The sequence below is a fragment of the Rhodococcus sp. NS-SX18 genome, assembly GCF_057367935.1.
Genome location: NZ_CM170633.1, coordinates 4,166,613 through 4,281,955 on the forward strand (window position 1 = coordinate 4,166,613; position 115,343 = coordinate 4,281,955).

A 115,343-nucleotide genomic window follows, 5' to 3' on the forward strand; every position below is an offset into this window, starting at 1 on the left:
GGTGGTGGGCGACCACGTGGTCTCGGTGTACCGGCACGACACGCTCGAGGAGGCGTTCGAGGCCACTCGCCTCAACGAGGGTGATCTGTACGAGGGTTAGGCGCAGGCCGTGACCCTCGGCACACCCTAACGATCGCTAAGGTAGCCTCCTCGGGGAATGGTCCCAACGCACCCGAGTGAGGTTCGACGAGTGTCCGCTGAAGCTGTTGAGAAGAAGGGTCCGCTCGCGGGTATCCGCGTCGTCGAGTTCGCGGGTCTCGGTCCCGGTCCGCACGCCGCGACGCTGCTCGCCGACCTCGGCGCCGACGTCGTCTGCGTGCAGCGTCCGGGTCTGATTCCGCCCGCCGGGCACCGCGACCAGATCCAGCGCGGCCGCCGCGTCGTCGAGGCCGACCTCAAGAATCCCGAACAGGTCGAGAAGGTGCTCGGCCTGATCGAACGCGCCGACGTGCTCATCGAGGGCTTCCGGCCGGGGGTCACCGAGCGCATGGGTCTCGGCCCGGACGTCGCGCTGGCCCGCAATCCGCGCCTGGTGTACGGCCGGATGACCGGATGGGGTCAGGAGGGCCCGCTCGCCCACGCCGCCGGGCACGACATCAACTACATCTCGCTGACCGGTGTGCTGCACGCCATCGGACGCAAGGGTGAGCGGCCGGTGCCGCCGCTGAACATGGTCGGTGACTTCGGCGGCGGCTCGATGTTCCTGATCTTCGGCATCCTCTCCGCCCTCGTCGAGCGCCAGAGTTCCGGCAAGGGACAGGTCGTCGACGCCGCGATGGTCGACGGTGCGCTCGCGCTCTCGCACATGATGTGGGCGTTCCGCGGCCGCGGCGTCTGGTCGGACGAGCGCGGCGTCAACCTTCTCGACACCGGCGCACCGTTCTACGACGTGTACGAGACCGCCGACGGCAAGTACATGGCGGTGGGTTCCATCGAACCCCAGTTCTACGCGCTGCTGCTGCAGGGTCTCGAACTCGACCCGGCCGAGCTGCCACAGCAGCTCGACACCTCGGCGTGGCCGCAGATGAAGAAGCTGTTCACGGAGAAGTTCCTGTCCAAGACTCGCGACGAGTGGGCCGCGATCTTCGACGGCACCGACGCGTGCGTCTCCCCCGTGCTCACGTTCGGCGAGGCCCCGGCCAACCCGCACATCGCGGCCCGCGGCGCGCTGATCGAGCTCGACGGCGTCACCCAGCACGCCCCGGCGCCCCGCTTCTCCCGCACCCCGGCCGGCGCCCCCACCCCGCCGCCCGGCGAGGCCACCGACATCGACTCCGTCTGGCGCTAGGCAGCAAAGCTGCCGGTGTGTCCTTTGGGATGCCAGGGCAGCCCAAAGGACACACCGGCGCCGCAGGCGCCTACAGGAGGTGGACGGCGCCCGTGTCGACGGCCTCGCGCAGGAACGCCGGGGACACGGCCGGGCGGCCGGCGCGGCCCTTGCCTGCGGTGAGCTCGTCCGCGAGGCGGCGTGCGACGTCGAGCACGAGCGGGCCGCCGTCGGGCAGGAACCGGCGCAGGCCCGCTCGCTCGCACCGCAAGGCGACGGAGGCCAGCAGGGTCACCGCCTCCTCGTGCCGTCCGGCGGCGGCCAGGCACGCCACCTCGAGCCGCTCCGCGCGCAGCAGCCGCCGCTCCCGGCGGCTGCCGCGCAGCAGCTGCACCCACTCACCGGCCCACCGGCACGCCAGTTCGGTGTTCTCCGGCGTGGGGTCGGTCAGCAGCAACCGGATAGCCGTGGCCTCCTGGAACTGCGCCGTCCAGGCCGCGGTGCCGTGGTCCGGTCGCGGACGCGTGCCGTAGGACACCGGTGGTTGCGACGGCACCCCCGGCAGCGGCCCGAGCCCGAGCCGGACCCGTTCGTTCTCCACGACCGCCGTGAGCCGCTCCAGGTTCATGGCCGCGGCCGCGCGGCCGCCGTCCGCCAGTCGCGACACCACCGCCTCGCGGTCGCCGCGCACGGCCTTGAGCCGCGCACCGACGACGTACCGCGAGATCTTGAAGTCCACGACCCCGCCCTCCGAGCCGGAGGCGTAGCCGTCGTCGAGCAGCCGCTCGGCCTCGTCGAGCTCGCCTCGCTCGTAGAGCAGTTCGCCGAGGATGGACCCGGCCAGCACCGCGGCCGACGAGTGCCGTCCGGCGCCCCGGCGCGCCGCCCGCAGACCGGCCCGGAAGTGCTCCTCGGCACCGGCGACGTCGAGCTGTTCGATCGCCGCGAGTCCCAGGAGGGCGCGGCCGTGCATGACGTTGTAAGGCCCCTCGTTGAGCTCGAGGTACGGCTGCGCCAGCTGTTGCAGCCGCACCACCTCGTCGTAGTCGGCACGGTAGACCGCGGCGTACGTGGCGACGTTGAGTCCGGACGCGATCACCAGCGGTGGCAGGGTGTCGGCCCGGGCCAGGCAGTGCTCGACGAGATCGTCGGCGCGTTCCATGCGGTCACAGCGCAGGTCGACGACGCCGCGCACGACCTCCACCTCGACGGCGATGTCCGCCGCCTCCTCGGCATCTACGCCGCCGGCCGCGACCGCGGCCTCGACCACCTCCAGCGCGTGCAGCGCCGGCGCGGAGCGGTGCAGGAGGATGTTGGCCCACGCGATGGACAGTTGCAGGTGGATCCGGCCCGACCCAGCCCGGCGCGGCAGCTTGGCGACGAGCCCGAGCAGGGTGGTCGCATGGCCGTGCTCGAGCAGCCGCCGCCCGTTCTCCTCGACGAGATCCGTCGCGTGGTCCTCGTCCCCCGCGGCGAGGGCATGGTCGACCGCCTCGCCGACCATCGCATGGCTCTCGAACCACTCGGATGCGGTCCGGTTCAGGGCCGGAATACGTTCGGGGTGTTCCCGTTCGAGGCGCTGCCGGAGAAATTCGGCGAACAGCGGCTGATACCGGAACCAGCGACCGTCCTCGTCGATCCGGTGCAGGAACAGATCCCGCTCCTCGATGCTCTCGAGTTGCGCCTGACCACGTTCGTGCCCGGTGAGGGCGGTCGCGAGGCTGCCGCAGATGCGTTCGGCGATCGAGGAGGCGAGCAGGAACTCGACGTCGGCCGGTGGCAGGGATTCGAGCACGTTCTCGGCGAGGAATTCGCCGATCGCCCGGTGCCGGCCGGACAGGTGCGAGATCAGCTCCGCGGGGTCGTCGCGGCCGCGCAGTGACATCGCCGCGAGCTGCAGCGCGGCCGCCCACCCGTCGGTGGCGGCGGTCAGGTCGGCGACCTCGTCGTCGTCGAGGTCGAGACCGGCGAGGTCGACGAGGAAGATCCGGGCCTCGTCCACGTCGAAACGCAGTTGCTCGTAGTCGATCTCGACGAGTTCGTCGCGCACCCGCATCCGGCTCGTGGGCAGGCCCGAACGGGTGCGCCCGACGACGACGAGTTGCAGGTGGTGGCAGGCGTTGTCGAGCAGGAACGCCATCGCCGCGACCGTCGCGGGATCCGTCACCCGATGCCAGTCGTCGATGATGACGACGAGTCGTTCTCCGGCCTCGTGGATTTCGTCGACGAGCGAGGTGAGTACGTAGCGCTCCGCCTCGTCCCCGTGTTCGTCGAGCACCTGGCCCAGTTCGCGCGCGAGCGACGGCCGGACCTGCCTGATGGACTCGACGAGGTGCGTCAGGAACCACACCACGTTGTTGTCGTCGTGGTCGACGTTGAGCCAGGCGACGGGAACGTTTTTCTCGGTGAGGACGTAGCGCCACTGCAGGGCCAGCATGGTCTTGCCGAATCCCGGCGGGGAGTGGATGGCGGTCAGCTTCCGGCGCTGCTCCGTGTCGAGAATCGACAGCAGGCGCCCGCGCGGCACCAGCCGACGCGGCGTCGACGGCGGCCGGAACCGGGTGGCCGGAACCGGTGGGGTGGTCGCCCGCACGCCGGACCGGTCGGTGCCCCGCCGCCGCTCGACCACGGACGGCGACGGGTGGTGACCGGACTCCGAACCCGGCTCGACTTCCCCGGCCACGGGAAGCTCGTCGACCGGCAGACCCTCCGCCGCCTGCACCTCGCGCAGCATCTCCCCGAACTCGGCGGCGGTTGCGGGGCGGGTCTGCGGGTCCACCGACATGGCGCGCTCGATCGCCGACGAGAGCGCATCCGGGATCCCCCGCTCCCGAAGGTCCGGAACGGGCTGGGTGGTCACCCGCACGAACTGGGCGACGACCCGCTCGCCGCTGCGCCGCTCGAACGCCGCGTGCCCGGTGAGCACGCAGAACAGCGTCGCGCCGAGGCTGTAGACGTCCGAGGCCGGGGTGGGCGTACGTCCGCTGAGCACCTCGGGGGCGGTGAAGGCCGGCGACCCGGTCACCTCACCCGTCGCCGTCTCGAAGCCGCCGCTCACCCGGGCGATGCCGAAGTCCGTGAGCTGTGGCTCGCCGAACTCGGTGAGCAGGATGTTGCCCGGCTTGATGTCGCGGTGCAGGATGCCGGCACGGTGGCCCGTTTCGAGGGCGCCGGCCAGCTTGATGCCGATGCGCAGCACCTCCGGCCACGGCACGGGACCGGTGCTGCGCAGTTGCGTGTCGAGGGAATCCCGCGGGTGGTACTGCATCACGAGGTAGGGGCGTCCCGTTCCGGTGGTGCCGACCTGCATGACGTTGACGATGTTCGGGTGCCCGGACAGCCGGCCCATCGCGCGCTGCTCCCGCAGGAAACGTTCGAGGTTGTCGGGATCCATGTGGGAGGTGAGGACCTTCACCGCGACCGGACGGTCGAGTGCAGTCTCGTAGCAGCGGTAGACGACCCCGAAACCACCGCGCCCGATCTCACGCGCGTCGTCGAATCCGGCGTCGGCCAGTTCGGCGGCGAGGTCGAACCCGACGTCGCGTTGCGTCGCGTACGGATCGTGTTCGGCCACAGTAACTCTCACATCCGTCCGAAATGGCGACTCCCGGGCGGTGCGGCTGCCCGTTCGTACCCCTCGAGCATAACGCCGCGGACCCGTTCCCGGACGGGGTCCGGCCACCCCGAGAATCAGACCACCAGGTGTGGTTCGCCGAGGTCCCGGCCGCGGGCGAGCGCGTCGTACGCCGAGGCCACGGACGCGACGGCCCGGCGCACCTCGCCGGTCTCCCGCGCGTACGGCAGCCGCAGGAAGTGTTCGAATGCGCCTTCCACCCCGAACCGGGGTCCCGCGGCGAGGACCACGCCGTGATTCGGGGCGGTCGCCGCGAGGGCGGTCGACACCGGCGTGGGCATCCGCACCCACAGCGACATCCCGCCCGGCCCGACCGTGTACGTCCAGTCGGGCAGGAACTCGTCGAGTGCGCCGAGCATCGCCGCCCGCCGGCGGCGCAGCTGCCCGCGCCGCCGCTCGAGCAGGTCCTCGACGTCGCCGAGCAGGTGCGCCGCAGCGAGCTGCTCCATGACCGGCGTGCCGAGGTCCACGGCGGAGCGCGCCCCCACCAGACGGGTGATCAGGGACCGGTGGGCGCGGATCCAGCCCACCCGGAGACCGCCCCACAGGGACTTGCCGGTCGATCCCACCGTCACGACGGAGCGGTCCGCGCCGTACGAGGCGACGGCGGGCGGTGGTGGGGTGTCCAGCCACAGGTCCACCATCGTCTCGTCCACGACGAGCGTCATGCGGGTCTCCTCCGCGATCCGGACGAGTTCGGCCCGGCCCGGCGCGCTCATGCACAGGCCGGTGGGACTGTGGAAGTCCGGGATCAGGAACGCCATTCGCGCCGCGGTCTGCCGGGCGGCGCTGCGCAGCCCCTCCAGGTCCCAGCCGTCGTCGGCGCCACCCTCGGGCCGTACCGGCACGACGACCGGTCGCGCCCCGTGCCGCCGGATCGCCTCGAGCGCATTGGGATAGGTGGGATGGTCGACGATCACCCGGTCGCCGGCGTCGGTGAGGACGCCGAGCAGCAGGCGCAGCGCGTGCTGCGCGCCGGAGGTGATCATGATCTGATCCGCCTCGGTCGGCAGACCGCGGTCCCGGTAGCGCCGCGCGACGACCTCCCGCAGCAACGCGAGGCCGATCGGTTCCATGCCGTGCGAGTCGAGGTAGGCGGGCACCGAACGCAGCGCGGCGGCGTAGGCCGACTCGATCTCGGCGGCGGGCGCCGGCATGGACGCGGAGCTGAGATCCACGGGCTCCGGCGCTTCCACGGCGGCCGGGGCGGCGGGCCGCGCCGGCGTGCTACGTCGCCGCGGCGGCAGCGCGACGGTGCTGCGCGCACCCTGCCGGCTGCGCAGGTAGCCGGCCTCGCGCAGCGCCGTGTACGCGGACGTGATGGTGGTGCGGCTCAGCGCCAGGGCCGCGGCGAGCTCACGCTCGCTCGGCAGCGCCACGCCCAGCGGAACACGACCGTCGTGCACGAGCAGGCGGATGCCGTCCGCGAGAGCCCGGTACGTCGGCCGCCGATCGGCGGTGTCCTGCCAGTTGCCGAGGTCGCGGGCCAGGGAGCCGGCTCCGATCGCGCGCGTGATCACCAGTCCAGTATCGCAGTCCAGTCGGCGAGGTGGTCACCTGTCCCCGGGCCAGTTCATACTGACGACGTGACCACCCTCGGCTACACCCTGTTCGACACCGCCGTCGGCACGTGCGGGCTCGTCTGGTCCGCGGCCGGCGTCGTCGGCGTGCAACTGCCCGACACCGCCCCGGAACCCACGCGTGACGAACTGCTCGGCCGGTTCCAGGCCGCGGTCGAACGGCCCGTCCCGGCGGCGGTGCAGCCCGTGATCGACGCCGTCGCCGCGCATCTCGCCGGCGCGCCCGACGACCTGCGCTGGGTTCCGATCGACTACCGGAACGTCTCCGAATTCGACACCGCCGTCTACGAGTTCGCCCGCACGGTCGAACCCGGCGAGGTCGCGACCTACGGCGAGGTGGCCCTCCGGGTCGGCCGGCCGGGCGGCGCCCAGGCCGTCGGACAGGCGTTGGGACGCAACCCCGTTCCGGTGATCGTGCCGTGCCACCGGATCCTCGCCGCGGGCGGCGGCATCGGCGGCTTCTCCGCGCCCGGGAGCACCGTCACGAAGCGGGAGCTGCTCGCCCTCGAGCACGCCCCCGGCTTCGACGAGCCGACCCTGTTCTGACGCGGGGCCGCAGCGGGTTTCAGCCCAGGATGTCGCGACGCACGATCGTCTGGTCGCGCCCCGGGCCGACGCCGATGCACGACATCCGCGCACCCGAGAGTTCCTCGAGCCGCAGCACGTAGTTACGGGCGTTCTCCGGCAGGTCCTCGAAGGTGCGGGCCTCGGAGATGTCCTCCCACCAGCCGGGCATCTCCTCGTAGATCGGCGTGGCGTGGTGGATGTCGGTCTGTGTCATCGGCATTTCGTCGACGCGAACCCCGTCCACCTCGTAACCCACGCAGATCGGCACGGTCTCGAGGCTCGACAGGACGTCGAGCTTGGTGAGGAAGTAGTCGGTGATGCCGTTGACGCGGGTCGCGTAGCGGGCGATCACGGCGTCGAACCAGCCGCAGCGCCGGGCCCGGCCGGTGGTGACGCCCACCTCGCCGCCGGTCTTGGCCAGGTAGGCGCCGTGCTCGTCGAACAGTTCCGTCGGGAAGGGACCCGACCCCACCCGGGTGGTGTAGGCCTTGAGAATGCCGAGCACCGTGCCGATCCGGTTGGGACCGATGCCCGATCCGACCGCCGCGCCGCCGGCGGTGGGGTTCGACGAGGTCACGTACGGGTAGGTGCCGTGGTCGACGTCGAGCAGCGTGCCCTGCGATCCCTCGAGCAGCACGGTCTCGCCGGCCTCGAGGGCCTTGTTCAGGCGCAGCCGGGTGTCGGCGATGCGGTGCTTGAACCCTTCCGCCTGGCCGAGCACCTCGTCGACGACCTGCTGCGGGTCGAGGGCCTTGCGGTTGTAGATCTTCGACAGCACCTGGTTCTTGAACTCCAGGGCGGCCTCCACCTTGTGGGTGAGGATCTTCTCGTCGAGGACGTCGGCGACGCGGACACCCACGCGGGCGATCTTGTCCTGGTAGCACGGGCCGATGCCCCGGCCGGTGGTGCCGATCTTCTTGGCGCCGAGGAAGCGTTCGGTGACCTTGTCGATGGCCACGTGGTACGGCATGATCAGGTGCGCGTCGGCGCTGAGCAGCAGGTTCGTGGTGTCGACGCCGCGGTTCTCGAGTCCGGCGAGCTCGTCGAGCAGCACGCCCGGGTCCACGACCACGCCGTTGCCGATCACGTTGGTGACGCCGGGAGTGAGGATGCCGGAAGGGATCAGGTGCAGCGCGAAGTTCTCCCCGTTGGGGAGGACGACGGTGTGGCCGGCGTTGTTGCCCCCCTGGTAGCGCACCACCCACTGCACCCGGCCACCGAGCAGATCGGTGGCCTTGCCCTTGCCCTCGTCGCCCCACTGGGCGCCGATCAGGACGATTGCCGGCATTTCGCTGTCTCCTAGGGTGTCGACGTGCGGGCGCGCTCCGCCTGCAGGGTTCTGCCGTCACAGAACAGAAGCCGGGGGGACAGTCTAGCGGACCACACCTGTGGCACTGCTCCCGGCGTCCCGACTGTGACCGGCACCGACGATCCACCCGACTCGCTGTGCCGCGTTCGAGCGCCCGGCGGTGAGGTGAGTCGTGACTAGAGTGAGTGGAGCATCGTCGCCCGCGAGAGGAGTGCTCTTGACCCCCGTTGTGCTCAAGTGCGGTGATGCCCCACTGCCGTTGACGCTGACGTCCCTGACCACGTTGACCGCCCCGGCACTCCCCGGCAAGGACGACTTCGAGGACGTGTTCGCGCATCTCGAGTCGGTCGAGGATCCCCGGCTCGTGGTGGTGGGTGGGGACGCCGCCTTCGCCGCGGCCCTGACCCGGATGATGCGCACGGAGCGGCTCGGCATCGAACTGGCCTACGTGCCGGAGCGGCGCACCCCGGCCGCCGAGGCGTACGGACTGCGGTTCGGATCGAAGGCCGCGACCGTCGCACTGCAGGGCGTGGCACGGCCGGTGCCGCTCATCCGCGACGATGCCGGCATCGCCCTCGTCGGGCGTGCCCTCGTCGAGGGCGAGGTCGGTGAACTCGTGGGCGAGGCGTACGTGGACGACACCCGGCTGTTCAGCGGGGTCGCCCCGGGCGTGCGGATCGAGCCGACCGTCGACATGCCGGGACTGCGGGCCGCGATCGATCGGCCGCGCTGGTTCGGCGGCTACCGGTGGGTGACCGGACGCGCCGTCCAGCTCGGCTCGCCCGGCGCCGTGCTCACCCGCGACGGGGTCGCCAATCCCCGGGCGGTCAAGCGCTCCACCTTCTACCGGCACGAGCACAAATGGAAGCTGGTGCGCTGAGCGTCTCGCTCTTGCACCACGAGAGTCGTTCCGGCCGAACACTTGTCGTCCCGGTCCACCCGACCGGTCGCCACGACACCGCGCCCACCGCACCGGGCCGGCGGCGCGCGCTCGTTCCACGACTCGCCGGCGTCACGAATTGCACCGGGCGAGCGCCTCGCCGGCGGCGCGCAGGGCGGCCCGCAACGACGACGGGGCCACGACCTCGACCCCGCCGCCGAGGCCGAGGAGCTGGTCCAGCGCCACCTCCTCGGCCTCGAGCAACAGGTCCACCCGCACCCACCCGTCCGCGTCCGGCGGTCCCGGCTCGACGTCGGCGGCGTCGGTGCCCACCACGCGGGGCAGGCGCCGCCACGCGGCCGGGTCGAGGCGGAGCGTGCAGGCGAATCTGCGCAGCGCGCGATCGAACTCCGTCGCGGACGCCGCCCAGTAGGCGGGCAGATCGAATCCGGCGGGCCGGTGCGCCGGGGCGTCGAGCACGGTGGCGGACGCGATGCGCCCGACCCGGTAGGTGCGGACGTGACCGGTGTGCGCGGCGACGAGGTACCAGACCCCGGCCTTGGCGACGAGCCCGAGCGGGTCGAGGGTGCGCGTCATGGTCCGGTTGCCGCGCCGGTAGCGGATGCGCAGGCGGCGCTCGTCGAACACGGCGGACGCGACGGCCGGCAGGTGCGTGTTGTCCCCCGGCGCGGCGAACCAGCCGGGGACGTCGACGTGGACCCGGTCGCGCCAGGCCTGGGCGGCGCTGCGCAGGGTGACCGGCATGGACCCGAGCAGCTTGCCGCGGGCCGCGTCGAGTTCCACACCGAGGTCGGCGGCGAGAGTGGGCACCCCCAGCAGCATCAGCGCGGCACTCTCGTCGCTGGTGAGTCCGCTCAGCCGGGACTGCCAGCCGTCGAGCAGGCGGATGCCGCCTCCCGGTCCGCTCTCCGTCCACACCGGGACCCCCGCGGCGGACAGGGCACCGACGTCCCGGTACACGGTGCGCACCGAGACGCCGAGATCGTCCGCGAGCCGCCGCGCGGTCAGGCCCGCGCTGCCCTGCAGTCGCAGCATCATCGCGAGCAGGCGTGCCGATCGCATGACCGCAGCCTACGCAGAATCACTGACACTCGATGTCAGTGATACCGGCGCATCCTGACGTCATGAGTACATGGAAAGAGTTCTCCGAGCAGGCACCGGAGCTGGCACTGGCGATCGCGGCACGACTCCAGGCCCACAAGCATCACGTCCTGGCGACGCTGCGGCGGGACGGCTCACCGCGCGTCAGCGGGACGGAGGTGGAGATCGTCGACGGCCGGCTGGTGCTCGGGTCGATGCCCGGAGCGATGAAAGCCCGCGACCTGCAGCGCGACCCGCGCTACGCCCTGCATTCCAATCCCGGGCACCACTCGATGACGGGCGGCGACGCGAAGGTCTGCGGCCGGGCCCGGGAACTGCACGACGACGTGAAGGCGGCCGTGCTCGCCGCCTACCCGGAGGAGGTGCCGCCGGGGCCGATGCACCTGTTCGAACTCGACCTGGCCGAGGCCGTGCTCACCTCGGTCGACGAGGAACACATGTATGTGGACCTGTGGCGTCCCGGGGCCACGGTCGAGCGTTTCGTCCGCTGACCCGGGCCGCCGCGCGGCTCGGCACAGAGAGGTTCGGCGCCCCGGGCTGTCGGGTTCAACCCGGGGCGCCTTGGCCGATCCGCATCCGGACTACGGAGCGGCCCCGATCGTTGTGCCCACTGCGACGCGCTCGAAACCTCCGGACCCGAAATCGTTCCCCGACCGCACCCCGGGGCGGGAGAGGTGTGGCATCCCCACCGAACGGGTAGCCGCCCGTCGGAGCCGGCCACCCATGTGCGTGGCCGGTCGTTTGTCACGGGGAGGGTGGGAACATGATTCGAGTGGCCTCGGTGCCCGCGTCGCACGTCTACGTCCGGCATCTGGCCGGACCGCACGGGGACGACGAGGTGGTGCGGCTGCCCGATCCGGTGCCCGCCGACGGACGCAAGGTACCGGGCGGATGGTGGCCGCCGCTCATGCTCGAGCCCGGATGGATCGCCGCCAACCACACCGAGTTCGACGTGTTCCACATCCACTTCGGCTTCGACGCGATCGAACCGGAGGCCCTGCAGGACGTGGTCGCCGAACTCGCCGACCACGACATCCCGCTCGTGTACACCGTGCACGACCTGCGCAACCCGCACCACCCCACGCCGGGCGTCCACAACAAGCAGCTCGACGTGCTGATCCCCGCCGCCACCGAGCTGATCACCCTCACCGAGGGCGCCGCCGGACGGATCGAGGCACTGTGGGGCCGCACCCCCACCGTCCTGCCCCACCCGCACGTCGTCGAACAGCCCTGGTTCGCGCGCGCGAACCGGTCCCCGGACGAGCCGTTCGTCGTCGGGGTGCACGCGAAGAGCCTGCGCGCCAACATGGACGTCTTCCCGGTCCTCGACACCCTCTCCCACACCGTCCGCGACCTGCCCGGCGCACAGCTGCGGATCGACGTCCACGACGAGATCTTCGACGCGGACAACCATTGGTACGCACCCGAGGCCGGAGCGAGGATCCTCGCCTTCGGAGACCGGCCGGGCGTCGACGTGCGCGTGCACAAGTACTTCTCCGACGACGAACTGTGGGAGTACCTGTCCTCGCTGTCGGTGTCCGTCCTGCCCTACCGGTTCGGCACCCATTCCGGCTGGCTCGAGGCCTGCCACGACCTCGGCACCGCGGTGATCGCCCCGAGCTGCGGGTTCTACCACCAGCAACGGCCCTGCCAGGTGTTCACCTACGACGAGCAGTCCTTCGACCCGGATTCCCTGGCCGATTCGGTGCGCGCGCTGTACCACAGCGGCCGGCGGCCGCACAGCGACTGGGCGCAGCGGATGTTCGAACGGCGCTTCCTGTCCCAGGCACACCACGCGATCTACGAACGGGCCCTGTCGTGACGGGTCGCCCACTGCGTATCGCCCTCATCGCGTCCCACCGCTTTCCCGTCGCGCAGCCCTTCGCCGGGGGACTCGAGGCCCACGTGTGGCACCTGACCCGCGCGCTCGGCGCCGAGGGACACCGGGTGACCCTGTTCGCCGCCGCGGGCTCCGACGTCACGCTGCCCGCCTCGTTCCTCGAGGTCCGCACCTTCACCCCCAGCCCCGCCGCCCGCAGCGACGTGTCGATGCCGTCGGAGGCGTTCCTCGACGCCCACCACGCCTACCTGTCCCTGCTGCTGGAACTGGCCGGCCCGCTCGCGGACTCGTTCGACGTGATCCACAACCACAGCCTCCACTACCTGCCGCCGGCGATGGCCGCGACACTGCGGACCCCGATGCTGACCACCCTGCACACCCCGCCGACCCCGTGGCTCGAGTCGGCGCTGGCCGTCCCGGGCGGCGGCTCGGCGCACTACGCGGCCGTCAGCAGATACACCGCAGCGACCTGGGCGCACGCGGTCGCCGCGCCGATCACCGTCGTCCCGAACGGGGTCGACCTCGGCACGTGGCCGCTCGGTCCGGGTGGGCCGTCGCTGATCTGGTTCGGACGGCTGGTCCCCGAGAAGGGTGCCCACCTGGCGATCGAGGCGGCGCGGCGGGCGGGAACGCCCCTGCGGCTGGCCGGTCCGGTCAGCGACGAGGACTACTTCACCCGGCACATCGCCCCGCAGCTGGGCGACGGCGTCACCTATCTCGGTCATCTGCCGCAGCGGGAACTCGCGGCCGCGGTCGGCCGGTCGGCCGCCACCCTGGTGACGCCGCAGTGGGACGAGCCGTACGGCCTCGTCGTAGCCGAGTCCCTGGCATGCGGAACACCTGTGGTCGCGTTCGCACGCGGCGGCATCCCCGAGGTGCTCGACCGGCGCAGCGGCTGTCTCGTCGCCCCCGGCGACGTGGAGGCGCTGGCGGCCGCCGTGCCCGGCGCGGTCCGGTTGTCCCGGCTCGACGCCCGACGCCGCGCCGAGACGTTCTGTTCGGAACGCACCATGGTGGACTCCTACCTCGCCCTGTACCGCCGCCTGTGTGCGGCCGGTTCCGTCGTCCGGCAGTGCCCGGCATGATCGGCTACTACATCCACCACCACGGACACGGGCATCGCACCCGGGCGGCCTCGATCTGCGCCCGCACGAGCGAACCCGTGACCGCCCTGTGCTCGGCGCCGCTGGGGCGCTTCGCCGACGTCTTCGCCGACGTCGTGGAACTGCCCCGTGACGACGAGTCCGTCGCCACCGCGGACGATCCCACCGCCGGCGGGTTGCTGCACTGGGTGCCGCGGCACGATCGCGGCCTGCGCGAGCGGATGGCGGCGTTGGCGTCCTGGGTCGCCACGGCCCGGCCGCGGCTGCTGGTGGTCGATGTGTCGGTCGAGGTCGCGGTGTTCGCCCGGCTGCTGGGCGTCCCCGTCGTGGTCGTGGCCATGCCGGGCGAGCGCACCGACACCCCGCACGGGCTGGGTTACCGCGCGGCCGAGCACATCGTCGCGCCGTGGCCGCGGGAGGTGTACGAGCCGGTGTACCTGAGTCCGTACGCGGGCAAGACCACATATGTCGGCGGCATCAGCCGGTTCGACGGCCGGCCCGTCGCGTGCCCCGGCCCCGGCGACCGACCGCGGGTCCTGGTGCTGAGCGGCAGCGGCGGCTCGTCCCTGTCGGCCGAGCGCCTGCACGAGCTGGCCGAGCGTCACCCCGGCTACGCATGGGACGGCCTCGGTGTGCCGGGCGGTCCGTGGGTGGACGATCCATGGCCCGCCCTGAGCAGGGCCGACGTCGTCGTCGGGCACGCCGGGCAGAACTCCGTCGCCGACATCGCCGCGGCACGGCGGCCGGCGATCGTCGTCGCCGAGCCCCGGCCGTACGACGAGCAGTGTGCTACCGCCGACGCGCTGGGCCGAGCCGGGCTGGCGGTGACCCTTCCGGCGTGGCCGCATCCGGACGACTGGCCGAAGCTGCTGCGCCGGGCCCTGCGGCTCGATCCCGCGCAGTGGTCCCGGTGGCGCACCGAGGGGGCAGCCGGGCGCGCCGCCGCGGTGCTCGACGAGGTCGCCGCGAAGGTGGCACCACGATGAAGACGACCGTGATCACTCTCGTCGCCGGTCGGCACGCGCACCTGCGGCTGCAGCTGCGCGGCCTGGCGCGCAGTGCGCGGACCCCGGACGATCACGTGGTGGTGTCGATGGGCGACCCGGCCGTCGCGCCGCTGATCGAAGCGGAGGGGTACCCCGCCCATACGGTGGCCCTGTCCGCGGGCGGACCGTTGTCACTGTCCGCGGGCGGACCGTTGTCACTGTCCGCGGGCGGACCGTTGTCACCGCCTGCGGGCGGACCGCTGCCACTGTCCACCGCGCGCAATCTGGGCGCCGAGTGTGCCTTGGCGCGCGGCGCCGAGCTGCTGGTCTTCCTCGATGTCGACTGCATCCCCTCGGTGGGTCTCCTCGGGTTGTACGAGCGGGCCGCGAGCGATCCGCAGCACGGCAGCGCCCTGCTGTGCGGTCCGGTGACCTATCTGCCGCCGCCGGGGCCGGAGGGATACGACCCGGCCCGTCTCGAGCGGAGCGTGAACCCGCACCCGGCACGGCCGAGTCCTCCGGCCGGCGCGATCCACACCGGTGACGAGTACGACCTGTTCTGGTCGCTGTCGTTCGCGACGACCCGCGAGACGTGGACGGCCGTCGGGGGCTTCTGCACGGACTACGTCGGGTACGGCGGCGAGGACACCGATTTCGCCCAGCGCGCCGCACGGGCGGGCGTGGGGTTGCGCTGGATCGGCGGCGCCCACGCCTTCCATCAGCACCATCCGGTCTCCGACCCGCCGGTCGAGCATCTGCACGAGATCCTCCACAACGCCGCCGTCTTCCACCGGCGCTGGGGGCGCTGGCCGATGACCGGGTGGCTCACCGGATTCGCCGAGGCGGGTCTGGCCCGGTACGACACGGTCGCGGACCGGTGGGTCGCCACCGGGACGCATGCGGGCAGCGGGGGATGTTTGGAAACGGACGGGCGGGGCAACTCGGTCGGGACGTGAACGTCCCCTGTCTCGACCGAACGGAGCATCGCAGTGTTCGAGAAGAATCCGCCGGTTCCCGGCTCACCTGCCGGTTTCGAGGTTCCGGTCGAGGAACCCACGACCCCGACGGACCCGCCTCCGGCCAAGCCCGACCAGCGTGAGCCCGTCCCGGTCACTGCCACCGGCACACCCGAAGACCTGCCCGACGGTGCACGCGGCCCCCAGGGCCGCTTCCTCACCACCGCGCAGGGCGCACGGCTGACCGACACCGACCATTCCCTCAAGGCGGGTCGCCGCGGTCCGACACTCTTGCAGGACCACCACTTCCGCGAGAAGATCACCCATTTCGATCACGAGCGCATTCCCGAGCGGGCGGTGCACGCCCGAGGTGCCGCGGCGCACGGCGTCTTCCGGGCCAACGGCGCCGCCTCGAAGATCACCCGCGCCGGATTCCTGCAGAAGGGCAGCGAGACGCGTGTCTTCGTCCGCTTCTCGACGGTGCTCGGTTCGCGTGGTTCCGCCGACACCGTCCGTGACACCCGCGGATTCGCGACAAAGTTCTACACCGACGAGGGAACGTTCGACCTGGTGGGGAACAACATTCCGGTGTTCTTCATCCAGGACGCGATCAAGTTCCCGGACATCGTCCATGCCGCCAAGCCCCACCCGGACCGCGAGATCCCGCAGGCCCAGAGCGCGCACGACACGTTCTGGGACTTCGTCTCGCTGCACACCGAGGCCACCGCGCACACCCTGTGGAACATGTCGGACCGGGGCATTCCGCGTTCCTACCGGATGATGGAGGGGTTCGGCGTCCACACCTTCCGTCTCGTCAACTCCGACGGCGAGACGTCGCTGGTGAAGTTCCACTGGAAGCCGCGCCTGGGCGTGCACTCGCTGGTGTGGGAGGAGGCGCAGCTGCTCGGCGGCATCGACCCGGACTTCCACCGCCGCGACCTCGCCGACGCCATCGAATCCGGTGCCTACCCCGAATGGGATCTGGGCGTGCAGGTCTTCCCCGACACCCCGGAGCAGACCTTCGAGGGCATCGACCTTCTCGACCCCACCAAGATCGTCCCCGAGGAGCTCGCCCCGGTGCAGGTGATCGGGACGATGCAGCTCAACGCCAACCCGACGAACTTCTTCGCCGAGACCGAGCAGGTCGCCTTCCATCCCGGCCACCTCGTCCCCGGCATCGACGTCACCGACGATCCGCTGCTCCAGGGCCGGCTGTTCTCCTACCTGGACACCCAGCTCAGCCGGCTCGGCGGACCGAACTTCGGCCAGTTGCCGATCAACCGGCCGCACGCCCCCGTCAACGACATGCTGCGCGACGGCATGCACCAGACCGGCGTCCATCCGGGTGCGGCCCCCTACCGGCCCAACACGCTCGGCGCGGGGTGCCCGTTCCTCGCGGGTGTCGAGGACGCCGCGTTCATCGACGTGCCGGCACCCATCGCCGCGGGCGTCAAGGAACGCGAGGCACCGAGCACGTTCGACGATCACTTCTCGCAGGCCCGGCTGTTCTACCGGAGCCTGTCGGAGATCGAGAAGAAGCACGTGGCGAACGCATACACGTTCGAGCTCGGGAAGTGCTTCGAACAGGCGATCAAGGAACGGCAGCTGCAGGTGCTCGCGAACATCGACGCCGGGCTGTGCGCCACCGTCGCGGCGGGTCTCGGCCTGCCGGCACCGGAGCCGACGGTGTCGACGGACGGTGAGCCGCTGCGCAGCGAGGCCTTGTCCCAGGTCGGTGCGACGTGGCCGGTCGAGGGACGGATGATCGGCATCGTCGCGGACGACAGCGCCGACGTCGCCGAGGTCGCCAAGGCCGTGGCGGCGGTGGCCGCGGCGAAGGCCGTGCCGCTGGTGATCGGCCCGCACGGCGGCAAGCTCGACGGCGGCCGCAAGGAGGTGCCGATCTCGCGCACCTTCGATACGGCGCGGTCCGTCGAGTACGACGCCTGCTGCTCGCCAGTGCCCCGGCCGATCCGCGGGTACGCATCCTGGTCGACGAGACGTTCCGGCACTGCAAGGCGATCGGCACGTGGGGCACGGGCACCGAAGCGCTCGAGCACGCAGCCGTCCACCCCGAGGCTCCCGGAGTGGTCACCGCCGACGACCCGGAAGCCGTGGTGACCGGCATCGTCGAACTGCTCGGCGCCCACCGCGTGTGGGAGCGGTCCCAGGCCTGACCCGACCCCCTGCTGCCGCAGTGACGGCAGCGGGGGGACGGTGGGGTGGGGGTGCGGGTGGTGGCCGAATGTCACATCGCGTCGATCGAATCGACCGAATGTGACATTCGGCCACCCGCACCCGCACCCGCGCCCCCACCACCTCCCCCACAGGTCCGTCAGGAGAAGGGCTTGCCGCCGGTGACGGCGATGACCTCGCCGGTGATGTAACTCGACTCCTGCGAGGCGAGGAAGACGTAGGCCGGGGCCAGTTCGGCGGGCTGCCCGGGCCGGCCGAGCGGGACGTCGTCACCGAAGGACTCGAACTTCTCCCGCGGCATGGTGGCCGGGATCAGCGGGGTCCAGATCGGTCCGGGGGCAACAGCATTGACGCGGATTCCCCGCTTCGCGACATCCGACGCCAGGCCCTTGGTGAAGTCGACGATGCCGGCCTTGGTCGTGGCGTAGTCGAGCAGTTCCGGTGACGGGCTCGTCCCCTGGATCGACGACGTGTTGATGATCGTCGAGCCCGGTTCCATCACTTCGATCGCGAACTTGCACAGCCAGAACAACGCGTACAGGTTCGTCTTCAGCACCCGGTCGAACTGCTCGGTGGTGATGTCGGCGATCCCGTTCATCTGCACCATCTGGTACGCCGCGTTGTTCACCAGGATGTCCAGGCCGCCGAGTTCACGCACGGCCGTGTCGATCAGATGCCTGCAGTGTTCCTCGGAGCGGATGTCGCCCGGCACCGCGACGGCGCGCCGACCCGCCTCCTCGACCCACCGCACGGTTTCGCGGGCGTCGTCCTCCTCGGACTCCAGATAGCTGAGTACGACGTCGGCCCCCTCGCGGGCGAACGCGATCGCCACGGCCCGTCCGATCCCGGAGTCGGCGCCGGTGATCAGCGCCCGTCGGCCCTCGAGCCTGCCGCTGCCGCGATAGGTCTGCTCGCCGTGGTCGGGTGCCGACACCATGTCGGACGTCAGGCCCGGGTACTCGAGTTCGGGTTGCTTCTCACGATCCGGGGCCGGGTACTGCTCGACCGGATTTCGGGGCCGGTGCTGGTCGGTCATGGGTCCTCCCTCAGAGGGTCGGGGGCGAGTGCCGGGCGGTCCCGGGACCGCCCGGTCCGCACGGTGCATACCCGGACCCAGGAGTGGGTACACGGACCCCACGGGCGGTGAACCTCAGCGTTCTCCCGACCCGACCTCTGGAAAGGATGGGGCTGTGACGGAACACGAGAGTGAGTTTCGGAGAAGTGACGCGACCCGCGCGGGTGCCGATCCGGTGCACAGCAGGCAGGTCCACGACCGGGACCTGACGAACGACAGCGACTTCCCGGCCGACGACGCCCGCACGATGCGCAGCCACGCCGGTGAGGCCCTGACCGACTCCCGGGGCTGGCCCGGCTACTTCTTCCTGGGCCTCGGGCTGCTGCTGCTCGGCCTGACTCTGGTGGCTGCCGGCTACGGCTTCGAGGGCTGGGCCTGGATCGCCGGTCCCGCCTGCATCGTGTCCTTCGGGATCGGTGCCGTGCTGGTCCTGCTCGAGCGCAAGCGGGTCCGCGACATCGAAGGAACGAGCCTGCGCGAACCGCGCGGTCACTGAGCGGTGCGCCCTTCTGGAGGTCAGGGCAGCCCGAAGGACACACCGCTGTAGGCTCCCTCGCGTGAATCCACGCCCGCCGACGCCCACGCAGCTGCGCGGCGCGTTCGTGGGCTCGACCTCCGCCGCGGTGTCCGTCGCGGCCCACGGCCTCGCCGGCGGTGAGATTCCGTCCCAGGCGTCGGTGGTGCTGATGGTCGCCGCCTGTGCCGCGTTCGGTGCCGCGCTGTCCGCACTCCGGTCACACCGGCCGCTGACCGCACTGGTGCTCGCCCTGACCGCGGGCCAGGCGATCGGTCACACCGTCCTGACCCTCACCGCCGAGCACGCCCACGGCCTCGGGCTCTCGCCCGCGATGCTCGGCGCCCACGCCGCCGCCCTCGTCGTCTCCGCAGCCCTGATCCGGGCGGCCGAGCAGGGGTGCGTCGCCGCACTCGGCGTCTTGCGGCACATCGTTGCCGCGATACTGACCCTGCCCCCGGCGCATGCGCCGCTGTGGGTGGCCACACCTTCGCACCGGGCACGTCTCGTGCTGCGGGTGCTCGTTTCCGCGCAGGCCGGCACCCGGGGTCCGCCCCGCACCGCCTGACCCGATCCTGTTCCGCCGCGCCCGTACCCCGCGGCGGCTTTCCCACGTGTGACGACGCTGTCGTCACCGACGATCGAAACGAGCATTCGCATGTCCACGACCGACCTCGGGACGGACCGTTCCGTCCCGCCCCCGACCGGCCCAGCCGGCACCTCCTCCCTGCGACCACTCGTGCTGCGGCTGCACTTCTACGCCGGCATCCTCGTCGCCCCGTTCATCCTGATCGCCGCGGTCAGCGGCGGCCTCTACGCACTCGCGCCGACGATCGAGCAAATCGTCTATCGCGATCAGCTGCACACCGATGCCACCGGTCCCGCCGTGCCGGTGGCCGAGCAGATCCGGGTGGCCACCGGCCAGCGGCCCGATCTCACAGTCACCGCGGTGCGGCCGGCCGCGGCGCCCGGCGAGACCACCCGGGTCCTGTTCGCCGATCCGAGCCTCGGCGAGTCGCAGCGGCTCGCGGTCTTCGTCGACCCGGTCACCGCGCAGCCGCTCGGTGAGCTGGCCGTCTACGGCAGCAGCAGTGCCCTGCCGGTGCGGGCCTGGATCTCGCAACTGCACCGTCACCTGCATCTCGGCGAGCCGGGCCGCCTCTACAGCGAGCTGGCCGCGTCCTGGATGTGGGTGATCGCGCTCGGCGGCGTGTATCTGTGGGTGCGCCGGTTCCGGACGTTGCGGGCCCGCGGCGCCGAGGCGCGTCTGCTCACCGTCGACCGTGCCGCCACCGGCCGGTCCCGCACCGTCGGCTGGCACGGTGTGGTGGGGGTGTGGATCGCGGTCGGCCTGGTGTTCCTGTCCGCGACCGGTCTGACCTGGTCCCGGTTCGCCGGCGACAACATCGCCGAGCTGCGGGCGGCCCTGGACTGGAAGACGCCCGCCGTCGACGCGACCCTGACGGGGAGCAGCGCCGCACCCGCGACGGGCCACGAGGGGCACGGTGGCCACGGCGGGCACGGCGCCGACCCGGCGCTGCTCGACACGAACATCGCCCGCATCGACTCGGTGCTGGACGCGGCGGCCACCGCGGGACTGACCGGGGTCGTCGAGGCCTCGATCCCGGCGCAGGCCGGTACCGCCTTCACCGTCGCCGAGACCCGCCAGCCGTGGGTGTACGGCATCGACTCGGTCGCCGTCGACGGCGCGACCGGCGGGGTCGTCGACGTGCTGCGGTTCGCGGACTGGCCGCTCGCCGCACAGCTGACGTGGTGGTCGATCACCCTGCACATGGGCATCATGTTCGGGCTGATCACGCAGGTCGCGCTGGCGCTGCTGGCGGTGGCGTTGGTCACGGTGGTGGTGCGCGGTTACCTGCTGTGGTGGCGGCGACGACCCACCCGTGGCTCGGCGTGGTCCGTCGGCCGGGCCCCGTCCCGGGGTGCGCTGCGTCGTATCGGCGCAGTTCCGGCGGTCGCGATCGGTATCGCCGCCGCGGTGGTGGGGTGGTTCGCCCCGGTGCTCGGGCTCAGCCTGCTGGCGTTCCTCCTCGTCGACACCGCCGTCGGGTGGCGTAGCCGGGGACGCGCATAATGAACCCTCGTGTGCCTATCGACGAGGAGTGCCGGTGAGCGACGATCTGTCCGCATACCGTAAGGAGTTCGCCCGCATCGAGCGGAAGATCGCCGGGGAGTTCGACGCCGGTCGGCGACACCGCGTCCTCGTCGCCTGCATCGTCGCGGTGGTACTGGGTCTGCTTCTGCCGCAATCGGATACCGAGTGGTCGTGGACGGTGCTCGGCACGTGGTTCGGGCACGAGGCCACGACGACCGTGCCGATGCGGGTCTTCGTGACCCTCGCTGTGGTGTTCGGCGTGGTGTCGTCCACCGCGGCGCTGTGCACGCACCGCTGGCGGCTCGCGTCGGCGTCGATGCTCGGTTCCGGCCTGGCGTCCCTGTTCGGGCTGCTCGGCTACTGGTCGCAGAACGGCATGCCGGTGGAGACTCCGCACGCCCCCGGCGCGGGAATGGTGCTCGCCTGGCTCGGCATGGTGGCGCTGACCTCGCAGTGGCTGCCCGTCGTGCTCAGCCGCTCCCCCACCGACCGGCGGCCGCAGCCGGTGACCACGCCGGTGCTCTGAGGCCGATGCTCTGGCGCCGGGGCATCCGCGCACCGCGCGGATGTCCCGGCGTTCCACTGCGCGGCAGGCCGGCCGCGGCGTACATTTCGCCGGTGAAGCGGCCCGACGCGGCTGCCCCACGAAGGGAGTTGCCGTGCCGACCGCCGTACTCGCCGTCGTCGCTCTCGTCGGCGCATTCCTGCAGTCCCGCCACCGCCGCGGCACCGCCCGCATCGACACCTACCTCGTGTGGTGGCTCGTGGCGGCAGTCGGCGTCGCCTCGGTGATCGGGGCCGCGTTCCACGTCTTCGACGGTCCCGCAACCGCCGAGATGATCGGATACACCCGCGGCGACGGAGGTTTCCAGTTCGAGAACGCCATGGGTGATCTCGCGATCGGCGTGGCGGGCATCCTGTGCTACCGCTTCCGCGGCGGGTTCTGGCTCGCGACGATCGTCGTCACGACAGTCCAGTACTTCGGCGACGCCGCCGGTCATCTGTACTTCTGGCTCGCGAAGGACAACACCGAGCCGGGCAACGTCGGCTTCCCGCTGTGGTTCGACATCATCCTGCCGATCGTGGCGTGGGCCCTGTACGCGGCGTCGTACCGGCGGGGCGGCGACGCCGTTCCCCTCACCCGGTCAGGAGCCGGCGCCGACACCGCCCGCGCGACGTAGCAGGTAGGTGTCCATCACCCAGCCGCGCGCCGCCTTCGCGCGGGCGCGGGCCCGCTCGATCTCCGGCAGCACCCGGTGCAGCGGACCCGCGACGAGTTCCTCGTCGGACGTGCCGAGGTCGGCGCCCCACCAGATGTGCCAGTCGCCCTCGAGCCGGGCGCATTCGAGCGCGCCGTCGAGCATCACCACGAGGTTGTCGCCCCCGGCGGCGACCTCGTGCGCGAGGCACCGGCCCGTCGTGATCGTGATCGGGCCGCCGATCCGGTTGAGCACCAACCGGTGCCGCGCCGCGAGCAGCGACACGGCACTCACCCCCGGGACCACGTCGTAGTCGACGTCGAGCACGCCCCGGTCACGTATACGTTCGACGACGCGAATGGTGCTGTCGTACAGGCTCGGATCGCCCCACACGAGGAATCCGGTGGTCTCGTGCGGCGCGACCTGCTCGCGCAGCACCGACTCGTAGGCGGCGGCGCGGGCCGCGTGCCAGTCCCGCACCTCGGTGCCGTAGGCGGACGGGGTCCGGTCGCGCGGCGGGTCCGGCACCGTGATCACCCGGTAGTCGCCGGTGACGTGCCGGCGACAGATCTCCTCCCGCACGGCGACGAGATCGTCGACGCCGCGCTGCTTGTCGGCGACGAGGAACACGTCCACCTCGTTCAGCGCCCGGACCGCGGCCACGGTGAGGTCGTCGGGACCACCCGGCCCGATCCCGATCAGCCGCAGCCGCCTCCTCATCCGCGATCCTCGAGGTCGCCCTCCACGTCGAGGTAGGCCTGCTGCAGTTCCGCGAGCGTCGCCGGATCCGGCTCGGCCCACAGCCCTCGGTCGGCGGCCTCGGAGAGCCGTTCGACGATGCCGCGCAGCGCCCACGGGTTGGCCTCGCGCAGGAACTGCTGGTTCTCCGGGTCGAGCGCGTAGGTGCGGGCGAGGGTTTCGTACATCCAGTCGGCGACGACGCCCGCGGTGGCGTCGTAACCGAACAGGTAGTCCACGGTCGCGGCGAGCTCGAACGCCCCCTTGTAACCGTGCCGGCGCATCGCGGCGAGCCAGCGCGGATTGACCACCCGGGCCCGGAACACGCGGGCGGTCTCCTCCGCCAGCGAGCGGGTGCGGACCTGGTCGGGGGTGGTGGAATCGCCGATGTACGCCTTCGGGTCCGCGCCGGTGAGCGCGCGTACGGTGGCGACCATGCCGCCGTGGTACTGGAAGTAGTCGTCCGAGTCGGCGATGTCGTGCTCGCGGGTGTCGGTGTTCTTCGCCGCCACCGCGATCCGCCGGTAGTTGGCACGCATGTCGTCCGCGGCCGGGACACCGTGCAGGTGCCGCCCGTACGCGAAGCCGCCCCACGCGGTGTACACCTCGGCGAGATCGGCGTCGCTGCGCCAGTTCCCGGAGTCGATGAGCGGCAGGATGCCGGCACCGTAGGAGCCGGGCCGGGAACCGAAGATGCGCCGGACCGCGCGCTCGGGGTCGCTGTGCTCGGCCTCGTCGCGGCGGGCGTGCGCGCGCACGAAGTTCAGATCGTCGGGTTCGTCGAGGGCGGCGACGGTGCGGATCGCGTCGTCGAGCATCGCGACGACGTGCGGGAAGGCGTCGCGGAAGAACCCGGAGATGCGGACGGTGACGTCGATGCGGGGCCGGCCGAGTTCGTCGAGGGGGATCACGGTCAGCTCGCGCACCCGCCGGGACTCGGCGTCCCATTCGGGGCGCACGCCGATCAGGGCGAGCACCTCGGCGATGTCGTCGCCGGAGGTGCGCATCGCGGAGGTTCCCCACACCGACAGACCCACCGACGGCGGGTAGTCGCCGGTGTCCGCGCGGTACCGGTCGAGCAGGTTGTTCGCCAGGGCCACGCCGGTGTCGTAGGCCAGCCGGCTCGGCACTGCCTTCGGGTCGACGGTGTAGAAGTTGCGACCGGTGGGCAGCACGTTGACCAGGCCGCGCAGCGGCGACCCGGACGGACCGGCGGGGACGTAACCGCCGTCGAGGGCGTGCAGCACCGCGTCGAGTTCGTCGGTGGTGCGGGCCAGGCGCGGCACGACCTGCTCGGCGGCGAAGGCGAGCACCCGCTCGACCTCCGGATCCTGCTGTCCCAGAATCTGTTCGACGACCGTGCCAGCGCACTCGACGCGCCAGCCGGCGTCCTCCATGCCCTGCACCAGGGCCCGGGCCTGGGACTCGACCGCGTCGGTCTCGGTGAGCGGCGCATCCGGCTTCAGACCGAGCGCGGTGCGCAGCCCGGGCACCGCGTGCGCCTTGCCGCCCCACACCTGCGCGGCCCGCAGCACCGACAGCACCAGGTTCACGCGGGCCTCCCCGACGGGCGCCGTGCCGAGCACGTGCAGGCCGTCGCGGATCTGCGCGTCCTTGACCTCGCACAGCCAGCCGTCGACGTGCAGCAGGAAGTCGTCGAATTCGGCGTCGTGCGGGCGGTCGTCGAGACCGAGGTCGTGGTCGAGCTTCGCGGCCTGGATCAGCGTCCAGATCTGGGCGCGGATCGCGGGCAGCTTGGCCGGGTCCATCGAGGCGATGTTGGAGTACTCGTCGAGCAGCTGCTCGAGCCGGGCGATGTCGCCGTACGACTCGGCCCGCGCCATCGGCGGGATCAGGTGGTCGACGATGGTGGCGTGGGCGCGTCGTTTCGCCTGGGCGCCCTCCCCCGGATCGTTGACCAGGAATGGGTAGATCAGCGGCAGGTTGCCGACGGCGGCGTCGGTCGCGCAGGCCGCCGACAGGCCGGCGTTCTTACCGGGCAGCCATTCCATCGAGCCGTGCTTGCCCAGGTGGACGACGGCGTCGGCCCCGAAGCCGTTCTCCACCCACCGGTACGCGGCGAGGTAGTGGTGCGACGGTGCCATGTCCGGATCGTGGTAGATCGCCACCGGGTTCTCGCCGAACCCGCGGGGCGGCTGGATCATCAGCACCACGTTGCCGGCCTGCAGGGTGGCGAGCACGATCTCGCCGTCCGGGTCGGCACTGCGGTCGACGAACAGTTCGCCCGGGGCCTCGCCCCACGCCTCGGTCATCGCGCCGGTCAGCTCGGCCGGCAGGTCCGCCGTCCACTCGCGGTAGCGCGCCGCGCTCACCCGCACCGGGTTGCCCGCCATCTGCTCGGCGCTGAGCCACTCCTCGTCCTGGCCACCCGCGGCGATCAGGGCGTGGATGAGCGCGTTGCCCGCCTCGGCGTCGTCCTCGGTGTCGAGGCCGGGAAATCCGTCGCCGAGGTCGTAGCCGCCCTTGCGCAGCGCGCGCAGCAGCCGGATCGCGGAGACGGGGGTGTCCAGGCCGACGGCGTTGCCGACGCGGGAGTGCTTCGTCGGATACGCCGAGAGCATGATCGCCAGCCGCCGCCGGGCCGGTGGGATTCGTCGCAGGCGGGCGTGCGCGACGGCGATCCCGGCGACGCGACGGCACCTTTCGGGGTCGGTGACGTAGCGCGGCAGGCCGTCGGCGCCGAATTCCTTGAACGAGAACGGCACCGTGATGATGCGGCCGTCGAATTCGGGGACGGCGATCTGCGTCGCGGAATCGAGTGGGGAGACACCCTCGTCGGATTCGGCCCACGCGTCGCGTCCCCAGGTCAGGCACAGCGCCTGCAGGATCGGAACATCGAGGGCGGCAAGCGCTCCGACGTCCCAGGCATCGTCGTCGCCGCCGGCGGAGACGGTGGCCGGGCGGGTACCGCCGGCGGCGAGGACGGTGACGATCAGGGCGTCGAGGGTGCCGAGTTCGGCGAGCAGATCTGCGGGGGCCCCGCGCAGGGTGGAGCAGAAGATCGGCACGGCCACGGCGCGGCCGGTGGCGTCGACCTCCTGCGCAAGATCACGGACGAAGCGGGTGTTTCCGCTGGTCTCGTGGGCGCGGTAGTACAGGATGCCCACCTTCGGCAGGGCGGGATCGGGCGCGGCGGGCGCGTGGCTGCCCCACTCGGGCAGCGCGGCCGGCGGATCGAAGCCCTCGCCGGTGAGCAGGACGGTGTCGGACAGGAAGGCGTGCAGCTGGGCCAGGTTGGCCGGTCCACCTTGCGCCAGGTAGGCGTGGGCTTCGGTGGCGATGCCGACGGGGACGGTGGAGTGGCTCATCAGCTCGGCGTCGGGCAGCTGCTCGCCGCCGAGCACGACGACGGGTGCGCCGTGCGCCAGGACCGCGTCGATGCCGTGCTGCCAGGACCGCACCGAGCCGAGGATGCGGACGATCACCAGGTCGGCACCGTCAAGCAGGCGCGGCAGCTCGGTGCCGACGTCGAGGCGCGACGGATTGCCCAGCGCGTACTCGGCGTCGGAGCTCAGCGCCGACAGCAGGTCGGTGTCGGACGTGGACAGCAGCGCGAGCCGCGTCACGGCCGGGTCCTGCGCAGTTCGATTCCGCGCAGCACGAATTCGGTCATGTTCAGTCTCCAAACCCTCGTGGACTTCCCGTGCCGTGGCCGGTCTCCTGGCTGACGGATCGTCGCTGCTGCGCCGACCTTCCCGGACGTGCGTCCAGTGGTCTCCGGACCGGCGGACCGGTCCGGACGAGGGCGAGCAACTACCCGCTCACAGTGGCGAGGGCCGCGCCGGTCTCACACCGGCTTCCCGAGCACCACGGCAGGTGGAGCGTAGCGCACGTGTGCAACCATGTGCCCCCATGGTCGACCTTCCCCCGGCGCCGGCCCAGGATCGGTGTCCCGGTCTGCTGCGCCCCCACCTCGCCGCCGACGGCGCGCTGGTGCGGCTGCGCGCGTCCGGCGGCCGGCTCCCGGACGGCGGCCTGCAGGCGCTGTCGGATGCGTCGGTCGCCTTCGCGGACGGCGACGTGCACCTCACCTCACGCGGAAACCTGCAGCTCAGGGGCGTCGCAGTGGACGAGTGCGGCGGGGTGCCCGCCGGCCTCGTCGAGGCGGTGACCGCGGCCGGGTTCCTGCCGGCGCCGTCGCACGAACGGGTCCGCAACATCGTCGCCTCGCCGCTGTCCGGGATCACCGGCGGCCGCGTCGACATCCGCCCGCTGATCGGCGCGCTCGACGCCGCCCTGTGCGCCGAGCCCACCCTCGCGCAGCTGCCGGGGCGGTTCCTGTTCGGGCTCGACGACGGCCGCGGCGACGTCACCACCCTGCGCTGCGACCTCGCCGCGGTGGCCGTCGAACCCGGACTGTTCCGCGTCACGATCGGCCGGCGCTCCGGCCCGGTGGTGCCGGCCGGGCGGGTCGTCGGGACCCTGGTCGACCTCGCCCAACGGTTCGCGGCGATCCGCGACACCAGCTGGCACGTGCACCGACTGCCGGAGGCCGGCGCCGAACTCGGCGGTGGTGCCCCGCTGCCGCCGCCCGCGCGGTACACCGTGCCGTACGGCCCCCTGCCCGGAGCGGTCTCGGCCCTGGTCCCGCTGGGCATCCTCGCCCCCGCGATGGTGGCGGCGCTGCCCACACGAGACGTGATCGTCACCCCGTGGCGCGGCCTGGTCCTGCCCGGCGAGCACGATCCGCAGCCGCTGCACGACGCGGGGTTCGTCCTCGACGGCACGTCGCCGTGGACCCGCACCACCGCATGCACCGGCGCGCCGCGGTGTAGCCTCGCCGAGGGCGACACCCGTGCCACGGCCCGTCGCACCGTCGCCCATACGCCGCCACCGGGCCACCTGCACGTCGTGGGGTGCGAACGATCCTGCGGCGCACCGAATTTTCCCCACACGCTTCTGCTCGCGAGGAACCCGGCATGACCCTGTCCCCCCCACCCCGGCGCTACGACTACGTCACCGACGGCGCCGACATCTACGTCCGGTCGTTCGCGACGATCCGCGCCGAAGCCGACCTGTCCGCGATCCCGGCGGACGCCGAGAAGGTCGCGGTGCGCATGGTGCACGCCTGCGGGCAGACCGACCTGACCCGCGACCTCGCGATCCACCCGGACCTGGTGTCCGCGGCGCGCAGGGCGCTGCGCTCCGGCGCGCCGATCCTCACCGACGCGCACATGGTCGCGTCCGGGGTGACCCGCACCCGGCTGCCGGCGGACAACGAGGTGCTGTGCTTCCTGCGCGACCCGCAGGTACCCGATCTCGCGTCGGCGTGGGGCACCACCCGCTCGGCCGCGGCGGTGTCGCTGTGGGAGGACCGCCTCGACGGCGCTGTCGTCGCGATCGGCAACGCACCCACCGCGCTGTTCCACCTGCTCGAGCTCATCGACGCCGGCGGCCCCCGGCCCGCCGCGATCGTCGGGGTGCCGGTCGGGTTCATCGGCGCCGCCGAATCCAAGGAGGCGCTCGCCGCGCATCCGCTGCAGATCCCGTACCTGGTCGTGCGGGGACGGCGCGGCGGCTCGGCGATGGCGTCGTCCGCGATCAATGCCCTGGCCCAGGAGGCGGAGTGAACGACACCGGACGGTTCTACGGCGTGGGCCTCGGCCCCGGCGATCCCGAGCTGATCACCCGCAAGGCGGCCCGGCTGATCGAGCAGGCCGACGTGATCGCCTACCACTCGGGCACTCACGGCCGGTCCATCGCGAGGGGCATCGCGGCCGAACTGATCCGGGAGGGGGTGCACGAGGAGGCGCTGATCTACCCGGTCACCACCGGCACCACCGACCACCCCGGCGGCTACGACGGGGCCATCGCCGACTTCTACGACGAGTGCGCGGCGCGCCTGGCCGTGCACCTCGACGCCGGCCGCACCGTCGTCGTGCTGTGCGAGGGCGACCCGCTGTTCTACGGCTCCTACATGTACCTGCACGACCGCCTCGCGAACCACTATGCGACCGAGGTGGTTCCGGGCGTGACGTCGGTGTCCGCGGCCGCGGCGGCCGCGGCGGAACCGCTGGTGCGGCGCACCGACGTGCTCACCGTGCTGCCCGGCACGCTGCCCGAGCCGGAACTGGCGCGCCGTCTCGCCGACACCGACGGCGCCGCGATCATGAAGCTGGGCCGCACCTTCCCCGCGGTCCGCTCCGCGCTCGCCCAGGCGGGCCGGCTCGACGACGCGGTCTATGTCGAGCGCGCGTCGATGGGCGGGCAGCGCATCGTCCCCGTCGCCGACGTCGACGCCGATGCGGTGCCGTACTTCTCGGTGATCCTCACTCCCGGCGACCGCGCACCGCGCAACCGGGACATCACCGACCGGTCCCGGCCCGTCGTCACCGAGGTTCCGGACGCGGTCGCTACCCGTGAGCTGTTCGTCGTCGGTCTCGGGCCCGCCGACGAGAAGTGGCTCACCCCCGAGGCCGCCGCCGCGCTGGCGTCCGCCGACCACATCGTCGGGTACGGACCCTACGTCGACCGCGTGCCGGTCCGGCCGGGACAGCAGCGGCACGCCAGCGGCAACACCGTCGAGGTGGACCGGGCCCGCTTCGCCCTCGAGCTGGCTCTGTCCGGCGAGCGGGTGGCCGTCGTCTCGGGCGGCGACGCCGGAGTGTTCGGGATGGCCTCGGCGGTGTTCGAGGCCGCACAGGATCCGCGCTTCACCGAGATCCCGGTGCGGGTGCTGCCCGGCGTGTCGGCGATCCAGGCCGTCGCCGCGCGGGCGGGCGCCCCGATCGGCGGCGACTTCGCGGTGCTGAGCCTGTCGGACCGGCTCAAGCCGTGGGAGGTGATCGAGCAGCGGCTCACGGCCGTCGCGCAGGCCGACCTGGTGCTGGGCATCTACAACCCGGCGTCGCGGTCGCGGACCACACAGGTCGCGCAGGCGCGGGCCGTGCTGCTGCGGCACCGCCCCGCCGACACCATCGTGGTGATCGGCCGCGACGTCGGCCGCCCCGGCGAGTCGCTCGAGGTGACCACCCTCGAGAAGCTCGACCCGGACGCGATCGACATGAAGTGCTTGATCGTCGTTGGCTCGTCCGGCACCGCGGTCACCGCGACCGGCGCGGTGTGGACGTCGCGCTCGGTGCGGCCCTGAACATTCGCCCGGCAGGGATCCGCGCACGTCACGACATGCGCGGAGCCCGATTCAGCGCGTGAAGCCGCTGCGATCCCGCGCCGGGTCGTACAGATGCGAGCACGCGACGTCCGCCGACCGCACGCCCAGAGCCCGTCCGACGACGATCACCGCGGTGTGCCGCAGTCCCGCCGCCTCGACCTGGTCGGCGATGTCGGCGAGCGTGCCGCGCAGCACCAGCTCGTCCGGGCGGGACGCGAACGCCACCACCGCGGCCGGACAGTCGGCGCCGTACTCGACGCTCAGTTCCTCGGCGAGGACCCGGATCCGGGTGATCGCCAGGTGCAGCACGAGGCTCGCGCGCAGTCCCGCGACGCGGGCCAGGGCCTCGGTGTCGGGCATCGCCGTCGAGCGGGTCTGCGTGCGGGTCAGCACGACGGTCTGCACCAGCTCGGGCACGGTCAGCTCCGCGCCGAGGGTCGCCGCGGCGGCCGCGTAGGCCGGCACACCGGGCGTGACGTCCCACGGCACCCCCGCGGCGTCGAGCCGGCGCGTCTGCTCGGTCAGGGCCGAATACAGCGACGGGTCACCGGAACACAAGCGGACGACGTCGAGGCCGCGCCGGTGGGCGTCGACGAGGTGCGCGGTGATCTCGTCCAGGTCCAGGAGCTGGGTGTCGACGAGCCGGGCATCGGGACGGCAGTGCGCGAGCACCTCGCCGTCGAGATAGGTGCCGGCGTAGAGCACCACCGGCGCCTCGCTCAGCAGCCGCGCCGCCCGCAGCGTCAGCAGGTCGGCCGCACCGGGGCCGGATCCCACGAAGTGAACTGTCATCTCTCGCCTTTCGTCACCTGCCACTGCACCACCGGGCGCAGCGCCTGCCACCCGCTGAACCCGCCGAGCGGCGCAGCCTGCTCCACGGTCAGCCGGGTCAGTTCCCCGCCGTGGCTCTTCCACCACTGCGTCAACGCCGCCTCGGTCTCGAGGGTCACCGCATGCGCGACCAGGCGCCCGCCCGGACGCAGCCTGTCCCAGCATGTTTCGAGCACCCCCGGAATCGACCCGCCGCCGCCGACGAAGACGGCATCGGGGGTGTCGAGGCCGGTGAGTGCGTCGGGGGCGGGGCCGCGCACCACCACGACCGACGGGACGCCGAGCCGCGCGGCGTTGCGGCCGATCCGTTCGGCGCGCGCCGCGTCGCGTTCGATCGCGACCGTGCGGCAGCGCGGATCGGTGCGGGCCCATTCGATGCCCACCGACCCGGCGCCGGCCCCGACGTCCCACAGCAGTTGCCCCGGCCGCGGCGCGAGCGCGCACACCGCGGCGAGCCGGATCGGTCGTTTGGAGATCTGACCGTCGTGCTCGAACGCGTCGTCGGGCAGGCCGGGCGTCGTGGGATACCCCTCGGCTCCGCAGCATTCGATGCAGACGACGTTGAGGGCGGGCGCGTCGCCCGACCAGACGTCGGCGGTGGCGGTGCGCCGCGCCTCCTCGGGTGCGCCGAGGTCCGACAGCACGGTCAGCACGCTCGCACCGAACCCGTCGCGACGCAGCAGGTCGGCGACCCGCGCCGGGGTGGACCCGTCGGAGGAGAGCACGATCAGCCGACGGCCCGGCCCGAAGGCGCGGCGGACCGCGTGCACGTCGCGGCCCACCAGGGTCACCACATCCACCGATTCGGCGCTCCACCCCATGCGGGCGCGGGCCAGCGCCACCGACGACACGGCGGGCAGCACCGTCACGGCGTCGGCGCCGAGCCGGTCGATCAGGGTGGTCCCGATCCCGGAGACGAGCGGATCGCCCGACGCGACCGCCACGATCGTGCGGCCGCGGTGCCGCACGAGCAGCGCGTCGAGCCCGTCGCGCAGCGGGGACGGCCACGGCTCGCGGACGGCGCCGGTCTCGGGCAGCAGCGCCAGATGGCGCCGTCCCCCGAGCAGGACCTGCGCGCCGAGCACCGCGTCGCGGGCGGGGAGCGACAGGCCGTCCCAGCCGTCGGCACCCATGCCGACGACGGTGATGTGTGAGCCCATGGCGTCGAACCCTAGCCGGTGCGGCTAGACTCGGCGCCGGCAAGACAATCGAGGTGCCCCTCACGGGGATAATCGGGAAGCCGGTGAGAATCCGGCACAGGCCCGCTGCGGTGACCCGGGAGTCGTCGATCATGCGCACCACGCGCAGCCACTGGACCGTCCGGTCCGGGAAGGCGATCGCACGGCGTCCGACCGGGAAGTCCGAATACCGGCCTCGATTCCGTTTGCCGAGAAGACATCCCAGCGGGAGCCTGTGGAGGTTGAGAGTGCACGTGTATCCGTTCAGCGCCGTCGTCGGCTCCGACGACCTGGCGCTGGCCCTGTCCCTGTGCGCGGTGTCGCCGTCGATCGGCGGGGTCCTCGTGCGCGGGGAGAAGGGCACCGCCAAGTCGACCACGGTGCGTGCCCAGGCCGCGCTGTTGCCGCAGGTCACCGAGGTCGCCGGCTGCCGGTTCGCGTGCGACCCCGCCGCCCCCGACCCGTCCTGCCCCGACGGCCCGCACCCGCACGACGCGGCGGCGCAGACCCGGCCGGCGCGGCTGGTGGAACTGCCCGTCGGCGCCACCGAGGACCGGGTCACCGGCTCCCTGCACCTGCAGAAGGCGCTGTCGGCGGGCACCGCCGAGTACGAGCCCGGCCTCCTCGCCCGGGCGCACCGCGGGGTGCTCTACGTCGACGAGGTCAACCTGCTGCACGACCATCTCGTGGACCTGCTGCTCGACGCCGCGGCGATGGGCCGCTGCTCCGTCGAGCGCGACGGGGTGTCGGTCTCGCATGCCGCCCGGTTCGTGCTGGTCGGGACGATGAACCCGGAGGAGGGCGAGCTGCGTCCGCAGCTGCTCGACCGCTTCGGGCTCACCGTCGAGGTGGCCGCGCCGCGCGATCCGCAGGTGCGGGCGGAGATCGTGCGGCGGCGCCTGGCGTTCGATGCCGACCCCGCGTCGTTCGTCGCGGGCTGGGCCGACGCCGAGTCCGAGCTGGCCCGGCGGCTCGCCGGGGCCCGCGAGCGGCTGCCGCACGTGCGGCTCGGCGACGACGCGCTCGTCGCGATCGCGGAGGTGTGCGCGGCGTTCGACGTCGACGGGATGCGCGCCGACCTGGTCACCGCCAAGACCGCCGTCGCGCACGCGGCCTGGGCGGGCCGCGACGAGGTCACGCGGGAGGACATCGCGGTGGCGGCGCGGCTCGCGTTGCCGCACCGTCGTCGCCGCAACCCCTTCGACGAGCCCGGCATGGACGAGACGCTGCTCGACGAGCTGCTCGGCGACCGGTCCCCCGAACCCGATCCGGACGGACCCGACGATCCCGGTCCGGACGACCCCGGACCGGACGACCCCGGACCCGACGGTCCCGGTGGCGGCGAAGCGACGCCGGGCCGGGACGACCGCGCGGAGGGCTCCGGCGCGGCGACGTCCGTCGCGGCCCCGGCCGAGCCCTACCGGACCCGCCTGTTCACCGTCGACCGCACGGGCCGCGGCACCGCGGGCCGGCGCTCCCGGGCGCGCACGACGGTCGGCCGCACGGTCGGCGAGCGTCGCGCCGACACCGGCCCCGTCCACCTGCCCGCCACCATCCGCGCCACCGCCGCCCACCCGTGCGCGTTTCCGGTAGCGGGAACTACCGGAAACGCGCACGGGTGGCAGGTGCGGCGGAAGGTCGTAGAGGGGCGTGAGGCCAACCTGGTGCTGCTGTGCGTCGACGCCTCCGGCTCCATGGCGGCGCGGCAGCGGATGACGCAGGTCAAGACGGCGATCCTGTCGCTGCTGCTCGACGCCTACCGGCGCCGCGACACCGTCGGTCTGGTGACCTTCCGCGGCGATCGCGCCGTGCTCGCCTTGCCGCCGACCAATTCGGTGGACGTGGCCGCGGCCCGGCTGCGGGAGCTGCCGGCGGGCGGGCGCACCCCGCTCGCCGAGGGACTGCTCGAGGCGGCCGAGACGATCCGGCGGCACCGGCTGCGCGAACCCGACCGGCGGGCGTTGCTCGTCGTGGTCACCGACGGTCGCGCCACCGCAGGTGCGGACGCGGTGGCCCGGTCCCTCGCGGCCGCCGACCGCATCGCCACCGCCGGGATCGACGCGGTCGTCGTGGATTCCGAGACCGGCCGGTTCCGCATGGGTCTCGCGGCCCGGCTCGCCGAACGGCTCGGCGCCGAACACGTTCCCGTCGGCGAGGTCCACGCCGACGCGCTCACGACCGTCGTCCGAGGAAGGGCCGCGTAGATGCCGAAGGGACAACCGGCCACCGTGCCGGACGACGGTCTCACGACCCGTCAGCGCCGCAACCGGCCGCTGCTGATGGTCCACACCGGCGACGGCAAGGGCAAGTCGACCGCCGCGTTCGGGCTGGCACTGCGCGGCTGGAACCAGGGCTGGTCGGTCGCGGTGTTCCAATTCGTCAAGTCCGCCAAGTGGCGTCTCGGCGAGCAGACCGCCTTCGAGACCCTCGGCGACCTGCACACCGAACGCGGCACGGGCGGCCCGATCGAGTGGCACAAGATGGGCTCCGGGTGGTCATGGTCCCGCAAGGACGGCACCGAGGAGGACCATGCCGCCGCGGCACTCGCCGGGTGGCGGGAGATCCAGCGCCGGCTCGCCGCCGAGCAGCACGGGCTGTACGTGCTCGACGAATTCACCTACCCGATCGGCTGGGGCTGGATCGACGCCGACGAGGTGGTGCAGACGCTCGCCACGCGCCCCGGCCACCAGCACGTCGTGATCACCGGCCGCCGGGCGCATCCGGCATTGATCGAGGCCGCGGATCTCGTGACCGAGATGACCAAGATCAAGCACCCGATGGACGCGGGCCAGAAGGGCCAGAAGGGCATCGAGTGGTGACACTCGGGGGTGGCAGCGTGGTGACACTCGGGGGTGGCAGCGTGGTGACACTCGGGGTGGCAGCGTGCTGACGCTGCCGCGGCTGGTGATCGCCGCGCCGGCGTCCGGACACGGGAAGACCACGGTCGCAACGGGTCTCATGGCCGCCCTGCGGTCGGCCGGGCACACGGTGTCGGGGCACAAGGTCGGCCCGGACTACATCGACCCCGGCTACCACGCCCTCGCGACGGGCCGGCCGGGACGCAACCTCGACGCGCACCTCGTCGGCACCGACCTGCTCGCACCGCTGCTCGCGCACGGTGCCCGCGGCGCGGACGTCGCGATCGTCGAGGGCGTGATGGGCCTGTACGACGGGATGCTCGGCACCGACGGTTTCGCGTCCACCGCCCACACCGCGACGGTGCTCGGCGCCCCGGTGATCCTCGTCGTCGACGTCTCGCACGCCTCCCGTTCGATCGCGGCGGTGGTGCACGGCATGGCCACCTTCGACCGCGGTGTCCGCATCGCCGGGGTGATCCTGAACAAGGCCGGCTCGGTGCGGCATTCCGACGAGGTGGTCGAGGCCCTGGCCGCGACGGGCGTTCCGGTGCTCGGGGTGCTGCAGCGCGACGACGGGATCTCGGCGCCGTCGCGGCATCTGGGGCTGGTGCCGGCGCAGGAGCGGGCCGGGGCGGCCGCCCAGCTCGACCGGCTGGCCGCGCAGATCGCCGCGCGCGTCGATCTTGCCGAGGTGATGCGGATCGCCCGCAGCGCACCGGCTCTCGTCACCGAACCGTGGGAGCCGGGCGAGTCGGCCGAGGACGGACCGGTCGTCGCGATCGCCGGGGGTCGCGCCTTCACGTTCCGCTACGCCGAGACCGAGGAGATGCTGCGCGCCGCCGGGTGCCGCACCGTCGTCTTCGACCCGCTGCGCGACGAACGCCTGCCGGACGGCACCGCCGGAATCTACCTCGGCGGCGGGTTCCCGGAGGTACACGCCGCCGACCTGGCTGCGAACACGCCGCTGCGCGAGCATCTGCGGGCCGCGATCGCGGCCGGCACGCCCACCGTCGCCGAGTGCGCGGGCCTGCTGTACCTGTGCCGCGACGTGGACGGCGCTCCGATGGTCGGCGCGGTCGACGCGTCCGCGCGGATGACCCCGCGGCTCACCCTCGGCTACCGCACCGCCGTCGCGCCCCGCGACACCCTGCTCACCCCGGCGGGCGCTCGGGTGACCGGGCACGAATTCCACCGCACCACCGTCGATTCCACCGGTGAGCCTGCGTGGCTGCTGGCCGGCCGGCCCGACGGGTTCGCCTCCGCCACCGTGCACGCCTCCTATCTGCACACCCACTGGGCCGGGCATCCGGTCCTCGCCCAGCGGTTCGCCGACGCGGTGCGGGCCGCGAGGCCGGTCCCCCCGCCGCCGCGCACGCCCCCGGCCACCGCGCCGGACCTGCAGCACCACGGTGACCGGGAGGCGACCCCGGGTCTGGTGGACCTGGCCGTCAACGTCGCGCGCCGGCCACGCCCGGACTGGCTCGACGCGGCACTGACGGGCTCGCTGGCCGAACTGGACCGGTATCCCGATCCGCGGGCGGCGCGCGCGGCCCTGGCCGCGCGGCACGGCCGCGATCCGCTCGAGGTGCTCCCCACCGCCGGCGGCGCGGAGGCGTTCACCCTCGTCGCCCGCGCCCGCCGCTGGGCGCGACCGGCGGTGATCCATCCGCAGTTCACCGAGCCGGAGGCGGCGCTGCGTGTCGCCGGGCACGAGGTGACGCGGGTGCTGTTGCGGGCCGAGGACGGGTTCGTCCTCGACGCGGCGCGGGTGCCCGACGACGCCGACCTCGTCGTCGTCGGCAACCCGACGAACCCGACCGGGGTGCTGCACCCGGCTGCCGCGCTGCGGGCCCTGGCGCGACCCGGGCGGGTGCTCGTGGTGGACGAGGCATTCATGGATGCGGTACCGGGAGAGACCGAGTCGCTTGCCGGGGAGTCGATTCCTGGAGTCGTGGTGATCCGCTCGCTCACCAAGACGTGGGCGATTCCCGGGATCCGCGCGGGATACGTGCTCGGCGACGAGTCGATCGTCGCCGATCTGGCGGCGCACCAGCCACCGTGGTCGGTGTCCACCCCGGCGGCGGCAGCGATGATCGCGTGCGCGTCGGCGGCGGCCACGGTCGAAGCCGAGCGCGCCGCCGTGCAGATCGCGGCCGACCGCGCCGTCCTCGTGGACGGCCTGACCGCCCTCGGCGTCGAGATGGCCGGACCGTCCGCGGCGCCGTTCGTGCTGGCGCACGTCCCGGTCGGCACGCGGGAACGCCTGCGGGGCCAGGGGTTCGCGGTACGCCGCGGCGACACGTTCCCCGGCCTCGGCACCGACTGGGTGCGCATCGCGGTGCGCGACCCGCAGACCACCGCGGCGCTGCTCGCGGCGTGGCCGACGTGAATCCCCACGCCGCCGGCCTCGTCCTGGGCTATGCCGCCGACCGCGCGTTCGGCGACCCCCGCCGGTTCCATCCGGTGAGCGGTTTCGGCCGGATCGCGCGCGCGACCGAGCGGGCGCTGTACGCGGACCACCGAGCGGCCGGGACGCTGTTCACCGTGGTGCTGGTCGGCGGCGCCACCGGGCTCGGCTACGGCGCGGACCGACTCACCCGGCGGCGCCCGCTGCTGCGGACGGCGGTGACCGCGGCCGCGACGTGGACCGTGCTCGGCGGCCGCTCCCTGGCGCGGGAGGCCACGACCATCGACGGCCAGCTGCGCCGTGGGGATCTGCCCGCCGCGCGACGGCAGGTCACCCACCTCGTCGGCCGCGACCCGTCGCAGCTCGACGCCGCCGGCGTCGCCCGCGCCACGCTCGAGTCGCTCGCGGAGAACACATCCGATGCGGTGGTCGCGCCGCTGCTCTGGGGTGCGGTGGCCGGGCCGGCGGGCCTGCTCGGCTACCGGGCCGCGAACACCCTCGACGCCCGCGTGGGCCACCGCACGCCCCGACACGAGCGGTTCGGCTGGGCGTCGGCCCGGTTCGACGACGTGCTCAATCTGGCTCCGGCGCGGCTGTCGGCGCTGCTCGCGGCGGGTCTGGGCGACCGGCCGGGTGCGGCTCTGCGGGCCTGGCGCCGGGACGCCCACCGGCATCCGAGCCCGAATGCGGGCCCGGTGGAGGCGGCGTTCGCCGGGGCGCTGGGGGTCACGCTGGGCGGGGTGAACGTCTACCACGGGGTGGTGGAGGACCGCGGCACCCTCGGTGACGGTCCCCCGCCCCAGCCGGCGGACCTGCGGCGTGCGGTGCAGCTCGCCGCGCGGGTCGGCGTGGGCGCACTGACGGTGTGCACTGCCCTCACGTTCGCGATCAGAAATGTGGCGCGCATCACGTAAGGGGTGTAACACTGTAATCAGTGAAACACCCCTCGTCCCGAGGAGGACGACATGCGACACACCCCACACATGCACGGACCCCGCTTCGGTCGCCCCGGCGGCTGGCAGCAGGCCGACATCCCCGACGCGAGCGACGCCGCCGAGTGGTTCTCCGGACGGCTGCCCGACGACTGGTTCACCGGTCCCGCCACCATCGAGGTCGACCGCGAGGAGATCGTCGTCGTCGGGGAGCTGCCCCCGCCCGAGGACACCGGCGCCGCGGCCGTCGACGGGCGCATCGCCCGCTTCCGGGAGAGCACCCGTCCGGACCGGATGCGGATCGCCGACGAGGCCGAGGCCCGCTACGGCCGGAAGGTCGCCTGGGGAGTCACCCTCGGCGATCGCCGGGTGTTGTTCACCCACTTGGCCGTTCCGGTGATGACCCGGCTGCGCCAGCCCGAGCGCAAGGTCCTCGACACCCTCGTCGACGCCGGCGTCGCCCGGTCGCGCTCCGACGCGCTCGCCTGGTGCATCAAGCTCGTCGGCACGCACAGCGAGCAGTGGCTCGCCGAACTCCGGGAGGCGATGCGCAAGGTCGACGACCTGCGCGCCGAGGGCCCGCAGGTCTGACGCCGCAGATCCCCGTGGCCGCGCGCGCGAAATCCGGCGCGCCGGTGTCTATTTCGTCATCGGCTCGGAGGCCCAGGCGACGGCCTCGGCGACCGTCGGCACCGTCGGCACCCCCGGCGGCGACGGCGGTCGGCGCACGACGACGACCCGCACGCCGAGTTCGGCCGCGGCGTCGAGCTTGGCGCGGGTCAGGTCCCCGCCGGAGTCCTTCGTGACGAGCACGTCGACGTCGTGGCCGGCGAGCAGCGCCCGCTCGCCGTCGACGGTGTAGGGGCCCCGGGCGAGCAGCACCGTCCACGAGGCCGGCACGTCGAGGTCCAACGGCTCGACGACCCGCACGAGGACACGGTGCCGCGCCAGAGGGCCGACGAAGCAGTCGAGGGTCTGGCGTCCCGTGCTCAGGAACACGCTCGTGCCCGCGGCCGCTGCCACGGCGGCGGCGTCGTGGTCGTCGACCCACGTCCAGTCGGCGGCGCCGGTCCAGCCCGGCCGCGCCAGGCGCAGCAGCGGCACCCCGGCCGCCGCGCACGCGGTCGCGGCGTTGCCGCTGATCCGCGCGGCGAACGGGTGCGTCGCATCGACGACCCGGTCGATTCCGTTGCCGCGCAGGTACTGTTGCAGCCCCTCGGCGCCACCGAAACCGCCGATCCGCACCTCGCCGACCGGCAGCCGCGGGTTGCGTACCCGTCCCGCGAGCGACGACAGGTAGGCCACCCCCGCGGTCTCCAGACGAGCGGCGAGCGCCCGGGCCTCGCCGGTGCCGCCGAGAACGAGCACCGTCATGCCAGGCCGCCGGTCAGCGTGGGCAGCGCGGGCCGGTCCCCCAGCATCCCGAGCAGGGTGTCGACGTCGAGGTGCTCCTCGATCATGTCGGCGAGCACCTCGAGGCGGGCGTCGCGCGCGGCGTGGAAGCCGACGGTGCCGGTGGCGACGTCGCGGCCGGTGAGGTCGGCGACCTCGCGGAGCCAGGCGGCGCGCAGGGCGTCGCCCTCGAGGCTGCCGTGCCACATGGTGCCGAACACCGTCCCCGCGCGGGCGCCGCCGAGGAACTCGTCACCGCCGCCGCGGGAGATGCGGCCGTGGTGGATCTCGTATCCCGAGGCGGGGACGCCGAGTGCCGTCCCGGTCGGCAGGCGCAGCACCTTCTCCAGTTCGAAATCGGTGTGCACGTCCAGTAATCCGAGACCGTCCACGCACGCACCGGGTGCGCCTTCGACACCGTGCGGATCGGAGATCCGCCGGCCGAGCATCTGGAATCCGCCGCAGATGCCGAGCACCACGCCCCCACGTCGGGCGTGGTCGGCGACGGCGGTGTCGAGGCCGCGGCCGCGCAGCCACGCGAGGTCGGCGAGGGTGGCGCGGGTACCGGGCAGGATCACCACGTCGGCGCCGGCGAGGGCGCGGGGGTCGTCGACGAACCGCACCCGCACGTCCGGCTCGAGACACAGGGCGTCGACGTCGGTGAAGTTGCTGATCCGGGGCAGCATCACCACCGCGACGGTGAGTGCGCCGGCGCCGTCGTGGGCGGGCCGCGACGACAGGGCCAGCGAGTCCTCCGAGTCCAGCCACAGGTCGCGCTGCCACGGCAGGACACCGAGAACCGGCCTGCCGGTGAGCTTTTCGAGCGAGTCGAGGCCCGGCCGCAACAACCCCACGTCGCCGCGGAACTTGTTGATCACGAAGCCGCGGACGAGGGCCTGGTCGGGCGCGTCGAGCAGGGCGAGGGTGCCGTACATGGCGGCGAACACCCCGCCGCGGTCGATGTCGCCGACGAGCACCGTCGGCAGGTCGCCGTGCCGGGCCAGACCCATGTTGACGTAGTCGTGGGCCCGCAGGTTGATCTCGGCGGCGCTGCCGGCGCCCTCGCAGACCACGACGTCGAAGCGGTCGCGCAGATCGTCGAACGCGGCGAACGCGGCGTCGGCGAGATGCCGTCGCCCGCCCGCGAACTCGCCGGCCTCGAGGTGCCCCGCGGGGCGGCCGAGCACGACGACGTGGCTGCGACGATCACTGCCCGGTTTGAGCAGCACCGGATTCATCGCAGCCTCGGGCACCGCCCGTGCCGCCACCGCCTGGATCCACTGCGCGCGTCCGATTTCCACGCCCGCACCGGTGTCCGGGTCGAGAGCCACCATCGAGTTGTTGGACATGTTCTGCGCCTTGAACGGCGCGACCGACAAGCCGCGTCGGGCAAGGGCCCGGCAGATCCCGGTGGTCACCACGGTTTTTCCGGCGTCGGAGGTGGTTCCGGCGACGAGCAGGCCCTGTCCCACGCCGGCTACGCCACGCGGGCGAATGCGCGTCGATCGGCGCGTTCGGTGAGGAACGCGAACGCCACCCCCAGGGCGAACCACAGCGTGGTCTGGATCACCACGGAGGCAATGCGGAAGTCCCACAGCAGCGTCGCCGGGAAGTCCGCCCCGACCTCGTCGATCGTCGGCAGCACGGCGTATCCGAGGCCCACCACGACGAGGAAGGCCAGGACCGGTCCGGCGAGCCGGACGGTACGCATCTCCTGGCGCGCGAGGGCCTTCGAGACGACGACCGCCACCGCGAGCGCGGCGAGGCCGAGCACGACCGTCGCGACCCACAGGAGCGTGCGCTGGTCGATGGTGTCCGGGTCCCCCACCGCGGGCGGATTGGCCGGGTACTTCAGGAACGGCACCGCGGCGACGGCGAGCCAGCCCGCCCCGGCGCCGAGCAGGCCGAGCACCGGGCCCGGCAGCGTGGTGTGGCGCCGCGCGAAGTGCAGCACCGAGGCGTACAGCGCACCGAGCGCCAGCCCGCCGAGGGTGGTGGCGAGGATCAGGCCCCCCTTCTGCCCGGTGCGGCCGACGAGAGCGTCCTCGCCGTGGCTGTGGCCGGCGGATCCGGCCTCGTGCGTGTGGGTGTGCGCGCCGGTGGCGGCGTGCTCGGCGGCGGACTCCTCGAGCGCGATCGCGGCCTCGATGTGCGGCTCGCCGATCACGAACGCGACGGCGCCGGCGAGCAGGCCGGCGAGGAGTCCGGCGAGCAGGCCGCGCAGCAGGATCCGGGTGTAGGGGCCGGTCAACGGGCTGCTGTCCGAGGCGGCAGCGGCCGGGTGCGACGAGACGGCCCCCGCGCTCAGTGACACGGCAGGCCGAGCAGGTGCCGGCCGTCGTGCATCAGTTCGTGCATGAACATGCCGGTGCGCGACACGGCACCCTGGTCGAACCCGACCAGGTAGAGGGTGACGAAGGCGAGCAGCACGACGGCGGTGATCGCGGCAGCCAGAGCTGCCGAGCCCATCGTGGACTCGGGGGCGTGAACAGTAGCCAAAGCATCCTCCTGGGATAACGCGTCCCGTCGAAAATCCTTGCACCGAGGGAGTTTTCTGACTCCCGGACTTCACATCCGGTCACAGTGGCGCGACCGCTCCGGACTTGCACCGGATTGCCTGCACCTCGGCACGGGTAACGAAGGAACATTCGCACCCCCACCGTCCCCTGTCAAGACGAACGCGCGGGGTGTGGTTCGATGTCGCCGTGGTTCGCCTCACCCTGCTGGCCCACGCCTCGACGGAGGCGCAGCGCGCCGTCCGGTTCCCTGCCGACGAGCCGCTGTCGCAGCGCGGCAGACGCGAACTCGGGCGCGCGGTGGCGCCGGTGGCCGACCGCGTCGTCGTGGCACCGGAGCGCCGCACCACCGAGACCGCGGCCGCGCTGGGTGCGACGGCCGCCGTCGATCCCGCGCTGCGGGACCTGGACTACGGCGACTGGGCGGGGCTGGCCATGGACGAGGTGCCGGCCGCGGGACTGCACGAGTGGCTGACCGATCCGCATGCGGCACCGCACGGCGGTGAGTCCGTCGCGGCGCTGGGCGACCGGGTGGCCGGATGGCTCGACGGCCTGGCGCCGGGACGGGTCGTCGCGGTGACCCACCCGGCGGTGATCCGCGCCGCGACCGGGTACGCACTGGGCGCGGAACCGAGGGCGTTCTGGCGGATCGATGTGCGCCCGCTCGCCCGGGTCCGGCTGCACGGACGCGCGGGCCGGTGGTCGCTGCGGCTGGACTGAGCCGCGCTACCAGGTGACGTTCTCCTCGCAGCGCCGTCCGTTGACCGTCGTCTCGACCTGCACGGTGGCGTGTTCGAGGCCGTGCGAGGTGAGGACGGCGCGGGCCGATTCGAGCACCCACTGCGAGTCGTGGTCGCTGATCAGGTGCACGGTGGCGACGTCCATGCCGGTCGTCAGGGTCCACACGTGCAGGTCGTGGACACCGGTGACGCCGGGCAGGGCGGACAGGTCGGCGCGGACCCCGTCGACGTCGAGATGGGCGGGCGACGCCTGGGTGAGGATGCGCAGCGACGCCGCGGCCAGCCGCACCGCCCGCGGCACCACCCACAGCGAGATGAGGACGCCGACGACGACGTCGGCCAGGGTCCAGTCGAACAGCAGGACCAGCGCGCCGGCGACGAGGACCCCGACGCTTCCGACCGCGTCGGCGAGGACCTCGAGGTACGCACCGCGGACCGCGAGACTGTCCTTCGCGTCGGCGCGCAGGAGCAGCATCACGACGAGGTTGGCGGCCAGACCGGCCGTCGCGGTGAGCACGAGGGCCGTTCCGGGGATGTCGGGAGCGTCGCCGATGCGGTGGACCGCCTCGTAGAACACCCAGACCGCCACGGCGAACAGGAGTGCGGCGTTCGCCATGGCGGCGAGCACCTCGGCGCGGTGCCAGCCGAACGTGCGGGCGGCGGCGGTGCTGCCGCGTCGCGCGAGGATCAGGGCGGCCATCCCCATGGACATGCCCACCACGTCGGTGAGCATGTGTCCGGCGTCGGCGAGCAGGGCGAGCGAGTCGATCCACAGCGCGACGCCGGCTTCGAGGAGCAGGAACGCCACCAGGATCGCGAGGGCGATCGCCATCCGCCGCAGCCGCCCCCGCGACGGTCCCGCCTCACCGGGCACCCCGGCTCCGGCGTGACCGTGCGAATGACCGTGTCCGACCCCCATGATCCTCCCTCCGAAGTTTCGGACATCATATGCAGACATACGCATATGTTCAACGGAGGGGTGCGCGTCAGGACTCGGGCGGGTACGCCGGATGCTCCACCGTCGGCGGCAGGGTCGCGATGGCCGAGATCCGTTTCAGCCCCGCCACCTGGAGCAGGTCGACGATCAGCGAGCGGATCTGCGCGAACACCACCGTGGCCGACAGACCCGCACCCTGTACCTGGTCCGGCTTCATCTCCCGGGCGACACTCCGCAGCACCCGGGCCGCCTCCGCCTGGTCCGGCTTCTCCCCCGGCTCGGCGAGGACCATCGCCCTCAGCACGTCCACCGCGTCGGCCAGTTCGTCGATGCGCCGCACCAGCCGCGGATCGAGGATCTCGTCGTCGCGCACGAGCGAGAGCGACCGGCGCGCCAGCACGCGCGTGTTGCGCATGGCGTTGTCGATCGGGTCCGCCGCGGCCGTGAGTCGTTCGAGCCGCGGCCGGCTGTTCCAGTACAGCGGCGAGATGCGACTGATCTCCTTGCCGCCGGAGATGTTGGTGCGCATCGCGTCGATCGCCGACTGCGTGGCCCGGGCCTCGCGCAGGGCCGCCTCGATCGGCTTCGGATTGTTCTCGACCAGGCCGGTCTCGACCTTGCGCAGCACGTCCGCCGCCGTGGCCAGCACGTTCGCCGCCTCCCGGCGCGCCCGGCGGACCGGATGCGTGGGGATCACGGCGACGACGGCGATGCCGACCAGTCCGCCGACGAGGGCGTCGACCATCCGGTCGACACCCCCGGACCCGCCGGGCGGGATCAGTGTCGCCACCAGCACCGCGGAGTTCCCGGCCTGCATGGAGAAGATCGGACCGCTGTTCAGGGCTACCGCCGTGCCCATCGCCATCGCGACGACGAGTCCGATCTGCCACGGACCGCTGCCGATGAACGAGATGATCAGGTCGCCGACACCGATGCCCACGGTGACCCCGCAGACGAGTTCGACCGACCGGCGCAGCCGCGCCCCCAGAGACAGCCCCAGCGACACCACCGCCGCGATGGGCGCGAAGAACGGCTGCTCGTGACCGACCGGTCCCGTGGCCACCCACCAGGCGATGCCCGCCGCTAGCGCGCACTGCAGGATGGGCAGCGCCGAGGACCGCAGCCGGCGCCCCGACGTGCGCAGCCGCCGGCGGATGCCGTCCCTGGTAGGCAGCCGGGGACTAATCGACGCCAAGCGCTTCGGCTGCGCGGGGATCGCAGTCCTCGAGCAGGTCGAGGCAGCGGGCGTGCTCGTCGGCCTCGCCGATCTCCTTCGCCGCGCGGGCCAGCGTGGCGACGCACCGCAGGAAGCCGCGGTTGGGTTCGTGCTCGTACGGCACGGGACCGAAGCCCTTCCAGCCGTTGCGGCGCAGCTGGTCGAGACCGCGGTGGTAGCCGGTGCGGGCGTAGGCGTAGGCCGCGATCGTCTCGCCGCGCTCGAGGGCGGCTTCGGCCAGGTAGGCCCACGCGATCGACGCGGTCGGGTGGTCGGCTGCCACCTTCGCCGGATCCTCGCGGTTCAGCAGCGCCGATTCCGCTTCGTCGTCGCCGGGCAGCAGGGTGGGTTGGGGTCCGAGAAGATCACCGAAAGACGTCATGGCCACCATTGTGCCCACCACCGGACGACGGTCGTTAGGCTGCCCGGGAGAACAGCCGTCCGCTCAGCAAGGGGGATCGCGTGCCGGATCCGAAGAACGAAGACACCACCACGTCCCCCGAGCCGGCGACGGGCACCCCCGGTTCTTCCGCAGCGCCCGACGCCGAGGGCCACGCAGGCTCGCAAGACGGCACACCGGCCACGGGCACACCCCGTACCTCCGCGGCACCCGACGACGGCGAGGACCCGGCACCGCGCGCAGCCTCGGAAGGCAGCGCTGCGGCCACGGATCCCGCCGACGAGGCGGCCTCGGCGAGTGAGGCGGAGACGGTGGCCATACCGGCCGCGCGTCGCGCCGAACCGGCGTCCTCCCCCGCCGACGCGCCCACCGCCCGCATCGCCGTCACCACGCACACCCCCAAGCAGGCGCCGCAGCGGATCGTGCCCCAGCGCGCCGAACCGCAGCGGGTCCCGCCGGCGGAGCCGGAGCCGCACCGACCCGAGGCCCGGCGGGTGGAGCCCCAGCGCATCGAACCCCGGCGTGTCGAACCCCAGCGTGTCGAACCCCAGCGTGTCGAACCCCAGCGTGTCCAGCCGGTCCCGGGGCCGCAGCGCATCGACCCCGTCGCACCCGCCCGGCGGGGCCGGCGAGGCTGGGTGATCGCCGCGCTCGTCGCGGGTCTGCTCGTCGGCGCCGCAGTGGCGGCCGCGGCCGTGAAGGTCTACCTGGACGACCGGGCGGCGAATTCCCCGGAGGCCCGGATCCGCGCCACCGTCGAGACCTTCGTCGGTGCGCTCGCCACCGGCGACCTGACGACGCTGCGCACCACGACGTGCGGCGGACTGCAGGAGTTCTACGCCTCGGTACCGCCCGAGCAGTTCGCCGACATCCACCGCACCGCCGTCGACCAGGGCACCGTGCCCGTCGTCACCGGCGTCGACAAGGTGCAGATCACCGACGGCCAGGCCATCGCACAGGTCACGGCGCACCCCGCCGGGACCCCGACCGACGTCACCCAGCGCACCTTCGACCTGGCCCGCGAAGGTGAGGACTGGAAGGTCTGCGGCGAATGATCCGTGACGAACGGTAGAGGGCGAACGGTAGAGGCGGAACGAAACGACGCGAGCGGTGACGCGGGCCGGGGCCCGTGTCACCGCTCGCGTCGGACTACTGCGCGGGCTGGATCAGCCGGCGGACACCGAGCGGCCCGCGGACTTGAGGTCGTTGCAGGCCTCGACGACCCGAGCGGTCATCGACGCCTCGGCCTTCTTCAGGTAGCTGCGCGGGTCGTAGGTCTTCTTGTTGCCGACCTCGCCGTCGATCTTCAGCACGCCGTCGTAATTGGCGAACATGTGGCCGGCGATCGGACGGGTGAACGCGTACTGGGTGTCGGTGTCGACGTTCATCTTCACCACGCCGTAGCTCAGCGCCTCGTCGATCTCGGACTTCAGCGAGCCGGAGCCGCCGTGGAAGACCAGGTCGAACGGCTTCGAGCCGGCCGCCAGGCCCAGCTTCTTCGACGCGGCGGCCTGGCCGTCGGCCAGCACGGACGGCTTGAGCTTGACGTTGCCCGGCTTGTAGACGCCGTGGACGTTGCCGAACGTCGCGGCGAGCAGGTACTTGCCCTTCTCGCCGGCGCCGAGCGCGTCGACCGTCTTCTCGAAGTCCTCGATCGAGGTGTACAGCTTCTCGTTGATGGCGTTCTCCACGCCGTCCTCTTCACCGCCGACGACGCCGATCTCGACCTCGAGGATGATGTTCGCGTCCTTGGACAGGGCGAGCAGCTCCTGGGCGATCTGCAGGTTCTCGTCGATCGGGATGGCCGATCCGTCCCACATGTGCGACTGGAACAGCGGGTTCTCGCCGTTCTTCACCCGCTCCTGCGAGATGGCGAGCAGCGGGCGCACGAACCCGTCCAGCTTGTCCTTCGGGCAGTGGTCGGTGTGCAGTGCGATGGTGACGTCGTACTTCGCGGCGATGACGTGCGCGAATTCGGCGAGCGCGACGGCGCCGGTCACCATGTCCTTGACACCGAGGCCGGAGCCGAACTCGGCGCCACCCGTCGAGAACTGGATGATGCCGTCGCTGCCGGCGTCCGCGAAGCCCTTGATCGCGGCGTTGATGGTTTCGGACGAGGTGCAGTTGATGGCCGGGAACGCGAAGGAGTGATCCTTGGCGCGGGCGATCATCTCGGCGTAGACCTCGGGAGTCGCGATTGGCACGGCGGCTGTCCTCCAGATGAGAGTCGATGGGTGCCTTCCCGGGGGTGCGGGAGGGCTCCAGGGTTGTCCCTGCAGTATGTCAACTGTCGGCGCGCGGACACAGTCGGGTGCCCGCCATGATTCGGGTCACCGGCCTCCCACCGGTACTCTGGTGGCCGTGAGTGTGCTCGGAGGCCTGGAGTCCGTGACCGTCGTCCCGGAGACCGTGACGAATCTGGCGTTACTGCCGGGATTCCTGGACCCGGTGAATCTGCTCAACTCCTTCGGCACCTGGGTGCTCATCGGCCTGCTGCTCGTGGTGTTCATCGAGTCGGGTCTGCTGTTCCCGTTGCTGCCGGGCGACTCGCTGCTCTTCACCGCGGGTCTGATCGCCGCCTCGAAATCCGAGGAGATCCCGCCGTTCGCGCCGCTGTGGGTGCTGATGGTGACGATCCCGATCGCGGCGATCCTGGGCGACCAGGTGGGCTACTGGATCGGCGCCAAGGGCGGTACGCGCCTGTTCAAGGGCTACGACTCGAAGATCTTCAACAAGGGCTACATCGACCAGTCCGAGGACTTCTTCCAGCGGCACGGTCCGATCACGATCGTCCTCGCCCGGTTCGTGCCCATCGTGCGCACCTTCGCGCCGGTCGTCGCCGGCGCGTCCCGCATGAAGTACCCGGTGTTCCTCACCTACAACATCGTGGGCGGCATCGTGTGGGGTGCCGGCGTGACGCTGCTGGGCTATCTGCTCGGTCAGATCGCCTTCATCCGCGACAACATCGACATCATCTTCCTGCTCATCGTGTTCGTCTCCGTCGTCCCGATCATCCTCGAGGTCGGCAAGCACCTGATCGCCAAGCGCAGGGCCGCCGCCGTCGTCGAGGCCGAGGCCACCGCCGTCGAGGCCGAAGCCACTGCGGACACGGTGCCGGTGCCGACGACGCGTCGCGACACCACGCCCTGAGCACGCGCGCAAACGCGTCCTCCATGATTCTCGCCGCGGAGACCTTCGGTCCGCTCGAAACCGCCGGGCCCGCTCTGGTGTGGCTCGTCGTCGTGACGTTCGTGTTCGTCGAATGCGCCATCATCCTCGGCCTGTTCCTGCCCGGGGACTCCATGCTGCTGACCGCCGGGGTCGTGCTGGCCGCCCACCACTCCGGTGCGGCGCAGGTGTGGGCCCTGTCGGTCGGGGCGATGGTGGCCGCGATCGCCGGGAACCAGGTGGGTTACGTGATCGGCCACCGGCGGGGTCACCACCTCATCGCCCGCCGCAACGGCCGGTACCTCAACGTGGCGAACCTGCGGAAGGTCAATGCCCTGCTCGACCGGTACGGGTTCTGGGCGGTGCTGATCGCCCGCTGGATCCCATGGGTGCGGACGCTGTCGCCGCTGGTGGCCGGGGCCGCGCGGATGAACCACACCCGGTACACGATCGCGTCCACGATCGGTGCGATCCTGTGGGCGCCGGTCCTGCTGCTCGTCGGGTTCTACTTCGGCGAGTACCTCGAGCGGGTTTCGTGGCTGCTGCCGACGGTCCTCGCCGTGATGGCCGCCGTCCTCGTCGTGGGCACTGTGCTCGGCGTCCGGCAGTACCGGATCGAGATGGCGCGGCCGGCGGTGGACGTGGAGATCGCGGACGTCGACCCCGACTGACCGTCGGCCGTACGCGAGGTCCGACACGGCCTGAACGCTCCCGGACGTCGACAGCGGTCGCGACCGTTGTCGATGTCCTGAAGGTGGGTGGATGCGCGTTCAGGCGAGGGCGGGGTCCAGGATGCGGCGCGGAGTGTCCGGGTCCAGGCGCACCCCGATGAAGACGATCTCCTGACCCGGCGTCTCGCCGGTCCGGGACCACGGCTGTGCCGGTTCGAGCACCAGGTTGGGGCCGGCCTGCGACCAGATCGCCGCGGTGTCCGGGTCGTCGGCGAACCAGCAGAAGCCCTTGCTGCGCAGCACCCCGTGCAGATTCTCCACGGCCGCCTCGAGCCGGGCGCGGTCGAAGGGGCGGTCGGCGCGGTAGACGACGCTGCGGATGCCGTACTCCTCGGTCTCGGGGGTGTGGCCGCCGGCGAGTTCCTCGGCCCAGCCCGGAGCGAGCGCAGCCGCCTCCGGGTCGTAGCGTCCGGTGCCGACGACCTCGCCGATCGGGACGGCGCCGTGGACGGTGCGCAGCAGCCGCGCCGTCGGGTTGAGCCGGCGCAGGGTGGCCTCGACGGCCCCGGCGACGGCGTCGCTCACCAGGTCGGTCTTGTTGAGCAGCAGGACGTCGGCGAATTCGACCTGGTCGACGAGCAGGTCGGAGATGCTGCGCTCGTCGCCCTCGCCGGCCTCGAGATCGCGCTCGTCGAGTCGGTCGCCGCGCGTGAGCTCGGCGAGGAATGTGGTGGCGTCGACGACCGTGACCATCGTGTCGAGGCACGCGAGCTGCCCGAGACGGAAGCCGTCGTCGAACTCCCAGTCGAACGTCGCGGCGACGGGCATCGGCTCGGAGATGCCGGTCGACTCGATCACGAGGTGGTCGAACCGATTCTCCCGGGCGAGCCGCGCGACCGTCTCGATCAGGTCTTCGCGGAGCGTGCAGCAGATGCAGCCGTTGGTGAGCTCGACGAGCTTCTCGGTGGTGCGGTCGAGGCTGCCGTCGACGAGCGCGGCGTCGATGTTGATCTCGCTCATGTCGTTGACGACGACCGCGACGCGCGCGCCGTCGCGGTTGGCGAGGATGTGGTTGAGCAGCGTGGTCTTGCCCGCGCCGAGGAAGCCGGAGAGCACGGTGACGGGCAGTGGGGTCGCGGCGGTCATGCCATCGACGATAACTGTTATCGATAACCGTTTTCAAAACGGGTGCCGTCGGGTCGCGCAGAACTCGGCCCCGGCGCCCGCTCGGCGGCGACGGCGTACGCCGATTCCATCAGCATCCACCCGCTCAGCTGCACCGACAGATCCCGTTCCGCCACTCCCGAGCTGCGCACCGTGCCGCCGGAAAAACGCGCGATCCCGGGTGCCGTGCCGGGCAGCCGGGCCTGCACGGACCAGTCCCGCCCGAACAACGGCAGCCCCTCGATCTGCAGGCGGTTCGCCCACGCGGCCTGCGCGGACGCGAGCACGATCCGCGCCGCGAGCCGGCGAGCGCGTTCGTCCTCCGCGTCGACGACCGGCAGCGTCGTCGCGACCATCGCCAGGTACCGGACGAGGATGCCGTTGAACAGGCCCCCGTCCCCACCGCCACCGCCGGTGATCACCCCACGCTCGGCCAACTGGGTGTCGACGGCCTCGACGAGGGCGTGCACCCGCTCCCGGTGCCGCGGCTCGCCCATCTGCACCGCCAGCTCGGTCTCCAAGCCGAGCACGACACCCTGGCAGTACGTGTAGACCGCGCGCTCGACCCGGTCACCGCGGATCCCGTCGAAGATCAGGCCGGTCTCCGGATCGCGCAGCGTCTCGTGGATCCAGTCCGCCATCTCCTGGGCCCGCAGCAGCTTGCCGGTGCGAGCGAGCAGCAGCCCCGCCGGGCCGTTGGCCGGGGTGTTGTAGAAGTCGTCGCGGCGCCGCCAGGGGATGCCCCCGCCCCGCTCGGGTGCCCACGCCTCGAACAACTCCTTCTCGAGGACGGCGATGGCGTCGCGGCGGTCGACGTACAGGTGCCGCTGCGCGCGCTCGAGAGCGAGGCCGAGCCAGGCCATGTCGTCGAAGTAGTTGTTGGTCCAGCCGAGAAGGTTGCGGATCCGGTGCGAGCGCGTCAGCCGCACCACCCGGCGCCGGCGCCGCGGCGTCGCCTCCCGCTCGGCGGCGTCGACCGCGAGATCGATCAGGTGGGCCTGCCACCAGTAGTGCCAGGTGAGGAAGAGCCGCTCGCGGCGCACCGCCGGCCATCCGACGACTGCGAGCGCGGTGCCGGGCAGCGCCCACAACCGCCGCACGTGCCGCGACGTGACTGCAGCCTCCGCGAGATCCGCCCGCTCGGCCCACAAATCCGACATGTCGTCGCCAACCTCGTCTCACCGTCGCTACCGCTACCAGCTTTCCCCTATCGGCCGCACCTCGTCGAATGTTTCCTCACCAGGCGTGGTCGAGGTCGGCGTGCTGCCGGATCCAGGCGTGCATGGCGATCCCGGCGGCGACGCCGGCGTTGATGCTGCGGGTCGAGCCGAACTGGGCGATGGACACGGTCGTCGCGGCGACCTCCCGCGCCCGCGCCGTCACACCGGGGCCCTCCTGGCCGAACAGCAGCAGGCACGCGCGGGGCAGCTGCGCGGTTTCCAGCGGCACCGATCCGGGTGTGTTGTCCACCGCGACGATCGTCAGTCCCTGTCCGGCCGCCCAGCCGAGGAGGGAGTCGACATCGGGGTGGTGCACGAGATGCTGGTACCGATCGGTCACCATCGCTCCGCGACGATTCCAGCGCCGGCGGCCGACGATGTGCACGGCGGCCGCCGCGAACGCGTTCGCCGTGCGCACCACGGTGCCGATGTTCGCGTCGTGCCCGAAATTCTCGATTGCCACGTGTAGCGGATGGCGGCGGGTGTCGATGTCGGCGACGATCGCCTCGCGCGTCCAGTAGCGGTACGCGTCGACGACGTTGCGCCGGTCACCGTGGGCGAGCAGCTCCGGGTCGTAGCGCGGATCCCGCGGGGGTTCGGTGCCGTACTCCTCGACCCACGGACCGTACCCGTGCGGGTGCTCACCCCACTCGGTGGGACCCGGAACGTCGTCGAGTTGCACGGTCAGAACGTCGTGTTCGAGGTGGCAGCGATCGTGAAGCCGTGCCCGGTGGCGTCGTTGACGCAGGAGACGTCGGCGGCGGTGGTCTCGCACGTGTAGCCGAGCTTGCTCAACTTCGACCCGATCGGCAGGACCGGATCGTCGCCGCCGGAGGTGTAGACCGACCCACCCGAGCACATGAACTCCGCGGGTCCCGTGTCCTGCACACGAATACCGTTACCCCAGTTGACCATGCAGTTCTCGGGCCGCGGCGGCACCGGATCCGTGACGCCCTCGCAACCCGCCTCGGTGCGGGAGGGCAGCTTGACGATGCCGCACCGGAACCCGCCGTCCGGGCTGGTGAAGTAGTACGACTCGTTGCGCTCGTACTGCACGTCGGCGGGGGTCGTCGGAGCGCTCTCGGGGACCGAGGTGGTCGACGTGGTCTCGGTGGTCGTCGGGGCAGGGGCCACCGTCGTGGTCGTGGTGGTCGTGACGGCCGCGCTCGTCGACGACGCGGCAGCCGGCTCCCCCGCGTCCTCCGAAGAACTTCCGCACCCGGCCAGTGCCAGCACCGCGACCGCGGCCGCACCGATCGACGACATCCGACGCACGTTCACCCGACTCCCTTCCGTCGCTGATTCGCCCGCCACTCTAGCGAGACCGCGTCAGCTGCCGGTCACCCACCGGTTGACCAGGCGATTGAGCCGGGCGGGTGTGACCTGGGCGAAGGCGGCGAACGCCTTCGCCTGCCAGCCCACGGCGTGGTGGACACCTGCCGCCCGCCGGCCCGGACGGGTCAGCTCGTACAGGGCCCGCGCGACGTCGTCGGCGTCGAGCCGGATCCCCAGCCGCCGCGAGGCCCCGACGTTCATGTCCCGGGTCATCGCCGTGTCGACGAACAGCGGCCACAACGCGACCACCCGGATTCCGTGCGGAGCCCATTCCAGATCGAGGGCCTCGGTCAGCCCGCGCACGGCGAACTTGGTGGCGCTGTAGGTGACGAGCTCCGGCTGTCCGTACAGCGCCGACGCCGAGCAGAGGTTGACCACCTGGGCGCCGGGCGTGCGACGCAGGTACTCGAACGCGCTGTGGCAGCCGGTGATCGTCCCGGCGACGTTGACGTCGACCATCTGCCTGTGCCGCTCAAGCGGGGTCGTCTCGAACGGTCCCGAGGCCAGGACGCCCGCGTTGTTGACGAGCAGGTCCAGGGTGCCGTCGGTGCAGAACGCCTTCAGTGCGTGCTCCCAGCCCGTCGCGTCGGTGACGTCGAGGACGGCGGTGACGACGCCGGGTTGCTCGGCGGCGAGCGCCTCGAGGCCGGCGGCGTCGACGTCGACGGCGGCGACCCGGTAGCCGCGGCGGGCGAGGAGCAGGGCGGTGGCGCGGCCGATTCCCGAGGCGGCACCGGTGACGAACGCAGTGGGCGAATCCATGGTTGCAGCGTAGCGACGCCGAACGTGGCGCAGGTCACGGACTATCCTGGCATCGGAGGAGCAATGAACCACGTTCGAGTCGTTCGCGCCGTCGCGTTCGTCACTGCCGGCTACCTCGTCGTCCTGGCCCTGTGGCTGGGGCTGTTCGTCGGCGACTCTCCCGAGGGCACCGTCCCCTACCAGATCATGTTCCTGCTGGCCGCGTACGGCTCGGCGCTGGGCATCGCCATGATGCTCGCCGGGCGGCCGCCGCGCGCCGACCGCCGCCTCGCCCGCCGCGGACTCGAGGGCTGGGCCACCATCACCTCGGCCCGGCACCTCGGGCACACCGTGGACAACGGCGAACTCACCGAGCTGGATCTCGACCTGACGGTGCCGGGTTCCCAGCCGTACCACGGACGGGTGCTCTACGAGATCGCCCGTGAGGATCTCGACCGGTTCGAGCCGGGCCGGGTCGTGGGCATCCGCGTCGACCCGCACGACCGGGACCGCATCGTCCTCTGCCCGTAGTCGACGTGCCCTGCGAGCGTGTCGTCTATACCGACGGCCGGGCTGCGGGGGCGGTCTCCCGGCCGAGCGCGAGCTTGCCTTCGACGAGGAGCAGCTGCGCCAGCGCATAGGTCGCGAGCACGAACCCCTCCGCTGCGGCGCGCGCCCGCTCCGACCGCAGCAGCACCCGCCGCGCGACGATGGTGCCGTCCGACAGGGTGAACACCAGGCCGCCGAGACCCAGCCAGCTGCGCCGGTCCCCGCCCGGGATCGGCAGGTCGGCCAACCGGCGGGCTCCGGGGGCGAGCGACGGGTCCGCGGCGAGTGTCGCGGTGGTCCCGAGCAGCGCACCGTAGCCCGTCAGCGGGGCCGCCACCCGGGGCGCCTTCGCGCCGAGCAGACCGGCGGCGCCGAGTGCCGCGACCGCCCGCGGCACCGCCGCCGACCGGGTCGGGCGGGCACCGCGCCGGGCCAGCAGCGCCGAGTAGCAGACCTGCATCACGGCGAACGAGGACGCACCGCGCAGCAGCCGCGCGTCGTCGTCCGGGTCGATCATGAATACGTCGCCGACCGTCGCGCCGGTCAGGGCGAGCAGCAGCAGGGCGGTGTCCGACCGGTCGGTGTGCGGGGCGTGCCGCAGCACCCGCACCGCCAGCGCCGGCCCGATCAGCGGCTTCGCGACCCGCTGCAGCCGCTCGTTCCCGAGCACCCCGCCCACGACCGTCGCCGTCGCGGCTGCGGCGAACACCGCGTGCTCGGCGTTCCACCTGTCCCGGCTGAACCATCCCATGCCCGGCAGCGTACCGATCCGCGCGGCGTCACCCGGCCGGCTTTCCTCAGGCGCAGCGGCGGGCGCCCGCCGACGCCGTCGCCCGCAGGAATTTCGGGCGCGGCAGCTCCCGCTCGCGGGCGGCCACCGTGACGGCCTCCGCTACCGCGTCGACGTCCGTCGCCCGGCACAACGCGATCGCCGAGCCGCCGAATCCGCCACCGACCATGCGCGCACCCAGCGCACCGGCGGCGCGCGCGGCGTCGACGGCGCTGTCGAGTTCGACGGAGCTGACCTCGAAGTCGTCCCGCAGCGACCGGTGCGCGGCGTCGAGTATCGGCCCGAGCCGTTCCGGGGCGTCGTCGCGCAGTGCGGCGACGGCGGCGCGGACCCGGGCGATCTCGGTGACGACGTGCCCGGCCCGGCGCCGCAGCACCGGGTCGGTCAGCGCGCCGAGCGCAGCGACGGTGCCGACGTCGCGCAGGCTCCCGAGTCTTCGTGTGGCCTCCTCAACGTCGCGACGCCGCTGTCCGTACTGTCCGTCGACGAGGCGGTGCGGGGCGTCGGTGTCGACGACGAGCAGTGCCAGGCCGTGCGATTCGAGGTCGATCGGGACGTGCTCGACCTCGCCGGTCGCGCAGTCCAGCAGAAGCGCGTGCCCGGCCCGCCCGCGCAACACGATCTGCTGGTCCATACCGCCGGTGGGGACGCCGACGTAGTCGTTCTCGGCCCGCATGCAGGCGGCGGCGAGGGCGGCCCGGCCCGGATCGTCGACCGGCAGCCCGGACAGCTCGGCCAGGGCGAGAGCGACGGCCGCCTCGAGCGCGGCCGAACTCGACAGGCCCGCGCCGATCGGCACGTCGGAGGCGATCGCGATGTCGGCGCCCGCGAATCCGGGCGGGTCGAGCGCGCCGATCACCCCGAGGACATAGGCGCCCCAGCCGCCGGTGTGTCCTTCGGGCTGCCCCAGCCGCCCGAAGGACACACCGCCGATGCCGTCGCTCACCAGCCGGAGCGTGCCGTCGTCGCGGCGCCGGACGGCGGCGGCCGTCACTTGCGACAGCGCCAGGGGCAGGCACAGCCCACCCGCGTAGTCGACGTGCTCACCGATCAGGTTCACCCGGCCCGGCGCGCACCACACTCCCTCCGGGGCCGCGCCGAACGCCCGCGTGAACCCGGCTGCGGCGGCCGCGGCCACGGTCATCCGGCGAGTTCCCGCAGCCGCACCGCGATGCGTTCGGCGGAGGTGTCGCTGATCCATACGCCCATCGCGGACTCCGATCCGGCCAGGTACTTGAGCTTGTCGGCAGCGCGTCGCAGCGAGAATATCTGGCAGAACAGACGGCCGTACGGCCGCTCGTCGCCGACCGGTGCCTGGTGCCAGGCCGCGATGTAGGGGACGCGCTGCACGCCGTCGAAGAACAGGTCGACGCGACGCAGCAACTCCCGGTAGGCCACCGCCAGTTCGTCGCGCTCGGCGTCGTCGAGGGCGACGAGGTCCGGCACGTCGCGATGCGGGGCGAGGTGCACCTCGACGGGCCAGCGCGCCGCGGCCGGAACGTAGGCGGTCCACCGTCGTCCGGACCACACGACGCGGGTGCCCGCCCGGCGTTCCGCGTCGAGCACGTCGCGTTGCAGCAGCCGGCCCGTCGCCGCGTGGTGCGCGCGGGCACGCTGCAGCAGTACCTGCGAGCGGGGCGGCAGGAACGGGTAGGCGTAGATCTGTCCGTGCGGATGTTGCAGTGTCACACCGATTTCCGCGCCGCGGTTCTCGAAGCAGAACACCTGCCGCACGTCGGGGGCGGCCGAGTGCTCGGCGGTGCGGTCGGCCAGTGCATCGAACACCGTGCGGACCCGTTCGAGGCTCAGGTCGGCGAACCGGGCCTCGTGGTCGGCGGTGAACGCGACCACCTCGCAGCGTCCTGTCGCGGGCCGTCGCGGCCACAGCGGGTCGCCGTCCACCGGACCGGCGTCGGCGCCACCGGATCCGAGCGCCGGGAAACGGTTCTCGAACACCACCACGTCGTAGTCGTCGGCGGGTATCTCGGTGGCGGCCCGGCCCGGCCGAGTGGGGCACAGCGGGCAGTCCGCGGGGTCCGGCAGGAAGGTGCGGTCCATGCGGTGCGACGCCGAGACCACCCACTCCCCCGTGAGCGGGTCGAAGCGCAGTTCGGAGGCCGCCCCGGCCGGCGGCAGCCGCCGGGTGTCGTGCCGTTCCCGCACCGCGCCGCCCCCGGCGTACGGCTCGGTGTCGTCGAAGTAGAACAGTTCCCGGCCGTCCGCGAGGCGGGCCGCGGTCCGTCGCACCCGACCGGCCCTAGGCGTCCTGCAGTCCCAGGTCCTGCAGGCCCAGCAGGTAGCGGTACTCCACGCCCTCCGCGGCGATCACCTCGCCGGCGCCGGTGGCCCGGTCGACGACGGTGGCGACACCCACGACCGTCGCGCCGGCGTCGCGCAGGGCCTTGACGGCGGTGAGCGGGGAGTTGCCGGTGGTGGTCGTGTCCTCGACCACCAGGACCCGCTTGCCGAGCACGTCGGGGCCCTCGATCTGCCGCTGCATACCGTGCGCCTTGGCGGCCTTGCGGACGACGAACGCGTCGATCGGACGGCCCGGTGCGTGCATGACCGCGAGCGCGACCGGGTCGGCCCCCATGGTGAGTCCGCCGACGGCGTCGAAGTCCCAGTCGGCGACCAGTTCCCGGATGAGCTTGCCGATCAGGGGCCCGGCCCGGTGGTGCAGGGTGGCACGGCGAAGATCCACGTAGTAGTCGGCCTCCTTGCCGGACGACAAGGTCACCTTGCCGTGCACCACCGCCAGTTCTCGGACCAGCGCAGCCAACTCCTCGCGATCGGTCATCGCAACCCCTTACCGTCTCTCGTTCCACGCCGCGCCCGTGGGCGCCGGCGACGACGAGCCTAGCCGGGGTCCGGCGGTCAGGCGGCGACGGTGTCCGATCCGCCGGTCGGCGCGTCCGCGGAGGCGGCCGGCGCCGACGCCGGCGGGGCGACGGCGACGGGGGCGAGCGGGGCGGCGACCTCGAACAGCGGGACGGGCCCGACCGCGGCGATGCGTGCGAACACCGAGGTCGGGAAGGTGGTGGCCGCGGTGTTGATGGTGCGGCCGAGATCGTTGTGGACGCGGGCGGCCCCGGCGATGCGCTGCTCGCGGGTCCGCAGTTCGCGGGCGACGCGGATGAACGGCCAGTGGTTGACGCCGTCGAGGACGCCGATCAGCTCGTGCAGGGCCGCCGACAGGGTGTTCTCCGCGGCGGCCCGCTCCCCCAGGGACAGCCGCTGGTCGCGCATGGCGATCGCCAGGGATCGCGCCCCGACGACGGAGCTGAGCCGGCTGCGGTCCATACCTGCCCCGGCGGACGCCGCGACGAGTGCGGGTACCTGGTCGTAGCGGTCGTCGAGTTCGTTGGTCAGCAGGCGCAGGCTGTCGCGGTGGCGCATCTTCAGCACCCGGAGGCGGCGGACGGCGGCACGCGTCCACAGCAGCACGATCACCACGACCGCAACGACAATCACAAGAGCCACAGACGTCACAGGCCGGAATCTACCGCGCAGCCGCGGCGACACCCGGAGCGCGACGCGCCGTGTCGTGGCGCCGTGTCCGGACCGTTATCCGGTGCGGCCTACGTCCGGCCCCGGCCCCGGCCGACCAGGTTGGTCGCCCGGCGCACCAGGTTCTTCGGGACGAGCCGGCCCACCGTCGTGAGCACCTTGTACTGCAGGCCCGGGATGCTGATCACCTTGCCCGCCTCGAGGTCGGCGAGGGAGGTCCGCACCACGGTGTCCACGTCGAGCCACATCAGTTCCGGAATCGAGCTCATCTCGATCCCGGCCCGCTCGTGGAACTCGGTGTGCACGAAGCCGGGGCAGAGCGCCTGCACCTTCACCCCGGTGCCGGCGAGCCCACCGGACAATCCCTCGGTGAACGAAACGACGTAGGCCTTGCTCGCCGAGTACGTCGACCCACGTCCGGAGAGCAGACCGGCGACGCTGGCGACGTTGACGATGCTGCCCTTGCCGGCGGCGATCATCGGCGGCAACGCGGCCCGGGTCAGCTGCATCACGGCGGTGACGTTGACGTCGAGCTGTGCCTGCAGCACCGCCGGGTCGGCCGTCCAGAACTCACCGGAGGTGCCGAAACCGGCATTGTTGACGAGCATCTCCACGCCCTCGGCGAGGCGGCGGGCGACGGCCGCGCGGCCGTCCTCGGTGGCCAGGTCGGCGGCGAGGATCTCGGAGGTGGTGCCGAACCGGGAGGCCAGTTCGTCGGCGAGGGACCGCAGGCTCTCCTCGCGACGGGCGACGAGCACGAGGTCGTACCCCTTGCCGGCGAGTGCGCGCGCAAAGCCTGCGCCGATGCCCGAGGTGGGGCCGGTGACCAGGGCGACGGGCCGGGTGGCAGCGGAAGTCATGGGGTAAAGCTAGCGCAGCGCGCCGGCCGTTTCCGGCGACGTGCGCTCAGCGCCGCGCGGAGGGGCGGCCGGGATCGTGCGCGACCCGGTCGAGTTCCTGCGGCTCCACGATCGGCGGCAGCACGTGCAGGATTCCGGAGAGCCGGGCGACGGTCTCGATGGCCGAGTCCCATTCGCGGCCGGTGCTGCCCACGGGAATCGAGCCGAGGGTCCATTCGCCCTCGCTCCACAGCATCTGCACGTGCGGGGGGATCGACTCGGTGTACGCGACCATGCGCTGGTCACAGATGCGGCGGGCGATCTCGAGGTCGGTGGCGAACACGATGCGCGGCCCGATGGCGCCGAGCAGGTTCATGTCCGGGTCCTTCGGCGGCGGCGTCGACTTCAGGCGCAGGTCGATGTCGACGTCGGAGCCGACCTTGCGGCGCACCGCGACGATCGTCGCGGTCTCCTCGATGTCGAAGAGGATGAACTCCTCGCCGCGGCGGATGCCGTGGACGACGTCCACCGCGCCGAGATACTCCTGCTTGGCCAGGGCCGCCCGGTGCCAGTGCCCGGGCAGGGAGTCGTCGGCGGCGCTGTACTTGTAGCCCTGGGCGCGCGCCCAGATCTCCCGCACGCGACCGGACTGTTCACGCCGCGTGCGGTCGACGTAGAGCAGCGCCAACGCACCCGCGAGTGCGATCGCCGCCAGTCCGAACCACATCACCGTCATCGCGCGCCAGCCTATCGCGTTCTAGTTGCCCGGACCGCCGAAGGACGGCAGGGACGCGCTGACCACCGTGTCGGCGATCATCTCCCCGTTCCGCAGCGGCGACCCCTGCGCGACCACCGAGTCGCCGACCCGCAGCGCCGACGGGTCCGAACCGGCGAGCGACATGATCTGTGTGTCGGGGGTGAGCCGCACCGTGACGATCGAGCCGCCCATGCCACTGAGCGTGAGGGACGTGCCGTCGTTGGCGGTGATCGTGCCGACGACGGTGCCGGCGGAGCCGATGACGTCGCCGAGCCCGCCGGGCAGCTGCTCGAACGGCAGGCCGGGCACGGCCGGGTCGGTGGTCGGCGCGGGCGTCGTGGGGGCAGGCCGGGGCACCGTGGTCGTCGTGGTCGGGGCCGCTACGCTGCGCTGCTGCGGGTCGTCGCCGCTGCCGCCGCTGAGCAGGTAGCCGCCGAAACCGGCCAGCACGATCGACGCCACCGCGGCGAGCAGGATCAGGCCCCAGCGGCGGCGGGGCGGCTTCGCATCGAGCGGCGGGTACTCACCGGTGTGCGGCGGGGTCGGTGGCGCCGCGTAGTCCTGGGCATGGGGGTACTGCTGCGCCCCTGTGTACTGCTGCGTGGGGGCGTACTGCTGGGTCGGGGCGTACTGGGGTTGCGGACCGTAGGGGCCGGGCTGCTCGAACGCCTGGGTCGGGTTCGGGGGCGCCGCCGTCGGATCGAACCGCGGGTCGTACGACGGGTAGACCAGGGTGGGGTCGACGGGCCGGCCGTACGCCTCGGTCGGATCGGCGGTGTGCAGGACCCGGGTGTCGTCGGCGTCCGTCGCGCGCGCGTCGTCGTCGCGCCCCTCGTCGAGCGAGTAGGCGCGCTCCTGGGGAGTGCGCGGATCGTGCGGGTTCGTCATGGTCCCACCAAGGGTAGGCGCTCCGCGCCGGTGCGTCTTTCGGGCTGCTGGAGCAGCCCGAAAGACGCACCGGGCGCTACGCGCCTATGACCAGGTGGTCGCCGTCGTCGCTGACGCCCACCGAGACGGTGTCACCGTCCTTGATGTCCCCGGCCAGCAGCTTCTTGGCGAGCTGGTCGCCGATCGACTGCTGGATGAGCCGGCGCAGGGGACGCGCACCGTACTGCGGGTCGTACCCCCGCACGGCGAGCCAGAACCGGGCCGAACTCGACACGTCGAGCGTGAGCCGGCGGGCCGCCAGGCGCCCGGCCAGCTGCTCGAGCTGGATGTCGACGATCTGCTCGAGCTGCTCCTCCGTGAGCGAGTGGAAGACCACCACGTCGTCGAGCCGGTTGATGAACTCCGGCTTGAACGCCGCGCGCACCGCCGCCATGATGTGGTCCCGGTCGCCACCCGCACCCAGGTTCGAAGTGAGGATGAGGATGGTGTTGCGGAAGTCGACGGTGCGGCCCTGCCCGTCGGTGAGCCGGCCGTCGTCGAGCACCTGCAGCAGCGTGTCGAACACGTCCGGGTGGGCCTTCTCGACCTCGTCGAACAGCACCACCGAGTAGGGCCGGCGACGCACCGCCTCGGTGAGCTGACCGCCCGACTCGTAGCCGACGTAGCCCGGAGGGGCACCGACGAGCCGTGCGACGGAGTGCTTCTCGCTGTACTCGGACATGTCGATCCGCACCATCGCGCGCTCGTCGTCGAACAGGAAGTCCGCGAGCGCCTTCGCCAGCTCGGTCTTGCCGACGCCGGTGGGGCCGAGGAACAGGAACGAGCCGGTGGGCCGGTTCGGGTCGGCGACGCCCGCCCGGGAGCGACGCACCGCGTCCGACACGGCCTGCACGGCCTCGTCCTGGCCGACAACGCGCTTGCCGAGCTCGGACTCCATGCGCAGGAGCTTGGCGGTCTCGCCTTCCATCATGCGGCCGGCCGGGATGCCGGTCCACGCGGCGACGACGTCGGCGACGTCGTCCGGGCCGACCTCCTCCTTGAGCATGACGTCGCCGTCGGCGGCGGCTCCGGATGCGGCGGCCGCCCGCTCCAGCTCCTTCTCGAGCTGCGGGATGCGTCCGTAGCGCAGCTCCGCGGCCTTACCGAGATCACCGTCGCGCTCGGCGCGTTCCTCCTCGCCGCGCAGCGCCTCGAGCTGTTCCTTGATGCCACGCACCGAATCGATGGCGGTCTTCTCGTTCTGCCAGCGGGTGGTGAGCTGGTTCAGCTTCTCGCGTTCGTCGGCGAGTTCGGCACGCAGCTTCTCGAGGCGCTCCTTGGAGGCCTCGTCGGTCTCCTTCTGCAGCGCCATCTCCTCGATCTCGAGGCGACGGACGATGCGCTCGACCGAGTCGATCTCCTCGGGACGCGAGTCGATCTCCATGCGCAGCCGGGACGCGGCCTCGTCGACGAGGTCGATGGCCTTGTCCGGCAGGAACCGGGACGTGATGTACCGGTCGGAGAGGGTGGCGGCGGCGACGAGCGCGGAGTCGGTGATGCGCACGCCGTGGTGCACCTCGTACCGCTCCTTGAGGCCGCGCAGGATGCCGACGGTGTCCTCGACGCTCGGCTCGCCGACGAGCACCTGCTGGAAACGGCGTTCGAGGGCGGCGTCCTTCTCGATGTACTTGCGGTACTCGTCGAGGGTGGTCGCGCCGACGAGGCGCAGCTCGCCGCGGGCGAGCATGGGCTTGATCATGTTGCCGGCATCCATCGCCGATTCGCCGGTCGCACCGGCGCCGACGATGGTGTGCAGCTCGTCGATGAAGGTGATGACCTGCCCGGCCGATTCCTTGATCTCGTCGAGCACGGCCTTGAGGCGTTCCTCGAATTCACCGCGGTACTTGGCGCCGGCCACCATCGAGCCGAGGTCGAGCGCGATGACGGTCTTGCCGCGCAGCGACTCGGGGACGTCGCCGGCGACGATGCGCTGCGCGAGACCCTCGACGATGGCGGTCTTGCCGACGCCGGGCTCGCCGATGAGCACGGGGTTGTTCTTGGTGCGCCGGCTCAGCACCTGTACGACGCGGCGGATCTCGTTGTCACGGCCGATGACCGGGTCGAGCTTGCCCTCACGGGCGCGGGCGGTGAGGTCGGTCGAGTACTTCTCGAGCGCCTGGTAGGTGCCCTCGGGGTCCGGGCTGGTCACGCGGGCACTGCCGCGGACGGTGGTGAACGCGTCGCGCAGCGCGGCCGGGGTGGCGCCGTGCCCGACGAGGAGCTTGGCGACGTCGGAATCGCCGCCCGCCAGGCCGACGAGGACGTGCTCGGTCGAGACGTACTCGTCGTCGAGTTCGGTGGCGAGGTGCTGGGCGGCGGTCAGGGCGGCGACGGCTTCGCGGCCGAGTTGCGGTGTCTGGGTGGCGCCCGTGGCACGGGGCAGCCGCTCGACGAGCGTCTGCGCCTCCCGGTGCACGACGGTCGGGTCCACGCCGACCGCCTTGAGGAGCGGCGCGGCGATGCCGTCGGTCTGGTCGAGCAACGCGACGAGCAGGTGGGCCGGACGGATCTCCGGGTTGCCCGCAGCGGACGCGGACTGCATGGCAGCCGTCATCGCCGCCTGGGTCTTGGTGGTGGGATTGAACGAGTCCACTGCGAACCCCTTCCCTTCATTGAGCGAGCCGGTATCAATTCTGCACCCGCAAGCCTCCCGTCGCGGGCATTCGCAAGCTTCAACGGCACCAAACTTGAGTTTGTTCCGCTCAACTTTTTCCGGCGATGTGATGTGCGGCACATTCCGGGGTCGTCGAGCTGCCCGCCGTCGATTGTGGCCGAAACACCGTCACGGGACTACAGTGGCGGCGACCAGCAGAGACAGCGAGCAGGAGGGTGCGTGGAGGCCTTCGCCGTCGCCCGCGTCCAGCTCAGCTTCGCGTCGATCGTCGCGACCCCCGGCGGCGCCGAGCGCTTCGCCACCGCCTTCTACACCGCCCTGTGGAGCGACACCGTCGGGATCCGCGAGCTGTTCCCCGCCGGCATGGAGACGATGCGGCAACGGTTCGCGACCGCGGTCGGCTGGGCGGTCAACCGGCTCGGCGAGCCCGACACCGTCACTGCATTCCTCACCCAGCTCGGGCGTGACCACCGCAAGTACGGAGTTCGGCCCGAGCACTTCCGGTCCGCGGGCCGGGCACTGCACACCGCCGTGCGCGAGTGCACCCCGCCGATCCTGTGGACCGACGCGCTCGACCGCACCTGGGCCCGGGTGATCGACCTGCTCGTCGGGACCATGGCCGACGCCGTGGCCGACGACGAGCTGCCCGCCGCGTGGGGCGCCACCGTCGTCGGCCACGAACGGGTGCTGCCCGACCTGGCGATCATCCGGCTCGAGACGGACTCGCCGATCCCGTACCACGCCGGTCAGTACATGAGCGTGCAGATCCCGCAGCGCCCGCACATGTGGCGGTACCTGTCGGCGGCGCTTCCTCCGAATCCCTACGGCCAGATCGAATTCCACGTCCGTCGCGTGTCGGGCGGCTGGGTCAGCCCCGCGCTCGTCGGCGAGACCTCCGTCGGCGACCGCTGGGTGATCGGACCCCCGCTCGGGGGGCTGCACGTCGACCGCGACAGCGGCGAGGACGTGCTGATGATCGCCTCCGGCACGGGCCTCGCGCCGCTGCGGGCGCAACTGATGGAGATGGGCATGCGGGGCGACAATCCGCGCGTGCACCTGTTCTTCGGCGGCAAGTACCCCTGCGACCTCTACGACCTGCAGACGCTGTGGCAGCTGGCCACCACCAATCCGTGGCTCACCGTCGTCCCGGTCGTCGAGGAGACCGAGAACCCATGGTGGCACCCGGTTCCCGTCGAGGACCCCCCACCGGGCCTGCACCGGCCCCTGCACGGCAAGCTCGGCAAGGTGGTGTCGCAGTTCGGCTCCTGGGCCGATCGGCAGATCCAGATCGCCGGCTCCCCGTCGATGATCCGCACGACGCTCTACGCGCTGTCCGCCGGCGGCACCCCGCGGCAGAACATCAGCTTCGACCCGCTGTAGATCCGCATCTGCCGCACATTGTGTGCCGGTGACCCTACCGCACTGCACCGGCGGTGACCGCAATTCGTTCCCCTTCGAGCCACCCCACGGGTAATTCGACCTCCGAAGCGATACCTGGGGATCTCGTTCAGCCCCGGCAATGGACCTACCGTCCACCGTGTTGAGCGTTCCGATTCGCCCGTTGAGCCGTTGTTGAGCGCCGTCCGGACACTTGTTGTTGCCCATTCATACCTCCCCCGGGAGCAAGAGATGCAACCCCGAGTGCCTGTTTACGTGTACGCCGACGACTCGATACTCCGGGCCGGAGTAGTCAGTCAGCTGCGCATGCGGAGCGAAGTGGCCGTCGTCGACACCGATCCGGAATCCGCAGAGGTCGCCATCCTCGCCGCGGACGTTCTCGACGACGCCACCATGCGGACCCTCCACGCCCTCCAGCGCGGCTTCTCGCCGCGAGTGATCCTTGTACTGCGTGTCATCGACGACGCCACCCTCGTCGCCGCCGCGGAAGGCGGTATCAGCGGTCTGCTCCGCCGCGGCGACGCGACACCCGACCTCCTGGTCCGCACCATCCAACGTGTGGCGGCCGGCGACGGTGTCCTTCCCCCCGACCTTCTCGGCCGACTGCTCGGTCAGGTCGGCGCTCTGCAGCGACAGGTCCTGACGCCACGCGGATTGCGGTTCTCGGGGCTCTCGGAGCGCGAGGTCCAGGTGCTTCGACTGGTGGCCGACGGACACGACACCTCGGAGATCGCGCAGCAACTCTGCTACAGCCAGCGCACGGTCAAGAACGTGCTGCACGACATCACCACCCGCCTGCAGCTCCGCAACAGATCGCATGCCGTCGCATATGCGGTCCGCGAGGGACTGATCTGAGGCGGGTGGGCGCCGTGATATCCGACGTCGACGCTGCCCTCCGGCGGCTGATCGAACACGAAGCGATCGACGACGCGGAGGTCGACGTCGTCTTCGACGCACCGACGAAGGATTGGGCGGCCCGCCGCACCGGTCCGACAATCGACGTCTACCTGTACGACATCAGGGAAGACCTACGCCGGCGCCAACGCGGCCTCGTGAACGAGTACGACAACGGTCTCGTTCGCGCCAGGCATCTACCTCCGCGCTACTTCAAGCTCTCCTATCTCGTGGCCGCGTGGACCCAACGCCCCGAGGACGAACATCACCTCCTCGGCAGGTTGCTGACGTGCTTTCTGCGTCACGACGCACTCCCGGGCAGTCTGTTGTCCGGTTCGCTGGCCGACCTCGGTCTGCCCGTCCCGGTCGCCGTCGCGCTGCCACCGCCCGAGGACCGATCGTTCGCGGACGTCTGGACAGCGCTCGGCGGTGAACTCAAACCGTCCCTCGACCTAGTCGTCAGCATGCCCACCCCTACCGGTCGCGTGCACCCGGCCGCTCCACCTGCCCTTCGCACTCCGCGCCTGTCCACCGAAGGGAAACACGGCTCGGTTCCTGGTGAGCAGAAGCGCAGACGCGCGCCAGCGCCGGACAGCTCCGATCCCGTCCCATCCGGCCTCGAGACCTTGCCGGAGGACGCACCTCCGGCGGGCGGCGAGAGTCCGTCGATCACCGTGCGCAAGTCTCGCCGCAAGCAGGGACGCAGCGAATGAACTCGGACGCCAACCTGCGGGATCTGCTCGACCGGTGCGCCCTGATCGAGGCACGCGTCCGCACGGTCGTGACCCATCGGCGCAGTTACGATCCAACCCCCGACGACCCCTTCCGGGGCCTGTATCTGAGCGACGAATCCGCCGTGACGTTGCTCGACGTGGTTCCACCCCCGCCGGAGTCGGACCGTGCGGCTCGCATCGCTCTGGATCGCCACGCCGATGCGGCGGAAGCGGCGGGTGCCGAACTGCGGCTGCGTCGGCTCACCCGGTCGGCCGGGTTGTCCGACATCGACGTCGACGCGTTGCTGATATGCATGCTTCCGGACCTGAATTCGCGGTTCGAACGTCTCTACGGCTACCTCAACGACGACGTCACGCGGCGGAGGGCGACGATCGGCCTGGTCCTCGAACTACTCGAGCTGTCCCCCATGACGGCCGAGCATCGCGCACGATTGGCGGCAGGGGCACCGCTGATCGACACCGGCCTCGTACTCGTGGAGGACGAGGAGCGCCCGTTCCTCACCCGGGGCCTGCGAGTTCCGGATCGCGTGACCCAGCATCTGCTCGGCGAAGATCGCTGCGACCCGGAGATCGCCGATCTGCCTTTCGATGCAGGGCATTTCGAGTCTCCCGCGTCCGACCGGATCGCGCGGACGATACGAACAGGCCAGCACTGCACCTACATCCGGGAGTCCATCGGGTCCGGCGCTCCTGCTGTTGCCGTTGCAGCCCTGGAGGCGGCAGGTCGCTCCGCCATGTGTGTGGACGCCAACCGGCTGCTCGAGCACCCCGACCCGGCCCGCGCGGTGGGTGGGCTGGGCCGAGAAGCGGTGCTACGCGGAGCCGGGATAGTCGTGACACCGATGGACGCGCTGGCCCCACACACGGCGATCATCCGGGCGTTGTGCAAACTGACAGCACCCGTCGTTGCGATCGGAACCGTCACCTGGGATCCGCGCTGGTCGGACAGCGTGCCGCTCCAGGTCGAGGCGGAGCGCCTGTCGACCGAGGACCGAGCACACCTCTGGGCCGTCGCAGCCGGGGACAGCGTCGTCGACGGCTCCGTCACCGAGGTCGCGAACCAGTTCGTGCTGGGTCCGGCACAGATCGAACGTGCGGTTCGTTCGGCGCGTATATCGGCGAGCCTGACCGGCAGCACCCTCACCAGGCGAGACCTGCGCCAGGGAGCGCGGGCGCAGAACGCGGCTGGGCTGGAGCGACTCGCCCGGCGCATCGAACCCTCGGTCGGCTGGGACGATCTCGTACTCCCCCACCGCGTCGTCGACCAGCTGCACGAGCTTACCGCTCGTGCTCACTATCGGGAGCGGGTCCTCACCGACTGGCGGATGCGGCCCGGTGGCGGACGAGGGCGTGGAGTCACCGCCCTCTTCGCAGGTGAATCGGGCACCGGCAAGACCATGACCGCGGAAGTCATAGCCGGGGATCTCGGTCTCGACCTGTATTCGGTGGACCTGGCCGCAGTGGTGGACAAGTATGTCGGCGAAACGGAGAAGAACCTCGAACGCATCTTCGCGGAAGCGAGTGGCGTCAACGCCGTGCTGCTGTTCGACGAGGCCGATGCCGTGTTCGGCAAGCGAAGCGAAGTACGCGACGCGCACGATCGCTACGCGAACATCGAGAGTGCCTATCTGCTGCAACGCATGGAGAGCTTCGACGGGCTCGCCGTCCTCGCAACCAATCTGCGTGCCAACCTCGACGAGGCATTCATCCGCCGCCTCGATGCCATCGTGGACTTTCCGACGCCCGACGAGGACGCACGGCGGGCGCTGTGGCGGCACTGCTTCGACTTACCGGCACCGTGCAGCGACGATCTCGACGTGGACTACCTCGCCCGATCCTTCACGTTGTCGGGCGGCAACATTCGTTCCGCAGCCATCACCGCCGCCTACCTCGCGGCGGCGAGCAACAGCGTGATCGGGATGGAACACGTCATACCCGCGGTGCGTCAGGAATACCGCAAGCTCGGCCGACTCGTGCCGGAATCCGTCGCCGCCGGGTGATCCGATCGTCACGATTCCGTTCTTCGGATGCACAATCCGCCGATGCATCCGAGGAGACACCCCACCACCACGAGCGTCAACCCGCTTCCTCCGGGCGCCGCAGCGAACTGTGCATTCGCATAGACGGCGAATCCGATTGTGACAGCGATGGCGAGGAGGCCGGCGATGATGGTCATGCCACCTTTGGGACGCAGGATGCCGATCAGCATGAGTGCGATGAGCACGATCACGACCGCCCGAGCGATGGGTTGAGTCACGTAGGTGTAGTCGTCTCCGGTAGCGACGCTCATGATGTCGCCGATACCGGGGAACCGCCGCACCGTCAGCAGCGGAACCTGCCGTGCATCACCCGTCCACGGGAGGAACGCGCCGATCAGGGCGATCAGGCCTCCGAGGAGAGTCGCAGCGATCCGGATCAGCGGAAGCAGGTCGTCCGAGGTCTGGGTGAGCACGGCGCCGGTATCCACGACGATTCCGCCGTCCTCGGCACCCACCTCGAGGTTTCGGACCTTCGCGTGCCCCATTCGTGGACGCGGCGCCCGGACGGTGACCATCGCCCAACCTGCTTGCCCTGGAAGTATGTTCAACGTCGGCGGGTCGAAGGAGAACTGGACGGCGTTTTCGGGGTCGCGGCCTACCAGTCGCGCCCGGAGAGGCAAGGCTCTGCTCCTGTTGTCGACGACGACACGCAGCTGTCCACGCGAACTGTTGTGCACGGTGAACTGTTCCGGCTCGAGCCGTATCCGAGCGAGGGTGATCGGTGCCGGGGACGCCGTCTGCACGAAGGCGCCCTGGGTCTTGACGGAACCGTCCTCGTTGCTCGCCACGACCCGGATCTCCCGGGAGACCGTCTCTCCGCCCGGCGGTGGTGGAGCGGAGACCGTCATCGCGACCCGCGACACCCCGCCCGGCGGCACTTCGATTGCCCACGACTCGAATTCGAATCCGACGGCGCGTTCCGGATCGGAACCGTTCAGCCGCACTTTCAGTGGTTGCGATCCACGGGTGTTGTCCACCGCTACACGGCATCGACCGTGCGTCCGGTCATTGACCTTGATCTGTTCCGGTTCGAGCCGGATCTCGGCCGTGGTGATCGGGTTCGGCGAGGTCGTCTGTATCAGAGTTCCGTCTACGGTGGCCTCCCTGGTGCCGTCGGTCGCGACGACCGTGAAGGGCTTGCTCGTTTCCGGCTCCTTCGGTGGCGTGACGAGTTGAGCGCGGACACCGACGCGACTCTCCGAACCGGCCGCGACGTCGATCTTTGCTACGTAGAACAACACCCGCACCGATCCTTCCGGGTCTCGGCCGGAGAGCTGGACATGTCGGGCGACGCCCCCCTTGCGGTTGTCGATGATCAGCCACCCCTGCCCGTAGGGTGCATCGGCAGCCTTGAGCGTGCTCGGTTCGAGCCGCAGCTGCAGTGCCGACACCTCTTGTTCGATCGTCAGGTGCGTCTCGATCTCGGCCTGATCGTTCGCACCGCGGATCGTGGCGCGATACGACCGTGCCGAACCGGCCTCCGGTGGTGGCACGAGGACGGCGAGTCCGATCGGAACCGTCTCCCCCGGAGGAACTTCGATGACGTCGGCGGAGAACTCGAATTCGAGGAGATCCTCGGCGTCCGAACCGCTCAACTCGAAACGTTGAGGATAGTTGCTGCTTCGATTGTCGACCTTCAGCTCGACCTTCGCCGATGTCCCGTCCCGGAGCCTGACCCGCTCCGGTTCGACGTGGAGCTGAGCGGGGTCGCCGATCGGTGGCACCGTCAACGCCAGAGCGACGTCGGTGGCGGCGTCAGGATCCTCGTCCGAATGTACTCGGATCGGCAGCGTGAATCTCTGAGCGGCAGGCCATCTGGGTGCATCGATCACGACGCTGATCGTGGCCGGCTTCTCCTCGTCGGGATAGAGGGCGATCGCGGGATGCGTCAGCTTCAACCAGCCCGGAGCATCGAGCGGCACCGCCCGGAAGCGATCGACGATCGTGGAGGTGTTGTGCACCCGCAGATCGAACGTGCCACCCCCTTCCGGATCGATCGTCAGCTCCGGGGTGACGACCTCGACGCGCGGCGGACGCGCCTCACCGCGACCGCCGGCGGCACTCCTCCTCGGGGTCGAGGGACCGGCACTTCGCGTGCTCGACGTGGCAGTCGCTCGCTCCGGCGGACTCCAGGACGTCACCACCGGGATCTGGGACGTGAGTGTGCGCCCCTCATGGGTGCCCGATCCAGACTCGAACCCGACGAACCGTCCGCAGCGAACACAGAATTCGGCGTTCGCGGCATTGACGGTGCCACAGTTGCCGCAGATCGGTGCGGCATCCGTGTTCGAGATCCGCCTCGGGTCGTCCATGTCAGCCGGTTCCTATGAGGGCCTTCGCGGTTGCTGATCGCCGGAACCTTGATTCCCTGAATTCCCGTTGTTGGAATCTCCAGTACCTGCGTCCCCATCGGTATCACCAGTGCCACTGGAATCTCCGCCTCCGGAACCATCGCCACCGGAATTCCCTCCACCGGATCCTCGCTGTCCAGTTCCGTCTTGACCGGTGTACGGGGGGCATTGGAGCGGCGACTGGACGACCGATCCGTCCCAACATGTGAAGTCCGGGGGCGGGGGACACGACTGCCCCAATGGCACCCACGATCCATCCCAGCACGGGAAGACGGGTGGACTCGGACACGACCCATCCGACAACGGAGGACTACCGTCCGGACACGTCGGTGGCGGGACAGTCGGACACGACCCATCCGACAACGGAGGACTACCGTCCGGACACGTCGGTGGCGGGACAGTCGGACACGACCCATCCGACAACGGAGGACTACCGTCCGGACACGTCGGTGGCGGGACAGTCGGACACGACCCATCCGACAACGGAGGACTACCGTCCGGACACGTCGGTGGCGGGACAGTCGGACACGACCCATCCGACAACGGGGGACTACCGTCCGGACACGTCGGTCCTGGGGTCGCCGTATTCGGTGTGCCCGGTCCGGGACTACCCGGTTGTTGGGGCTGAGTCCTCGGTCCGGGGCTTCCCGGCTGCTGCGGCTGAGTGTCCGGACCGGACGGGGTCTGTGGAATCGGCACGCACGGTCCGGCCGGCGGCTGTAGACGCTGTTCCCCTTCGGCGCATTCGGGCGGTGGGGGCGCTTGCGTCGGGATGTCCGGGAAGAAGGAGATGAGGCTGACGCGCCAGTCGTCATTTTGTTTCACAGCGGCGACGCGGTCGACGCGCATGTCGCTCTCCTCGAGAACCGCCCCGTCCGACGCCGTCACCTTCTGGTTCAGCATCACCGCGCGCTCGACAGCGTTTTCGGAGTCCTTCGGGTGCTCTCCGAGGATCACCAGGGCATCGGCGATCACCGAAGCATCCGCGGCTTTCCATTCGTCCCACCACACGCTGGTTCCGCGTTCACTGGAGTGATTCGCTGCCGCGAGCTCGGGAGTCAGATACGTCGATGCCCGCTCGTAGGCGTCGCGTGTGGAGGCGTCCGTCGTCGGATACCACGTGAACATGGTTTCGAGGGCACCTTCGATGGCGTCTCGTGCACCGTCCGGAAGCGAGTCTTCATCAGTCCCCGTCCACGCCGACTGAGGATCCGGTTCTCCGTCTCCGCACGCCACGACGAAACCCAGCGCTGCGATCAGCGCTACGAATGCCGAGAGAAAGCGCAGCGATCTCATCAACCCTCCTGGGAGTCGATCGTTGCACGCCCCCATGGCCGAAGAACGGGGGCGAACGACAGAATGCCCGTTCGGGAACGGCACTCGGAACGTTCGAGCGGGCATACCGGACTGGGGGGGCACGGATCCTCGACGAAAGGGCCGAACCGACCGGCAACCCTGCCGTCGTAGAACGGGTCTGGTGATAGTTGAAGCCGTACATCGGATGCGACCGAGTCCACAAGATGCCGGCGGGATCCATGCCATGAGAATGCGTCGTGCACTCGGACGGCTCGCGGGCCTGCTCGTGGTCGTCCTGACAGTTGCGTTGGGTCAACCGGGACCGGCATTCGCCGATACCGGGGCGGGTGTCCCCTGCCCCATGAACCGGAAACCGGTCGCGGACGGCACGTTCGTCGTCTCGTCCCCGTTTGGTGCCCGAAGTGGGGGTTTCCACCAGGGCGTCGACCTGGCCGGGGATGCCGGAACCGACATATATGCAGCCCTCGACGGCACCGTCTCAGCGGCCGGGCCTGCCAGCGGCTTCGGGCAATGGATCGTGATCGACACACCGACACGTACCGGGGTCGTCTCCACCGTCTACGGGCACATGTATCCCGACGGCGTGCTGGTGCGCACCGGTGATCCGGTGAGGACCGGGCAGCACATCGCCGACATCGGATCCAACGGCCAATCCAGCGGACCGCACCTCCACTTCGAACTGTGGGAGGGCGGGCGCTTCAACGGTCGAGCCGTCGACCCCGCTCCCCTGCTCGACGAGGGCGCATCGTCGGGTTCCTCCGTGGTGGAACTGGTGGCCGCCACCACCGACTGCTCCGTCGGTGTTCTCACCCCCGGACTCGTCCCGCCCGAGTTCGTACCGTGGCTGCTGAAGGCCGGCGTGATGTGTTCGGGTATTACCGCACCGCTCCTGGCGGCGCAACTGGAGGCGGAGAACGGATTCCGGCACGGCCCGTCGGCCCCCGTCTCGTCGACGGGAGCCCGCGGCCCAGCACAGTTCATGCCTGCCACGTGGACGACCTGGGGCAAGGACTACGACGGCAGCGGACCTCCCCCGGACGTCAACAGCATCGCTGACGCTGTGATGGCCCAGGGCGCGCTGATGTGCGAAAACCACCGATCAAGCGCCGACGCCATCTCCACGGGCCGTGTGGTCGGCGATCCGGTGGCCCTGGCGCTCGCCGCCTACAACGCCGGATTCGGTGCGGTGCTGGAGGCGGGAGGCATGCCCTTCGGTGGGGAGTACACCACCCAGACACAGCCCTACGTGAAGAAGATCCTCGAGCGCGCCAAGGCGTTCGCGGCCGCGCCCTGGGCGACGGGGACGATCCCACCGCCGCCGACCGAGGCGCCGCAGCCCGATGTCGGCGACCGGATCGTCGAGGTGGCCCGGACCCTCGAGGGGACATCGTGGGTCTGGGGCGGCGGCAACATCGACGGCCCGACCAGGGGTGGTATCGACAGTCCCGGCCTCACCCGGCATGCGGTGGCGCAGGCAACGGACGGCAAGGTCGTGTTGCCACGTTCGACTCAGGAACAGTGGGAGATCGGCGACCCCGTTCCGGTCAACGAACTCGACCCCGGGGACCTGGTCTTCTCAGGGTGGAACGAGTTCGACATTCCCACCCACGTCGGGATCGCGGTTGGCGGCGGCAAGATGGTGCACGCGTCGACCGACAGTGGCGTGACCGTCTCGAACTTCGACCCCGAGTCGGAGGGGCGGCGAGTGACATGAACCTCGGGAAGTGCTCCGGATCGCTGCTCACGTCGTGCGCAGTGGTGCTCATCGCGTCCGGATGCGGGGAGAGTGTCCAGGGAACGGCCACTCCGGACATCGACCGGGAGGATCCGCTCGCCGTCATCGAGACCGCACTGGAGACGATGTTCACATGGAGGCCGGCAGAGGACGAATCGGGAACCGCCGCACTGGAGCGGGCCGCACCGTACCTCGGTCCCGAACTCGGGTCCCAAACCGTCGTCTCTCAACCAGGACCCGGATCACAGTGGGAGCAGTGGAAACGCGACCAGGCGACCGTCCACGCGGACGCCGCCTTCCTCGCCGACGAGCATCCCCCCGACAGCGACGACACCGTCCACCGTGTCGTCTCGATCAGACAATCGGCAACGACACCGAACGACCTGCTCATCGACGAGAACGAACACGTCGCATGGGCGATTGCGACCAGAGGTGACGACGGATGGCGGCTGACGTCGCTGCAGTTCTGATCTTCCTGTAGAGATGGGATCCCGACATGCTCGAGAACGGCGGACGGATCTTCACCGCTGCCGTCGGTGTGGTCGCTCTCGTGGTGGCCGTGATCTTCGTCGGCCACGGTCTCCTTACCGGCCCTACTACACCTTCGGCAGTCTCCGACACGTCCATCGCCGCGAACGCACCGCCGGGTGAAGCCGACTCCAGCGCAGCGACGGGTGGGCCCGACCACCCACCTGAGGGCGGCGGAGCGCCCGACTCCGCACCAGCACCGGAGCCCAGCACCGTACCGGGACCGTACGGGAACGGCGGCGCAGGCGGAGGTGGCGCTGGCGGAGGCGGCGGAGGTGGAGGCGGCGGAGGTGGAGGTGGAGGCGGCGGCGGTGGCTCCGGCACCGCCACCCCGGAGCCCTACACCGACGCCTCGACCGAAGTCGTCAAGCCGAATCCCGTACCTGTCGATGTCGTCCTCCCCCAGATCACCGGGGGCGACCCCGCCGTCACCGATACCTTCAATGCAGCGATGCGCGCCGCTCTGGACGACCGCATCGCGGAGGTACGGGCCGGTGGTCGATTGACCGGCTCGGACGGCGAGGTCGCCCATATCGGCGAACGCGTCACTAGTGGCGTGCTACTGGTGACAGCCGAATACGAGGAGTCCGCAGAGGACTTCGCAGACACCGTCGTGGTCGGCATCGACTCCGGTGACGTACTCACGCTCGACGAGATCTTCACCGACACCGCTGACGGCCTCGATCGTCTTGTTGCCGTCTCCCGCGAACTCGGCCCGAGCACCGACGCGGGCGCCTCGTTCGACCTGAATGCCGTCAGCGCCGACCCGGCATTGTTCTCCCGCTGGCTTGCGACCCCCGACGGGATGCGGATCTACTTCGCCGAGGGATCCGTCGCACCGACCTACTCCGATCTTGTGGAACTCACCGTGCCGTGGGAGGAACTGAGTACTGTGCTCGACCCGGACATGCATACAGTCCTCACCAGCTGAGAATCCTGCCCGATCAGATGCACGTTCGGGCAGTCATCGTTGCCCGAACAGCCACGCCTTCGCATCTTTCGTGCGGCTGGAGAACGGTGGATGTTCGGTGCGTACCGACGGAAGCGAGAGACCATGCGCACGCACGAGACAGATCACGACGGCGATGCGGAGCTGCGTCCCAAGGCTTCGCGACTCGACGAACCGAACTCGGCTCTCGCTCTGAGAGCGGCGTTGTCCGGACGTCTGGACGTCGCCGGACCCGAAGGCATGGCCGGGCTGCAGCGTGTCGTCGGCAATGCCGGAGCGTCGGCGCTTCTCGACGAGGATCGTTCGCCCGTGCACGACGTCGTCGCCTCTGCTGGAACACCACTGCCCACCGACCTACGAACCGAGATGGAGGGCCGGTTCGGCCAGAACTTCGGGGACGTGCGCGTCCACAACGACGGGTCAGCGCACGAATCAGCGAAATCCGTCAATGCGCAGGCGTACACGGTGGGTTCGGACATCGTCTTCCAGAACGACAGGTACGACCCCGGATCGGACACCGGCAAGCATATGATCGCTCACGAACTTGCCCATGTTGTGCAACAGCGCAATGGCCCTGTCGACGGCACCGACGCCGGCGGTGGAATACGGATCAGCGATCCCTCGGATCGGTTCGAACGCGACGCCGTCGCGAATGCCGACCACGTCATGGCCGCACCCGCTCCCACGACCGCGCCCTCCGGCGCACTCCAGCGAACCACGGAAGAGGGATCCGCTGCGGTGCAGCGTGAGGAGGCCGCGGAGGAAAAGGAAGACGAAACCGCCCAGACCTTCGTGCAGCGTCAGGAGGAGGAGTCCGAGGAAGAATCGGCGTGATGCCATGACTGCACCCACTCGGGTCACGAGATCCGTTGCCCCGACACGCACTCCTGCGCGATCGGCTGCTGCTGTGCGGTCGGATTCCAACTCGTTACGCCGGTTGCAGTCCGCCGCGGGCAACCGCGCCGTTGCGTCTCTCGTCACCCAGCGTCTCGACGCCGGACCCGTCCAGGGCGGGTGCGTTGCGCCACCCGTAGAGCCGGCACCCGCTGATCCACAGAAGGATCCGCAATGGGCCCACGCGAAACATGAGATCGAGACCAAAGCCGACGCAACCAAAGCGCATCCCCCTGCCTCGAAGGAAGTGGGTGAGGCGCAGAACGCGGCCGTCGCGCCACCCGACGACAAGGAGGCTCAGGCCAAGGCGGCCCACACCGTCAAGATGGACGCCGCGAAGCCTGGTGGATTCGACAAGGCGGGCTTCATCGCCGCGGTGAAGGCCGCGATCGCGGCGAAGGCTCCGAAGAACCTGGACGAGGCGGACAAGTTCGCGCAATCCGGCAAGGCGGATCAGGTCAAGAACGAGGTGATGAGCAAGGTCACCGGAGGGAAGCAGGCGTCCGCCCGAGAAATCAAGGACACGACCGAGGCGACACCGGATACCTCCGCGGCGAAGGACAAGCCGGTAACACCGCTTCAGGCACCCCCATCTCCCCCTACGCCTCCACCACCGGATCCGAAACTGTTGGCACCGAAACCTGCCCCCGAGGAACAGACGAGGCTAGGTGCGGAGAGCTGCGCCACCGACCACAAGATGGCGGAAGCCGGTGTCACCGAGGAACAACTAGCCAAATCGAACGAGCCCGAGTTTACCGGTGCGCTTGCGGCGAAGAAGACTGCCGAGGAGCACGACGCGAATGCGCCCACTGCTGTGCGCGAGAAGGAAGCTCAGGTCATCGCCGGTGCCACTGCGGATGCCGATGCCACGGCGAAGACCGGACTGAGCGCGATGACCGCCTCGAAGGGTAGTGCGCTGCAAGCGGCCGGTGCGGGCAAACAGGCCACCAAGTCCGCCGACGAAGGGGAACGAACCCGGATCACCGGCGAGATCAAGAAGATCTTCGACAAGGCGAAGACCGACGTCGAGGGGATCCTGACCGGTCTCGACAAGACCGTGTCCGACCGGTTCGAGGAAGGTGAGAGAAAAGCCAAGGAAGCGTTCGTCACCGACCACCAGGCTCGCATGGTTGCGTACAGAGCGAAGCGATACGGCGGTCCCGGTGGGTCCGCGTTGTGGTTGAAGGACCTGCTCCTGGACATGCCACCCGAGGCGAACGCGCTGTTCCTGGAATCGAAGAAGCTGTACGAGTCGCGGATGGAGGACGTCATCGGCGGCATCGCCGATCTCGTGGGCTCCGAACTCGCACGTGCGAAGGCCCGGGTGTCCGAGGGGCGCGCACAGGTCCAGAAGTTCGTCGCGGAGCAACCCAAGAACCTTCAGAAGCTGGCCGGTGATGCCGCCAAGGAAATCGGTTCGCAATTCGACGATCTGGAGAAGTCCGTCGACGAGAAGCAGGAGTCGCTCGTCGACGATCTGGCGGAGAAGTACGTCGAGGCACGCAACGCGGTCGACGAGGAGATCAAGAAATTACAGGCGGAGAACAAGGGACTCGCAGGTCAGGCCGCCGAGGCGATCGGTGGCGCGATCGAGACGGTGAAGAAACTCAAGGACATGCTGCTCGGCGTCTTCACCCGAGCCGCGAACGCTGTCGAGAAGATTATCAAGGACCCGATGGACTTCCTCGAGAAGTTCGTCAACGCCGTCAAGACCGGCATCCAGAACTTCATGGCGAACATCCTCACGCATTTGAAGAAGGGGCTGCAGGGTTGGTTGTTCGGCACCCTCGCCGACGCCGGAATCGAGATCCCCGAGAAGTTCGATCTGAAGGGCATCATCGGTCTACTGCTGTCCCTGCTCGGCCTCACATGGACGTCGATCCGAACGCGGATCGTCAAGGCTGTCGGGGAGAAGGCGATGAGCGCGATCGAGAAGGGCGTCGACTTCGTCAAGATGATTCTCACCGAGGGTGTCCCGGGACTGTGGAAGTTCATCGCGCAGAAGATCTCGGACCTGAAGGAACAGGTGATGAGTCGCATCCGCGACTTCATCATCACCAAGGTGATCACGGCTGGCGTGACGTGGCTGATCTCGCTCCTCAACCCCGCAGCGGCGTTCATCAAGGCCTGCAAGATGATCTACGACGCGGTGATGTGGTTCGTGGACAACGCGCAGCGGTTGAAGGACTTCGTCGATTCCGTCCTCGACTCGGTCGAGTCGATCGCAGCGGGTGGAGTCGGCAAGGTAGCAGCCCTGATCGAGGCCACCTTGTCGAAGACGGTGCCGATGCTGATCAGCGGCCTCGCCAGCCTGCTCGGCCTGGGCGGCATCGCCGACAAGATCAAGAGCATCCTCGAGAAGGTCCAGACCCCTGTCGGCAAGGCGGTGGACTGGCTGATCGCCAAGGCGGTCAAGTACGGCAAGAAGTTCCTCGACAGGTTGAAGAAGTCCAAACTCGGCAAGGGCGCGGCAGGCGTCAAGGCGAAGGCGAAGGCCGCTTACGCAAAGGGCAAGGCCTGGGTGAAGAAGAAGTACGAGGCAGGCAAGGCGTGGGTGAAGAAAAAGTACGAGGGCGCCAAGGCCTGGGTGACAGGGAAAATCTACGACGACAGCCCAGAAGGAAAGCAGAAGCGGCTGGACAAGGGACTCGCGGACGGAGTCACAGCTGCGAACAAGTATGCCGGCAAGCCTGTGGGCGAGAGCATCCTGCGACCCTCCCTCGGCTTCATCAAACTCAAGCACGGTCTCCAGGTTCTCGAACCTGTCAGGGAGGGGGAAAATTGGGCAATTCACGCGGAGGTGCAACGAGCCAAGCGTACATCTGACGCCAAAGTCGACAAGACAGTGCCAGTCGGCACGCCATTCACCGCAGCTCCGAAGTGCACAGTCGACGAATATGGTCGCGCCAAGAGTGCGTCGGCGAGCCTTGTATATTCACCCAACAAGGTTGATTCGCCACGTGGTTCGCTCCGAGGAAAGGGAAGTTGGCTTATTCCAGGGATGCACGCAGGGCACTTGATTCCCCACTCATTCGGCGGCAAGTACGAACCGGGAAATCTGGTTCCGATAACCAAGTCCACAAACAAGATGTTCACAGCCGTCGAGGGCACCGTCCGAAAGGCGTTTAGACGGAAAACTGATGCCAAGGCGGATTACGAGGCCCACTGCGAATACAATAAGAGCGGACCCAGCGACCTAGAGGAATGGGTAAGGTCCACGTACCCACTCGGCAAAAAGGCTCAACCAGACGGAATTGGCGACGCAATATTTTCCATGATCGCCAATGAAGAAATTTCGATTGCGCAAACAGTAGCAAAGAGGCTGGACATTCCTTATGCTGCATTCAACTACGATAAGCTGAAGAAGCAGATGGCGAGGACGTTCTTTGCGACTCGATTCACAATTTCCGTGAAAGGGCACGGAGAACCTGGTGGATCTTTCGATAATGTCATCTAGTCTGCAGTGGCCGGTGGACACCTTGGGTACGGTCAAAAACTCTTGACCTCGGCACCGAACATGCGACCGGGTCTTAAGCCACCTGCAAATTGAACATGACCCGCCAAATTCGACAACAAACGAAACGACATTTCAAATAGAGACAACTCCGCAACCCCCGGGACATCCGATGTTTTCTCCAGACCCCCTCCATACACCGAAGCAAACTTGGAAAAGCGGAACCTCTAGACTTCAGTTCGTAGAACATCGGCAGTGCGCATCGGAAAGATCGGAGTCGTGCCCAATCGCGCACTTGTAACTGCCCGTGCGTCCGTCCACCAATATCTGCAGTGATGCTCCGAACGGGTGCACTATCAACTCATCTCACCGAATGCCATCCGAGGAGGCGCCATGCCGACCTACCTGTCGCCCGGGGTCTACGTCGAGGAAGTTGACTCCGGGTCCCGGCCGATCGAAGGCGTCGGGACCGCCGTCGCTGCCTTTGTCGGTTTGTCGGAGAAAGGGCCGTTCAACGAACCGACCCTCGTCAGCAACTGGACCCAGTTCACCGGTCTCTTCGGTGGTTTCGTCGATGGCGCATGCCTCGCGCGATCGGTCTACGCGTACTTCCAGAACGGTGGCGGCAACGCGTACATCGTTCGCATCGGCGACAGCAACGGCAGCAGTGGTTCCAAGTCGGCTCCCAAGCCCGTCGAGGCTGCCCCGCAGGGCATTCTCGGCAACTTCCGTGTGCTCGCGATCGACCCGGCCGCAGCCGAATCCGGCATCGAAGTAGAAGTCGTGCCGAGTGACGCAGAGCCCACGGACGGGACCTTCAAGCTCGTCGTCCGCAGGGGCGGTGAAACCGTCGAGGAGCATTCGGGTGTCACGCCCGGACGGGGCAAGACGAATGCCGCGACCGTCGTCAACGGCCAATCCCGGACGATCAAGCTCGAACAGATCCCCAACGCCCAGGCCTCCGACGAACTCGCCGTCGGCAAGAAGGTGACGCTGGCGGCACCCGCACAACCGGCGCTGCTGCCGTCCGCTCAACTCACGACCGACGACTACGTCGGTGACGTCTCGGAACGCACCGGTTTTTCCGGTCTCGAGGCGATCGACGAGATCACCATGATCTGCGTTCCTGATCTGGTCACCGCCTACCAGCGCAGCGCGATCGACCTCGACACCGTCATCTCCGTCCAGCAGGCCATGATCGCGCACTGCGAGCTGATGGGTGACCGGATGGCGATCCTCGACCCGCCGCCCGGCCTCAATGCGCAACAGATCAAGGAGTGGAAGAGCGACAAGGCCAACTACGACTCCAAGTACGCAACCCTGTACTGGCCATGGGTGAGCACGGACGGTGGAACTTACCTCCCGCCTTCCGGTTTCGTCGCCGGCGTCTGGGCGCGCAACGACGACACGCGAGGTGTCCACAAGGCCCCCGCGAACGAGGTGCTGCGCGGTGTCGTCTCTCTGCAGACACAGATCACCCGCAACGAGCACGACCTGCTCAATCCTGTCGGCATCAACTGCATCCGTTCGTTCCCCGGCCGTGGGATCCGCGTGTGGGGTGCCCGTACGCTGTCGTCCGATCCGGCGTGGCGGTATCTCAACATCCGCAGGCTCTTCAACTACCTCGAGGAGTCCATCCTCAACGGGACGGACTGGGTGGTCTTCGAGCCGAACGATCAAGCACTGTGGGCGAAGCTGCGCCGGACGATCAGCGCGTTCCTCGTCAATGAATGGCGGAAGGGCGCTCTGTTCGGCAGCACTCCCGACGATGCGTTCTACGTCAAGTGCGACGACGAAACGAACCCGGCCGAAGGAATCGACGCGGGCGAAGTGGTCTGCCTGATCGGTGTGGCGCCCGTGAAGCCAGCCGAGTTCGTGATCTTCCGACTGTCCCAGTTCTCCGGCGGCACCAGCCTGGTCGCCGAGTGATCGACGTATCGAACAGTGAGGAACCGCAATGCCTCTACCGGAATTCGACAGCTCGGTAGGCCACTCGTTCGGACTCGAGTTCGACGGGCTTCAGATCAAGGCCATCACCGAGGTGACCGGCCTGAAAATGGAACAGGACGTCATCGAGTACAAGTCCAACGAAGCGAAGGACGGAAAGTACCTCGTCAAGAAGCTTCCCGGACGTTGGAAGGCCGGTGAGGTCACTCTCACCCGGCCGCTCACCGAGGACCACGGATTCGACAAGTGGATCAAGGACTCTCAGCTGGGAAAGATGAAGGACGTTCGCAAGGGGGGCGCCATCGTGGTGTACGACTACGAAGGACAGCCCGTCAAGCGATACACGCTCACCAATGCCTGGCCGAAGAGCCTCGAGGTCAGCTCGATGAAGGCCGGCGACACCAGCGTCATGACGGAGAAACTGGTACTGACCTTCGAACGCGTCGAGGTGGACGGTGCGTAGAGCCAGCACCTCCACCCTGACAGTGGAGCACGAGCCAGACCGTTCGGCAGAAACTCCGGGTACCCGAGAAGCGCTGCGCACGGAATTCGGTTTCCTGTTGCCCCGTGGCTACATCGATTCGGCAGGCACCGTCCACCGCGACGGTGTCATGCGCCTCGCGACGGCCCGCGACGAACTCGTCTCCCAACGCGACGACCGGGTGCGGGAGGATCCGTCGTATCTGACGGTGGTGCTGATCAGTCGGGTCGTGTCCCGGCTCGGCGGCATCGAGGACGTGCACGCCGGAGTCGTGGAGAACATGTTCGCGTCCGACCTCGCCTTCCTCCAGGATCTGTATCGGCGGATCAATCAGGACGGGCACACCCGGGCGGGCGTCACCTGTCCGGAGTGCGGATGCGACTTCGCCGTCGACATCGCCGGGGGCCGCCTGGGGGAATCGTGACGTACGGGACCGAACGTCTGCACGCCGAGGTCGCGTACATCGCCTATCACCTGCATTGGTCGTTCGACACGATCCTCGACCTCGAACACGCAGATCGGCAACGGTTTGTGCGCTTGAGCCGGAGCTTGGCGCCGGAATCCGCGAGGAGGTGAGCGATGACCATCCGATGGCCGTGGCAGCGCCGGTCGGCCGAACCCGCCCGGACACCGCCCGAACGTCCGGACGTTCGCCCCTCGCGGACCTCTCGCGAACGGCTGTCGTTGCCCCCGGTGCAGCGGGTGGTCGAACCGATCGAGTCGACCACACAGTTCGACGGATTCACTCGAACGCTCACAACCTCCCGATCGCCGGCTCTCGTCGAACCGCTCCCGACGGTCGGCGCCGGTGTGCCGTGGTTGTCGCTGACCGCGGCCCCTACGTCTACGCCGGTGTCCCGGCACGACGGTCCAACCCCCCACACCGTCGCACAGCGGCACCACCGGCCCCCGGGCTCCCTCCAGCGAGCAAGGGTCGGTGCCGTGCCGTCCACCCCCACCGACACGGCTCCGCCGCCTGCTCCCGTTCGTCACCTCGACTCGTCGGCCGTATCGAACGAGGTACCCGGTGCACATACCGAGATCGACGAGATGGTCACTGCGTCGCCACCGGACGACGAACGGGCACTCCCTACTGTTTCGACGTTCCCGGTCGACGAGCTTCCGGTGGGACGGATCCTGCCTCTCTCTGCCCACGCGGGCCACCAGGATTCGGACCCCGCGGAGGTTGTGCAGGACCGGCCCGTGGATCCACCGTCGGTGCTGCAGCCCGAGGTCGCACAGCAAGTATCCATCGAGCCACGCCCGCAGCCCCAGCTCGAACCGCAACCGCAACGGACGCGGGCGCGTCCCCCGCATCACGAATCGCCGCGCGTGGAACGGCAGAGCATCGATCGGCTTCCTCCCCCGCGCGAGCAGCCACTCCGCCGTCCCGTCCAGCGATCGGCGGCAGAAGTATCGGCGCCGTGCCTCGAACGTTCGTCATCGCCTCCGACCCCGGGGCCGGAACCGGCTCCGGCTCCGGACTCGACCGAGCATCCCGCCACACCCGAACCCCACCGTCGCCCCATTCGCCTCGAAATCCGAGCCGATGACACCGCGGTCGAGACGGTGCAGCCCACACTCGACCTACCGTCGGTGCAGACACCCCCGCCTGAAGAACCTCGACCTGCGAGCACACCGATCCCCGAACCGCTGCGTGCACCTCGTTCGGCGCCCACGTCCCTGCCCTTCGAAGAGCGCGTTGTCCAACGGGTCATCCCGTCACCCGAAGCCGTCACTACACACGAGACCGTCATCCCGCACGACCTCGTCTCTGCGCCCCGCGTAGTCCCGGAGAGGACGTCCCCGTCGTCGTCCTCGGTCCCTGCACCTCCGATAGTGCAGCGCGACGTTGTTCCGGTTCCGGATCCCGGAGACAGTCCGGATCCCGAGCCGAGTCCGACCGTCACGGGCCCGGTCCTCGAGGCGAGTGAACCCGCCCCGATTGTCCCCGTGGTCGCTCGTCACACCGCCGCTCCCGACCCGGTCGAACATCGATCTCGCGGCGAAGAAGCTCCGCTGCAGGTCGCCCCGAGCGTCCAACGGGTCGACGACGCTCCCACGAACGGAGCGTCGAGTCGATCGCGAACGCCTGATCCGGTTCCGAACCGAGCACCGGACGTCGATCCCTCGCCTACCCGGACCGTCCCCACCGTCTCGACAAATTCCGAGACGCCGATCGACGCAACCAGCCCTACAAGCTCTCCTGTGCAGCCGATTTTGACAGACGAGATCGAGTCGATCGAGGCATTCGAGAACCCGGCCGATACGTCGAGCATCGCTGATGACATGACGCCGGTGCCGGACGATGTCGCGTCCCGGCCGGTGGTTCCGACACATCCCCTACCACCGACACCGACACCGGAGACGGTCCGCTCCAGCTCTACCGACCGAAGAGAACCACTCGTCCCACCGCATCGGATCCCGTTGCAGCGGAACCCCACACCCGAAACCGTCACCGCTCCTGCTGCGCCGCAACCCCACCCGACTACGTCGGTGCAATTCGTCCCGGATCCTCCTCACACAGCGGTGCAGGATGAGCCGGTTCCGCTCATGCGAGTGGCGGCCGTTCCTGCCGATCCGCCCGGGACGCCCGACGCCCCGCCCCACCGCAACGCGGCCCATGACGTAGACCCAAGCCCCTCCGCACCCATGGTCACCCTTCGCGGTGCACCGAACCCACCGATCACAACCCAACGGCACACCGGCACTTCGCAACCCGCAGGTATCGGATCGCCGATCACGGCTCCGGCGCCGGGACCGATCTCCGGCGGAATCGACCGACCGGTGTCGCTCCGGGAGATGTTCGCCCACGTCGCACGTGAGGTCGACGACGACGACGCCGAGCGGTCCCGGCAAGCCCCCGTCGCTCAGCGCCTGGAGGAGCCTTCCCCTCCATCCGAGCCGGCTTCGACCACGGAACCACAACCTCCGACCACGGCAACTCCGATCGCCGGTACCGCGTCCCCGGCCGGCTCCCTCGCGGGCATGAACATCGACGATCTCGCCAACCGCCTCTACGAACCGATCGTCACCCGCATCAAGACGGAACTGTGGCTCGACCGGGAACGCGCCGGTCTGCTCGCCGATCCACAAATCTGAGCCGAAGGAGCAATCGATGTCGACCTCGGACGATGACCCTGCCGTGAGCGTGTGTTTCACGGTGGAGGTGGACGGCACGGACCTGGGCTCCTTCAACAGCTGCGAAGGACTCGGGGTGGAGATAGTCATGGAGCAGCGTGAGGAGGGCGGCAACAACACCATGGTGTGGCAGCTTCCCACTCGCATGAAGTTCACCAACGTCAAACTCACTCGACCGGTCGGCCCGAACAGCCGCAAACTGACCGAATGGCTCAGCCAGGCCCTCGAGGATCTCCAACCCACCACGGCTGGCATCACTGCTCGTACGGCGGACGGAACGGTCATCGCCGGCTGGTCGTTGCGCGGCGTCGTGCCGGTCCGGTGGACCGGCCCGAGCCTGAACGTCGACACCGCGAAGGTCGCCACCGAGACCCTCGAGATCGCACACCACGGCATCCTGCCGGGACCTACGAAGTGAAGGCCGACGAATGTCCGATCCGATCGCACTGGCCAATACCCCCGGCACGGCCCCGGCAAAGGAGGCCGGAAAGGCTGCCGCGAAGAAACCATCGCCACCACCCGAGGCGCAGAGCCACGCGGAGCTGCTCCTCTACAAGGCGGAGAAGGCCGTGGGTGGAAGCAAGCGAGGCAGTTCGCTGGGGACGATCGCGTTCCAGTTCAATCCCAAGGAGATCACCATCTCCAAGTCCGCGAAGTGGGACCGGAGCCCGGCCAAAGGAACGAAGAAGGCAGGCCCACCGGAATACTCCGGGCCCGAGCCGTGCAAGCTCACCCTGGAGATGTTCTTCGACGCGACCTTCAAACAGGACACCGACGTCGCGAAGTGCGTCGACAAGCTCTTCTCGTGTTGCGTCCCGGTCGACGAGAAGGACAAGAAGCCCATGCCGCCGCTGGTGGTGCTGAAGTGGGGTGGAACCACGAGTTTCAATGCCTTCGTCACCCAGGTGAGCGCGAAGTACACCCTCTTCTCGGCGTCCGGCAAACCGATCCGCGCTGTGTGCAGCGTGAGCCTGGAGGAGATGCCGGGCGAGACGAGCCGGCAGAATCCGTCGTCGGGTTCGGTCACCCACTCCCGGGTCCACGAGGTGATCGAGGGCGACACGCTGCACCTGCTGGCCTATCGCGAATACGGAGATCCAGCCATGTGGCGAGCGGTGGCCGCCTACAACGGAATCGACGACCCGACGCGCCTCCTGCCCGGCCGATCGCTCGTGCTGCCGAATGTGACGGACCTGCTCACGAAGATCGGATCGCTGCGATGACATCGGCATCCGGACTGGAGATCGAGGTCGACGGCGATCGTCTGGCCGACGATCTCGTGGCCGTGCTCGCAACGGCATTCGTGGATTCGAGCCTGCAGGTGCCCGACATGTTTGCCCTGCGCTTCCGCGACACCGACCGGACCCTGCTCGCCAAATCGAAGATCAAGATCGGCTCCGAGCTGAGGATCGCCGTCGTCACCGACGCGGTCGCCGTTCCGGAACCGTTGGTGACAGGCGAGGTCACCGCCGTCGAACTCGAATTCGACGGTACGGGAACGTTCACGACCGTGCGCGGCTACGACGCGTCCCACCGGCTCTTCCGCGGCCGGCACACCCGAGCCTTCACCCAGACGACGGCGTCGGACGCGGCGGTCGGCGTTGCACGTGACGCCGGCATCGAACTGGGCAACATCACGTCCACCGGAACCGTCTTCGATCACTTGTCCCAGTGCGGCCGAACCGACTGGGAATTCCTCGTCGGCCTCGCGCGACGGGTCGGTTTCGAGGTCGCCGTGCGCGAGAACAAACTCGACTTCGGTCCCCGGAAACCCGCCGAGGAGGCCCCGCAGGCCGAGGGCACCTCCAGCCGGGATCCGCTCGTGCTGACCTTCGGAACCGATCTGCTGCGGGTGCGTTCGGTGGTGACCGCCGCCGAGCAGGTCGCCAAGGTTCAGGTACGGGGGTGGGACATCGCGCAGAAGCAGGCGATCGTGGCCGAAGCGCCCGCGGAGACGAAGAGCGCGGTGCTGCCGACGATCACCCCGGCGGAGGTCGCGGCGACCTTCGGGGATCCCACCTACGTCGCCTCCGACGTCGCCTACCGCACCCAGCCCGAAGCCGACTCGGCGGCGACCGCTCTCGCCGAGGTGATCGGCGGGTCGTTCGCTCAGGTCGAGGCCCTCGTCCGCGGGAACCCGAAACTGCGAGCGGACACCCCGATCTGCCTGGCGAACATGGGTGAACCGTTCGACGGGAAGTACCTCGTGACCGCAGCCCGCCATCGGTACGTGCCCGGCGCCGGGGGCTACACCACGTCGCTGTCCGTCACCGGCAGGGAGGAACGCAGCCTGTTCGGGCTGTCGTCCGGCACCGGTGGCGAGGCGGACTACGGAGTGGTCGTGGCCGTCGTCAGCGACGCCCGCGACCCGGAACAGCTCGGCCGGGTCCGTCTGACCTTCCCGTGGTTGTCCGAGGACTACGTCAGCGACTGGGCGCGCGTCGTGCAGCCGGGCGCCGGGAAGGATCGCGGCGCACTCGTCGTCCCCGAGGTCGGAGACGAGGTGCTCGTCGCTTTCGAACAGAACGACCCGAATCGACCCTATGTCCTCGCCGGGCTGCACAACGGAATCGACACACCGGACACGAAGGGACCGGATCTCGTCGACGCCGGATCGGGGGCGGTCAATCGTCGTTCGTTCGTCTCCCGTAACGGACACCGGATCGATCTGCTCGACGAGGACGGGAAGACCGAAGGCATCCTGGCCGAGACCGGTGACGGACGACTGCGTCTGTCGCTGGACAAGATCGGCACCAAGATCGAGATACACAGTGACGGACGGATTCTCGTCGAGGGAACTCAGGGCGTGGTGATCGACGGCGCGGACTCGAAGATCGAGCTCACGTCGGGTGAGATCGTCCTGAAGGGCAAGCGTTCGGTCAAGATCGCGGGCGCCCGGGGAACGGTCGAGGCGGACACGACCGGCGTGAAGGTCGGCGGCCCGAGCGTGAAGGTGGCGGCGAGCGCGACCGCCGAGTTCAAGTCCGGCGGACCGGCAATCGTCTCCGGTGCACTCGTCAAGATCAACTGAGGAGGTGGTCGTGCCCCCTGCCGCGCGCGTCGGTGATCCCACAGGCCATCCCGGAGTCATCGGCCCTCCGGGAGTCCCCACCGTCCTCATCGCCGGCCAGCCGGCGGCGACGGTGGGAACCCCGCACATCTGCAGCTTCCCACCTCCCCCACCGCACCCACCCTCGGCGATCGTCGGACCCGGCTCGGCCACCGTCCTCATCGGCGGGATGCCCGCCGCACGGATAGGAGATGTGTCCGCCTGCGGAGCTCCGATCCTCTCCGGCGCCCCCACTGTCCTGATCGGAGGTTGACCCATGTCTACCGATTTCGTCGGGCGTGGCTGGAACTATCCCGTCGGCTTCGACGCCGCGGGCGCGGTGGCGCTGGCGTCGGGGCCCCGCGACATCGAGCAGGCGATCGAGCTGATCCTGCGAACCACACCGGGCGAACGACCGATGCGACCCGAGTTCGGGTGCCGCGTACAAGATCATGTCTTCTCACCCGCCGACGACGGGACCGCGGCTGCGATCGCCGCCGATGTGCACGATGCCCTCACCCGCTGGGAGCCCCGCATCGACCTGGTCGACGTGGTGGTCCGGTTCGATCCGGACGTACCGACGACCTGCTACATCGACATCTCCTATTCGCTCCGCGAGCGCAACGACGTCCGCAATCTCGTCTTCCCGTTCTATCTGATCGTCGACGAACCCGCCGAGTCGTTCACGGCCGTCGAACCACCGCAGAGGAAGTGACTCCGTGCTCCCCGCCCCGAACCTCGACGACAGAACCTTCCAGCAACTGGTGGACGACGCACGTCGACTGGTTCAGGACAGATGCCCCGAATGGAGCGACCACAACGTCTCCGATCCCGGCATCACGCTCATCGAGACGTTCGCGATGATGGTCGACCAGCTCATCTACCGGCTCAATCGCGTCCCCGACCGGAACTACCTCAAGTTCCTGGAACTGATCGGCGTGGAGCGACGACCACCGGGAGTTGCTCAGGGGGCGGTCACCTTCTGGCTGTCCGCACCGCAACCGCAGACGGTCGTCGTGCGCGCGGAGACCGAGGTGGCGACGGATCGCACGGACGTCACCGAGCCGGTTGTGTTCTCGACGGCGGAGCGCCTCGACATCGTTCCCTGCAGCGCCGCCTGGGTGGGCGTCCAGCTGGTCGGCTCGGAACCGGTCGAACGCACCAACGAGATGCGCGGCTCGGCCGGGTTCACATGCTTCTCACCGGTCCCGCGCCCCGGGGACTCCCTGGTGATCGGCTTGTCGAATGCCGTTCCGCGCTGCGCGGTACTGCTCCGGATCGACTGCGAGGTCTCCGGCATCGGTGTCGATCCACGACGACCACCGCGGGTCTGGGAGGCCAGGACCCCCACCGGCTGGCAGCGCTGCGAAGTCGACCGCGACCAGACGGGAGGCCTGAACAAGCCCGGCGACGTGGTCCTGCACATCCCCCCGGAGCACACGGAATCGGTGTTCGCCGGCGTGCGCCGGGCGTGGATCCGCTGTCGGCTGCGGGATACCGAGAGCGGCGAACGCACCTACTCCGAACCTCCCCGCATCCGGAAGATCACCGCCCGGACGATCGGCGGCACCACTCCGGTCATCCACGCCCGTGTGGTGCACGACGAGTTCCTCGGGGTCTCCGACGGTGCTGCCGACCAGCACCTTCAGGTGCGGCACACGCCGGTCCTGCGGTGGCCGGGATGCAGCATGGTGGTCGTCGACGCCGGTCAGGAGTCGCGGTGGCATCACGTGGAACACTTCGCCGAGTCGACCGCGCAGGACAAGGTGTTCCACGTCGACGCCGTCACCGGCGAGGTGTCCTTCGGTCCCGCCCTGCGTCAGGCCGACGGGACCCTGCGGCGGTACGGTGCGGTGCCGGCGAAGTCGTCGGCGATACGCATGGCCGCATATCGGACGGGCGGCGGCGCCGAGGGGAACGTCGCGACCGGACGGATCCGGGTGCTGAAGACCAGCGTGCCCTATATCTCCCGAATCGAGAATCGCGGCCCGGCGATCGGCGGTGCACCCCCGGAAACACTGGAGGAACTCAAGATCCGCGGACCGTTGCTGTTGCGCTCCCGCGGGCGCGCGGTGACCGCCCGCGACTTCGAGGAGTTGACACGCCAGGTCGCGCCGGAGACCGCGCGTGTGCACTGTCTTCCGTCCAACGACGCGTCCGAGGCGGGCGTGGTCCGGGTCCTCCTGGTTCCCCACGTCCGTCCAGACGATGCGGGACACATCGCCCTGGCCGATCTCGAACCCCCGGACGACACCGTCCAGCGAATCCGGCGGTATCTCGACGAACTCCGGCTCGTGGGCACCCGTCTGATCATCGAACCACCGGTCTATCGGGCCGTGACGGTCGTCGTGGTAAACGTGCGTCCGGGACCCGGATTCACTGCCGCCCAGGTCGAATCGGGTCTGCTCGATGTCCTGTACCGCTATCTCGACCCCTTGCGTGGCGGACGGGACGGCCGAGGCTGGCCGCTGGGCCGCGCGGTGCGCGACGGTGAGATCGCGGCGGCGATCAGTGCGGTGCCCGGCTTCGAGATGTCGAGCAGCACGTCGATCCGGTTGTACCCCGCGGATCCCGTCACGGGCAGTCGCGGGGAACGCGCATCGGTCCTGCCGCTGGCCGCGGACACGCTCGTCTACTCGTACGACCACCAGGTGGTGATGACCGCATGAGAGGCACCCTCGCAGCGCTGACGTCTCCGCGACCACTCGTCGAGACAATGCCGGCGGTGTACCGACAGGATGCGTGCACACAACAGCTCTGCGACGCATTCGATGAGGTCCTCGCACCGATACTGGCGACCCTCGACTCGTTCTGTGCCTACCTGGACCCACACACCACGCCGGAGGACATGCTCGGCTGGCTCGCCGGCTGGATCGGACTCGCCTTCGACGGCCACGAATCCGAATCCCGCCGACGCGACCTCATCGCCGCAGGAGTCCGGACGATGGCGGTTCTCGGAACCGTGCATGGGATCCGGGAGGCCGTAGCGGCCGTGTTCGACCTCGAGCCCGAGATCGAGGAGTCCGGAGGGAGCGTGGGTTCCACCACGGCCGGTGTCGCACCACCGGGAAGTCCCCATCCCTATCTTGTCGTCCGCCTGACCGTCACCGACCCGAGGATGGTCGACGAACGCCGATTCGACGCCTTGGTAGAGGCGGTCAAGCCTGCACATATTCCGCACCGAGTCGAGATTTCCGGAGGCGCCGTTTGATCAACTCTCGACGAGACCGAGTTCTTCCTGCACCCGTCGATGGTCGAGTCGTACCTGTTCGGCGGCGCTCATGTCGCCGGCCTTCTCGCGGATATCGACCATGATCCACCAGGGTCGATCCTGATAAGGGTTCAGATCCACCGCACGGTGGGCAGCGATGTCGGCTTTCACGCTGTCACCGAGCGCCACATAGTCCTCGGCGAGTCCCACGGCTGCGCTCGCAGCGGCACTGCGCAGCCGATGTCGCTCGGAGGCCACGAACTCCGCGGGACCATCCTCCTGGAGGAGGTCGCCGGTGTAGAGAGTCAGCGCGTATTCGAGGGATGCCACCCGGTCACATGCCGCTTCCGGGCCGGTTCGGGCGGCGGCATTCGACAACGCGCGTTCGAATTCGATCACGTCCGAGAAGATGTACCCGGGCGCTGCCAATCGATACGACTCGTCGCTGCGCTGCAGCGTCATCCCGTACTCACCGAGCAGACCTCGCACGCTCGAGACTGCGACCTGCAATCGGTGGCATGCCACCTCGTGCGCGGCACCGGGCCACAGCGCGTCTTCGAGCACCTCCCGGTGGTAATCGAGGTTCGGGGTCATCGACAGGAGGTGCAGCAGTATCCGTGCCTGGGGCCGGAGACTTGTGAGGTCGACGATTTGTCCGAATGCCTCCAGTCGGTATCCGCCGAAGCAGAAGATCCCGATCGCGGGAAGCACGGCACCGCGGATCGGATCCGTCTGATGGGCCGTCATTGGCGCAAGTTCTTTGAGAGTGGGAGAGCGACTCTTGTCGTAGCCTGTTGCGTACGACAATGCCATCATCTCGGCTCGGTGCAGCCCGACGCCGTGCGCGGCGGCGGCTGCCTGTTTCGACCGGGCGACGATGTCGAGGGCGGCCGGGTTCAGCCCCAGGACACGACTCCACACCACGAGAACCGGCGCATTCAGGCGCTCGAAGCGGCGTGCCGCATCTTCGAACCGATCGAATGCCGTCGGGTCACGTCGGTGCAGCGCGACGAGCGCGAGCCCGAATGTCAGCAGTCCAGCGCCCCAGTGATCGTCGACCTTCTCGCACTCGACCAGCATTTCCTCGCAGATGTCGGCGCGCCACTCGGCGGGAAGGTCCCGCATGAGCACCAATTCCTGCAGGCCGCGGCAAACTCTCTCGAGCCACAGCAGACCCTCCCGATAGCATCTCGACGCCAGATCGTTCACTACCGCAGGATCTGGCATCGCTCCGCGAAGCGCATCGACGATCGTGACCACCAACCGTGACGAGATCGCGGCAATCGGCTCGTCCGCGGCTTGCGCCTCGACCATTGCCTCTCTGGCCGAGGCGATGTCGCCCGCGCTGAGGGCGCACATCCCCTCTACGAATCGCGCCTTCGGCGCTCCTGGTTCGGTTGCGGCGCGCCCAGTGTCAGGGGCCCGCAATGCGGCCCGCAGGGGCCCGAGCCAGTGTTGCAGGAGTCGCGCGTCGACCGACGCTCCCGGCAGCCATGCCAGCAGTTCGCGCCGCTCGGATTCGCACCGTGCGACGAACTCCGGGTCGTCGAGCAACTCGCGCGCCGCTCGATAGACTTGTTCGGCTTCGGCGATGGCCCCCTCCCGCACGCGCAAGCGCGCCAATGCGAGTGCCAGCCACGGATCGGTCTGCCACTCGCTGCATGTAATAAGGGGATCGTCGTTCCCTATCGGCACGGTGCAGCCGGCCGCGTGTCGGACCAGTCGCGAGACCGCCGCCCAGTCCGATGCCTTGGCATAGGCGTGGGCGGCATGTCGGTGCTCGCCGGCCTCCTCCAACACCCGGGCTGTCCGTAGGTACCACGCCTTGGTTTCCCTCTCCCCGTTGGCTTCCAGCAATGCGAGCTCGAGGTATGTCCGGAGCACCTCGTGATACCGGAAGGTCCGACCGACGTCGTCGCACTCGGTGAACAGCTGATGTTCGGTCAACTGCTGAAGAATGCGCCCGCTGTCGCTGATTCCCAGCAAAGTGTCGCAGAGGGCAGGTGTCATGAGCTCGAGCGAGGCGGTGTGCGTCATGAACCATCGCTGATCGGCCGGCAGTTCCGCCAGAACGTTACGGGCGAGGTACGCCCGGACGAGTCTGGAGTGCCCCGTGAGGTGGCCGACGGCACGCTGCCGGTCGCAGTCCGCGAGTTTGGACGTGGCGAGATGAAACAGCTGCAAGCCTGCTGCCCATCCTCCTGTCCGGCGCGTCAGTCTGGCTGCCGGCTCAGGCGAGAGTGGCTCGCCGTAGAAGGTTGCGAACAGCTCTTCCACTTCCCACGACCGGAATCGCAACTGGTCCTGATCGATCACGCGAGCCTCGCCCGACACAACGAGTCGGGGTAAGTTGATTTCCAGGGTGCGCCGCGTTCCGAGGATGATGCGTAGACGAGGAGGGCGCAATGCGACGAAACGACCCAGTGCCGTTTCGGCGCCACTATCGGCGATCTCGTGAGCATCGTCGATGATCAACAATGCATCGACGTCGCCGATTCTGTCCAATTCGCCCAGAACAGCGTCGATCGAATTCGCTTCCGGATCGAAAGAAAAGCCCATTTCTCGAGCAGCAGCGCATAGATATCTACCGAAGGCATGTTCCGTCGAGTCGTCCTTGGTCACCCGATACCACCCGACCGGGGAGTCAGTCGACGCGGCGACCTGGGACAACAATGTCGATTTCCCTGATCCCGCCGGACCGACGACGACGACCACGGGGGTCAACTCGTCGTAGCATTGTTTCAACAACCTTTCTCGCCGCAACCCACGTTGAGCGGGCACTCGAAGTTTTGCCCTCAAAATTTCCGACGTTGGCATTTCGGATCCACCCCTGGCACCGGACTGCAATCCCCACCGTTCGAATATCCTCCCGAACGAAACCGAACGCCAGTGTTCGGTGGGCCGATTTCCGAACTCATTGCAGCTCCGAGGGACGGAACACATACGGATGCCGCGAGTTGTAGAGCCTCGACGTCCGTGTTCGTGAGGATCCGACGTCGGTTTCTACCCGCCGCACAACCTGCCTCGGTTGCGAAACGAATGTTCCGCCTATCTGTACGATGAGCGCAACGTCTTCTTGTCCAGCTTGCCCAGCGGGGTGAGCGGCAGGGCGTCGAGGAAGTCCACCGACTTGGGGGCGTGGACAGATCCCTTTGCGGCACGGACCTTCTCGATCAGTTCCTCCGCCGGAACGGACTGCCCCTCCCGCAGCACGACGCACGCCTTGACGGCCTCGCCCCACTTGGCGTCGGGCACGCCGACGACCGCGACGGACGCGACGGCCGGATGCGACGAGATGACGTCCTCGATCTCGCGGGGGAAGACGTTGAATCCGCCGGTGACGATCATGTCCTTCTTGCGGTCGACGATCGTCAGGAAGCCGTTCTTGTCGGCCCGCGCGACGTCGCCGGTGTGCAGCCAGCCGCCGCGCAGCGCCTCGGCTGTCTCGGCGGGCTTGTCCAGGTATCCCTTCATCACGAGCGGTCCGCGCACGCAGATCTCGCCGAGTTCGCCACGGGGCACCTCGTTCAGGTCGTCGTCGAGCAGCCGCACGTCGAGCCACGGCACGGGCCGGCCACAGGTGGCGAGGCGTTCGGGATCGTCGGCGAGGTGATCCTCCTTGCGCAGCACGGAGATCGTCATCCCGCACTCGCTCTGCCCGTAGAACTGGAAGAAAACCGGGCCTAGCCGCTCGATGCCCTCACGCAGCCGCGCCGGCGACATCGCCGACGCACCGTAGAACAGCGTCTCGAGGCTGGACAGGTCGCGGATGTCGAAGTCGGGGTGGTCGAGCAGCAGGTAGATCATGGTCGGCACGAGCATGGTCGCGTTGATGCGGTGCTTCTCGATCGTCTCGAGCACCAGGCCGGGTTCGAAATACGGCAGCACGTAGAGGGATCCGCCGCGCAGGAGGGTGGGGACGAAGAACGCCGCCCCGGCGTGCGAGAGGGGCGTGCAGATCAGGAAGCGCGGCTCGTGGGGCCATTCCCACTCGGCCATCTGGATCTGGGTGAGCGTCGCGCCCGAGCGGAACGACCCCATGACGCCCTTGGGTTTTCCGGTGGTGCCACCGGTGTAGACGACGGACGAGGTGTCCTCCGCCGCCACGGGCGCCGCGACGAGCCGCTGCGGCGTGAACTGTGCCGCGAGAGCGAGGATGTCGGCGCCGACCCGTGAGGGACCGAGGGAGAAGACGTTCTTCAGCGTCGGAACCTGAGCCTTCAGTTCGGCGGCGCGTTCCTCGAAGTGGTTCGGATCGAAGATCAGTGTCTCGATCGCGGCGTCGCCGACGATGTACAGGTGATCCGACAGCGAGCCCATGGGGTTGAGCGCACTGTTGCGGCACCCGGCGACCATCGTCGCGCCCATCGAGATGAGCACCTCGGGACGGTTCTTCGACAGCATCGCCACCGACGAGCCCTGCCCGACCCCCACCGACGCGAGCGCCTGACCGAACCGGCTGATCTCGTCGCGCATCTCCCCGCCGGTGAGCACCACGTCGCCGAGGTACAGGGCCGGCTTGTCCGCGCTGCGTTCGAGGGCGGTGATGAGCAGGTCCGCGGTGAACACGGGGCGATGCAGGTCGGCGTACTCGTCGGTCATGGTCGTCCTTCCGGTCGTTGGGGCGGCGTGGTGACGGCTCGACGTGGCAGGGATCCCCCTTCGTCACCATAACCGCATCGGCGGCAGAATTGGAACATGTTTCATTCCGGGTGCGGCGCGGGCCTCCCCTAGAGTGGGGCCACCTTCACGCTCGAGTCCCGGGAGTCACACCATGCAGCCGGCCGGACAGTCCCTGCACGCCCCCACCTGTTCGGCGACCGTCGTCGAACACCACCGCCTGCGCCACGACGTCGCCGTGGTGCGTCTCGAAGCCGACACGATGGTGCCGTTCGCGCCCGGGCAGTACCTCGACGTCACGGTGCCGCAGCATCCACGGCTGCCGCGCCGCCTCTCCCCCGCCCTGCCGCCGTCGCTGGACGGCAAGCTCGAATTCCACGTGCGCACCGTGCCGGGCGGCTGGGTCAGCGGCACGATCGTCGTCGGCACCCGCCCCGGCGACGTGTGGACGATCGGCGCGCCGCAGGGCGGCACCCTGCACGTCGACGACTCCGGCCGCACCGTGATCATGGTGGCCGGCGGCACCGGCCTGGCGCCACTGCGCGCCCTGCTCCTCGACGTCGCGCGCCGGCCGGACCCGCCGCAGACCTTTTTGTTCGTCGGCGGCCGCACGCCCCGCGACCTGTACGCCGCCGACATGCTGATCCTGCTCGCCGAGGCGCTGCCGTGGCTGACGGTGGTGCCGGTCGTCGAATCGGTCGAGGACCCGGAGTTCGGCGACGAGTGGTACGAGCGCATCGTCGCCCACGTCGGCGACCCCGGGTTCCACCCCGACGAACTGCTCGAGGGCAGCCTCGACGAGGTGGTCACCTCCTACGGGGCGTTCGGCGACCACCAGGTGCTCGTGTGCGGGTCGGCGGCGATGGTCCGCGCGACCCTGCGCGAGCTCACCGGGACCGGGACGCCGGCCGGGAACATCCGGTTCGACCCGTACTGACCGACCCGTACTGACCGAGCCGCAACGGCCGGCCGGTTGACCGGGCGGTACGCCCGCGACGATACTCGAGGGGGCCACCAGCGCGACGAGTGAGAGCTGCGCCGGGTCGTGACCGTTCGAATCACGGGAGCTGCCATGGGTATTGCGGATTCGCACGCCGCCCCCCCGACACCGGCAATCCTGTCCCGCGCCCACCTCGACCGGCTGATCGAGGTGCTGCAGACCGAGGGATATCGCGTCGTCGGCCCCACCGTCCGCGACGACGCCATCGTGCTCGACGAGCTCGGGTCGGGACGAGAACTGCCCGACGGGTGGGGCGTGTCGACCGCACCCGGGCGGTATCGGCTGCGGCGGCGCGACGACACCGCCGTGTTCGGCCATTCCGCGGGTCCGCAGTCGTGGAAGCAGTTCCTGCACCCCGCCCGACAGCAACTGTGGTCGACCGCTCCGGACGGCAGTTACCGGCCCCCACCGGCGGGCGAGACCCGGTACGCCTTCCTCGGCGTCCGCGGCTGCGACCTGGCTGCGATCGGCATCCTGGGCACAGTGCTGACCCGCGGCGCCCATCCCGACGGGGCCACCGCGCGACGGTTCCGCGGGCTGTTCGTCGTCGCGGTCAACTGCACCGAACCCGGCGAGGTCTGCTTCTGCGCCTCGATGGCCACCGGTCCCGCCGCGGGCCCGGGGTACGACCTGGGTCTGACCGAGCGCGTCGACGAGCAGGGACACCGTTTTCTCGTGGACGTCGGGACCGACGAGGGCGCCCGCATCCTGGACCTGCTCCCCCACCGCGACGCCACCGCAGACGAGGCCACCGAAGCCCGCGACGCGGTGGCGGCGGCCGGCGACCGGATGGGACGGAGCATGCCCGAGGTCGACCTGCGGGCGATGCTCCGCGACGCCCGCGAGGCGGACGTCTGGGACGATGTCGCCGATCGCTGCCTTACCTGCGGAAACTGCACGATGGTGTGCCCCACCTGCTTCTGTACGTCGACGGAGGACGTCACCGACCTCGCCGACGGGCACGCCGGCAGGTGGCAGCACTGGGCGTCCTGTTTCGAACCGGACTTCTCCTACATCCACGGCGGTGACGTCCGGACGTCCGGCCAGAGCCGGTACCGGCAGTGGATCTCGCACAAGCTCGGCACCTGGCACGACCAGTTCGGCAGCTCGGGATGTGTCGGCTGCGGCCGTTGCATCGACTGGTGCCCGGTCGGCATCGACATCACCGCGGAGGCGGCCCGCCTCACCGGCGCGCTCGCCACCCACGACGACGAACCGGACGGGCACCGATGACGACCCCACCGCTCGACGGCATCCGGGCCCTGGCGGGGCTGGACCGGGAGGCGCGGGATCGGATCGCCGCGCTCGCCCACCCGGTCCGCTTCGCCGCGGGGGAGCACGTCTTCCACGAGGGCGGGGAGGCGCGCAGTTGCTGGCTGCTGCAGGAGGGCCGGGTGGATCTGTACACGGTGGTGCCCGGCCGCGGCCAGGTCACCCTCGACACGTTCGTCGAAGGCGACGTCCTGGGATGGTCGTGGCTGACGCCGCCCCACCGCTGGCATTACGGGGCCGTCGCGGCCACAGCGACCTCGGCTCTGGAGGTGGACGCCGCGGCGCTGCAGGCGCTGAGCGAGGCCGACGCCGAGTTCGGATACACGGTGATGCGGGCCCTGTTCGGGGCCCTCCTGGAGCGGTTGCAGGCCACCCGGGCGCGACTGCTGGACCTGTATGCGGGTTCCGATGTTCGGTGACCTCGCGCACGACACCGCAGCGGCGCCGGACGCGCCGATGCTGCCGAGCGCCCACCGGGTTCGCGCGCGGACCGTCGAGACCGCCGATGCGGTGACACTGTCGCTGGCCCCGCTGGGGGCGCCGCGACCGCGGTTCCGGCCCGGCCAGTTCATGATGCTCTACGCCCCCGGGGTCGGCGAGATCGCGATCTCGATCAGCGGGGATCCCACCGACACGACCGGGGAGCTGGTCCACACCGTACGGAAGGTGGGTGCGGTGAGCCGGGCCCTGCACGACGCCGCGCCGGGCGCGATCGTCGGCGTGCGCGGCCCGTTCGGGGCAGGCTGGGACCTCGAGTCGTGCACGGGCCGGGACCTGGTGATCGTCGCCGGCGGAGTGGGTTTGGCCGCGGTGCGGGCCGCCGTTCTCGGCGCGGTGGCCGCGCGCGGTGACTTCCGGCGCGTCGTGCTCGTGGTCGGAGCACGCCGGCCGGCCGAGATCCTGTATCGGCGCGAGCTACAGGACTGGGCCGACGGCGGCGTGGAGGTCCGGCTGACGATCGACCAGCCGGTCCAAGGCTGGTCCGGGTCGGTCGGATTCGTCACCGAACCGCTGGCCCGGCTCGACCTCGATCCCGGGCGGACGACAGCACTGCTGTGCGGGCCGGAGGCGATGATGCGGTTCTCGGCGCGGGTGTTGCTGGGCAAAGGGATTCGGCCCCCGGACATCCGGGTCTCGCTCGAACGGAACATGCAGTGCGGAATCGGACTGTGCGGGCACTGCCAGCTCGGCGAGATCCTGCTCTGCCGGGACGGCCCCGTGCTGGATTACGCGGTGGCCGGACCGCTGCTACACGTACGGGAGCTGTAATGGACAGGCCGAAGCTCGCGGTATGGAAGTTCGCGTCGTGCGACGGATGTCAGCTGTCCGTGCTGGACTGCGAGGACGAACTGCTCGCCTTGTCGGGTGCGGTGCAGATCGCCCATTTCCTCGAACTGTCGAGCGCCGTCGACGACGGTCCGTACGACCTGTCGCTGGTCGAGGGCTCGATCACCACTGCCGCGGACGTCACGCGCATCCACCGGGTCCGGGAGCAGTCCCGGACCCTCGTCACGATCGGCGCGTGCGCAACCGCCGGCGGCATCCAGGCGTTGCGCAACTTCGCCGACGTCGCCGAGTTCACCTCGATGGTCTACGCCCACCCGGAGTACATCGAGACGCTGGCGACGTCGACGGCGATCGCGGCGCACGTGCCGGTCGACTTCGAGTTGCGCGGCTGCCCGATCGATCGGCGCCAGTTGCTCGAGGTGATCACCGCGTTCCTGGCCGGCCGCCGGCCGAACATCCCGAACACCAGTGTGTGCACCGAATGCAAGCGCCGGGGATTGACCTGTGTGATGGTCGCCGACGGCACGCCCTGCCTGGGACCGGTGACCCACTCCGGCTGCGGCGCCCTGTGCCCGGCGCAGTCGCGCGGCTGCTACGGCTGTTTCGGGCCGACGACCGACCCCAACATCGCGTCGCTGGCCGGGTGGCTGCGCACGTGCGGCATGAGCGACGACGACATCGACCGCGCCTTCGCGACATTCAACGTCGGCGCCCCCGTACTTGCCGAGAGGCACCGCGGTGAGCGGGAACCGTAGAGAGCTGACGGTCCGTGCTCTCGCCCGTGTCGAGGGCGAGGGCAGACTGAACGTGTCGGTGCGCGACGGGCAGGTGCAGCGCGCGGAGCTGAACATCTACGAGCCGCCCCGGTTCTTCGAGTCGTTCCTGCGGGGAAGGGATTTCCGCGAGCCTCCGGACATCACCTCCCGGATCTGCGGGATCTGCCCCGTCGCCTACCAGGTCAGCGCCTGCAATGCGCTGGAGCAGGCCTGCGGGGTCGAGCTCGACGAGCAGGTGCTGAACCTGCGCCGCCTGCTCTACTGCGGCGAGTGGATCGCCAGCCACGTGCTGCACATCTACTTCCTGCACGCCCCCGACTTCCTCGGCCTGCCCGACGCGATCGCCCTCGCCGAGCGGCACCGGAGCGCGCTCGAACGCGGGCTGGCCCTGAAGAAGGCCGGCAACGCGATCCTCGAGCAGATCGGCGGGCGACCCATCCACCCGGTCAACGTGCGGATCGGGGGTTTCCATCGCGCGCCGACCCGCACGGAACTCGCCCCGCTCGCCGAGCGGCTGCGCCGCGCCCTCGACGACGCGCTCGACACGGTCCGCTGGGTGGCCGGGTTCGACTTTCCCGATATCGATCTCGATCACGACCTGCTCGCCCTGCACCGGCCGGACCGCTACGCCATCGAGGACGGGCAGATCCGTTCGTCGACCGGATCCTCCTTCGCCGCAGCACAGTTCCCGGACCATGTGGTCGAACACCAGGTCCCGCACTCGACGGCCCTGTACGCGCGGCTCGACGGGCGCCGGTACCTGACCGGACCCCTGGCCCGATACACCCTGAACTCCGCGCAGCTGTCGGACACCGCACGACAGTCGGCACACGCGGCCGGACTGGGAGCACAATGCCGTAACCCGTTTCGCAGCATCGTTGTTCGCGCCGTCGAAACCGTCTATGCGGTGGAGGAGGCGCTCCGCCTGATCGCCGGATACGAGCGTCCCGGCCGGCCCGGCACCCAGGTCGCCGCCCGCGCCGCGACCGGGCACGGCGTCAGCGAGGCGCCGCGGGGCCTGCTGTACCACCGTTACGAGCTCGACGGCGACGGACTGATCCGCTCGGCCGTGATCGTCCCCCCGACCTCCCAGAACCAGGCTGCCGTCGAACACGATCTGCGCACGCTGATCGCCGGTCACCTGGAACTGTCCGATGCCGATCTGACATCGCTGTGCGAACGGGTGATCCGCAACTACGACCCGTGCATCTCGTGTGCCACACACTTCCTCGACCTCACGATCGACCGCGGGTGATCGCGACGAACTTCGTGGTGATCGGCGTCGGCAACGAGTACCGCCGCGACGACGGCGTCGGGCCCGCGGTGGCCCGGGCGGTCGGCCGGTCCCGGCCCGGATGGCGCGTCCTGATCTCCGACGGCGAGCCGACGGCAATGCTGGACGCGTGGGCCGGGACGCGGTTGGCGGTCGTCGTCGACGCCACCGTCGGCACCGGTCCGCCCGGCGCGATCCGGCGGCACGAGATCGGGGATGCGAGTCTCGCCCGCCGCCCGCGACACGCCGGCTCGCACAGCCTCGGCCCCGCCGAGGCGTGGGCGCTGAGCCGGACCCTGGGCGTCGACCCCGGTCGGGTCGTGGTCTACACCCTCGAGGTGGCCGAGGTCGGTTACGGCGTCGGCCTGACGCCCGCCACCGCCGCGGCACTGCCCGCCGTGGTGCGGGCAGTGATCGACGAATGCGAGCGGTAACGCCGCTGCCGAGTCATCCGTTCGCGGGAACGGCCGCCTTCGCGGCGTCCTGCGCGGCGATGTAGCCGTACACCAGACCCTGACCGATCGTCGCCCCCGCTCCCGGGTACGTGTTGCCGAAGGCGTTGGCGGCGGTGTTGCCGATCGCGTACAGGCCGTCGACGACGCTGCCGTCCTCGCGCAGCACCCGCGCCCGCTCGTCGGCCTTCACACCACCGCACGTGCCGAGATCGCTCAGCGTCATCTTCACCGCATAGAGGGGCCCGTCCGTCAGCGGCCGCAGGTTGGGATTGGGCTCGACGGTGGGGTCACCGTAGTACCGGTCGTAGGCACTCGCACCACGGCGGAAGTCGGCGTCCGTGCCGGCGGCCGCGGCATCGTTGAACCGGCGGAAGGTCTCGGTGAACGCCCCCTCCGGCAGGCCGGCCGCGCGGGCCAGCGCCGCCGGATCGTCCGCCCGGTGCGCGATTCCGGCCCGGATCCACGCCTCCGGGATGGGCTGCCGCGGGAACAGCCCGCCGCCGAAGATGTAGCTGTTGCGGTAGCGCTGGTCGAACACGATCCACATCGATTCGACCGGGTCACCGGCGCGTTCCCGGTCGAGCACGAGCTGGCCGAACGACATGTAGTCGGTCGCCTCGTTGACGAACCGGCGACCGGTGTGGTCGACGATGAAGGAGCCGGGCAGTGCCCGCTCGGCGAGCATCACCATCGGCGGGCGCCCCTTCATTGCGGCGACGGCGGGGAACCACCAGGCCTGGTCCATCAGGTCCGTCGCGGCGCCCACGTCGAGCGCGGCGCGGATGCCGTCGCCCGTGTTGCCCTCGGCGCCGAGACTCTCGTGCTCGCCGAGCCGTTCGGACTGGTACTTGTGCCGCAGCGCCATGTCGTGGTCGAAGCCGCCCGCCGCGAGCACGACACCGCGCCGCGCGGTCACGGTCACCTCCTGCCCGTCGCACGCGACGACGGCACCGGTGACCCGATCTCCCTCGGTGAGCAGCCGCACGAGCGTGGTCTCGGTCCACACCGGGATCCCGGCCCGGACCACGCCGGCGAACAGGCCGGCCGCGAGTGCCTGGCCCCCGGCGACGTACTCGCGCTTGAGGGCGAGCCCGGCGACACCCTGTGCGAGGCGACGGAAGATGCGCGGGAACGCCTTCGACGGCTTCCGCGCCATGAGGTTCATCCACTTGTAGTCGGCGCCGGTCACCGGCATCGGCAGGCCGGCCTTCATCAGTCCCGGCCGCAGCCGCTCGCGTTCGGGCCCGAGGACGGACACGTCGAAGGGACGGCACTCGCACGTGCGGCCGACGGCGGACCCGCCGGGCAGCTCGGGATGGTAGTCGGAATACCCCTTGGCCCAGAACAACCGCATGGGGGTGGTGCGCTGCAGCATTTCGACGGTGGCGGAGCCGTGGTCGAGGAACGCCGCACCCCGCTCCGCCGGTGCGGACTCGCCGACCACGGACCGGATGTAGGTGCCGGCCCGGTCGAGCGTGTCACCGGAACCGGCCTTGCGGAGCACGGGATTCGCGGGCACCCAGAAGGCCCCGCCGGAGCGCGCCGTGGAGCCGCCGACGTACTCCGTCTTCTCGACGATCAGGGTGGACAACCCCAGCTCGTGCGCGGTGAGCGCGGCGGCCATGCCGGTGCCGGACCCGATCACGAGCAGGTCCACGGTGGTGTCGTGGGCGGGGGTCACCGGTACGGAATTCGTCGCCATCGATCTGCTCCTTCACGTCATTGCCGCTGGGGGACGAAAGGTCGTCGACGCCGGAGGCGGTGCGGACCTCGGAGCGAGGCTAGGTCACGTCGACACCGCCCATCGGGAGGTGTCCCGCCCACCGGGACGCCCCCGGACGAACGGTCCGCCCAGCGGGAGAACCCCTTCTGTGCCGCTCACGACGCCGCCCAGCATGGCCTCGATGCCTGTTTCGGGCGCAGCACCCACCGGCTCCGGAGGACACGATGACGCAGAGCGCACCCCCCACCACACCCGACGACGAAGTCCGCACCATCGAGGCCGACGCGGAACCGACCCGCTTCGCGCGCGGCTGGCACTGTCTCGGGCTGGCCCGCACCTACCGGGACGGCAAGCCCCACCAGGTCGACGCGTTCGGCACCAGCCTCGTCGTCTTCGCCGACAGCACGGGCGAACTGCAGGTCCTCGACGCCTACTGCCGGCACATGGGCGGCAATCTCGCACAGGGCGAGATCAAGGGCGGCTCGGTGGCCTGCCCGTTCCACGACTGGCGCTGGGGCGGCAACGGCCGGTGCACCGGCATTCCGTACGCGCGCCGCGTCCCCCCGCTCGCGAGGACGCGGTCGTGGACCACCCTGGAGCGCAACCAGCAACTGTTCGTCTGGCACGATCCCGAAGGCAACCCGCCGCCGGCGGACGTGACGATCCCCGAGATCGAGGGCGCCGGCACCGACGAGTGGTCCGACTGGACGTGGAACTCGGTGCTCATCGAGGGCTCGCACTGTCGCGAGATCGTCGACAACGTCGTGGACATGGCGCACTTCTTCTACGTCCACTACAGCGTCCCGCGTTCGTTCGAGAACATCTTCGAGGGCCACGTCGCCACGCAGATCATGTCGTTCAACCAGCGCACCGACGTCGAGCTGGACATCGACTTCGGTGCGGACAACTTCTCGCGCTCCGAGGCGTCGTACCACGGCCCCTCCTACATGATCGACAAGCTGTGGACGGAGACCGGCGAGGCCACGATCGAGACGGTTCTCATCAACTGCCACTACCCCGTCACGCCCACCTCGTTCGTGCTGCAGTACGGCGTGATCGTCAAGCGCCTGCCGGGCATGTCCGCCGAGGAGGCGAATGCCATGGCCGCCCACTTCGGCGGGGGCACCGAGAAGACGTTCGAGCAGGACATCGAGATCTGGAAGAACAAGGCCAAGATCGACAATCCGCTGCTGTGCGACGAGGACGGTCCGGTCTACCAGCTGCGCCGCTGGTACCAGCAGTTCTACGTCGACGTCGCGGACATCACCCCGGACATGACCAACCGCTACGAGTTCGCGATCGACACCGCGAAACCGGCCGCACGGTGGGAACAGCAGATCGCCGAGAATCTCGCTGCCCGTGCGCAGTCCGCCCCCGAACCGGTCGCCTGAGCGTCCGCCGTCAGAGTCGAGGAGACACCATGAGTTACGAAGTCCTGAAGCACATCGACGCGATGGCGGACGATCTGTTCACCGAAGGTGTGGAAGCCGAGCGGCTCGGCCGTCTCGCGGACGGGACCGCCGAGAAGATGAAGGAGGCCGGCTCGATCCGCATGCTCCAGCCCCGCGAGTTCGGCGGTTTCGAGTCGCACCCGAGGGAATTCGCGGAGACCGTGATGCGCACGGCCGCGCTGAACCCCTCCGCGGGATGGGTACACGGCATCGTGGGTGTGCATCCCTGGCAGCTCGCCTTCGCGGATCCCCGCGTGCAGCAGGAGATCTGGGGTGATGATCCCGACACCTGGATGGCGTCGCCCTACATGCCGGGTGGCATCGTCACCCCGGTCGACGGCGGCTTCCGGTTCTCGGGCAACTGGCAGTTCTCCTCCGGCACGGACCATTGCGACTGGGCCTTCCTCGGCGCCTTCGTCGGTAACCCGGACGGCTCGGTGGCGCAGCCCCCGAAGATGGCGCACGTCATCATCCCGCGCACCGACTACCGGATCGTCGAGGACTCGTGGGATGTGGTGGGCCTGCGGGGTACCGGGTCGAAGGACGTGGTGGTCGAGGACGCGTTCGTTCCCGAGTACCGCGTCATGTACTACGACGACCTGATCGACGGCAGCGCGGTGGCCCGCTACGGCCGCACCGAGACTCTCTACAAGCTGCCCTGGTCGACGGCCTTCCCGCTGGGCATCACCGCCGCCACGATCGGCATCTGCGAGGGACTGGTGCTGCACGCGGACGTCTACCAGGCCGACCGGATCAACGCGCAGGGCACCGCAGTCAAGGACGATCCGTACACGATGTACGTGTTCGGTGAGGCCGTCGCCGATCTGCGGGCCGCACGCGATTCGCTGCTGTCGAACGTCGACCGGATCTGGGATCTCGTCGACTCGGGGCAGACCCCGACGTTCGAGCAGCGCGCCGCGAGCCGGCAGACGCAGGTCCAGGCGGCCTGGCGGGCGGTGAACGCGATCGACCGCATCTACCCGCGCTGCGGTGGGAACGCGCTGCGGATGGACAAGCCCCTGCAGCGGTTCTGGCGCGACGCCCACGCCGGCCTGCACCACGCGATCCACCAGCCGGGCACGGTGCTGCACGCCGCGACCCTCAGCCGCCTCGGCGCGGACCCGCAGGGTCCGCTGCGGGCGATGATCTGACCGATTCGAGTTCAGCCGGGAGACGACAGTGTCCGACATCAAGAGTTTGGGCTACATCAAGATTCAGACCGACGACATGGACCGGTGGCGGACCTTCGCGTTCGACGTCCTCGGGTTCGCCGAGGGGTCGGGACCGGAACCCGGCGCCCTGTACCTGCGCATGGACGAGCGCACGGCACGCATCGTGGTCGTCCCCGGCGACAGCGACCGGGTGGTCGACGTCGGTTGGGAGGTGCGCGATCATGCGGCGCTGGCGCGGGTACGGCGCTCCGTGGAGGCCGCCGGCGTCGCCGTGAAGGTGCTCTCGGTCGACGAGGCGGACGCCCGGCGCGCCGAGGAGGTGATCGCCTTCCAGGACCCCTCCGGCACCTCCGTCGAGGTGTTCCACGGTCCCGTCCTCGACCACAGTCCGGTGGTGACGCCGCACGGTGATCGATTCGTCACGGGCGCACAGGGTCTCGGACACGTCGTACTTCCGGTCACCGATCCCGAAGCCACGTTCGGGTTCTACACCGAGGTGCTCGGCTTCCTGCCCCGCGGCGCCTTCCGCCTGCCGACGCCTCCCGAGGTCGGGCCGATGCGCATCCGGTTCCTCGGCGTGAACCAGCGACACCACAGCCTGGCGCTCATGCCCGTCCGCGCAGGCAAGGACCCCGGTCTGATCCACATCATGGTGGAGGTCGACACCCTCGACGCCGTCGGCCGGGCCCTCGACCGGGTGACGCGTGAGGGGTATTCCGTCTCGTCGACGCTGGGTCGGCACACCAACGACAAGATGGTGTCCTTCTACGTCCGCGCCCCCGGGGGTTGGGACATCGAGTACGGCACCGACGGGATGGCGGTCGACGAGCGGTACTACACCGCGGAGGAGATCACCGCCGACAGCTACTGGGGACACGACTGGTCCGGCAGCGAGCCACTCGGCGTGATGTCCTGATCGCCGCGACGGCCGGGCCCCGCACGACCGCCGTGCGGGGCCTCGCCACGCCCGGATCGGTGACGCACTTCACAACGCGCCTGTGATGTGACACTATTTCTAATCGAAATAGCCAGCTCATCCGCGCATGTGAGTGAGGAGCCTCCGTGACGATTCCCGCCACCCCCGCCACCCCCAGTGCCGTCATCGACCGGGTGGGTCTCGTCCTCGACACGTTCGACGAGACCGGACGGCTGACGCTCGCCCAGATCGTCCGCCGCACCGGTCTCCCCCGTTCGTCGGCGCACCGCATCCTCGAGCGCCTGGTCGAACTGCGATGGTTGCGACGCGAGGGCCGCGAGTACGCACTCGGGCTGCGGCTGATGGAACTGGGATCCCTCGCCGTGCACCAGGACGGCCTGTGCGCCGCCGCACGCCCCCACCTGCACGAGCTGCACCGCGTCACCGGACTGGTCGTCCACCTCGCGGTCCTCGACGGCACCGACGTCGTCTACCTCGACAAACTCGGGGGACGCCTCGACAGCGCCGTCCCGACCCGCGTCGGGGGGCGTCGGCCCGCACCGCACGCCGCCCTGGGTAAGGCGCTGCTCGCGTACGCCGGCGCCCAGGGTGCCGAGTTCGAACGCATCCGGGAGACGGGGGTTGCGTACGAACGCGGACAGGCCGTGCCGGGGCTCGGGTGCATCGCCGTTCCCGTCGGTCCCGTCGGCTCCGCTCCCGCCGCGGTCTCCGTGTGCGGGCCGTTGCAGCACATGCCGTTCGACCACCGGCTCAGCGGACGCGTACGCATGGCAGCCACCGCAACCTGGCGCGGATACGACCGGCAGCGCTTCGCTGCCGCATCCCGGCGCCCCCGGCTGCACTCTGCCTGACCAACCCCGGCGCCTGACCAACCCCGGCGCCTGACCAACCCCGGCGCCCGACCGACCCCGGCGCCTGACCGACACCGGCGCCCGACCGACCCCCGGCGCCCGACCGCTATTCGGCGGGAGCCGGTCCGTCGCCGCCGTCCTCGTCGTGAGCGCTCAGCGTCTGCTCCACGGTGCGCCAGCTACCTCGCCGCCGCGGATGCGGAACACCGTTCTCGTCGATGTCGCTGCACGCGAATCGCGCTGCCGCCTCGTCGATCTCGTCGAGCAACTCCTCGAACAGCGCGATCTCCGTACGAAAGTACCGCTCGGACCAGCGCAAGCTCAGCAACGGGAACGCCCAGCTCGGTTCGACGTCCGAATGGTCCGCGTAGTTCCGGACGCGCCCGAGGTTCTCCTCGAGATTGGCGATGTGATCCCGCACGATCGACTTCAGCTTCTCGGGTTCGTTGAGGTGACCCAGGTACATACGCAGCATCACCCCGTGCTTGAGCACCGGAGCCTCGACCGGAGCCTCCCGCGACCATGCCCGGACCGCCCCCACGCCGGTCGGCGTGATCGAGTAGACACGCCGGCTGCGGGCCCCGGGCTCGGAGATCGATCGCGACCGCACGAAGCCCAGCTTCTCGAGTTTCTTCAGCTCCCCGTACACCTGGCTGACCGACGGACTCCAGTAGAAGAAGCTCAGGCTCCAATCCGCCCACTTCTTCACGTCGTTGCCCGTCATCTCCTCCCCCAGTGCCAAGACCCCCAGCACCGCCCAACTCGTCGCGGGTAGACCGGGATACGCGGCAGGAGCGGAATCGGACACCCCGCGAGCCTAACAACCCCGCCACCCTCGACCACCTGCGCCGATCTCCCGCTCCGCGGGCTGCACCGATGTCCCGCTCCGCGGGAGACGAGCCCCCACTGCGGCGGCCGCGCCGTTAGCGTCCGGGAGAGCAGCCGCGAGAACCGACAGGAGCGTCCACGATGACCGACCTCGCCACCCGCACGGACCACATCCGCGCCACCGTCACGGCCTACCTCGCCGCCGTCGCGAACGGCACCGCGGACGAGATCACCGCCCTCTACGCGCCCGACGCCACCGTCGAGGATCCGGCCGGCAGCGAACCGAAGGTGGGTCACGAGGCCATCCGGGCGTTCTATCGCGCGGTGGAGAAGACCCGGAACGAAACGGAGTTGCTGACGCTCCGCATCACCGACGCCGGCGCCGCCTTCCACTTCCGGGTGGTCACCGAAGCCGACGGACAGCGCTACGAGATCGAACCCATCGATGTCATGACGTTCGACGAGAACGGCCTCGTCACGAGCATGCGGGCCTTCTGGGCCCCGGCCGACATGCGCCGGAACTGAGAGGGCCCGTCGTGCACCCTGTCACCTGCCGCACCTGCGGCAACCGCGTCCTCGCCGAGAAGTACAGTCCCGTCCACACGAGCATCCAGTGGCTCACCGACGCCGCACGGTCGTGCGCGCGCTTCCGCGCCGACGCCGAGCACGGTCGCGCCGCACTCCACACCTGCGCCGACCTGCGCGAGACCGTCGACGAGCTCGCCGACCGCGGTGAACTGCCGATCACCGCTCGCAGCTGCCCCACGCCCGGCCGGCTCGACTGACCGCGTCGTCCGAACCCGACCGGTCACCGCCGTCGCGCTCCCGCCGACCGGGAGCGATTTGCATCGCACGCACCGGCATGACGGACACTGGACACAGACCTACCCGAGAGGAGCCTCGATGGCCGCGGAACACACGGTGCTCGATCCCCGGACCATGCGCGACGTGCTGGGCAACTTCTGCACCGGCGTCACCGTCGTGACCGGCCACGACGGCCGTGAACCGCTGGGATTCGCGTGCCAGTCGTTCGCGTCGGTGTCGCTGGATCCACCGCTCGTGTCGTTCTGCCCCGCCCGCACGTCGCAGACCTGGCCGAAAATCCGGGAGATCGGCACCCTCGCGATCAACGTCCTGTCCCACGACCAGCGCGATACGTGCATGGCGTTCGCCGTCAGCGGCGGCGACAAGTTCACCGGCGTGGACTGGACGCGCGGGGACAACGGCGCACCCGCGCTCGCGGGCGCCCTGGCCCGGATCGAGGCGGTGGTCGAGGCCGAGCACGACGCCGGGGACCACACCATCGTCGTCGCCCGCGTCACCGGGCTCACTGCGCTGCACGACGACGGCCCGCTGCTGTTCTACCGCGGCGGCTTCGGGCGGTACACGACCGAGGCGATCCTCGACGCGGAGACCGCCACCGACGTGAACCCGGTGCGGTGACCGGCGACGAGGCGCACGTCACGGAATAGCGGACCGGCCGGGGTGGTTGGACCGATCGTGTGCCCGGATCCCGACACCGGGCCCCGGACACGCGAAGGATCCCGGTGACCACACCACTATCGATTCTCGACCTGGCTCACATCGGCCGTGGCGAAACCGCGCGCGACAGCTTCGCCGCGAGCGTGGACATGGCGCAGCGCGCCGAGCAATGGGGCTACCACCGCATCTGGTACGCCGAACACCACAACATGCCGACCATCGCGTCGTCGGCCACCAGCGTGCTGATCGCGCATGTCGCCGCGCACACCTCCACAATCCGGCTCGGCGCCGGGGGCATCATGCTGCCCAACCATTCGCCGCTGACCATCGCCGAGCAGTTCGGCACCCTCGAGACCCTGCACCCGGGTCGCATCGACCTCGGCCTCGGTCGCGCCCCCGGCAGCGACCAGAACACGCTGCGGGCGTTGCGCCGCGACCCGTCGTCGGCCGACAGCTTCCCGCAGGACGTGCTCGAGCTGCAGGCCTACCTGCGCGGGCAGTCCCGCATCCCGGGCGTCGACGCCGTCCCCGGCAAGGGCACGAACGTGCCGCTGTACATCCTCGGCTCGTCGCTGTTCGGGGCGAAACTCGCCGCGCTGCTCGGTCTTCCGTACGCGTTCGCGTCGCACTTCGCGCCGCAGGCGCTCGAGGACGCCGTCGCGCTGTACCGGCGCGAGTTCCAGCCGTCCGAGCAACTGTCCGAGCCGTACGTCGTCGCGGGCGTCGGCGTGATCGCCGCGGACACCACGGACGAGGCGGACGCCCTGTTCGAGGCCACCAAGCGGCAGCGCATCCGGCAGATGCTCGGCCGGGGCCGCACGTTCACCGACGAGGAGGTCGAGATGCTGCTCGACGCCCCCGCCGGGCAGCAGGTGCTGCAGATGCTGCGCTACACCGCCGTCGGTACCCCGGGCGAGGTGCGCGACTATCTCGACCGCTTCACCGAGCGCGCGCAGGCCGACGAACTGATCGTCGTGTCGTCGGCGCCGGGCCGCAAGGCGTGGCTGCGCTCGCTCGAACTGCTGGCCCAGGTCAGCGGGCTCGTCCCGGCCTGAGGGCCGCGCCGTCGGGCTCGGCGGCCGGGACGGTGACGGTCACCGTCGTCCCGTCGCCGGGCGCCGACCGCACCACGGCGGTACCGCCGACGGACTCGACGCGCAGCACGTGCGACGCCAGTCCGATGTGTCCCTGCCCGACCCGGTCGGGAAGCGTCGCCGGGTCGAACCCGCAGCCGTCGTCGGCCACCTCGAGCACCATGTCGGGGCCGCGGCGCACCAGCCGCACCCGCACCGACGTCGCCTTCGCATGCTTGACGACGTTTCCGAGCAACTCCCTCGCCACGGAGAACAGCAGCGCCTCCTCGCGCGGGAAGGACCCGTCGACGACGACGTCGACGGCGAACCCGCCGCGTCGCGCGCTCTGCTCGGCCAGCTCGCGCAGCGCAGTGGCGAGCCCGAGCTGCGACAGCACCTGCGGGTGCAGCGTCGTCACGGTCGAGCGCAACTGCCGGGCGGCCTCGCGCAGTGCGGTGTCCGCGGCGAGCAGCGCGTCGTCGGGACGCCGCTCGCCGGCCTCCTCCACGTCCAGGCGGGCGGCGAGCACGTTCTGCAGAGGACCGTCGTGCAGTTGTTCGGCGAGCAACTGCCGTTCGCGGCTCTCCGCGTCGAGGGCCTCGGTGACGAGCCGTCGCCGCGTGGCCAGCAGCGCGGCGACCGCGTCCGCCCGGTGCCCGAGCACCACGGACAGACCGGTCATCGCGGCAGCCAGCCACACCATGAAACCGAAGTAGAGGTACACCACCGCGGGCAGATCGACACCGTCGTCCCGGACCGCGTAGAACAACCACACGAGCAGGAAGCCTGTGGCGGTGGCGACGCCGACTGCCGCCGTCCACCAGGGCCGGTGCAGAAACGTGACGGTGACGGGCAGCAGGAAGAACACCGGCAGGAGCACCGACGTCGCACCGCCGGAGGCGGCACACAGGCCGAGCAGCGCGACGATGTCGACCAGCGTGGGAGCCCACCACGAGTGCCGGACGGGCCCGCGGAGCACCAGAACGAGCCACCCGAGCGCCGCGAGGGCGTAGCCGGTGAGGACGGTCAGGAACAGGACGGGCAGCCAGTGCGCCACCACGATCACCGGGCCCACCAGGGCCATGAGCGCGATCAGCGGCAGCCGCAGCATCGCCACCCAGCGGACCGTGTCGCCGGAGTAGTCCCCGACCGCGGCGTCCCGGTCGCTCACTCGAGCATTCCCCGGCGCATCGCCTCCGCCACCGCCGCGGCCCGATCGGACACCCCGAGCTTCTCGTAGAGGCGCTGCACGTGTGTCTTCACCGTCGACGGCGCCAGGTACAGCTGCGCCGCGATCGACGGAACGGACCGGCCCTGGGCGATCATCGTCAGCACCTGCCGTTCCCGGTCGCTGAGCGCGGGCCCGGACGGTTCGCTGCGCCGGCGCACCTCCGCGACCAGCCCGGAGGCCAGCTCCGGGGCCAGCACGTCGCGGCCGTCCGCGCAGTCGAGCACCGCCGCGACGATCTCGGCGCGCGTCGACTCCTTGGGCAGGAATCCGCACGCGCCCTCCTGCAGCGCGTGATAGACGATCGCGGCGTCGTCGTGCGCGGACAGCAGCAGCACTCGCGTGGGCAACCCGTCGCGCCGGACGGCGGCGGCCACCGCGGCACCGTCGAGGTGCGGCATGCGGTAGTCGAGCAGGGCCACGTCCGGCCGGTGGGTGCGGATCAGATCCAGGGCGACGGCACCGTCCCCGGACTCGCCGATCACCTCGATCCGTTCGCTGCCGGACAATGCCCGCACCACCCCGTCGCGAAACAGGGGGTGGTCGTCGCCGACCACCACGCGCACGGGCATACCTCATCGTGGCACGGGCACGCTTTCCGTGTCCCCCGGTCGGGGGACACGGGAATTCCCCCTCGACGCATCCGGTCGGGGGACAGACCGGCGCCGGGAGGCGGCGCATAGTTGGGGCATCCCCGAGCAGGAGGGTCCCGAGCATCCGATGCACACCCGCAACCCGGTCGCGTGCCCCAGCGTCGCACTCACCATCAGGAACGACACGAGCGAGCCGATGGTGCTGCGCGACAGCGCGTTGCCCGAGGGCCGGTGGGTTCTTCCACCGCCGCCGTCGCTGCGGCCCGGCGAAGCCGCGACCGTCGCCGCGAGCACCGGCGACGACCTCGGGATCGGGATCCGGCTGACGTATTCACTACCCGGCGGCGCCCGCGCGATCTTCCTCGCCCAGACGTACCGATACGGCGACAGCAGCGTCGACGGCACCCGCATCGAACCGGACGAGGGATACGTCGTCCACACGCAGATCGACCGGCGCTTCCCGCACATGTGCGCGCACTACTCGGTGTCGCTTCAGGACCCCACCTGACAGCCGAACGGCCGCACCGCGTAACGACCGAATGTCACATCGCGTCGATCGAATCGACGCGATGTGACATTCGGCCACAACGGTATCGGGTGAATGCAGAGGCTGACCGGGGCTACCTGTCGCGCTGGTGCTTCGGCTTCCAGACTACCAGCGCGTTGCTGCGTGGTATCGGCACCAGCGCCCGGCGCGACGCGTGCAGCTGCGCGATCTCGGCTGCCATTTCCGTCACCCGCTGCTGCAGGGCCTCGACCTGATTGGTCAGCTCGATGATCCGCTTGATGCCCGCGAGGTTCACGCCCTCGTCCTGCGACAGGCGCTGCACCTCACGCAGCAGCGCCACATCGCGGGGCGAGTAGCGGCGTCCACCACCGCGGGTGCGGTGCGGGGTGACCAGACCGAGCCGGTCGTAGTTGCGCAGTGTCTGCGCGTGCATGCCGGCCAGTTCCGCCGCCACCGAGATCACATAGACCCGGGCGTCGGGGTCCATCGGCGAATCGTTCCGGTTGCGGTTCTCGCTCATCATGCACCTGCCCAGCCCGCCCGTGGATCGAAGCCGTTCGCCTGCTCCGCGTGCATGTACGCCCGCAGCGCTTCGATCGCCTGATCGTCCAGATGCTGGGGCACGGCCACCTTGACCGTCACCAGCAGATCACCGGCGCCGCCCCCGCGCTTCGGGACGCCGCGCCCGCGCACCCGCAGCACCCGCCCGTCGGCGGTGCCGGCCGGGATCTTCAGCCCGACCCGTCCCTCCAACGTGGGAACCGAGACGGTGGTGCCGAGCACCAGTTC

General features: G+C 70.2%; 103 protein-coding genes, 1 pseudogene and 3 riboswitches (2 of these 107 cut by a window edge). Of the genes and pseudogenes, 64 read left to right on the plus strand and 40 right to left on the minus strand.

Annotated features, from left to right (window positions below; translation table 11 throughout):
• A protein-coding gene (locus AC2IPW_RS19135; RefSeq protein WP_003938324.1) for a nuclear transport factor 2 family protein crosses the window boundary here: on the plus strand, positions 1 to 100 show its 3' end. It extends 281 nt beyond the left edge of the window; the window shows 100 of its 381 coding nt (coding positions 282–381); the start codon falls outside the window, past its left edge; it ends in the stop codon at positions 98 to 100.
• A gap of 90 nt (positions 101 to 190) precedes the next feature.
• Positions 191 to 1,288, plus strand: coding sequence for a CaiB/BaiF CoA transferase family protein (locus tag AC2IPW_RS19140; RefSeq protein ID WP_003938325.1), 1,098 nt, complete (start codon positions 191 to 193; stop codon positions 1,286 to 1,288).
• 70 nt (positions 1,289 to 1,358) lie between these two features.
• Here the strand turns inward: AC2IPW_RS19140 and AC2IPW_RS19145 are convergent, their stop codons facing one another.
• Positions 1,359 to 4,841 carry a protein kinase domain-containing protein gene (locus AC2IPW_RS19145; RefSeq protein WP_486375395.1) on the minus strand — a complete coding sequence of 1,161 codons (3,483 nt, stop codon included), beginning with the start codon at positions 4,839 to 4,841 and terminating at the stop codon, positions 1,359 to 1,361.
• 116 nt (positions 4,842 to 4,957) lie between these two features.
• A complete protein-coding gene (gene yczR, locus AC2IPW_RS19150; RefSeq protein ID WP_003938327.1) occupies positions 4,958 to 6,421 on the minus strand; it encodes a MocR-like transcription factor YczR in 1,464 nt (487 codons plus the stop codon).
• 66 nt (positions 6,422 to 6,487) lie between these two features.
• On the opposite strand from yczR, the gene AC2IPW_RS19155 reads away from it, so the two are divergent.
• Positions 6,488 to 7,027 carry a methylated-DNA--[protein]-cysteine S-methyltransferase gene (locus AC2IPW_RS19155; RefSeq protein WP_486375396.1) on the plus strand — a complete coding sequence of 180 codons (540 nt, stop codon included), beginning with the start codon at positions 6,488 to 6,490 and terminating at the stop codon, positions 7,025 to 7,027.
• A gap of 19 nt (positions 7,028 to 7,046) precedes the next feature.
• On the opposite strand, the gene AC2IPW_RS19160 is transcribed toward AC2IPW_RS19155, so the two are convergent.
• A complete protein-coding gene (locus AC2IPW_RS19160) occupies positions 7,047 to 8,336 on the minus strand; it encodes an adenylosuccinate synthase (protein ID WP_003938329.1) in 1,290 nt (429 codons plus the stop codon).
• A gap of 250 nt (positions 8,337 to 8,586) precedes the next feature.
• On the opposite strand from AC2IPW_RS19160, the gene AC2IPW_RS19165 reads away from it, so the two are divergent.
• The gene (locus AC2IPW_RS19165) at positions 8,587 to 9,237 is read left to right on the plus strand and encodes a hypothetical protein (protein WP_289381370.1); all 651 of its coding nucleotides are present in this window, start codon (positions 8,587 to 8,589) and stop codon (positions 9,235 to 9,237) included.
• Between the two features lie 132 nt (positions 9,238 to 9,369).
• Here AC2IPW_RS19165 and AC2IPW_RS19170 read toward each other — a convergent pair whose 3' ends face one another.
• The gene (locus AC2IPW_RS19170; RefSeq protein ID WP_486375397.1) at positions 9,370 to 10,320 is read right to left on the minus strand and encodes a helix-turn-helix transcriptional regulator; all 951 of its coding nucleotides are present in this window, start codon (positions 10,318 to 10,320) and stop codon (positions 9,370 to 9,372) included.
• Positions 10,321 to 10,382: 62 nt separating this feature from the next.
• On the opposite strand from AC2IPW_RS19170, the gene AC2IPW_RS19175 reads away from it, so the two are divergent.
• The 6 genes and pseudogenes from AC2IPW_RS19175 to AC2IPW_RS19200 all read left to right on the plus strand — a co-directional run bounded on the left by AC2IPW_RS19175 (position 10,383) and on the right by AC2IPW_RS19200 (position 17,421).
• Positions 10,383 to 10,850 (plus strand): pyridoxamine 5'-phosphate oxidase family protein, encoded by a 468-nt coding sequence (locus tag AC2IPW_RS19175; protein ID WP_486375398.1) that lies wholly within the window; start codon positions 10,383 to 10,385, stop codon positions 10,848 to 10,850.
• A gap of 272 nt (positions 10,851 to 11,122) precedes the next feature.
• Positions 11,123 to 12,181: a glycosyltransferase family protein gene (locus AC2IPW_RS19180; protein ID WP_289381362.1), complete on the plus strand. Its 1,059-nt coding sequence runs from the start codon at positions 11,123 to 11,125 to the stop codon at positions 12,179 to 12,181.
• Positions 12,178 to 13,284, plus strand: a complete 1,107-nt coding sequence (locus AC2IPW_RS19185; protein WP_450121500.1) for a glycosyltransferase family 4 protein — start codon at positions 12,178 to 12,180, stop codon at positions 13,282 to 13,284. Before AC2IPW_RS19180 ends, AC2IPW_RS19185 begins: the two co-directional genes overlap by 4 nt.
• The gene (locus AC2IPW_RS19190) at positions 13,281 to 14,288 is read left to right on the plus strand and encodes a glycosyltransferase (RefSeq protein ID WP_486377033.1); all 1,008 of its coding nucleotides are present in this window, start codon (positions 13,281 to 13,283) and stop codon (positions 14,286 to 14,288) included. Before AC2IPW_RS19185 ends, AC2IPW_RS19190 begins: the two co-directional genes overlap by 4 nt.
• Positions 14,285 to 15,244, plus strand: coding sequence for a glycosyltransferase family 2 protein (locus AC2IPW_RS19195; RefSeq protein ID WP_486375399.1), 960 nt, complete (start codon positions 14,285 to 14,287; stop codon positions 15,242 to 15,244). Before AC2IPW_RS19190 ends, AC2IPW_RS19195 begins: the two co-directional genes overlap by 4 nt.
• A gap of 33 nt (positions 15,245 to 15,277) precedes the next feature.
• Positions 15,278 to 17,421: pseudogene (locus tag AC2IPW_RS19200) on the plus strand (catalase).
• 158 nt (positions 17,422 to 17,579) lie between these two features.
• On the opposite strand, the gene AC2IPW_RS19205 reads toward AC2IPW_RS19200, so the two are convergent.
• Positions 17,580 to 18,476: an SDR family oxidoreductase gene (locus AC2IPW_RS19205; RefSeq protein WP_371382410.1), complete on the minus strand. Its 897-nt coding sequence runs from the start codon at positions 18,474 to 18,476 to the stop codon at positions 17,580 to 17,582.
• A 214-nt stretch (positions 18,477 to 18,690) separates the two neighbouring features.
• Between AC2IPW_RS19205 and AC2IPW_RS19210 the strand changes: the two genes are divergently transcribed.
• The 5 genes from AC2IPW_RS19210 to AC2IPW_RS19230 all read left to right on the plus strand — a co-directional run bounded on the left by AC2IPW_RS19210 (position 18,691) and on the right by AC2IPW_RS19230 (position 22,326).
• Positions 18,691 to 19,011 (plus strand): hypothetical protein, encoded by a 321-nt coding sequence (locus AC2IPW_RS19210; RefSeq protein ID WP_052034026.1) that lies wholly within the window; start codon positions 18,691 to 18,693, stop codon positions 19,009 to 19,011.
• Between the two features lie 61 nt (positions 19,012 to 19,072).
• Positions 19,073 to 19,597, plus strand: a complete 525-nt coding sequence (locus AC2IPW_RS19215; protein WP_371382409.1) for a hypothetical protein — start codon at positions 19,073 to 19,075, stop codon at positions 19,595 to 19,597.
• Positions 19,598 to 19,687: 90 nt separating this feature from the next.
• Complete coding sequence (locus AC2IPW_RS19220) at positions 19,688 to 21,124, plus strand: PepSY-associated TM helix domain-containing protein (RefSeq protein ID WP_486375400.1); 1,437 nt, start codon at positions 19,688 to 19,690, stop codon at positions 21,122 to 21,124.
• A 34-nt stretch (positions 21,125 to 21,158) separates the two neighbouring features.
• A complete protein-coding gene (locus tag AC2IPW_RS19225; protein ID WP_054373932.1) occupies positions 21,159 to 21,671 on the plus strand; it encodes an Rv2732c family membrane protein in 513 nt (170 codons plus the stop codon).
• A 133-nt stretch (positions 21,672 to 21,804) separates the two neighbouring features.
• Complete coding sequence (locus AC2IPW_RS19230; RefSeq protein WP_289381997.1) at positions 21,805 to 22,326, plus strand: DUF6790 family protein; 522 nt, start codon at positions 21,805 to 21,807, stop codon at positions 22,324 to 22,326.
• Here the strand turns inward: AC2IPW_RS19230 and cobF are convergent.
• A complete protein-coding gene (gene cobF / locus AC2IPW_RS19235) occupies positions 22,291 to 23,064 on the minus strand; it encodes a precorrin-6A synthase (deacetylating) (protein ID WP_371382407.1) in 774 nt (257 codons plus the stop codon). The genes AC2IPW_RS19230 and cobF overlap by 36 nt on opposite strands.
• Positions 23,061 to 26,669: a cobaltochelatase subunit CobN gene (gene cobN, locus AC2IPW_RS19240; protein ID WP_416061638.1), complete on the minus strand. Its 3,609-nt coding sequence runs from the start codon at positions 26,667 to 26,669 to the stop codon at positions 23,061 to 23,063. The genes cobF and cobN overlap by 4 nt, the downstream gene beginning before the upstream one ends.
• Before the next feature lie 67 nt (positions 26,670 to 26,736).
• Positions 26,737 to 26,930: riboswitch (cobalamin riboswitch) on the minus strand.
• Between the two features lie 25 nt (positions 26,931 to 26,955).
• On the opposite strand from cobN, the gene AC2IPW_RS19245 reads away from it, so the two are divergent.
• From AC2IPW_RS19245 to AC2IPW_RS19255, 3 genes are read left to right on the plus strand one after another with little or no spacing between them, the layout of a single operon-like run.
• Positions 26,956 to 28,026, plus strand: coding sequence for a cobalamin biosynthesis protein CobG (locus tag AC2IPW_RS19245; protein ID WP_486375401.1), 1,071 nt, complete (start codon positions 26,956 to 26,958; stop codon positions 28,024 to 28,026).
• On the plus strand, positions 28,023 to 28,673 hold the full coding sequence (locus AC2IPW_RS19250; RefSeq protein WP_003938347.1) for a precorrin-8X methylmutase: 651 nt from the start codon (positions 28,023 to 28,025) through the stop codon (positions 28,671 to 28,673). Before AC2IPW_RS19245 ends, AC2IPW_RS19250 begins: the two co-directional genes overlap by 4 nt.
• Positions 28,670 to 30,193, plus strand: a complete 1,524-nt coding sequence (locus AC2IPW_RS19255; protein ID WP_486375402.1) for a precorrin-2 C(20)-methyltransferase — start codon at positions 28,670 to 28,672, stop codon at positions 30,191 to 30,193. The genes AC2IPW_RS19250 and AC2IPW_RS19255 overlap by 4 nt, the downstream gene beginning before the upstream one ends.
• Positions 30,194 to 30,244: 51 nt before the next feature.
• Here the strand turns inward: AC2IPW_RS19255 and cobM are convergent, their stop codons facing one another.
• Both cobM and cbiE read right to left on the minus strand, forming a co-directional pair.
• Positions 30,245 to 31,006: a precorrin-4 C(11)-methyltransferase gene (gene cobM / locus AC2IPW_RS19260; RefSeq protein WP_486375403.1), complete on the minus strand. Its 762-nt coding sequence runs from the start codon at positions 31,004 to 31,006 to the stop codon at positions 30,245 to 30,247.
• The gene (cbiE, locus tag AC2IPW_RS19265; protein WP_486375404.1) at positions 31,003 to 32,205 is read right to left on the minus strand and encodes a precorrin-6y C5,15-methyltransferase (decarboxylating) subunit CbiE; all 1,203 of its coding nucleotides are present in this window, start codon (positions 32,203 to 32,205) and stop codon (positions 31,003 to 31,005) included. Before cbiE ends, cobM begins: the two co-directional genes overlap by 4 nt.
• Positions 32,206 to 32,239: 34 nt before the next feature.
• Positions 32,240 to 32,436, plus strand: a riboswitch (cobalamin riboswitch).
• A gap of 35 nt (positions 32,437 to 32,471) precedes the next feature.
• On the opposite strand from cbiE, the gene AC2IPW_RS19270 reads away from it, so the two are divergent.
• From AC2IPW_RS19270 to AC2IPW_RS19290, 5 genes are all read left to right on the plus strand, one after another.
• Positions 32,472 to 34,427, plus strand: coding sequence for a magnesium chelatase subunit D family protein (locus tag AC2IPW_RS19270; protein WP_486375405.1), 1,956 nt, complete (start codon positions 32,472 to 32,474; stop codon positions 34,425 to 34,427).
• The gene (cobO, locus tag AC2IPW_RS19275; RefSeq protein WP_003938352.1) at positions 34,428 to 35,042 is read left to right on the plus strand and encodes a cob(I)yrinic acid a,c-diamide adenosyltransferase; all 615 of its coding nucleotides are present in this window, start codon (positions 34,428 to 34,430) and stop codon (positions 35,040 to 35,042) included. It abuts the gene before it with no gap.
• A gap of 64 nt (positions 35,043 to 35,106) precedes the next feature.
• Complete coding sequence (gene cobBC, locus AC2IPW_RS19280; RefSeq protein WP_486375406.1) at positions 35,107 to 37,470, plus strand: bifunctional hydrogenobyrinic acid a,c-diamide synthase/histidinol phosphate aminotransferase CobBC; 2,364 nt, start codon at positions 35,107 to 35,109, stop codon at positions 37,468 to 37,470.
• Positions 37,458 to 38,402: a cobalamin biosynthesis protein gene (locus AC2IPW_RS19285; protein ID WP_416061645.1), complete on the plus strand. Its 945-nt coding sequence runs from the start codon at positions 37,458 to 37,460 to the stop codon at positions 38,400 to 38,402. Before cobBC ends, AC2IPW_RS19285 begins: the two co-directional genes overlap by 13 nt.
• A gap of 51 nt (positions 38,403 to 38,453) precedes the next feature.
• A complete protein-coding gene (locus AC2IPW_RS19290; RefSeq protein ID WP_054372691.1) occupies positions 38,454 to 39,011 on the plus strand; it encodes a hypothetical protein in 558 nt (185 codons plus the stop codon).
• A gap of 48 nt (positions 39,012 to 39,059) precedes the next feature.
• On the opposite strand, the gene AC2IPW_RS19295 is transcribed toward AC2IPW_RS19290, so the two are convergent.
• The 4 genes from AC2IPW_RS19295 to AC2IPW_RS19310 are packed head-to-tail and all read right to left on the minus strand — an operon-like array spanning position 39,060 to position 42,311.
• On the minus strand, positions 39,060 to 39,794 hold the full coding sequence (locus tag AC2IPW_RS19295; protein WP_416061646.1) for a cobalt-precorrin-6A reductase: 735 nt from the start codon (positions 39,792 to 39,794) through the stop codon (positions 39,060 to 39,062).
• Positions 39,791 to 41,284 carry a cobyric acid synthase gene (locus tag AC2IPW_RS19300; protein WP_486375407.1) on the minus strand — a complete coding sequence of 498 codons (1,494 nt, stop codon included), beginning with the start codon at positions 41,282 to 41,284 and terminating at the stop codon, positions 39,791 to 39,793. Before AC2IPW_RS19300 ends, AC2IPW_RS19295 begins: the two co-directional genes overlap by 4 nt.
• 5 nt (positions 41,285 to 41,289) lie before the next feature.
• Positions 41,290 to 42,063, minus strand: a complete 774-nt coding sequence (locus AC2IPW_RS19305) for a CbtA family protein (protein ID WP_486377034.1) — start codon at positions 42,061 to 42,063, stop codon at positions 41,290 to 41,292.
• Positions 42,064 to 42,116: 53 nt separating this feature from the next.
• A complete protein-coding gene (locus AC2IPW_RS19310) occupies positions 42,117 to 42,311 on the minus strand; it encodes a CbtB domain-containing protein (protein ID WP_040783644.1) in 195 nt (64 codons plus the stop codon).
• A 29-nt stretch (positions 42,312 to 42,340) separates the two neighbouring features.
• A riboswitch (cobalamin riboswitch) is annotated at positions 42,341 to 42,454 on the minus strand.
• Between the two features lie 63 nt (positions 42,455 to 42,517).
• Between AC2IPW_RS19310 and AC2IPW_RS19315 the strand changes: the two genes are divergently transcribed.
• Positions 42,518 to 43,048, plus strand: coding sequence for a histidine phosphatase family protein (locus AC2IPW_RS19315; protein ID WP_235157533.1), 531 nt, complete (start codon positions 42,518 to 42,520; stop codon positions 43,046 to 43,048).
• A 6-nt stretch (positions 43,049 to 43,054) separates the two neighbouring features.
• Here the strand turns inward: AC2IPW_RS19315 and AC2IPW_RS19320 are convergent, their stop codons facing one another.
• The 3 genes from AC2IPW_RS19320 to AC2IPW_RS19330 all read right to left on the minus strand — a co-directional run bounded on the left by AC2IPW_RS19320 (position 43,055) and on the right by AC2IPW_RS19330 (position 45,603).
• Entirely contained in the window at positions 43,055 to 43,987 is a 933-nt protein-coding gene (locus AC2IPW_RS19320; protein WP_003938361.1) for a cation diffusion facilitator family transporter, read from the minus strand.
• Positions 43,988 to 44,054: 67 nt separating this feature from the next.
• Positions 44,055 to 45,200, minus strand: coding sequence for an FUSC family protein (locus AC2IPW_RS19325; RefSeq protein WP_003938362.1), 1,146 nt, complete (start codon positions 45,198 to 45,200; stop codon positions 44,055 to 44,057).
• Positions 45,187 to 45,603 carry a DUF3151 domain-containing protein gene (locus tag AC2IPW_RS19330; RefSeq protein WP_003938363.1) on the minus strand — a complete coding sequence of 139 codons (417 nt, stop codon included), beginning with the start codon at positions 45,601 to 45,603 and terminating at the stop codon, positions 45,187 to 45,189. Before AC2IPW_RS19330 ends, AC2IPW_RS19325 begins: the two co-directional genes overlap by 14 nt.
• A gap of 80 nt (positions 45,604 to 45,683) precedes the next feature.
• Between AC2IPW_RS19330 and AC2IPW_RS19335 the strand changes: the two genes are divergently transcribed.
• A complete protein-coding gene (locus tag AC2IPW_RS19335) occupies positions 45,684 to 46,676 on the plus strand; it encodes an Rv0361 family membrane protein (protein ID WP_486375408.1) in 993 nt (330 codons plus the stop codon).
• 111 nt (positions 46,677 to 46,787) lie between these two features.
• Here the strand turns inward: AC2IPW_RS19335 and fbaA are convergent, their stop codons facing one another.
• Complete coding sequence (gene fbaA, locus AC2IPW_RS19340) at positions 46,788 to 47,825, minus strand: class II fructose-bisphosphate aldolase (protein ID WP_003938365.1); 1,038 nt, start codon at positions 47,823 to 47,825, stop codon at positions 46,788 to 46,790.
• 151 nt (positions 47,826 to 47,976) lie between these two features.
• Between fbaA and AC2IPW_RS19345 the strand changes: the two genes are divergently transcribed.
• Positions 47,977 to 48,771 (plus strand): DedA family protein, encoded by a 795-nt coding sequence (locus AC2IPW_RS19345; RefSeq protein WP_289381546.1) that lies wholly within the window; start codon positions 47,977 to 47,979, stop codon positions 48,769 to 48,771.
• Positions 48,772 to 48,794: 23 nt separating this feature from the next.
• Complete coding sequence (locus tag AC2IPW_RS19350) at positions 48,795 to 49,460, plus strand: DedA family protein (RefSeq protein ID WP_289381545.1); 666 nt, start codon at positions 48,795 to 48,797, stop codon at positions 49,458 to 49,460.
• A 99-nt stretch (positions 49,461 to 49,559) separates the two neighbouring features.
• On the opposite strand, the gene AC2IPW_RS19355 is transcribed toward AC2IPW_RS19350, so the two are convergent.
• From AC2IPW_RS19355 to AC2IPW_RS19375, 5 genes are all read right to left on the minus strand, one after another.
• Entirely contained in the window at positions 49,560 to 50,606 is a 1,047-nt protein-coding gene (locus AC2IPW_RS19355; protein ID WP_486375409.1) for a GTP-binding protein, read from the minus strand.
• Between the two features lie 17 nt (positions 50,607 to 50,623).
• Positions 50,624 to 51,784, minus strand: coding sequence for a glycoside hydrolase family 76 protein (locus AC2IPW_RS19360; RefSeq protein WP_289381543.1), 1,161 nt, complete (start codon positions 51,782 to 51,784; stop codon positions 50,624 to 50,626).
• 76 nt (positions 51,785 to 51,860) lie between these two features.
• Positions 51,861 to 52,526 (minus strand): TrmH family RNA methyltransferase, encoded by a 666-nt coding sequence (locus AC2IPW_RS19365; RefSeq protein WP_003938370.1) that lies wholly within the window; start codon positions 52,524 to 52,526, stop codon positions 51,861 to 51,863.
• A gap of 2 nt (positions 52,527 to 52,528) precedes the next feature.
• A complete protein-coding gene (locus tag AC2IPW_RS19370; RefSeq protein WP_416061652.1) occupies positions 52,529 to 53,110 on the minus strand; it encodes a hypothetical protein in 582 nt (193 codons plus the stop codon).
• Between the two features lie 63 nt (positions 53,111 to 53,173).
• Positions 53,174 to 53,941, minus strand: a complete 768-nt coding sequence (locus AC2IPW_RS19375; protein ID WP_486375410.1) for an SDR family oxidoreductase — start codon at positions 53,939 to 53,941, stop codon at positions 53,174 to 53,176.
• Between the two features lie 63 nt (positions 53,942 to 54,004).
• Here AC2IPW_RS19375 and AC2IPW_RS19380 point away from each other — a divergent pair, with 63 nt between their 5' ends.
• Positions 54,005 to 54,451, plus strand: a complete 447-nt coding sequence (locus tag AC2IPW_RS19380; protein WP_289381535.1) for a hypothetical protein — start codon at positions 54,005 to 54,007, stop codon at positions 54,449 to 54,451.
• A gap of 25 nt (positions 54,452 to 54,476) precedes the next feature.
• On the opposite strand, the gene AC2IPW_RS19385 is transcribed toward AC2IPW_RS19380, so the two are convergent.
• The 9 genes from AC2IPW_RS19385 to clpB form a co-directional block, all read right to left on the minus strand.
• Positions 54,477 to 55,220 carry a lysoplasmalogenase family protein gene (locus AC2IPW_RS19385; protein ID WP_416061654.1) on the minus strand — a complete coding sequence of 248 codons (744 nt, stop codon included), beginning with the start codon at positions 55,218 to 55,220 and terminating at the stop codon, positions 54,477 to 54,479.
• Positions 55,221 to 55,266: 46 nt separating this feature from the next.
• The gene (gene galK / locus AC2IPW_RS19390) at positions 55,267 to 56,403 is read right to left on the minus strand and encodes a galactokinase (protein ID WP_486375411.1); all 1,137 of its coding nucleotides are present in this window, start codon (positions 56,401 to 56,403) and stop codon (positions 55,267 to 55,269) included.
• Positions 56,400 to 57,506 (minus strand): galactose-1-phosphate uridylyltransferase, encoded by a 1,107-nt coding sequence (galT, locus tag AC2IPW_RS19395; RefSeq protein ID WP_486375412.1) that lies wholly within the window; start codon positions 57,504 to 57,506, stop codon positions 56,400 to 56,402. The genes galK and galT overlap by 4 nt, the downstream gene beginning before the upstream one ends.
• Positions 57,507 to 57,516: 10 nt before the next feature.
• Positions 57,517 to 58,056: an orotate phosphoribosyltransferase gene (pyrE, locus tag AC2IPW_RS19400; protein ID WP_048772104.1), complete on the minus strand. Its 540-nt coding sequence runs from the start codon at positions 58,054 to 58,056 to the stop codon at positions 57,517 to 57,519.
• A gap of 77 nt (positions 58,057 to 58,133) precedes the next feature.
• Positions 58,134 to 58,730 (minus strand): LemA family protein, encoded by a 597-nt coding sequence (locus tag AC2IPW_RS19405; RefSeq protein ID WP_003938378.1) that lies wholly within the window; start codon positions 58,728 to 58,730, stop codon positions 58,134 to 58,136.
• Positions 58,731 to 58,837: 107 nt separating this feature from the next.
• A complete protein-coding gene (locus AC2IPW_RS19410) occupies positions 58,838 to 59,626 on the minus strand; it encodes an SDR family NAD(P)-dependent oxidoreductase (protein WP_289381522.1) in 789 nt (262 codons plus the stop codon).
• A 46-nt stretch (positions 59,627 to 59,672) separates the two neighbouring features.
• The gene (locus tag AC2IPW_RS19415; RefSeq protein ID WP_040783650.1) at positions 59,673 to 60,332 is read right to left on the minus strand and encodes a type III secretion system chaperone family protein; all 660 of its coding nucleotides are present in this window, start codon (positions 60,330 to 60,332) and stop codon (positions 59,673 to 59,675) included.
• A gap of 30 nt (positions 60,333 to 60,362) precedes the next feature.
• Positions 60,363 to 61,250 (minus strand): DUF5666 domain-containing protein, encoded by an 888-nt coding sequence (locus AC2IPW_RS19420; RefSeq protein WP_450121333.1) that lies wholly within the window; start codon positions 61,248 to 61,250, stop codon positions 60,363 to 60,365.
• A 76-nt stretch (positions 61,251 to 61,326) separates the two neighbouring features.
• Positions 61,327 to 63,882: an ATP-dependent chaperone ClpB gene (gene clpB, locus AC2IPW_RS19425; protein ID WP_486375413.1), complete on the minus strand. Its 2,556-nt coding sequence runs from the start codon at positions 63,880 to 63,882 to the stop codon at positions 61,327 to 61,329.
• Positions 63,883 to 64,122: 240 nt separating this feature from the next.
• Between clpB and AC2IPW_RS19430 the strand changes: the two genes are divergently transcribed.
• From AC2IPW_RS19430 to AC2IPW_RS19445, 4 genes are all read left to right on the plus strand, one after another.
• Positions 64,123 to 65,283, plus strand: a complete 1,161-nt coding sequence (locus AC2IPW_RS19430; RefSeq protein WP_486375414.1) for an FAD-binding oxidoreductase — start codon at positions 64,123 to 64,125, stop codon at positions 65,281 to 65,283.
• 249 nt (positions 65,284 to 65,532) lie between these two features.
• A complete protein-coding gene (locus tag AC2IPW_RS19435) occupies positions 65,533 to 66,156 on the plus strand; it encodes a response regulator transcription factor (RefSeq protein ID WP_486375415.1) in 624 nt (207 codons plus the stop codon).
• Positions 66,157 to 66,161: 5 nt separating this feature from the next.
• Positions 66,162 to 66,908, plus strand: a complete 747-nt coding sequence (locus AC2IPW_RS19440) for a Pvc16 family protein (protein WP_486375416.1) — start codon at positions 66,162 to 66,164, stop codon at positions 66,906 to 66,908.
• Positions 66,905 to 68,929, plus strand: coding sequence for an ATP-binding protein (locus AC2IPW_RS19445; RefSeq protein ID WP_486375417.1), 2,025 nt, complete (start codon positions 66,905 to 66,907; stop codon positions 68,927 to 68,929). The genes AC2IPW_RS19440 and AC2IPW_RS19445 overlap by 4 nt, the downstream gene beginning before the upstream one ends.
• An 8-nt stretch (positions 68,930 to 68,937) precedes the next feature.
• Here the strand turns inward: AC2IPW_RS19445 and AC2IPW_RS19450 are convergent, their stop codons facing one another.
• Entirely contained in the window at positions 68,938 to 70,929 is a 1,992-nt protein-coding gene (locus AC2IPW_RS19450) for a COG1470 family protein (RefSeq protein ID WP_486375418.1), read from the minus strand.
• Positions 70,930 to 72,976: 2,047 nt separating this feature from the next.
• Between AC2IPW_RS19450 and AC2IPW_RS19455 the strand changes: the two genes are divergently transcribed.
• The 16 genes from AC2IPW_RS19455 to AC2IPW_RS19530 all read left to right on the plus strand — a co-directional run bounded on the left by AC2IPW_RS19455 (position 72,977) and on the right by AC2IPW_RS19530 (position 92,025).
• Entirely contained in the window at positions 72,977 to 74,350 is a 1,374-nt protein-coding gene (locus AC2IPW_RS19455) for a peptidoglycan DD-metalloendopeptidase family protein (protein WP_486375419.1), read from the plus strand.
• The gene (locus AC2IPW_RS19460; RefSeq protein WP_486375420.1) at positions 74,347 to 74,841 is read left to right on the plus strand and encodes a hypothetical protein; all 495 of its coding nucleotides are present in this window, start codon (positions 74,347 to 74,349) and stop codon (positions 74,839 to 74,841) included. Before AC2IPW_RS19455 ends, AC2IPW_RS19460 begins: the two co-directional genes overlap by 4 nt.
• A gap of 509 nt (positions 74,842 to 75,350) precedes the next feature.
• Positions 75,351 to 75,830 (plus strand): RsiV family protein, encoded by a 480-nt coding sequence (locus AC2IPW_RS19465; protein ID WP_486375421.1) that lies wholly within the window; start codon positions 75,351 to 75,353, stop codon positions 75,828 to 75,830.
• A gap of 258 nt (positions 75,831 to 76,088) precedes the next feature.
• Positions 76,089 to 76,682, plus strand: coding sequence for an eCIS core domain-containing protein (locus AC2IPW_RS19470; RefSeq protein WP_486375422.1), 594 nt, complete (start codon positions 76,089 to 76,091; stop codon positions 76,680 to 76,682).
• A gap of 73 nt (positions 76,683 to 76,755) precedes the next feature.
• Positions 76,756 to 80,199, plus strand: a complete 3,444-nt coding sequence (locus tag AC2IPW_RS19475) for a DNA/RNA non-specific endonuclease (RefSeq protein WP_486375423.1) — start codon at positions 76,756 to 76,758, stop codon at positions 80,197 to 80,199.
• Positions 80,200 to 80,589: 390 nt separating this feature from the next.
• Positions 80,590 to 82,125 carry a phage tail sheath family protein gene (locus tag AC2IPW_RS19480; RefSeq protein WP_486375424.1) on the plus strand — a complete coding sequence of 512 codons (1,536 nt, stop codon included), beginning with the start codon at positions 80,590 to 80,592 and terminating at the stop codon, positions 82,123 to 82,125.
• A gap of 28 nt (positions 82,126 to 82,153) precedes the next feature.
• Positions 82,154 to 82,606 (plus strand): phage tail protein, encoded by a 453-nt coding sequence (locus AC2IPW_RS19485; RefSeq protein ID WP_050035730.1) that lies wholly within the window; start codon positions 82,154 to 82,156, stop codon positions 82,604 to 82,606.
• A gap of 148 nt (positions 82,607 to 82,754) precedes the next feature.
• Complete coding sequence (locus AC2IPW_RS19490; protein ID WP_221776391.1) at positions 82,755 to 83,048, plus strand: phage tail assembly protein; 294 nt, start codon at positions 82,755 to 82,757, stop codon at positions 83,046 to 83,048.
• On the plus strand, positions 83,000 to 83,200 hold the full coding sequence (locus tag AC2IPW_RS19495) for a DUF6760 family protein (RefSeq protein ID WP_486375425.1): 201 nt from the start codon (positions 83,000 to 83,002) through the stop codon (positions 83,198 to 83,200). The genes AC2IPW_RS19490 and AC2IPW_RS19495 overlap by 49 nt, the downstream gene beginning before the upstream one ends.
• 2,542 nt (positions 83,201 to 85,742) lie before the next feature.
• The gene (locus AC2IPW_RS19500) at positions 85,743 to 86,183 is read left to right on the plus strand and encodes a phage tail protein (RefSeq protein WP_065922223.1); all 441 of its coding nucleotides are present in this window, start codon (positions 85,743 to 85,745) and stop codon (positions 86,181 to 86,183) included.
• A 10-nt stretch (positions 86,184 to 86,193) separates the two neighbouring features.
• The gene (locus tag AC2IPW_RS19505) at positions 86,194 to 86,988 is read left to right on the plus strand and encodes a CIS tube protein (RefSeq protein WP_486375426.1); all 795 of its coding nucleotides are present in this window, start codon (positions 86,194 to 86,196) and stop codon (positions 86,986 to 86,988) included.
• On the plus strand, positions 86,985 to 88,796 hold the full coding sequence (locus AC2IPW_RS19510) for a VgrG-related protein (protein ID WP_486375427.1): 1,812 nt from the start codon (positions 86,985 to 86,987) through the stop codon (positions 88,794 to 88,796). The genes AC2IPW_RS19505 and AC2IPW_RS19510 overlap by 4 nt, the downstream gene beginning before the upstream one ends.
• 10 nt (positions 88,797 to 88,806) lie before the next feature.
• Positions 88,807 to 89,088: a PAAR domain-containing protein gene (locus tag AC2IPW_RS19515; RefSeq protein ID WP_486375428.1), complete on the plus strand. Its 282-nt coding sequence runs from the start codon at positions 88,807 to 88,809 to the stop codon at positions 89,086 to 89,088.
• Positions 89,089 to 89,091: 3 nt separating this feature from the next.
• Positions 89,092 to 89,529 carry a GPW/gp25 family protein gene (locus tag AC2IPW_RS19520; RefSeq protein WP_065922220.1) on the plus strand — a complete coding sequence of 146 codons (438 nt, stop codon included), beginning with the start codon at positions 89,092 to 89,094 and terminating at the stop codon, positions 89,527 to 89,529.
• Between the two features lie 4 nt (positions 89,530 to 89,533).
• Positions 89,534 to 91,483, plus strand: coding sequence for a putative baseplate assembly protein (locus tag AC2IPW_RS19525; protein WP_486375429.1), 1,950 nt, complete (start codon positions 89,534 to 89,536; stop codon positions 91,481 to 91,483).
• Entirely contained in the window at positions 91,480 to 92,025 is a 546-nt protein-coding gene (locus AC2IPW_RS19530) for a phage tail protein (RefSeq protein ID WP_486375430.1), read from the plus strand. The genes AC2IPW_RS19525 and AC2IPW_RS19530 overlap by 4 nt, the downstream gene beginning before the upstream one ends.
• Here AC2IPW_RS19530 and AC2IPW_RS19535 read toward each other — a convergent pair whose 3' ends face one another.
• Both AC2IPW_RS19535 and AC2IPW_RS19540 read right to left on the minus strand, forming a co-directional pair.
• Positions 92,026 to 94,968, minus strand: a complete 2,943-nt coding sequence (locus AC2IPW_RS19535; RefSeq protein WP_486375431.1) for an ATP-binding protein — start codon at positions 94,966 to 94,968, stop codon at positions 92,026 to 92,028.
• 105 nt (positions 94,969 to 95,073) lie between these two features.
• On the minus strand, positions 95,074 to 96,627 hold the full coding sequence (locus AC2IPW_RS19540) for an AMP-binding protein (RefSeq protein ID WP_486375432.1): 1,554 nt from the start codon (positions 96,625 to 96,627) through the stop codon (positions 95,074 to 95,076).
• A gap of 172 nt (positions 96,628 to 96,799) precedes the next feature.
• On the opposite strand from AC2IPW_RS19540, the gene AC2IPW_RS19545 reads away from it, so the two are divergent.
• The 7 genes from AC2IPW_RS19545 to AC2IPW_RS19575 all read left to right on the plus strand — a co-directional run bounded on the left by AC2IPW_RS19545 (position 96,800) and on the right by AC2IPW_RS19575 (position 102,687).
• On the plus strand, positions 96,800 to 97,582 hold the full coding sequence (locus AC2IPW_RS19545) for an FAD-binding oxidoreductase (RefSeq protein WP_416061662.1): 783 nt from the start codon (positions 96,800 to 96,802) through the stop codon (positions 97,580 to 97,582).
• Between the two features lie 135 nt (positions 97,583 to 97,717).
• Complete coding sequence (locus AC2IPW_RS19550; RefSeq protein ID WP_416061663.1) at positions 97,718 to 98,878, plus strand: 4Fe-4S dicluster domain-containing protein; 1,161 nt, start codon at positions 97,718 to 97,720, stop codon at positions 98,876 to 98,878.
• Positions 98,875 to 99,336 carry a Crp/Fnr family transcriptional regulator gene (locus tag AC2IPW_RS19555; protein ID WP_003938388.1) on the plus strand — a complete coding sequence of 154 codons (462 nt, stop codon included), beginning with the start codon at positions 98,875 to 98,877 and terminating at the stop codon, positions 99,334 to 99,336. The genes AC2IPW_RS19550 and AC2IPW_RS19555 overlap by 4 nt, the downstream gene beginning before the upstream one ends.
• Positions 99,326 to 100,186 carry an FAD/NAD(P)-binding protein gene (locus tag AC2IPW_RS19560; protein WP_450121272.1) on the plus strand — a complete coding sequence of 287 codons (861 nt, stop codon included), beginning with the start codon at positions 99,326 to 99,328 and terminating at the stop codon, positions 100,184 to 100,186. The genes AC2IPW_RS19555 and AC2IPW_RS19560 overlap by 11 nt, the downstream gene beginning before the upstream one ends.
• Positions 100,186 to 100,959, plus strand: a complete 774-nt coding sequence (locus AC2IPW_RS19565; protein WP_003938390.1) for an NADH-quinone oxidoreductase subunit B family protein — start codon at positions 100,186 to 100,188, stop codon at positions 100,957 to 100,959. The genes AC2IPW_RS19560 and AC2IPW_RS19565 overlap by 1 nt, the downstream gene beginning before the upstream one ends.
• Positions 100,943 to 102,235 carry a Ni/Fe hydrogenase subunit alpha gene (locus tag AC2IPW_RS19570; protein ID WP_416061666.1) on the plus strand — a complete coding sequence of 431 codons (1,293 nt, stop codon included), beginning with the start codon at positions 100,943 to 100,945 and terminating at the stop codon, positions 102,233 to 102,235. Before AC2IPW_RS19565 ends, AC2IPW_RS19570 begins: the two co-directional genes overlap by 17 nt.
• Positions 102,232 to 102,687 carry a hydrogenase maturation protease gene (locus tag AC2IPW_RS19575; protein WP_371382388.1) on the plus strand — a complete coding sequence of 152 codons (456 nt, stop codon included), beginning with the start codon at positions 102,232 to 102,234 and terminating at the stop codon, positions 102,685 to 102,687. Before AC2IPW_RS19570 ends, AC2IPW_RS19575 begins: the two co-directional genes overlap by 4 nt.
• Positions 102,688 to 102,700: 13 nt before the next feature.
• Here AC2IPW_RS19575 and AC2IPW_RS19580 read toward each other — a convergent pair whose 3' ends face one another.
• Complete coding sequence (locus AC2IPW_RS19580) at positions 102,701 to 104,410, minus strand: 3-ketosteroid-delta-1-dehydrogenase (protein ID WP_003938393.1); 1,710 nt, start codon at positions 104,408 to 104,410, stop codon at positions 102,701 to 102,703.
• Between the two features lie 245 nt (positions 104,411 to 104,655).
• On the opposite strand from AC2IPW_RS19580, the gene AC2IPW_RS19585 reads away from it, so the two are divergent.
• From AC2IPW_RS19585 to AC2IPW_RS19600, 4 genes are all read left to right on the plus strand, one after another.
• Positions 104,656 to 105,822 carry a 3-ketosteroid-9-alpha-monooxygenase, oxygenase component gene (locus AC2IPW_RS19585; protein ID WP_486375433.1) on the plus strand — a complete coding sequence of 389 codons (1,167 nt, stop codon included), beginning with the start codon at positions 104,656 to 104,658 and terminating at the stop codon, positions 105,820 to 105,822.
• 29 nt (positions 105,823 to 105,851) lie between these two features.
• Positions 105,852 to 107,033 (plus strand): acyl-CoA dehydrogenase family protein, encoded by a 1,182-nt coding sequence (locus AC2IPW_RS19590; protein ID WP_003938395.1) that lies wholly within the window; start codon positions 105,852 to 105,854, stop codon positions 107,031 to 107,033.
• Positions 107,034 to 107,061: 28 nt separating this feature from the next.
• A complete protein-coding gene (gene bphC, locus AC2IPW_RS19595) occupies positions 107,062 to 107,970 on the plus strand; it encodes a biphenyl-2,3-diol 1,2-dioxygenase (protein ID WP_003938396.1) in 909 nt (302 codons plus the stop codon).
• A gap of 146 nt (positions 107,971 to 108,116) precedes the next feature.
• Positions 108,117 to 108,842: an IclR family transcriptional regulator gene (locus AC2IPW_RS19600; RefSeq protein ID WP_003938397.1), complete on the plus strand. Its 726-nt coding sequence runs from the start codon at positions 108,117 to 108,119 to the stop codon at positions 108,840 to 108,842.
• Between the two features lie 106 nt (positions 108,843 to 108,948).
• On the opposite strand, the gene AC2IPW_RS19605 is transcribed toward AC2IPW_RS19600, so the two are convergent.
• Positions 108,949 to 109,596, minus strand: a complete 648-nt coding sequence (locus AC2IPW_RS19605) for a PadR family transcriptional regulator (RefSeq protein ID WP_003938398.1) — start codon at positions 109,594 to 109,596, stop codon at positions 108,949 to 108,951.
• Positions 109,597 to 109,811: 215 nt separating this feature from the next.
• Between AC2IPW_RS19605 and AC2IPW_RS19610 the strand changes: the two genes are divergently transcribed.
• From AC2IPW_RS19610 to AC2IPW_RS19625, 4 genes are all read left to right on the plus strand, one after another.
• Positions 109,812 to 110,195: a nuclear transport factor 2 family protein gene (locus tag AC2IPW_RS19610; protein ID WP_003938399.1), complete on the plus strand. Its 384-nt coding sequence runs from the start codon at positions 109,812 to 109,814 to the stop codon at positions 110,193 to 110,195.
• Positions 110,196 to 110,206: 11 nt separating this feature from the next.
• Positions 110,207 to 110,455: a hypothetical protein gene (locus AC2IPW_RS19615; RefSeq protein WP_054372661.1), complete on the plus strand. Its 249-nt coding sequence runs from the start codon at positions 110,207 to 110,209 to the stop codon at positions 110,453 to 110,455.
• Positions 110,456 to 110,573: 118 nt separating this feature from the next.
• A complete protein-coding gene (locus tag AC2IPW_RS19620) occupies positions 110,574 to 111,113 on the plus strand; it encodes a flavin reductase family protein (RefSeq protein ID WP_003938401.1) in 540 nt (179 codons plus the stop codon).
• A gap of 104 nt (positions 111,114 to 111,217) precedes the next feature.
• Positions 111,218 to 112,207 (plus strand): LLM class flavin-dependent oxidoreductase, encoded by a 990-nt coding sequence (locus AC2IPW_RS19625; protein ID WP_054372660.1) that lies wholly within the window; start codon positions 111,218 to 111,220, stop codon positions 112,205 to 112,207.
• On the opposite strand, the gene AC2IPW_RS19630 is transcribed toward AC2IPW_RS19625, so the two are convergent.
• Both AC2IPW_RS19630 and AC2IPW_RS19635 read right to left on the minus strand, forming a co-directional pair.
• Entirely contained in the window at positions 112,185 to 113,396 is a 1,212-nt protein-coding gene (locus tag AC2IPW_RS19630; protein WP_486375434.1) for a sensor histidine kinase, read from the minus strand. The genes AC2IPW_RS19625 and AC2IPW_RS19630 overlap by 23 nt on opposite strands.
• A complete protein-coding gene (locus AC2IPW_RS19635; protein ID WP_486375435.1) occupies positions 113,393 to 114,025 on the minus strand; it encodes a response regulator in 633 nt (210 codons plus the stop codon). Before AC2IPW_RS19635 ends, AC2IPW_RS19630 begins: the two co-directional genes overlap by 4 nt.
• A gap of 148 nt (positions 114,026 to 114,173) precedes the next feature.
• On the opposite strand from AC2IPW_RS19635, the gene AC2IPW_RS19640 reads away from it, so the two are divergent.
• Complete coding sequence (locus AC2IPW_RS19640) at positions 114,174 to 114,554, plus strand: hypothetical protein (protein WP_003938405.1); 381 nt, start codon at positions 114,174 to 114,176, stop codon at positions 114,552 to 114,554.
• A gap of 112 nt (positions 114,555 to 114,666) precedes the next feature.
• Here the strand turns inward: AC2IPW_RS19640 and AC2IPW_RS19645 are convergent, their stop codons facing one another.
• Together AC2IPW_RS19645 and dnaJ are read right to left on the minus strand one after the other, a co-directional pair.
• Positions 114,667 to 115,074: a heat shock protein transcriptional repressor HspR gene (locus tag AC2IPW_RS19645; protein ID WP_003938406.1), complete on the minus strand. Its 408-nt coding sequence runs from the start codon at positions 115,072 to 115,074 to the stop codon at positions 114,667 to 114,669.
• A protein-coding gene (gene dnaJ, locus AC2IPW_RS19650) for a molecular chaperone DnaJ (protein ID WP_371382379.1) crosses the window boundary here: on the minus strand, positions 115,074 to 115,343 show its 3' end. The gene runs 912 nt beyond the window's last position; only the last 270 of its 1,182 coding nucleotides appear in the window; the start codon falls outside the window, past its right edge; the stop codon is at positions 115,074 to 115,076. Before dnaJ ends, AC2IPW_RS19645 begins: the two co-directional genes overlap by 1 nt.

Coding starts and splice junctions, on each gene's coding strand:
- AC2IPW_RS19415 (WP_040783650.1), bottom strand. CDS start 60,332: ATGTGGTTCGGACTGGCGGCGATCGCACTCGCGGGTGCGTTGGCGCTG.
- AC2IPW_RS19170 (WP_486375397.1), bottom strand. CDS start 10,320: ATGCGATCGGCACGCCTGCTCGCGATGATGCTGCGACTGCAGGGCAGC.
- AC2IPW_RS19470 (WP_486375422.1), top strand. CDS start 76,089: ATGGCCGGGCTGCAGCGTGTCGTCGGCAATGCCGGAGCGTCGGCGCTT.
- AC2IPW_RS19175 (WP_486375398.1), top strand. CDS start 10,383: ATGAGTACATGGAAAGAGTTCTCCGAGCAGGCACCGGAGCTGGCACTG.
- AC2IPW_RS19355 (WP_486375409.1), bottom strand. CDS start 50,606: ATGACCGCCGCGACCCCACTGCCCGTCACCGTGCTCTCCGGCTTCCTC.
- AC2IPW_RS19465 (WP_486375421.1), top strand. CDS start 75,351: ATGCGCGCCGCTCTGGACGACCGCATCGCGGAGGTACGGGCCGGTGGT.
- AC2IPW_RS19435 (WP_486375415.1), top strand. CDS start 65,533: ATGCAACCCCGAGTGCCTGTTTACGTGTACGCCGACGACTCGATACTC.
- AC2IPW_RS19205 (WP_371382410.1), bottom strand. CDS start 18,476: ATGACCGACCAGCACCGGCCCCGAAATCCGGTCGAGCAGTACCCGGCC.
- pyrE (WP_048772104.1), bottom strand. CDS start 58,056: ATGACCGATCGCGAGGAGTTGGCTGCGCTGGTCCGAGAACTGGCGGTG.
- AC2IPW_RS19565 (WP_003938390.1), top strand. CDS start 100,186: ATGGACAGGCCGAAGCTCGCGGTATGGAAGTTCGCGTCGTGCGACGGA.
- AC2IPW_RS19535 (WP_486375431.1), bottom strand. CDS start 94,968: ATGTGTTCCGTCCCTCGGAGCTGCAATGAGTTCGGAAATCGGCCCACC.
- AC2IPW_RS19380 (WP_289381535.1), top strand. CDS start 54,005: ATGAACCACGTTCGAGTCGTTCGCGCCGTCGCGTTCGTCACTGCCGGC.
- AC2IPW_RS19620 (WP_003938401.1), top strand. CDS start 110,574: ATGGCCGCGGAACACACGGTGCTCGATCCCCGGACCATGCGCGACGTG.
- AC2IPW_RS19635 (WP_486375435.1), bottom strand. CDS start 114,025: ATGCCCGTGCGCGTGGTGGTCGGCGACGACCACCCCCTGTTTCGCGAC.
- AC2IPW_RS19590 (WP_003938395.1), top strand. CDS start 105,852: ATGAGTTACGAAGTCCTGAAGCACATCGACGCGATGGCGGACGATCTG.
- AC2IPW_RS19545 (WP_416061662.1), top strand. CDS start 96,800: ATGCAGCCGGCCGGACAGTCCCTGCACGCCCCCACCTGTTCGGCGACC.
- AC2IPW_RS19245 (WP_486375401.1), top strand. CDS start 26,956: ATGGTCGACCTTCCCCCGGCGCCGGCCCAGGATCGGTGTCCCGGTCTG.
- AC2IPW_RS19320 (WP_003938361.1), bottom strand. CDS start 43,987: ATGGGGGTCGGACACGGTCATTCGCACGGTCACGCCGGAGCCGGGGTG.
- AC2IPW_RS19550 (WP_416061663.1), top strand. CDS start 97,718: ATGGGTATTGCGGATTCGCACGCCGCCCCCCCGACACCGGCAATCCTG.
- AC2IPW_RS19190 (WP_486377033.1), top strand. CDS start 13,281: ATGATCGGCTACTACATCCACCACCACGGACACGGGCATCGCACCCGG.
- AC2IPW_RS19360 (WP_289381543.1), bottom strand. CDS start 51,784: ATGTCGGATTTGTGGGCCGAGCGGGCGGATCTCGCGGAGGCTGCAGTC.
- cobO (WP_003938352.1), top strand. CDS start 34,428: ATGCCGAAGGGACAACCGGCCACCGTGCCGGACGACGGTCTCACGACC.
- AC2IPW_RS19505 (WP_486375426.1), top strand. CDS start 86,194: ATGTCCGATCCGATCGCACTGGCCAATACCCCCGGCACGGCCCCGGCA.
- AC2IPW_RS19645 (WP_003938406.1), bottom strand. CDS start 115,074: ATGAGCGAGAACCGCAACCGGAACGATTCGCCGATGGACCCCGACGCC.
- AC2IPW_RS19500 (WP_065922223.1), top strand. CDS start 85,743: ATGTCGACCTCGGACGATGACCCTGCCGTGAGCGTGTGTTTCACGGTG.
- AC2IPW_RS19195 (WP_486375399.1), top strand. CDS start 14,285: ATGAAGACGACCGTGATCACTCTCGTCGCCGGTCGGCACGCGCACCTG.
- AC2IPW_RS19480 (WP_486375424.1), top strand. CDS start 80,590: ATGCCGACCTACCTGTCGCCCGGGGTCTACGTCGAGGAAGTTGACTCC.
- AC2IPW_RS19445 (WP_486375417.1), top strand. CDS start 66,905: ATGAACTCGGACGCCAACCTGCGGGATCTGCTCGACCGGTGCGCCCTG.
- AC2IPW_RS19290 (WP_054372691.1), top strand. CDS start 38,454: ATGCGACACACCCCACACATGCACGGACCCCGCTTCGGTCGCCCCGGC.
- AC2IPW_RS19510 (WP_486375427.1), top strand. CDS start 86,985: ATGACATCGGCATCCGGACTGGAGATCGAGGTCGACGGCGATCGTCTG.
- AC2IPW_RS19580 (WP_003938393.1), bottom strand. CDS start 104,410: ATGGCGACGAATTCCGTACCGGTGACCCCCGCCCACGACACCACCGTG.
- cobM (WP_486375403.1), bottom strand. CDS start 31,006: ATGACAGTTCACTTCGTGGGATCCGGCCCCGGTGCGGCCGACCTGCTG.
- AC2IPW_RS19540 (WP_486375432.1), bottom strand. CDS start 96,627: ATGACCGACGAGTACGCCGACCTGCATCGCCCCGTGTTCACCGCGGAC.
- AC2IPW_RS19420 (WP_450121333.1), bottom strand. CDS start 61,250: ATGACGAACCCGCACGATCCGCGCACTCCCCAGGAGCGCGCCTACTCG.
- galK (WP_486375411.1), bottom strand. CDS start 56,403: ATGACCGTGGCCGCGGCCGCCGCAGCCGGGTTCACGCGGGCGTTCGGC.
- AC2IPW_RS19560 (WP_450121272.1), top strand. CDS start 99,326: ATGTTCGGTGACCTCGCGCACGACACCGCAGCGGCGCCGGACGCGCCG.
- AC2IPW_RS19410 (WP_289381522.1), bottom strand. CDS start 59,626: ATGACTTCCGCTGCCACCCGGCCCGTCGCCCTGGTCACCGGCCCCACC.
- AC2IPW_RS19220 (WP_486375400.1), top strand. CDS start 19,688: ATGTCCACGACCGACCTCGGGACGGACCGTTCCGTCCCGCCCCCGACC.
- AC2IPW_RS19250 (WP_003938347.1), top strand. CDS start 28,023: ATGACCCTGTCCCCCCCACCCCGGCGCTACGACTACGTCACCGACGGC.
- AC2IPW_RS19490 (WP_221776391.1), top strand. CDS start 82,755: ATGCGCCTCGCGACGGCCCGCGACGAACTCGTCTCCCAACGCGACGAC.
- AC2IPW_RS19330 (WP_003938363.1), bottom strand. CDS start 45,603: ATGACGTCTTTCGGTGATCTTCTCGGACCCCAACCCACCCTGCTGCCC.
- AC2IPW_RS19610 (WP_003938399.1), top strand. CDS start 109,812: ATGACCGACCTCGCCACCCGCACGGACCACATCCGCGCCACCGTCACG.
- AC2IPW_RS19495 (WP_486375425.1), top strand. CDS start 83,000: ATGCGACTTCGCCGTCGACATCGCCGGGGGCCGCCTGGGGGAATCGTG.
- AC2IPW_RS19160 (WP_003938329.1), bottom strand. CDS start 8,336: ATGCCGGCAATCGTCCTGATCGGCGCCCAGTGGGGCGACGAGGGCAAG.
- AC2IPW_RS19640 (WP_003938405.1), top strand. CDS start 114,174: ATGCACACCCGCAACCCGGTCGCGTGCCCCAGCGTCGCACTCACCATC.
- AC2IPW_RS19370 (WP_416061652.1), bottom strand. CDS start 53,110: ATGTCGTCGATCGGTGCGGCCGCGGTCGCGGTGCTGGCACTGGCCGGG.
- AC2IPW_RS19460 (WP_486375420.1), top strand. CDS start 74,347: ATGAACCTCGGGAAGTGCTCCGGATCGCTGCTCACGTCGTGCGCAGTG.
- AC2IPW_RS19180 (WP_289381362.1), top strand. CDS start 11,123: ATGATTCGAGTGGCCTCGGTGCCCGCGTCGCACGTCTACGTCCGGCAT.
- AC2IPW_RS19350 (WP_289381545.1), top strand. CDS start 48,795: ATGATTCTCGCCGCGGAGACCTTCGGTCCGCTCGAAACCGCCGGGCCC.
- AC2IPW_RS19385 (WP_416061654.1), bottom strand. CDS start 55,220: ATGGGATGGTTCAGCCGGGACAGGTGGAACGCCGAGCACGCGGTGTTC.
- AC2IPW_RS19295 (WP_416061646.1), bottom strand. CDS start 39,794: ATGACGGTGCTCGTTCTCGGCGGCACCGGCGAGGCCCGGGCGCTCGCC.
- AC2IPW_RS19375 (WP_486375410.1), bottom strand. CDS start 53,941: ATGGATTCGCCCACTGCGTTCGTCACCGGTGCCGCCTCGGGAATCGGC.
- AC2IPW_RS19520 (WP_065922220.1), top strand. CDS start 89,092: ATGTCTACCGATTTCGTCGGGCGTGGCTGGAACTATCCCGTCGGCTTC.
- AC2IPW_RS19555 (WP_003938388.1), top strand. CDS start 98,875: ATGACGACCCCACCGCTCGACGGCATCCGGGCCCTGGCGGGGCTGGAC.
- cbiE (WP_486375404.1), bottom strand. CDS start 32,205: ATGGGCTCACACATCACCGTCGTCGGCATGGGTGCCGACGGCTGGGAC.
- AC2IPW_RS19585 (WP_486375433.1), top strand. CDS start 104,656: ATGACGCAGAGCGCACCCCCCACCACACCCGACGACGAAGTCCGCACC.
- AC2IPW_RS19485 (WP_050035730.1), top strand. CDS start 82,154: ATGCCTCTACCGGAATTCGACAGCTCGGTAGGCCACTCGTTCGGACTC.
- AC2IPW_RS19530 (WP_486375430.1), top strand. CDS start 91,480: ATGAGAGGCACCCTCGCAGCGCTGACGTCTCCGCGACCACTCGTCGAG.
- cobF (WP_371382407.1), bottom strand. CDS start 23,064: ATGAGGAGGCGGCTGCGGCTGATCGGGATCGGGCCGGGTGGTCCCGAC.
- AC2IPW_RS19455 (WP_486375419.1), top strand. CDS start 72,977: ATGAACCGGAAACCGGTCGCGGACGGCACGTTCGTCGTCTCGTCCCCG.